Raw genomic sequence first — 115343 nt, 5'->3', positions numbered from 1 at the left:
GGCACTTGCCATGGGTTATCCGGATATAGAGGACGACCATAATCCCATCGATTTGTGGGCTAGTGAGTTGGAGTCAGGTGATCAGGGTTATGGGCATTATCTGACCGAGGTGAGCAAGCTTGCTGATGTCGCTGGCATCGGTGTGGCGAAGGTCAGCAGCGGAAGCTGGGCGGGCGCGACAATCACCGTTTTGGAAATCGCCTATGTGGGCGATAACACCGATCGCGGCACCAGCGAGTCAGTTGAGGACGCGCTGAAACGCTATAGCGCTTCTACGACGTACACTGTCAGTTTTGATTCTCGTGGTGGTTCTGCGGTTGCGGCTCAGTCGGTGAAGGAGGGTGCGAAGGCGTCCAAGCCGGCCAATCCGTCGCGTTCGGGGTATTCGTTCCGTGCGTGGACGACGGATGCGGCTGGCAAGCAGACGTATGATTTCAATAGTGCGGTGACGTCGAATGTGACGTTGTACGCGCAGTGGACCGCCAACAACGATGGTGACAACACCGATAACGCTGGTGACAACGACGGCACCACTGGCGACAACACTGACAACAATGGTGACAACGCCGATAACGCTGGTAACAGCACCGATAATGATGGCGGCAACACCGACGCCACCGGCGACAACACCGATGGCAACGGCAACACCAATAACGCTGGCGACAACACCGATAACGCTGGTAACAACACTGATAACGCTGGCGACAACGACGGCGCCACTGGCGACAACACCAATAACGCTGGCGACAACGCCGATAACGGTGGTGGCAACACCGACAACGATGTCGACGCCGATAACGCTGGCAGCAACACTGACAACGCTGGTGACAACACTGATAACGCTGGCGACAACACCGATACCACTGGTGACAGCACTGACAACGCTGGCAACAGCACCGATGCCACTGGCGGCGACACCGATGGCAATGGCAACGCCGGCAACGCTGGCAACAGCACCGGTGCCACGTTCGATTCGAATGGCGGCGCCTTGCCGGAGGGTCGGACTGGTACGGACGGCAAGGTGCCGGTGCCGACCAGGGATGGCTATAAGTTCGATGGCTGGTATGACGATGAGGGCAATCTGATCACCAACCTGAAGGATGCCGCGGGCAAGACGCTGCATGCCAGGTGGACCAAGCTGAACACTCTGGCCTCCACCGGCGCCACCGCTCTGGTCGCAGGCTTGACCGCCTTGGCTTTGGCCGCAGCCGGCGTGACGGTTGGCGTTCTGCGCCGCAGGCGTTCGCGCTGATTACGTTCCTACTGATTGAAGGAGTCGGGCGCTGATTGCCCGGCTCCTTCTCTTTGGCCCCCGTGTTTGGGTTTGCGCGCTCAAGCCGATGCTTTCGACGCTAAACCGGCCGCCGACAAACTCAACATGAAACGACCGTAGCGGTGCGGCTTGGCCGACCGAGGGGGTGTCGTCTCGTTGCCACGGGACGGCACCCCTTCGTCGTTGGTTCTCACAGGAACATCGCCATGTAGATCGGCATCACCTCCACCTTGTCGCCCGCGGTGCCGTAATTGCCGGGAGCGAGCTTGATGCCGCGCCGCACGCCGTGGTTTATGAGCCATTCGGTGGCGCGCGCGTCTGTGGGGGTATAGCATTGACCCTATATGCCCCTTTCCTTGGGAGAAGAAGAGAAATGAACAGGGTTCATAAGTTTTTGAATGTAAGTTTCGCCGCCATTGTCGCTTTGGCGATGTGTGTTGCCTTGGGGTTCGTTGCGCCCGGGGCGCATGCGGCCGCCAGTGATACCGCCAATGTCAAGCAGGCGTTGGAATACATGAAGCAGCTCAATGAGTTGCGTGCGAAGACGCGCACCGCTTTGAGTGCCAAGCAGATCGCGGACGCCAATAATGTCAGCGAATCGAAGATTGCGAGTGATACCGCCGATGGTAAACCCGTGAGTGCTCTGAATGTGAATTGGGATGTTATGGGATGGGCGCAGAAGCGGGCCGACGAGCTTGCGGCCCAAGGCAGCATCAGTCACGATGGCATGGCCAATGGCAGGCCCAGCTGGTGCGGCAAATATAATCTGACCGAGTCGTCGGACTATCAGTCCAACACACAGTCTTTCGGCCCGGAGGCGCTTGCCCTGGGTTATCCAGATCAGGAGGAAAGTCATAATCCCGTCAGTTCCTGGGCTGAGGAACTGCAGACAGGTGAGCAGGGTTATGGGCATTATCTGACCGAGGTGAGCAAGCTGGCCGATGTCGCCGGCATCGGCGTGGCGAAGGTCAGCAGCGGAAGCTGGAAAGGCGCGACAGTCACCGTTTTGGAAATCGCCTATGTAGGCAACAACACCGATCGCGGTACTAATGAATCGGTGGAGGACGCGCTGAAACGCTATAGCACCCCCGCGGAGCACACCGTAACGTTTGATTCCACCAACGGCTCCTCAGTGCCGTCGCAGACCGTCCAAGACGGTAAGTGCGCCGCCAAGCCGGACGATCCCACCCGTGACGATTACACATTCGAGGGCTGGTACACTTCCGCCACCGGCGGCACTCAATATAACTTCAGCAATCCGGTGACTTCGAATCTGACACTATATGCCCACTGGACGGCAAAACCCAGCACGTATACGGTGAAGTTCCAACCCAACGGCGGCACCGGGAACATGTCCGATCAGGTGGTCGATCGCAATACGGCGACCAAGCTGAAAGCGAATCAGTTCAGTAAAACGGGGTATCGATTCGACCGTTGGACCACTTCCGACTCCACGAAAGGTCAGTACCTTGACGGCGCGACGCTCAGCAACGAGCCGGTCTCCGGTGACGTGATGAATCTGACTGCGCAGTGGACGGCGAATACCTATAGCGTGAAATATGACACCAATGGCGGGAGCGGTTCCATCGCGAACCAGATCTTCACTTATGATAAGGCGCAAAACCTCCCCACTGGCAGCAGTTTGACATACAACGGATACAAGCTGGTCGGCTGGAACACGCGTTCGGACGGTTCCGGGACCAACTATTCGCTCGGTCAGTCCGTTTCCAATCTGACCTCGACGAACGATGAAACGGTCACGCTGTATGCGCGATGGCAGCCGAATGCCGCCGCCACATATTCCGTGTCTTTCTCCACCAACGGCGGCACGCCCACGTCCATTGATTCCCAATGGGTGCCGGAAGGGGAGAAAGCCACCCGCCCAGCCGATCCGGTTCGTGAGGGGTATGAGTTCCAAGGGTGGTTCTATTGGAAGAACAGCGAAGAGCTGAAGTTCGATTTCGACACCCCCATCACTTCGAGCCTGTCCCTTCATGCGCGTTGGAAAGGCATTTCGCATTCCATCACATACAACGCCAATGGCGGCACTGGAAAAATGGGAGTGCAGCATTTCGAGTACGGGGACAGCTTCTCTCTGAAGACAAATCAATTCACGAATAGCGGCAAAACCTTCACGGGCTGGAACACCAAAGCTAACGGCAGCGGGCAGAGCTATCTGGCCAACCAGTATCTGAACTTTTACGAGTCGAGTGATGATTCGGCACCATATCCGAGCGGTGATTTGACGCTATACGCCCAGTGGCGCAGCGCCACCCCCGTGAGCGTAGATATTGCGGACGCAGCCACTGAAAAAGGATGGTGGTTTGTGCCCCGTTACCCCGATTACGTCACCGTTAGATTTTCCGATGGCAGTACGGCACGGGCCGCGGCATCATGGACTACAGAGAACGTGAGTGCCGCAAAGCTCGATGAGCTGGATTGGGGACAAAAGGCTTTTGTCGAAAACGGCGAAGTGGACGGCTATCCCAATCTGAAAGCCAGACTGCGCGTGACAATTAGTGATCTCACACATCCCCAGGTCACCGATTATGCTCCCATCGCCGCGCATAAGGGGGACACGTCGTTCTCCCTGACGAAGGACATGAAAGCCACAGACAACAAAGACGGCGACGTAACCTCGCGCATAATCGTGACGAATGACGGCGGCTTCGATATCAATACCGTCGGGACGTATAACGTCAGTTATTCCGTGTCGGATGCCGCGGGGAACACCAACAGTTATATCAGCCGCACTGTTCGTGTCGTCGAAAGCAATGTGCCGCTGGTGACGGTGAGCTTCAATGCCAACGGCGGTTCCGGAAGCATGGGATCGCAGGTTTTCGCTTCGGGTGTCAGCCAAAGCCTCTCGTCCAACAAGTTCACGAAAGAGGAATGTACTTTTACTGGATGGAATACCAGGAAAGACGGGACAGGCACGGCCTATAACAACTATGGTTCGTACGCGTTCAGTCAGAACACAACGCTGTATGCGCAATGGAAGACGCAAACATACCGGGTTCAGTTCAGTTCGAACGGTGACACATCCTACTGGTCCGCTGCGAATTTGCCGCTTCATACCGCAGCGAAACTCGCGCCCAGCACGCCAATTACGCGCGATGGATACCATCTGGAATCTTGGAACACCCAAAAAGATGGCACCGGCACGCGCTATGAAGTGGATCAAACCGTGACGGATCTGCCCGAATCTGACAGGAATCTGTACGCGCAATGGGAGGCGAACACCTACACCGTGCAGTTCAAACCCAACGGCGGCACAGGTAGCATGAGCGACCAAACCATGACCTACGCCAAGGTGTCAGTATTGGCCGACAATACCTACACCCCTCCCGCGGGCTTGTCGTTCGTGGGGTGGAACACCGAGGCGAACGGCAGCGGCACGCAATACCAACCCCGCCAATCGGTGTTGTCCCTCGCAACCGAGGGGACCGTGACGCTGTACGCGCAATACGGCAGCGTCACCATCGAGGCCATCGTGGTCGACACACCCCCGACGACACAGAAATACAATGTCGGCGGCAAGCTCAACACGTCGGGTCTTGTGGTCAAGGCGCGGCTGTCCAACGGAAGTGTTCGCACATTGAGCTCCGGCGAATACACGGTTTCAAGCCCGAGCATGGCAACATCCGGCAAGAAGTATGCGACCGTGAAACTGAGGTCCGACCCCAGCAAGACGACGACATTCGCCGTGTATGTCGGCACGAACCAACCGTCGGTTGCGCGCGCCAGCAACGTCGGCGACGCCTATCAGGCTCCGGCCAATTATGTCATCAACCTGAAGCAAGGCGTTTCCAGTGAAGACTTCGCCCGCGCAAAGCAGGGCGCGAAGATGCTGGATTCGTATTTGCTCATGGACTATTCGCAGATCGACTCGTTCTTTGTGCAATCGAAGGACGAGACTTTCGCCACGGATTTTGCGCAATGGGCCGTCAAGAACGGCATCGCGGTGAATTCCGTTGCATTCACGAGAAGCAGCAGCTTGTATGCGGACGAGCTGCGCACTGGTGATGTCGAGCAAGGTGAAATCGCTTCGGCCGCGGCTTGGGATTCGTCTTCGATGCCGGACATCAGCGCAACGGATTCGTCCTCCGACCCGAAGTCGGATATGACCCAGGCTTGGGGCATCGGTGCGGTGCAGGCCGATAAAGCCCATGCCGTCGATGTGCCGTTGCGCCCGACGCTGGTGGGCGTTATCGATTCGGGTATCTTTGGCAGCAACTCCGATTTGACCGATCAGATTGACGAAAGCCAGTCGGTGAGTTGCGTGGTCAACGGCGTGCCGCAGCAAGGCACCAATTCTTCCACCGGCAAGCCGTTGTGGTGGGCGGACGATAGCACCCACGGCACGCATGTGGCAGGTACCATCGCGGCCGCCAACAACGGTGAAGGCGTCGATGGTGTTTCGCCGACGTCCAAGGTCGCCTCGATTAGGGTGTTGCGCAATAATCACACCGATACCGAGCAGGAAGTCTGCGGCTATATGTGGGCTGGGCAGCAGCATATGGATGTCACGAACGCGAGTCTCGGCAACTACACTCCCATGTATCCCAATACGAGTTCCTTGGATGCCGCTGCTCAAGAAGTGCTTCAACGCGCCGTGAATTACGCCACGAGCCAAGGCGTGGTGAATGTGGCGTCGGCCATGAATGAGGATCTCGATCTGGACAATCTTTATCAGGTTCAGCGCAATGGATTGTTGCAGCAGGATAATACCCCGCCTGTATTCGGCCCTGGGGAGTCGAATGCGGAGGATTCGTCGGTATTTGGGCAAGGGCAGACGGCTTCGGCCGGGGACAGCTCGCTCGCTGCCAAGATTTCCGGTGACGGCGTTGTCATTCCGGCAATGCTTGACGGGGTGATCTCGGTTTCTGCAGTGCAGAAAACCAAGCAATATTCTTATGATTCGCTGTCGCGCGCCTCGTTCTCCAATTACGGCGTGAACTCCATTGACGTGGCCGCTCCTGGTGTGAACATCACCTCCACCTGCTACGCCTCGCTGCAAGGCACATGTTCCATGAGCGGCACGTCGATGGCGGCGCCACATGCCGCAGGCGTCGCCGCTTTGCTCAAGGCGATTCATCCCGATTACACCCCCTCGCAGATTGAGGCGCTGCTGAAGAAGCATGCCAAGGAGCTGTACGCGCAACTGTCCGCGCCCACGGATGGGAAGGAATATCGTGGCGCCGGTTTGGTCAATGCCTATGCGGCCGTGACGGAAGATCAGCCCCGGGCCACGGTTAAGACGCAATATTCGACCGATGGGGGAACGACGTGGCGCGACCTTGCGAATGCGACGATCCCCGGTGCCGCGAAGATTCGCGTGGTTGCGGATGGGCCGATTACCTCAGCCCAGTATTCCAACGATGCGAACAATGAGTCCGTATCCAAATCGGGCGGTTTCAACGAACATGTCGTGTTCACGTTCGATGTCGATTATTCGAACCTGAAGCAGACGCAGACCAAGAAACTGCAAGTGAACGTGCAAGGGCGAAATAAGGACGTCAGCAACGACGATGTGATTCAAACGGTTTCCTACAGCGCGGGCGCGGTTGCGGTGAAGACTCCGACGGCCAAGTCGGGTTTGGTGTATAACGGCAAGTCGCAGACGGGTGTGAACGGCGCGACGGGTTATACGCTTAGCGGGCAGACGACGGGTACGAATGCGGGTTCGTATACGGCTACGGCGACGTTGGCTAAGGGGTATGTGTGGAGCGATGGTTCGAGCGGTGTCAAGAAGATTACTTGGTCTATTGCTAAGGCGAAGCCGTCGTATACGGTGCCCTCCAACTTGAGCGGTGTGCAGGGTGGCAAGCTTTCCAGTGTGAAGTTGCCTTCCGGCTGGGCATGGAAGAGCCCCAGCACGACGCTGTCGAAGACGGGCAAGCAGCAGTATGATGCGGTTTACACGCCCAAGGATACGGGCAATTACACGACAGTCGCGCAGAAGCTGACGGTTAACGTCACGGCCAAGCCCGCGCCCGCCCCGGTTAAGGTGAAGGCTCCGACGGCTAAGTCGGGTTTGGTGTATAACGGTAAGTCGCAGACGGGTGTGAACGGCGCGACGGGTTATACGTTGAGTGGGCAGACGACGGGTACGAATGCGGGTTCGTATACGGCTACGGCGACGTTGGCCAAGGGGTATGTGTGGAATGACGGTTCGAGCGGTGTCAAGAAGATTACTTGGTCTATTGCCAAGGCGAAGCCGTCGTACGCCACGCCGTCCAACTTGAGCGGGGTGCAGGGCAGCAAGCTCTCCAGCGTGAAGTTGCCTTCCGGCTGGGCGTGGAAGAGCCCCAGCACGACGCTGTCGAAGACGGGTAAGCAGCAGTACGATGCGGTTTATACGCCGGGGGACACGCGCAACTACACCACCGTTGCGCAGAAGCTGACGGTCAACGTCACCGCCAAGTCGTCGTCGCAACCCCAGTTGCAGCGTTTGGCCGGCTCGACCAGGTACGACACGATGAGTCGTCTGGTCGCCACGGCGTTCCCGAAAACCGCTGGCACGGTGGTTGTGGCCAACGGCGGCAACTATCCCGACGCCTTGTCCGCGTCCGGCCTGGCCGGCGTGCTGGGTGCGCCGATCGTGTTGACGGATTCGGGGTCACTGTCGGATCAGGCGGCCACGCAGCTCAAGCGGCTCAAGCCGTCGCGCATCGTGATCGCGGGCGGCACGAGCGCGGTCTCCTCGCGCGTCGAATCCCAGCTGCGTGGGTATGCGAAGAATGTGGAGCGCCAGGCCGGTTCGACGCGTTATGACACGTCGTACAAGTTGTATGCGCGTGGCGGCAAGTCGTGGGGTACGACCGCGATCGTGGCGACGGGCGCGAATTACGCGGACGCGTTGAGCATCAGCTCGTATGCGTACGCGGCGAAGGCGCCGGTGTTCCTGTGCGACCCGAACACGGGGCTGACATCCCAGCAGAAGAGCGCGTTGAAGAAGTTCAAGCGCGTCGTGGTGGTCGGCGGCGAGCAGGCGGTGCCGTCCCGTCTGGTCAAGGGCCTGCCGGGCTTGGTGCGTTTGTCGGGTAATACGCGTTATGACACGAGTGTGAGTATTGCGAAGTGGGTGCAGAACAACGGTTTGGGCATGAATGGCGTGGTGTATGCCACCGGGGAGAATTTCGCCGACGCTCTCGCGGCCGGCCCCCTGGCGGGCCGCAATAAGGCTGCCATGCTGCTGGTCGCCGACCCCAGCAGCCCGACGGTGTCGTATTCGGCCAGCTACCGTGGCAAGGTGTCCAAGGCCTATGTCGCCGGCGGCACCAGCGCCGTGAGCACGGCCACCGCCAACGCCATCGCCGACAAACTCAACATGAAACGCCCGTAACGGCGCGGCTTGGCTGACTGAGGGGGTGTCGTCTCGTTGCCACGGGACGACACCCCTTCGTCGTTGGTCCTCACAGGAACATCGCCATATAGATCGGCATCACCTCCAAGGAGTTGTTCTTTTCGTAGTAATACAGCGCTTTACCATTCTTGGCGAAGATGTCGGCGACGATTGCAGTCTTTATTCATAGGAAAAAATTGCAAGCACAGCAAAATATGGCAGATGTGGGCCTTGCCTCCTGCAAGGGCGGAAGGTCTCGAAACAGATGAAGAGCGGGGCAGCCGTTCCCCACAAGTGGAGGATGTGGGGTTATGTCCAAGGTGTTCACTTCCATTGGGGCTCACGTCGCGTTATCGATATAAGTTACTTAAATTAATGAAGAGCAAAGAGGGAATCGCAATGAATAAAACCGCCAGCAGAATCATTGCGTTTATTCTGGCGATAATGCTTTTCGGTGGGGTTGTCCCCAGCACGGCCCTGGCGAGCCCATCCGCCGATACATCTTCAGAAAACACATCTTCACAAGCGCCAAGTGCAGCGCAAAGCACTGAGGCGACAACCTTCCCCGTGCACACGATCAAGAAAAATGTGGATGACGACAACGCGTTCGTGATGCTGTTCATGGGGGACGGATACACGAAAGACGAGCAGGCGCAGTTCCTGCAGCACGTCAAGGAGAGGACGCAAGCGCTGCTCCGCCTCGAACCATACAGGCAGTATTCCAATTACATCAACGTTTACGCAATGTGCGTCGAATCAAAAGAGAGCGGAGTGAGCGTCACAGACGGGCTCGCGAAAGATACCTATCTGGGGGTCAGCCATCGGGCGAACAGCAGGGCCGCAACGATAAGGACGGACTTGGATTTTCAGCAGCGCATCTTTGACCTGCGCGACGAGGTTTCCGCCAAGGTCCTGACTTCGTCGTCGAGCTTTGTGCCAGAGGTGTCGAGCGTGCACATTATCTCGAACAGCACGCATTATCACGGCAGAGCATTTATTAATGACGGGTATTCGATCTCGTCCCTTAACGATGACGGCACAACGACAGGCGCTATGGCCGCTCACGAAATATCCCATCAAATTGGATGGATTTGGGATGAATACGATTCCAATACCGGCTACGCAAATGTGGACGCCGCCACTAACGGCACGGCCGAACTGGTGAAATGGCGCAAGATGCTCGGGTTCGGCGGCGTCGGCATTGCAAAAGGCAGTAGTGCTTCAGTGGTTATTCCCGGAAGCTATTGCTTTATGAAGGCGTTGGGTAATTATGGCTATGGAACAGAGGTTGGCGGCTGGGGTCTTTGTGAGGTTTGCAGGCTCGAGGTTGCACGGTATCTTCTCTGTGCAAACAACCTCAGCAAGACCATACCCATGCACATAGCCTATCCAGAGATAACGAAAGAGCATGACCCGGTAACAACGCAACCGTATGCGATGGGTTTGTACCGGATCAGCGACAGGTCCGGCTCGAGCAATATGCGCAACTGCAAGGATAGCGAGATCGAGTTTAGGACGGTCGTCCAGAATGTCGATAAGGAGAAGAAGCGCAATATTACGCTGCGCTTGGAGACTTCCAATGCTGATGGGAACGTGAAGCAGCGCGCGGAAGAGACATTTGCTGTTTCAAATTATGGCGATTCTGAAAAGTATCTCGGCATGGATAGCAGGCAGAGCTTGCGGTCGCTTTCCGTCAAGATGAAGTGCGATGGGAGTTATGAGGGGACCGAGACGATTCTCGGAGAGGTTATCGACGCGGATACTGGTGAAGTTCTGGCAACGGATAAGAATCTTTGGGCGTCGAACGAGCAGACGACTTTGAATATCAAGTATGTGGACAGCGACACTAAGCGCGAGCTGGAGGACGTGGGTGGAGCTGCGGTCTATTTGGGCAGCGGTGAGACGTATCAGGTTACGCATCCGAGCAGTGTTGCGGGTTATCAATATGTCGGCAATGATTCGGCAAATGACCGAATCGTCATGGATTCAACGGCAAAGACTCTGACATACTATTTCTCTGAAACTGCCAGCCCGGAGCCGGGGCCGGGGCCTGAGCCCGAGCCGGAACCTGAGCCGGAGCCTGTTGCGGTAGAGCCTCCGACGGCTAAGTCGGGTTTGGTGTATAACGGCAAGTCGCAGACGGGTGTGGATGGCGCTACGGGTTATACGTTGAGTGGGCAGTCGGCTACGAATGCCGGCTCGTATACGGCGACGGCGACACTGGCCGAGGGGTATGTGTGGAGCGACGGTTCCAGCGACGTCAAGAAGATCGCTTGGTCTATTGCCAAGGCGAAGCCGTCGTATACGGTGCCGTCCAACTTGAGCGGTGTGCAGGATAGCAAGCTTTCCGACGTGAAGCTGCCGGACGGCTGGGCATGGAAGAATCCCAGCACGGTGTTGTCGAAGACGGGCAAGCAGCAGTATGATGCGGTTTACACGCCGGGGGACACGGGCAATTACACGACCGTCGAGCAGAAGCTGACGGTCAACGTTACCGCCGCCCCTGTTAAGGTGAAGATTCCGACGGCTAAGTCTGGTTTGGTGTATAACGGCAAGTCGCAGACGGGTGTGAACGGTGCCACGGGTTATACGCTTAGCGGGCAGACGACGGCTACGAATGCTGGCTCGTATACGGCGACGGCCACGTTGGCCAAGGGGTATGTGTGGAGCGACGGTTCCAGCGCGGCCAAGAAGATCGGCTGGTCTATTGCCAAGGCGAAGCCGTCGTATACCACGCCGTCGAATTTGAGCGGGGTGCAGGGCAGCAAGCTCTCCAGCGTGAAGTTGCCTTCCGGCTGGGCGTGGAAGAACTCCAGCACGACGCTGTCGAAGACTGGCAAGCAGCAGTATGATGCGGTTTACACTCCGGGGGACACGTGCAATTACACGACGGTCGCGCAGAAGCTGACGGTCAATGTCACGGCCAAGCCCACGCCCGCCCCTGTTAAGGTGAAGTCTCCGACGGCTAAGTCTGGTTTGGTGTATAACGGCAAGTCGCAGACGGGTGTGAACGGCGCGACGGGTTATACGTTGAGTGGGCAGACTGCTACGAATGCGGGTTCGTATACGGCTACGGCGACGTTGGCCAAGGGGTATGTGTGGAGCGATGGTTCCAGCGGTGCTAAGAAGATTACTTGGTCTATCGGCAAGGCGAAGCCGTCGTATACCACGCCGTCCAACTTGAGTGGTGTGCAGGGCAGCAAGCTCTCCAGCGTGAAGTTGCCTTCCGGCTGGGCGTGGAAGAACTCCAGCACGACGCTGTCGAAGACCGGCAAGCAGCAGTATGATGCGGTCTATACGCCGGGGGATACGCGTAATTACACGACGGTTGCGCAGAAGTTGACGGTCAACGTCACCGCCAAGTCCTCGTCGTCGCGGTCTCAGTTGCAGCGTTTGGCCGGGGACACGCGTTATGACACGATGGCCCGTCTGGTCGCCACGGCGTTTCCGAAGACTTCGGGCACGGTGGTTGTGGCCAACGGCGGCAACTATCCCGACGCCTTGTCCGCGTCCGGCCTGGCCGGTGTGCTGGGTGCGCCGATCGTACTGACGGACTCAGGGGCACTGTCGAACCAGGCGGCCTCCCAGCTCAAGCGGCTCAGGCCATCGCGCATCGTGATCGCGGGCGGCACGAGCGCGGTCTCCTCGCGCGTCGAATCCCAGCTGCGTGGGTATGCGAAGAATGTGGAGCGTCAGGCGGGTTCGACGCGTTATGACACGTCGTACAAGTTGTATGCGCGTGGTGGCAAGTCGTGGGGTACGACCGCGATCGTGGCGACCGGAGCGAATTACGCGGACGCGTTGAGCATCAGCTCGTACGCGTACGCCATGAAGGCGCCGGTGTTCCTGTGCGACCCGAACGGCGGGCTGACCTCGCAGCAGAAGAGCGCGTTGAACAAGTTCAAGCGCGTCGTGGTCGTCGGCGGCGAGAACGCCGTGCCCTCGCGCCTGGTCAAGGGCCTGCCGGGCTTGACGCGTCTGTCGGGCAACACACGCTATGACACGAGCGTGGCGATTGCGAAGTGGGTGCAGAAGAACGGTTTGGGCATGAACGGCGTGGTGTATGCCACCGGCGAGCATTTCGCCGACGCCCTAGCGGCCGGCCCCCTGGCGGGACGCAATAAGTCCGCCATGCTGCTGGTCGCCGACCCCAATAGCCCGACGGTGTCGTATTCGGCCAGCTACCGCGGCAAGCTCACCAAGGCCTATGTCGCCGGCGGCACCAGCGCCGTGAGCACGGCCACCGCCAACGCCATCGCCGACAAACTCAACATGAAACAGCCGTAACGCTCATAGCAGTTTTGTTGAAAACGCAATACCCCCGTAGGCACACTTCGCCATTATTGAAAAGTGGCCAATGCGTCCCCCCGGTAAGGCAAGATGTATTGAGTTAATGAGAAATACTCAGGAGAAGTCGTCTGCCGGGCGTGACGGCAATGTAAGCAGTTGCGCCGGTGCCTTCTGAGATATCCCCGTTCAAGAGAAGATAGGCCGCGCATGATTCGTCGACCCCTTGCCACCATTCTGACCCCAATAGTACTGCTCTGCAGTGTTGGACTGACGTCCACCGCAGTGGCGGAATCCACAACCACGCAAGTTGCGATGGCCGATAGCACCACGGGGCGCACCGCCACCGTGACGAGCGGTGACCAGTTCCTTCAGGCCCTGAACGACGCTTCGGTAAGCGAGATTCTGGTTTCTGGGGATGTGACGGTGCAGCCCAACGTCCAGCAGAGCGGTGCGTCGATACCGGTCTACTTCGGTTCGTCGAAAACGATCAGTGCCGCCAGCTCCGGCGGAACGCTGTATTTCCGCGGCCCCATCGAACTCGGTGCCGATGTGACGTTCAAGGACATCGTGGTCAGGTTCATTTCGGCCGCGGGGTTGGGAGGTGTGGCGCAAAGGGAGATATTCCTCAACGGCCACAAGCTCGTGCTCAATGATGTCGATTCCTTCTACGAATGTTCCGCCGATCTGGGGGATTTCGGCTGTAATGCCGGGGATATGCTGCTTCCCACTGTGCTCGGCGGCAGTTCCGCCTATTGGCGCAATCAGGGCAAGAGCCAAGGTCCCCGGGCCGAACTGGAGATCACGAAGCCGAATTCCGATACCGCACTGCAAGCGGTGAAAATGGGGGTTGGCGAAAACTCCAACACCGCATATACCGGATCCTCCCGCGTCAGCGTCTCGCCATCCGTGCAGCTGTATGACGGCATCGACGTGAGCGGCACCGCCGCTTCCCAAGTCGTGCTGAACGCCACATCGCTGTCTTCCAGCAGCAAGTTCGGGCCGGTGCGTGGCGGCGCGAACTCGACATTAACGCTCGCCAATCCAAGCAATATCAGCAATCCGGCATTCGAGATCGCCGTCAGCGGCTTCGCCGACACGTTCGTCAGCGGTAACGTCACGTTCAAACCCAAAACGGGCAGCGAGTTGAAGAACCTGTCCCTGCCCGCGGGCAATACGCTGAACCTTGGTGCCGGTTCCGGCGACGGCATCGGCCAGCTGACCATCGACGGCGATCTCACGGGCGGCGGAACCGTGTACCTGCGCGCAGCCGACGGCAAGATGAGCATCGCCGGTTCGGTTTCCGGCAAGCCGCTGGTGAAGTCCATGTTCGGCTCGTTGAGGTCGGGGTATGCGTACATCACTGCGGCCAAGCCCTCGGCAGGCGCGTTCTCCACAGAGCTTTCCGATTTCGTCTGGTCGAAGGAAAGCGATGGAACGTGGATGCTGCGCGCCTCCAATTCCTGGACGGTCAAACCAGCTATCGCCGGCTGGGATGAAGATAAGACCCCAAGCGTGCCGCAAGGCAGCGCCCAATATGGTGACGTGACGTTCACCTATAAGCCCGCGTCGGGTGGCGCGTTCAGCTCCGACAAGCCCACCAAACCGGGTGATTACGTGATGCGTGCAGCCGTCGAGGCGGGGGAAACGGATGACGGCATTTACTACACCGCGCTGAGTGACGAGGTCTCGTTCACCATCACGGCCACCAAGCCTGAGCCTGAACCCGAGCCCGCCCCTGTTAAGGTGAAGCCTCCGGTGGCCAAGTCTGGTTTGGTGTATAACGGCAAGGCGCAGACAGGTGTGAACGGCGCCACGGGTTATACGTTGAGTGGGCAGACGACGGGTACGAATGCGGGTTCGTATACGGCTACGGCGACGCTGGCCAAGGGGTATGTGTGGAGCGACGGTTCGAGCGGTGTCAAGAAGATTACTTGGTCTATTGCCAAGGCGAAGCCGTCGTACACCACGCCGTCGAATCTGAGCGGGGTGCAGGGCAGCAAGCTTTCCAGTGTGAAGCTGCCTTCCGGCTGGGCATGGAAAGCTCCCAGCACGGTGCTGTCGAAGACCGGCAAGCAGCAGTATGATGCGGTTTACACGCCCAAGGATACGGGCAATTACACGACAGTCGCGCAGAAGCTGACGGTTAACGTCACGGCCAAGCCCACGCCCGCCCCGGTTAAGGTGAAGCCTCCGACGGCTAAGTCTGGTTTGGTGTATAACGGCAAGTCGCAGACGGGCGTGAATGGTGCCACGGGTTATACGTTGAGTGGGCAGACGGGTACGAATGCTGGTTCGTATACGGCTACGGCGACGTTGGCTAAGGGGTATGTGTGGAGTGACGGTTCCAGCGGCGTCAAGAAGATCGGCTGGTCCATCGGCAAGGCGAAGCCGTCGTACTCCACGCCGTCGAATTTGAGTGGTGTGCAGGGTGGCAAGCTTTCCGGTGTGAAGTTGCCTTCCGGCTGGGCGTGGAAGAACTCCAATACGACGTTGTCGAAGATGGGTAAGCAGCAGTATGATGCGGTTTACACGCCGGGGGATACGCGTAATTACACGACTGTCGCGCAGAAGTTGACGGTTAATGTCACCGCCAAGTCGTCGCAGTCGCAGTTGCAGCGTTTGGCCGGGGACACGCGTTACGACACGATGGCCCGCCTGGTCGCCACGGCGTTCCCGAAGACCTCCGGCACGGTGGTCGTGGCCAACGGCGGCAACTATCCCGACGCGCTGTCCGCGTCCGGCCTGGCCGGCGTGCTGGGCGCGCCGATTGTGTTGACGGATTCGGGTTCCCTGTCGGATCAGGCGGCCGCGCAGCTCAAGCGGCTCAGGCCGTCGAGGATCGTGGTCGCGGGCGGCACGAGCGCGGTCTCCTCGCGCGTCGAATCCCAATTGCGCGGATATGCGAAGAATGTGGAGCGCCAGGCGGGTTCGACCCGGTATGACACGTCGTACAAGCTGTACACGCGTGGTGGCAAGTCGTGGGGTACGACCGCGATCGTGGCGACGGGCGCGCACTATGCGGATGCGTTGAGCATCAGCTCGTACGCGTACGCCATGAAGGCGCCGGTGTTCCTGTGTGACCCCAGCAGCGGGCTGACATCCCAGCAGAAGAGCGCGCTAAAGAAGTTCAAGCGCGTGGTGGTCGTCGGCGGCGAGCAGGCGGTGCCCTCCCGCCTCGTCAAGGGCCTGCCCGGTCTGGTGCGTCTGTCGGGCAATACGCGTTATGACACGAGTGTGAGCATTGCGAAGTGGGTGCAGAAGAACGGTTTGGGCATGAACGGCGTGGTGTATGCCACCGGCGAGCATTTCGCCGACGCCCTAGCGGCCGGCCCCCTGGCGGGCCGCAATAAGGCCGCCATGCTGCTGGTCGCCGACCCCAACAGCGCGACCGTGTCGTACTCGGCCAGCTACCGCGGCAAGCTCACCAAGGCCTACGTCGCCGGCGGCCCCAACGCCGTGAGCGCGGCCACCGCCAACGCCATCGCCGACAAACTCAACATGAAACAGCCATAACCAACCAGCCAAATGGTCGAACCCTTTTCAAGGAATGCGTTTCGACTTGTTTCGGCTGCCTTGGAACAAAGAGATGCCTCTGACCGGAAAAACATCCCAGTCAGAGGCATCTCAGGCATCTATGCATATTATTCAGATGGCATGCTATTGAGAGTCTTTCTCGTAAGCATGCATATGTAAGCATGCATATGTAAGTATGAACGCCCAGGCAATCAGTCGCGCTTGAACAGGTCGCGCGTGAACACTTTGCCGGCGACGTCGGCGAGTTCGTCGTTCCAGCGGTTGGCGACGATCACGTCGGCGCGCTGCTTGAACGCGGCCAGATCGCGCGTCACCTCATTGCCGTTGAAATCGGCCGCATCGAGCGTGGGTTCGTACACCAGCAACGTGGCCCCCTCCGCAAGCAAGCGCTTCATCACATCCTGGATGGCGGACTGGCGGAAATTGTCGGAACCAGACTTCATCGTCAGCCGATAAATGCCCACCACCGGCTTCTCCGCGCCACGCACACGTTCGAGAATCTCGTCGGCGACGAAATCCTTGCGCGTGCGGTTGGCCTCCACAATCGCCTCGATGAGATTCTGGGGCACAGCCGCGTAATTGGCGAGCAGCTGCTTGGTGTCTTTGGGCAGGCAGTAGCCGCCATAGCCAAAGCTCGGATTGTTGTAGCCCGGGCCGATGCGCGGGTCGAGACACACGCCGTCGATAATCGCGCGCGTGTCGAGATTGCGCAGTTCGGCGTAGGTGTCCAGTTCGTTGAAATAGGCGACACGCAGGGCCAAATACGTATTGGAGAACAGTTTGATGGCCTCCGCTTCGGTGGTGCCGACCACCAGTTCGGGAATGCCCACGGTGCCGTCCGGATTGTGCCGCGACGCCTCGCCTTGTGCAGCTCCCTCGGCTAAAAGGCGCACGAATGCGCGCGCGGCCCCAACGGCTTCGGAATCATCCTGCGGCGCGCCCACCACAATGCGGCTCGGATGCAGGTTGTCATACAGCGCGTGTCCTTCGCGCAGAAACTCGGGCGAAAACAGAATGCGCCCATCGTGCAGCGTTTCGCGCAACTGCTTGGTATATCCCACAGGAATCGTCGATTTGATGACGATCCATGCGTTCGGGCTGTATTGCCGCACCGCCGCAATCGCGGCTTCCACACTCGAGGTGTCGAAATAGTTCCTCTGCTCGTCGTAGTTCGTCGGTGTGGCGATCACCGCGTAATCCGCGCCCGTATACGCCTGCCGCGCATCGAGCGTGGCGTGGAAGTCCAGCGGCCTTCCGCCGGGCGTGTTGGCTTCAAGGAAAGCAGTGATTTCCTTGTCCACAATCGGGCTCGTGCCGGCGTTGAGCATCTCGACCTTCTCGGGCACGATGTCCAGCGCGTGCACCTCATGGTGTTGCGCAAGCAACAGCGCAACGGACAAACCCACATAGCCAGTTCCGGCAACAGCGATCTTCATACTCCCCACCTTAGTTTATGTTGCGCCGTAATGTCGTGTGAGTGGTTTGGGTAGTGGCGATTCGGCGCCTGTGCGGCGAAACCCCCTATTCGCATGCGCTTATGGCAGCCCGTGACGCTCTATCTAGATGCTCTATCTATTCGAGAAGGTGGCGACTGTGGAGCCGTACCACAGTGCATCATAATACATACCATGATGCGCAAAAAATGTACTATGAACGTACGAAAAAGTACTATGAACATGCAAAAAAGTATCATGAACGTACGAAAAAGTACTATGAACATACGAAAAAGTACTATGACAGACTAGTGCGCTTCTGCCAGCGGGCTCGAAGCGCTCGCGAAATTGCTGACAGGTTTGGCTATAACGTGACGTATATGCGGCGTGTGTATATCCGCCCGTTGCTGGAAGAGAAACGATTGTTCCTAACCATGCCCGACAAGCCGCGCAGCAAGCAGCAACGATACGTCAGTGGTTCGCGTGTCGATTTCTGATCATGCTGTGGATTCTATGGGGGTGGATATAGTGGAAGCTATGTGCCGATTCTTTACAATCGAACGAAGTGACGATAAGTTCTTGGATTCGTTGAGCCAGCGACTGAACAAACTGGTGGTTGCCGCGGTGAACTACCATTCGCTGATTCAGCCGGGGCGCACGCTCCACTACAAAATCTATATGGGAGAGAAGTGGCAGTACCCGCGCCTGACGGACACCTCCACCATCAATGGCTCATGCACCGACACAGCCGGTCTGCAGCCGATCGGCGAATTCGACGCCACCTCCACCGTGCAAGCGAATTCCGTGTTCTCACCGCATTATTTTGCCGGCGATATGGCACTTATCGACCGTAACGTGCGCTACATCCTGCTCACGCCCGACGACGCCACCGATGACGATGTGGCGTTGCACCGTCCGATGGACAGCCGGAAAGTTCAGCTGTATAAGAAATTAGAGACCACCGCGCCAATCGCGTTCGATTATGTGCGCGAGGCGATGCGCTCCGAGCGTGAATATCATGGCACACTGCCCATCCCTCTGTATCAGCCGAATACTGTGGAACATGTCAACGCCGGCGTTTCGCACCATCCGTGGGTCGAAGTCAAACCCGGCCCGAGGGTGGCGGGCGCTCGCAAAGCCGTCATTATTGCCATGCACTGGCTGCAGGCCGGTGGTGCCGAACGCTGGGGCATGGAAACCATCGCCCTTGCCAAGCAGGCCGGCTTCCTGCCGATTGTGCTGACGGATCGCGATGGTCAGCAGCCGTGGATTACGCGCCCCGAGTGTGAAGGCGCGTTGGTGATGCCGCTGACCCAGCCGTTGCAGGATCGCGTTGGTGATGTGCCGGTTTTGCGCGCGCTGTTCGAGCAGTTTGATATTCGTGGTGTGGTGATTCATCACTGCCAGTGGATGTACGACAATGCGTGGTGGGTGAAGAAGTATTTCCCCGACGTCAAAGTTGTGGCTTCGCTGCACATTGTCGAATACGTCATGCAAGGCGGCTATCCGCGCGAGTCCGTGGCTCACGACGAGTGGGTCGATCTGCACCACGTCATTTCCCCGCAGCTGGAACGTTGGATGGTCGATACGCACAGCATCGACCCAGCGAAGGTCATTGATGCACCGCTGGTCGGTTTGACCGTCGATTCCGGTGACCTGACGTTCAAGAAACGCAACGACACCAGCCGTCTCACCGTTGCTTTCGTGGGACGTATCACCCGCCAGAAGCGCCCCGAAGCATTCATCCTCGTTGCGAAGGAACTGGAAAAGGCCCGTCCGGGTGTGTTCCGTTTCATCATGCACGGCAACGGCGATATGGATGCTTTCGTAGACAAGCTCATCACCCGACACGGGTTGGGCGACGTCATCGAACGCCGTTCCATTGATACGCCGGTTTCCTCGACCTATCAGGACGCCGATGCGTTGCTGGTCACGTCGATCAACGAGGGCATCACACTGACCACCATCGAGGCGATTTCGGCCGGCGTGCCGACGCTGTCCGCCAACGTGGGTTCCCAGCAGACGCTGATTCCACCGCAGGGGCTGTTGCGCCGCATGACCCAATCGCTCGTGCACGATGCGAAGCACTCGCTGATCCATGTGCTCGAGAACGAAGAGGATCGCCGCAAGTTGTGGGAAACGGAGCAACAGCGGCTGGAATCGTTCTCGAAGAAGCGTTCCGCTGATAGTCTGTTCCGAGACATGTTTACCGAATGGAGTAAATGACCATGGTCTTTCGCGTCGCGAAATCCAACAAACCTCAGCAAACCGTCGCCGCGGTCGTCGTCACTTTCAACCGCTTGGAAAAGCTCAAGACGGTGCTCGCCTCGCTTGAGGCGCAAACCCGCCTGCCCGAGCAGCTCATCATCGTAAATAATGCGTCCACCGACGACACCGCCGCTTACCTGGCTGATTATGAGCGTGATTTCAAGCTGAAGAATAAGGTGCAACTCACCATCGTCACCCTGCCCGAGAACGCGGGTGGCGCGGGTGGTTTCTCCACCGGCATGCGCAAGGGGTATGAGCTGGGCGCCGATTTCGTCTGGATCTTCGACGACGACGGCTATCCGCAGCCCGATGCCTTGGCCAAACTGGTCGACGGTTTCAACGCCGCGGTTCAGGAGCTCGGGCCCGACGTGCCATACGCCTGCTCGATGGTCAAATACATCGACGGCAACATTTCCGAAATGAACAACCCCATCCCCACGTGGGATTGGGGGCGCTTGCAAGCCAAAGGCCACAACAATCTGGTGCTGGTCACCTCCTGCTCGTTTGTCTCCGTGCTGATTCCCCGCTGGGTGATGGAAGCTTATGGTCTGCCATATAAGGAATATTTCATCTGGTTCGATGATGCGGAATACACGCTGCGCATCACCAGGGCGTGCCCCGGTGTCGAGGTGCTCGATTCCGTTGTGCTGCACGACATGGGCGTGAACAAGGGCGTCAACTTCTCGATGATCGACGAGAAGAACGAATGGAAGTTCGCTTACGGTGTGCGCAACCAGGCGTCGTATCGTCTGCACCATGAAGGCAAGCCGAAATACCTGATTTTCTGCGCCATGGTGATTCGCGAGATGCGTCGCGGCGGTGTCGCCAAGCCTCTGCGCCGCAAGATGATCAAGCAGATGATCGAGGCGATCCACTTCGATCCGCAGGTCGACTTCCCCCAAGTCGCCCAGCAGCAATAACGCGGCTTCACGCGAACGGGACGAACAGGCGCGGCATGGCAGCGTATATGGAGCATAAGAATCTTGCCAACGAGACCATTGCGCCTGCGCGTGCTCGCGAAATCGCTGACAATGTGCGCCGCACGCTCGACCGCATCGCGGCCGCCGAGGTTGCAGCCGGGCGCGAACCCGGTTCGGTGAGCCTGCTTGCCGCCACGAAAACGCGCGATGTGGGCGAAATCATGGCGGCTATCGACGCCGGGGTGCGCATGATTGGCGAGAACCGCCCCCAGGAAGTGCAGGTCAAAGCACCCGGGCTGGTGCGCCTTGCAGCCGCGCGTGGGTTCAGTCTTGGTGCCGTCGAATCCGAATCGGCGCAAGAATCGGCGCAGGAGTCCGCGCACATCCCCTTTCATCTCATCGGCCAGCTGCAATCCAATAAAATCGGCAAAGTGCTGCCCGCGGTGGATTGCATCGAATCGGTGGACGCCATCGCGCTGGCGGAGAAAATCGCCCGTCGCGCCGTCGCGCGCGGCACCACCGTCGGCGTGATGCTGGAGGTCAACGAGTCCGGCGAGGAGTCCAAGTCCGGCTGCCCGCCCAGCCACGCCATCGATTTCGCGCAACGCATCGGCAACATGGGCGGCTTGCGTTTGCAAGGTCTGATGACCATTGGTGCGCATGTGCAAGACGAGGCGACCATTCGCGCCGGCTTCGCCCACTTACGCAAGGTGCGCGACCAGATTCTTGCCGAGGCCTCGCCCGGCACCGAGCATTGCACCGAGCTGTCGATGGGCATGACGCAGGATATGGAACTTGCCATTCGCGAAGGTGCCACCATCGTGCGCGCAGGCACTGCCGTCTTCGGCCCGCGCGCCTTCGTGTAACAGCCAGCCATCCGGCCAATCTGCTTCCTTGCCGTCTGCGCTTGCGGCCAGAACGTGGAATATTCGCGCAATATGGCGGCAGAACAATTCTCGCGGCTAGGTCGCGCGGTAAACTGCACTCACAACACGCATAACCAAATTGAGGAGAACCGCAGATGACCGACTCAAACAGCCAGCAGCCTTATCAAGAGCCGAATCCCCAGCAGTCGGGTTATACCCAGCAAAATGATCAGCAATATGCGTCCGCATACACGCAGCAGCCGTACCAGCAGGAGACGCAGTCAGCGCAGCCGGGCGCAACCTATCCGCCGCAAGGTGTGTACCAGCCGGGTCAACAGGGTGCGTATCCATATCCCGCGCAACAGCAGCAAAACTGGAACGGCATGTGCATCGCCGGGTTCGTGTGCTCCTTCCTCATCTCCATCGTTGGCCTGATATTGAGCATCGTGGGCCTCAAACAGGCGAAGCAGTCCGGGGAAAGGGGGCAGGGCCTCGCCATCGCCGGTATCGTGATCAGCGCAGTGCGCATCGCTCTTGCCATTCTGCTTGTGATACTGATGATTCTCGGCTTCGGCGCGGCGCTGGCTCAGTACGGTCGCGATCACGGCTACAACTACAGCCAGTACGGTTATTACGGTGGCGATTACAACTATTTTGGTGCCGCCGGAACCACGTCGACAAGTGCTTCCTGCAGCCAGATGGACACGCTGATCGCCAGCACTTACGAGGCGTGTCTCGCGGCCTGAGTGTTGCCCGCCCCCGTTCCGTCCGTTCGTCAGCCTCGTTCGCAACGTAACAAGCTCGGCCCAGCTCGGCCAAGCCCATCGCTAGACTGGTACTCATGAGAATCGCACGTTTTTCCCTCAATGATTCACCGCGCTATGCTTTCGTGCAGAAAGACGAGGCTGACGGCAAGGATTATCTCGTCGAGCTCGACGGCCACCCGCTGCTGGGTGGTCAGGTTGCTCCCACCGGCCAGCGTTACGCGCTTGACGCCGATGGCATCCGCCTGCTCGCGCCCGTCCTCCCCTCGAAGGTGTTCGGCTTGGCCAAGAACTACGAGGCGCACGCCCGGCACATGTACGAAAAGGGCCAGTCCGCCGAAGAGCACGCGCCGGGGAACATGGTCATCTTCACCAAGCCGTCCACCTCGGTGATCGGCCCGGACGACCCAATCGTGCTTCCCGCCTGCTCCAACGACATGAACTTCGAGCCCGAGCTGGCCGTGGTGATGGGCCGCGTGGCGAAGAACGTCCCCGTCGATCAGGCGATGGATTACGTGCTCGGCTTCACCTGCGTCAACGACGTCACCTTGCGCGACTTGCAAGGCTCCGACCCCACGTGGACGCGCGCCAAGGGCTTCGACACCTCCTGCCCGCTCGGCCCCTGGATTGTGTCCCGCGACGACGTGAACTGGCGCGACGCGAACATTTCCTTCACGCTCAACGGCGAGAACGTCGAAATGGCTTGCGGCACCACAGCGAACCTGATTCACGGCATCCCCGAGCAGATTGCCGCGATTTCGTCCTTCTCCACGCTGCTGCCCGGTGACGTGATCATGACCGGCACGCCGAACGCCTCCGGCCATCTGGAACCGGGGGACGAAACCGTCGTGCATGTGGAGGGTATCGGTTCACTGCGCAATGTGGTGGTGCGCGGCTAACCCCATGCAATCGAACATTTTGCGTGGTACCTTCCACCCTTTTGTCAGAGTTTGTTGTACCATGAGCGACATGGGAGATAGCAGGAAGTCAGCAGTTGCGGAAAGCGGGGCAATCTTGGGTTCCGTAAGCGCACCAAGCGTCGGGGGGGGGTGTCCTTGCTTGCAAATCACAGCGACGACTCCGATCTGCTGACTGAGCAGATTTCGGCTACCCCGTCAGATCCCCACGCCCCGGATGATTACGGCGTGCCTCTGGTTCCTCCCGTTCCTCCTCGGGCCAAGCGTTCCAATCTGCCGCAGGGCGACGGTTCCGCGACGTCCGCAGAAAACGCAAGTGCGTCCCCAGCCGAGGCGGCTCCCACGTTCTTCGACGGCACCTATCGCCCGGATACGACGGTAGGCAGTCGGCGTCCCGCATTCCGATGGCCCCTCGGCCCCAGATGGCGTTACATTTACAACTTCGCGCTTGTGGCGTTGGACGTGTTGATGATGTTGTTGGCCTGTGTGCTGGAACTTCTCATACGCGCCGATGTGTTGCGCACGGTGCGGCTTAGTGTGCCCGGAGGGGTCATGCCCACTCTCGCCGTGTTCTGCCTGGTGTGGGTGTTCTGCCTGGCTTTTATGAGAAGCTATGTGCGCCATGTGATGGGCGAAGGCTATTCGCTGTATGCGAGGATACTGAGCGCCGCCGTGCTGAATTTCTTCGCGCTGTGTTCTGTGGCGTATCTGTTCGGCGTGCCGTATCCCCGCTGGTTGGTGAGTTCCGCCACGGCGATGGCCGCCGCGTTCACGTTGGTGGAACGTTGGTTGATGCGCCGTCTGCTGCATCGCAATCGTCGCATGGGTGAATACAATTACTCCACGCTGGTCATCGGCTCGCCCGAGGGCATCCGTTCCGTCATCGGCAAGCTCACTTCTCAATCGGGCTTGGCCATGGGATATGCGCCCATCGCAGTGTGCCCAGTGGAGGAGATTGGCGAGGAGAACGACCCGGATTCACCCCAGCACTTGATTTCGGTTCCATTCGAGCCGCAGAACGATTATGAGCGCGGGTTGCGCGTGCTGCCGTTGAACTCGCGTCTGCCGCAAACCGCACGCCACCTTGGCGCGCGCATCGTGCTGATTGCCGATGTGCTCACTCGCGATTCGGAGACGATGCGCACACTGGCGCTGGCGGTGGAATCGTTGAACATGGAACTGGCTGTCACCGCTTCCGTGGCAGACATCGGCGGCGGGCGCATCCATATGCGCAATAACTCCGCCATGCCGATTATGACGGCCTCCCTGCCGCAATATTCCCTGCCGATTCGCTTCATGAAGCGTGCGGTCGATATTGCCGGCTCTCTGGTCGCGCTGATTCCCGGCTCGATTATCATGGCTATCACCGCCATCTTCATCAAAGTGGAGGACGGCGGCCCGGTGTTCTACAAGCAGGAACGCATCGGGCTGTATGGCGAACCGTTCAAGGTGCTGAAGATGCGGTCCATGCGCATTGACGCCGACAAGCACGACGCCGAAGTGGCCGCCGCCGCTGGCGTGAAGCTCGCCGCCACGTTCAAGGTGAAAGACGATCCGCGCATCACCCGCGTGGGCCGATTCATTCGCAAGACCTCGATCGACGAGATCCCGCAGTTCATCAACGTGCTGAAGGGCGATATGTCGCTGGTCGGCCCGCGCCCCCAACGCCGCTACGAGGTGGATCAGTATTCCTCCCTGTATTCCGCTCGTCTGCTGGTTCGTCCCGGTATCACCGGCCCTTGGCAGATTTCCGGTCGCAACAATCTGTCTCAGGAGGATGCCGAGTTCCTCGATGTCAACTATGTGGAGAACTGGTCGTTAATGACGGATATCGCCATTCTGATCAAGACGGTTGGTGTAGTGTTGCGCGGCGATGGTGCATACTGAATAGGTGCTTTAGATACCCCCTGATACGCCATCGACAAGGAGCTGATTCGTGGCCAAGATGAATAATCACGGCGCAAACCATGCCGCAAGCGAGGTGAAGCAACGTCGCGTATGGCCGTGGGTATTGCTTGGCATATTCGCCGTGTTGCTCGCCTTGGGTGTCGCCTTGGGGATGGTCGGCTATCGGTTCTATCGTCAGGCCATGGAGGTCAAAACCCATGAAACAGCAGCCTTCGAATCGGTGAAGAAAGCCAAGGACATCACCAAAACTTTGGATTCCACTTCGTTGGACGAGGCGTTGCCTTCTATGAAGGAACACACCGCAAAGGCGCGTGAGATTACGCATGGTGACCTGTGGAATATAATGGCCAAGCTGCCGAAGTATGGCGATGACATTCGCACCGTGCAGGGCATGACGGAAGTGATGGATGATCTGGCCACCAAGACGCTGCCCAGCCTGTCCGGTTCGCTGAACACCCTGATGAGCTCGAAGCTGAGCGACGGCGAAGGTCAAGTCAACATGCAGCCGATTTACGACATCCAGAAAACATTCGACAATACGAACACTCAGATTCAGCAGGAATATGAGAAGCTCAAGGACCTGACCACCCCTCACATCAACAAAGTGAAACAAGCGTATGAGCAGGGCCTCGAGCAATTCTCCGGCCTCGCCGAGAAGCTGAACCAGAACAACAAGCTGTTGCAGATTCTGCCACAATTCATGGGCAACGACGGTCAGCGCACGTATCTGATTATGGCCAACACCACCTCCGAGACGCGCTCCATCGGCGGTTTGATCGGTTCGCTGGGCAGCATGACCACCGACAACGGCAAGGTTCAGGTCGGTGATTTCCATCCAAATACCGAGTTCTTGCCCACCACCATCGGCACGGATTCGGAGCATGCAGTATTCGACGAGCCGTTGGCTTTCTCATTCGATATCCGAGACCAGTCCGCCATCGTCGATTATGAGACGGTGGCGAAGAACCTCACCTCGTTCTGGCAGGGCTCGAAGTATTCGAGCAATGTGGACGGCGTGATGGCCATCGACCCAGTGTTCATCCAGGAGCTTGTCAAGATGACCGGCGACGTGCAGGTCCCCAACGGCCCGTTGCTCACCGGCGACAACACGGCCGAGTTCCTGCTCAACGGCATCTACAAGGATGTGTACATCGCCAATCAGGACTGGTATTTCGAATACGTCGCCTCCCATGTGATGAACGCGTTGTTCGAGAACCTCGATGTGAAAAAGCTGATGCAGCTGAGTGACATCACCACACCGATGGCCGAGGGACGGCACCTGTATTTCACGAGCTTCCACGAGGACGAGAACCAGAGCTTCAAAGACATGGGGTTGTCCAAGGGTGCCCCGTCCAGCGAGGAGAACCCCGAGGTGGGCGTGTATCTGAACCAGCAGAACGCTTCCAAGCTCGATTGGTATCTGCATCGCAACACCACCGTGACCCGTACCTCCTGCAATGAGGACGGTTCACAGACCTACCACGTGAGCTTCACCATGCAAAACGACCTGCCCGATGAGGATTACGCCAACCTGAGTTGGTATGTGGTGGGCGGCAACGGTCAAGCTGCTGCCGGCGTGCGTGGTCAGGCCACCGAGAAGATGCTGTTTTACGCGCCGGCCGGCGGCTCCATCGCAAACTTCCAAGTCTCCGGCTCGGGTAAGGGTAGTGTGCCACAAGCTACCACCATGGACGGCAGGGACATGTACAGCGCGCTCGCCTACATCGGCAAGGGTCAGAACCTCACCTACGAGTTCGACGTCACCACCTCGCCCAAGGCCACCACCGATCTCAAGTTCGACCAAACCCCCATGGGCTGGACCGACCTCGGCGTCACCTACGACACCAAGTCCTGCTCGATTGACAAGTGAGGTGATTGCTGTGAGTTCTTCAACTGCAACCCCGGCTCCCACCGTCACGGTGGGTGTCGCCACGCATAAGCCATATCGCATGCCCAGTAACCCGATGTACCTGCCATTGCACGTGGGCGCGGCCTTGCACCCCGAAGTATGCGCGGACATGACCGGTGACGACAGCGGGGACAACATCTCTGATCGCAACGGGTATTATTGCGAGCTGACCGGCCTGTATTGGCTGTGGAAGAACTGCGACACGGATTACAAGGGGTTGGTGCATTACCGCCGCCATCTCGGTTCGGCCAAGTTCGGCGCGAGGTTCAAGCGCGACCGATTCGAGCGCATCGTGGGTTCAGACGAGGTGCGTGCGTTGCTGGCTGATTGCAACATCGTCGTGGCCAAGAAGCGCAATTATTACATCGAAACCGTCTATTCGCACTACGCGCACACCTTCCACGCCGAGCAATTCGACACCTGCCGCGAGGTGCTGGCCGACTTGGCTCCCGACTATGTGCTCGCATGGGATAAGCTGATGAAATCCACCAGTGCCCACATCTTCAACATGTTCATCATGAGCCGCGAGCGCTTTGACGAGTATTGCACCTGGCTGTTCCCGATTCTCTTCGAGCTGGAACGCCGTTTGGATCCAGCCCAATACGGCGACGCTTTCCAAGCCCGTTACCTCGGCCGCGTCAGCGAACGTCTGCTTGACCCTTGGCTCGTCACCAACGACTACTCGTTCGCCGAGCTGCCCGTTGTCAGTCCCGAGCCCGTCAACTGGTGGAAAAAAGGCACCGGCTTCCTCAAAGCCAAGTTCGGAGGGAAAACCTATGACAAAAGCTTTTAGATGGTCTGTTTGTAGTGCATGTGGGAAAATGTCCATCGAATTAGCCTTATGAGAAGCTAATTAAAATCTCAGATCGTATCGGTTGTCACATGGAGTAAAAGATGAAGCCAGCTTTTTTGAAACGCATAGTGAAGACAACTAGTTTCATTGTCACAAGTCATCTGCCGTCCCATAATAGATCCAGTGACTTTCGTCATGATGAAATTACCCTGCTTGACACAGCTATGGGCAGCGAAAACGCTGGAGACCAAATCATCATGTCTTACGTCCAGAAACAGATGGGTGAGTTGTTCCCTCAACAAAGTTTCAAGCATCTTCCGACTCATACGTATTCCAGCGTTCTTGAAAGCGCAATTAAAAATGAGCGTAAGTTCGTCTGTGGTACCAATATGCTGACCATGAATTTGAAGGAAAATAATCCGCTCGCGCTTCCGCTATTGCGTTTGACCGCATATCACAATTCTGTGGTCCTACTTGCGGTGGGAATGCGAAACTTGAAGCAAATTACGGCAAAGGCGTTTACCCCGTATTCCGTGAGGGTGCTCAAATATCTATTGGATCCCACGGTGCTTCACTCCGTTCGTGACGAACAAACCAAACGTGCTCTTGAAGAAGCAGGTATCAGGAATGTCGTCAACACTGCATGCGTGACAATGTGGGATTTGACGCCAGATTTTTGCACACAGATTCCTACGTCTAAGAACGTGGATGTTTTGACCACTGTGACAGATTACGCTCGCGATCCCGAACAAGACAAGTTCATGCTGGAAACGCTGATTGAGCATTATCGTAATGTCTATTTTTGGATTCAGGCCGAGGAGGATTTGGAATACGTTTCTTCGCTTATTGATATTAATCAAATCAAAACCATTGGCCATCACATGAGTAATCTCGATGCATTTCTGTCGGAGCACAAGGAATCGATTGATTATTTCGGCACTCGTCTTCATGCCGGTGTCCACTGTTTGAATCACAAGGTTCGTTCCATGATTGTTGTCGTTGACAATCGTGCCCGTGCCATCGGCAAGGACACCAACATCCCCGTTATTGAGCGAGATGACCTTCGACAGAGGATGGAGCAGCTTATCGAAGAAGAACGTAGCACGTCGATAAGCCTTCCGTTTGGCGCCATTGAACGTTGGAAGAACCAGTTTCAGGTCACACGCGACCAGTGCTGATCATCTTCAGGGGAAGATCATGTCTCGATATTCAGCTTTATTTAAAAATATCGGTCTTTTCACCGTCAGCAACATTGCTATCAAATTAGTCACTTTCCTGCTGGTGCCGTTATATACGTACTATCTTTCAGCTAGCGAGTTCGGCATTACAGATATGCTGAACACGGTAATTTCCTTGATTACGCCACTTGCCACCGCGTCTATTTCGGATTCAGTGCTTCGTTTCTGTGTTGAGGACGGGGAGAATAGCGCAAAGTACATTTCTACGGGTTTCTATATTAACCTTGCCAGTTGTGTCCTGGTTGCCCTGATGCTTCCCTTTTTAGACTTTTCGTTCTTCGGGGGTCTTGGAGACTATAAGATCTGGTTTCTTATCGCTTTTGCGGTTATGACGTTCCAGCTGTTCTTTTCCAATATCGCTCGCGGTCTTGATCAAGTGAAAAATATGATCTGGGCTTCCGTCATTTCCTCAGTGACGAATATTGTGTTAGCGGTTGCTTTTATTGCATTCATGCGCATGGGTGTTGAGGGTTTCTTCCTATCTCTGGTCATAGGTAATTTGGCGGGTTGTTGCTGGTATCTTATCTTCGGTAAGTACTATAGATATTTCTTTTCTGCACGTGCAGATGCGCGTAGTTACGGTCATAGAATGCTGATTTATTCGCTTCCTCTGATTCCGAATTCTTTATTCTGGTGGGCCAGCCAAAGCATAAACAGATTTTTCATCACAGGAATGATTGGGATTGCTGCTAGTGGATTATTTGCATCAGCCAGTAAGTTCCCCGCGATTCTCAATATTATGTCCAACATTTTTCAGCAGGCATGGAATTTGTCCGCTTTTCAGGAATTCAAATCGGCGGGGCAGGACGTCTTTTTCTCGAAGGTCTTCAAGCTCTATAATGCGGGCATTGCCTTATGCGCAGGTTTTTTTATGTGCATCTCTTCTTGGGTTGCTCGTTTTTTCTTGCAGGGTGAGTTCTATCAAGCATGGCCGCTCATTCCGTTGCTTCTGTTGGCATTCTATTACAGTACGCTTAGCGCATATTATGGAACGGTCTACACCGCCAGCATGAAGACGCGCTATCTGTTTGTCTCTACTTTGGCTGGTGCCGGTATATGTACTGTGACTCTTTATTTTTTAATCAGATGGACAGGATTGCCCGGTGCAGGAATCGCATCTGTCCTAGGCAATGGCATTGTATGGTTGATGAGAGTACACAACTCTCGTAGCATTATTCGCATCAAGGTGAATCCATTGGCACTCGCACTAGGGAACATCTGTCTAATTGTGAGTGCCGTCGTATTAACATTTCAGATTCCGTATTCTTCGGTTCTGTCATGGGGCTGTTTTGTTGCATTACTGCTGATCATGTACTGGGATGTCAGACCTACGGTTCAAGAAGTTTTTGCATTACTAGGTAGAAGAAAGTTCTGACTGTGAGTGAGTAGGGAATAGAATAAAAGGATATGTGCAAGTGCAAGAACGATCTTGCATCTCTGTTCATGTGTGGTGTAAAGACATCCAGGATACATGGTGTTCCGTGGAACTAGCGAGAAACGAAAGAAAGGTGTTCATGCAAAAGAGGGTACTGTATTACTCCGAAGGGTGGGGTTTCGGCGGAATCGAGACTTTTGTCATGAACACTGTCAGGTGTCTCAATTCGCAAGTTTTCGGTTTTGATATCTTCTGCACGCACGATTGGAACGAAAGCCATGACACAGAGATCGCGAAACTGGGTGGGTGCCGATATGTCGTCTTTAAAGGCCATAAGCCGGGATTGCGTACACGCTTTAAAGCATCAACAAAAAAGTGGCGTAGTCTCCTAAGAGAGCATCATTATGACATCGTCCATATCAACACCATGAACGGCATGGGTTTCGCCTACGCTCATATAGCTGAACAAGAAGGCGTGCCAGTCCGTATCGTGCATTCTCACAATACCGCCTTTGGCAGTGGCCTGAAACTTGTAAAGCAGATTGCTCATACGGCTGGAAAAACTGTATGGGGCAAATCCGCTACGACATGTTTAGCTTGTTCCTCAGAAGCGGGAGAATATTTATTCGGGAAAGGTGATTTCCAGGTTGTTCGCAATGGAGTCGATATTGATATGCTGCGCTTCAATCATGAGGTGCGCGAAGCTTATCGAGCTGAGCTAGGCATTGAGAATGACACGGTGCTCTTTGGGGCTCCAGGTCGCCTTTCGGAGGCGAAGAATCCGCTGTTTCAGGTAGGTATTCTGAAGCATCTGTTGGACGGCGGAGTGAGAGCAAAACTTTTGCTGGTCGGCGAAGGGCCGCTTAAGGAACGGATTGAAGTATACGCGTCTCAGTTAGGAATAGACAATGCTTTAATTATCCGAAGTGCGACAGATAATGTCGCACCATATTATTGGGCCCTTGACGTATTTACGATGCCGAGTACGTTTGAAGGTGCTCCAACTACTCCAATCGAAGCGGCAGTTGCCGGCCTACCGTTCATATGTTCCGATAATGTGCCAAGTTTTGGCGCTCATATTTCCGGCGAATATCGTCTGGGATTAAACGACGCTAATGAATGGGCAGAGAAAGTTGTTGATATCGCTTGTCTTGACAGTGATTTTGCGAACCGTCGGCAAAGTGCAGACAAGTTCGCAAAGCTGGGTTTTTCATATAAGGCAACGGCGAAAATGGTCGAGGGAATATACAAGGATAGTTTGAGGCTATGCTGAAATAAGGCACGCTGTGCAACCGTGAAAGGGACTCTCGTGACAGAGACGAAAGATCAGCAACCGATCGCTGACGAGGATGCGGCTTTTGACGTTGCTTTTCTTCAAGAGACGGTTCTGCAACACAAACTTATCTGGATTGTTGTCCTGATTTCGATTTTTGGTGCTTTGTTTGGTTACGCCATCAATTCTCCTACCAGTTACTGCGCGAAAACGGTTTTGGACGTTGAGAACGGAAAAGCCACATGGAAGGAAACGTCTGATCAGTTACGTCACTATGCATTCAATTCAATATCAGATAACTCTCTGCAGGAGACGCGAGAAACGCTCGAAAAGACTCAGGGCATCACAATAGAGCAAGATGCTTTGCGTGAGAGTTTGTCGCTGAGAGCTCAGACTCCTACGCAGCAGCTTGAAATTAAGGCCTGTACCGTTGATAGTCATGAGTCCACGGCGATTGCAATTGCTTTTAGCAAGGTGCTTATAAAGCAGAGTGAGGCATCTGCTAATGCGGCTGAAAGTAATAAAATCATTCTGTCGGGCGGTGACTCGAGCGAGATTTCCTCTCGTTCCCCGAGCAAATGGGTTGAAGTGCTGTTGGTTGTTCCAATCGCGAGTGGCTTGTTTGTAGGAATGGTTATTTGTGTCGTTGCGTTGAAAGTACTTTCTCGTAGATGGAAAGCATGTCGAAACAGAAAGGTCGGACAATGACTAAGGCTAAAGCAGAAGGTAGCCAATTTCGGCGTTTTACTCAGCATGCCAGACTATTCGGTCTTAAATATGCATGGTTGGAGGTGATTTGCCATGTAGATTATAAAGTGGCTGAGCGCCTTAAGATTCCTGCTTTCGGCAGATTGTTCTCTAGCAAAGAACATTGGCTGACAAACTGGTGCAGAACTTACTTTCAGCAGGAAATCGACAAGTATATTGATGCTGGCTCTGCCGCTGCCCCTAACATTGCTAATGATGAAATTGTGTGGACTTGCTGGCTGCAAGGAGAAGAGAACGCGCCGGCCTTTATTAAAGCGCTTATGCGACGTGTCAAGGAGCATGGAGGGGAGCACGCGGTTGTTGTCATCACGAACGAAAACTACCAGCAATACTGTCAGCTTCCAAGCGAGATTTGTCGCAAATATGCTGATGAGATAATTTCTCCTCAGCAGATGACTGATATAATCCGGGCGGCTTTACTGGCTAAGCATGGTGGCCTGTGGCTGGATGCGACCGTTCTAGTTACAGACATTCCCGCTGGAATATTCGATTTGCCGACGTATACGGTAAAAGGAATTCGCTCGGATTTTTTCGAAAGTTTACGAATTCCCGTGCCATCGGAATGGATGTCGTATTGCATCGCATCCAAACCGAATTCGGTGACGTACCGGTTCATCTACGACTGTTTGATTCATTATTGGCTTGAATTCAATACGCTGATTGACTACTTCTTAGTTTTTTATTGCGCTCAAATTGCGAGAAACAGCATTCCCGCAGCTCGCGCCGAGTACGATGCGATTCCGGTGAACAATACTGATTGTGAGATGTTACTACCCCTATTGCGTGATTCTGTTTCCTATAATTCCTCTGAAGTGAAGACGCTGCTTAATGGCTCCACATGGGCGTTCAAGCTTTCTTGGAAAGAGAATTTGCCAAGTTTTACCGAAGAAGGCGATAAAACTTTAGTCGGCTGGATTTCGGAGAAAGGGAACGGACAATGAGCTATATCAAGCAAATTCGTATTGTTGATCTGCTCATCATCGCTTTAAGCTTGCTGGCCAAATATGCTGATCAGGTTTTTTTCTCCAACTCATTATATGTGTATCTGACCGTGCTTGTGGTGGCATTTCTATGCGCAAGTAAAGTAATGTGGCTGCTTGTTGGTGGTTACCGTTTCAGCGGAAAACAGCTGATCGCAGTTGTTGCTTTGTCTGGCTTGGCATGTGCTTATTTTCTCTGTTTGAACAAGATAGATTTGATTATGGCCTTGTTCATTGCGTTGGCATTGCTTGATTTGGGTGTCACGCGTTATGTCGGTTACTGGGGAATCGCGGCAGGCTTGTTTTTCATTGTCAATTTGATTGCCTATGTGACCGGGGCAGTTATGGATCATGTGTCTGTAGTACATGTGGAGGGTGATGGACTGGGCACTCGACTATCACTCGGTTTTGATCATCCCAATTACTCGATTTGTTTCTTGCTTCCGTTGATTTGTGCCGGTATTTATACGCGAGATCGATTAACTAAAACTGTATGTTTGCTGTCTGCGGCTGCGCTGGTGAGCATTACTTATTATTTCACCGCCTCTAGAACTGCAATTCTGTCCGCGATATTTGGCATTTTCTTGATTGTTTTGTCCTATTTCATTAGACGATGGCCTGGCGTGGCTTGCCTTACGGTTCTTGCACCTTGGGCAATGCTGTGTTTATCGGTTATTGTGGCCACTGTATTCGGGAATGATTCACGACTGAACCAGTTGCTATCTTCCCGTCCTCTATCTTGGTCGCAAGGAATACAGCATATTCAAGTGTTTGGGGCTTCCGAATACACTAAGAACTTATTCTCGACGGGCGGTTCTCTGGATAATTTTTACATTTACATGCTCTGCGGATACGGGGTGGTACTTGCTCTGATCATCTTCCTCTTATTCTCATTGTTGGCTGGAACAGTGGGAAACTTGTTCCGATTCACTCTGGTCAAAGATGTTAAAGTCGAAGAGTCGCAGAAGAACATAGAAGTATGCCTGATGATTTTAGTTTATCTGGTTATGGGATTCACAGAACGGCATGTGTTGGATTTTGGCTTCGGCATATTGGCCCCGTTGTTGCTATGGGCCGTTATTGAACCCGATGTGTTGTTCGTTCGAACCAAGCGTCACCTGCATGCCCTTGACGACGCTGTTGCTATGGGCCGTTATTGAACCCGATGTGTCGTTCAGGTAGAAAAATGAAGTCGCGTGCGTGCGCTGAGTCGTAATAGTGTGAGAGTGTGTCTTTCCATTCGTCGACGCTATTTCAGTGTCAGCGGGCAATCTGGATAGAAATGGACGAACCGGTGCCGGTTGGTCTTGGTTTTTCTATAAAGTGAGTTGGAAGATTAGAGAGAGAAAGATCCATCATGACTTGGCATAGAGCGATTGTCTCTGAACGTTGTGGAAACGTGGGGGGGGGGAGACTAAGAGCTTCCTCCATAGAGGTCTTGCGCATATTAGCCATGTTGCTTGTGCTCACTTGCCATTTCACCATCCATATGGGGTGGATGCCCAAAACGCTTGGTTGGAAACGAGCTGCCGCTTACACGCTTGTCCAGTCAGGGCAGATTGGCGTTTCGCTGTTTTTCATAATAACCGGCTGGTTCATGGCCGCTAAGACGTTCAGCCCCGTTCGGGTGTTCAAGGCTTGGAGCAAGGTGGTGATCTATTCGGTTGTTGTATTGCTGGGGACAACCGCGTTATGGCTTGTGAGCCATCCGGCTTACTTGAAAGACGTTTTCTCTCTGAGACATCTGGCATTTACGCTTCGACGGACGTTACTGCCGATATTGTTCAATGAATATTGGTTTATGACGGCATATATTGTGCTGCTGATCGTAGCTCCCCTCTTGAACATCCTGTGTAATCAGGTCAGCAGGAGAACTTTGAGTGTGCTGGCAATGAGTTTGACCGCGGTGTCCGGCTTGCCGTTGCTGGGCATTACCGCGATACCCTTTGATAATGTCGTTTACGGGATTTGCGGTTATATCGTTGGTGCTTATCTCCGTCTGTACAATGATTCATTGAAAGTGTTTACGTTTGGGCGCACAGTAGGCTTTATTTTGGGCTTTGTCGTATTTTCGACAGTTTTTAGCTACTTGGCTATGCACCAATCCTCACCGCAGCTAAGAGAGTTGCTGGGCTGGTCCGGTCAGCTGCATGCCGGTGTGCGGCCATTGCAGATTCTGGCCGCGACATCCATGTTCGCGTGTGTAGCGAATCACACCGGACGAGTTCCTTTTTCGAATCGTTGGATTAACACCATTGCTTCCGGCGCATTCGGGGTGTATTTATTGCATGAGCATTATCTCGGCTGGAGAATACTCTGGACTGCGGTTGGGAGTATCGTTCCCGAACCCGAGGGCGTTTTATTTAAGGCTCTCGCTGGAAGCGTGTTGATTGTCGCCATTTACGTGACTTTGACTTTGCTATCGCTGGTGATTGACCGTTTTCTGGTGACTCCGTTGCAGAGAGCAATCATCTCGGGAGTGCTCAGAACACGTTTGGGCAAAACGGTTAAAATGCGACCGTGAGGGCATGGTTACGCTTGAAAAGGCATGAGGAAACTGCGTTGTTCGACGAACTTGCCACCGACGAGAACCCTTATGCCGCTCTTGAGAATCCTCTGGCAAGGGCATGTCCTGCTGGGCTGAATATGACTCCAAGGGTGTAGAGTGGGGCGCATCCAGCCCCATGTTCATTGCTTTAGCTGCCACGCTCAATCAGTTCCGCTCGCCTATGCCGTATATCCCCTTTTATATACTGTCTTTTGTAGGCGTGTTCCAGTAAACGATGTATTGAAAATACGGCTTTATCATTCGCTGGCATCTAACCATATAGAGGAGATGGGAATTTGATGAGTAACGCAGGAAGTGCGGTTCGCTCGTTGTGCGCTCAAATCGGCAAGGTTCTTGCTCGTTACAGCATCTGGTTTGTAGGTCTTTGCTTTATCTACAGCCTTCTTCTCGTTATCGGCTACGCAGTTCCGCAATCCGCAGTAGAGGCTAACCGACAGCAGAGCATTCAGTTCCTCAAGACAGAAGGGACGTATTACAGCCCTCTGTATGGCAACACAAAGTTGGACAATTACTCTGATTTGGTGATGTTGCGCGGATGTGCTGAGTCGCGGGGGGGGTGATATTTCAAGCTTTTAGCTTTTATGCACGGTATTGGCATGGTTGGTTCATACTAGTCAAGCCGCTTCTCCTTGTCGGCAATATTACTGTGGTGAGAGTTATCCAGTCCGGGGTTTTCCTGTTGTTGCTGGGCACTGCTCTTATCATGCTTTCGCGTAAGTTGGGCTACGGTTTCTCGATGTTGTTCCTCTTGGCATTGTTGCCGGCGCGTTTGGATATTGTTGCGGTGAGTTTGCAGTATTCGCATGTGTTTTGGATAATGCTGGTCGCGGTCATCTGGCTGTGTCGCGGCAAGCACTCACGTGAGGCGATGCTTCTTGCGTTCTTTGTTATCGGTTCGGCGACCAACTACATTGATTTACTTTCAGCGCCGGTGCTTACTCTTGTCGTTCCGATGGCTGTGGCACTGGTTCTGAACTTCACCGCTGAAAGCGCTGATGAGATTTCTGCCTGCAGATTCTTGACATTTCCTGTTCTAGGCGCAATGAATTGGGGCTTCGGCTATGCGTTTACATGGGTTGCAAAATGGTCGCTCTCCACGCTGATCATCGGGAAAAACGTGTTTGCCGATGCGATGAAACAGGCGGCTTTCCGTTCTCACGGTGCTGCGGACGGCAACCCGAACATGCGTCCCACTTTTGGTGATGCGATGCAACGCATTTGGCAACAGTTTGTTTATCGCGGTGATGTGTTCATCTACGCGGTTTTGGCGATTTTGGTTTGCGTCGTTGTGGTATGCCTGCTCGTAAAAAGACGAACGGTTCGTGAATTGAAAGTGAGCCCTTTCCCGACATTCAAAAGCACGGGCATTGTGAGTGCGTCGCTCCTGCTGACGGCATTGATACCGATCGTGTGGGTGTTGGGTTTCACTCAGCACACCTGGAATCATGGGGGCTTCATGGCACACAGGATTCTGTGCGGCACTTTGCTTTGCGTATTCTTCATCGTCGGGTTGTGGATGAAGCGTCCGGTCAACTCCACGGCTCAAGTCACATGCGGCAACAAACTGCTGCGCAGTTGACGTTCGATCTGATCTGCTAGATCGCCTAAGCCTTCCGAGGCATTCACCGACGAACTGCTAAAATTACAGGCTTGACAAAGGTGCTGCACTTCTATTTAAAACCTGTGAAACATATGTAGCTATATTTATTCCTGTACGCTTAAAGGCCTATGATGTGCATAGAAGTTATCTGTGGGATAGGAGAATATGATGACTGCGGTGCTTCCTCTGCCCAAAGCGCATAAGATTGCTGCGCCTAAGGTTCTCAGTGCGGAAGATATCGCGGCGCGCAAACGTTCCATTATCAGCAGATATGGAAGTGCCGATGAGTTGCGTGCAAGAAGAAATCTTATTGGTTTGAGCTTGGATGAGCGTATTGCCCTTTCTGAACTGGTTGATCTTGATTACTTGTCGGGTGATTGAGGTGGCCGCCGCGATTCCATCCGCTGCTGATCAGGCAATGGATTTTGCTCAGAGGCTGGGCTTTGCCGTAATCATCGTGTGAGTGTTTGCGCGGGTTGTGCTGTGTGTCGTTGCGCAGTGGCAGTGTCCGTTGGATTGTCCCGCGCTCATTCGGTCGCGTTGAATGCCGTAAGTTTGATGCCCGTAAGCGAGCGGCTCTTCGTGCGGGTTTTGTGGTGGCGTCCTCACCTGTTTCCCTGCCTATGTCTGAAGGATCGTACGCTAAGTCGTCGTCAGTGTACGAAGTTTCCAAAGCCGGCCAATTCACCTGAAGGATCGTACGCTGGCAGCTGTTCAGTTCGAATCATGGTCGAATAAAGTGAAACGCCGATACATGCGCCCTTTTCGGCGAGAGCGTGGTAAGGGAATATCGGGTGGGACATAACGGGTCAGTCGGTAATGCGGGCCAACCCGGGTGCTGCGACGATCACTGGAGTCCGCCGTCTGGTGACGTTCGTCAGGGGAGCGAAAGCCAAAGTAGCGATCGAGAGAATCTTTAGCGGATTGTCATATTCTTCAGGGATAGCAAAGCAATGACAAATTCTTCGTCGCCCTCGCCGTTTGGGGATGGCCTTGTGCCGAACACCTCGAAGCCGGCTTCTCTATACAGACGGTCGAACAGCTTACGCCTGGTGTCGACCAATATAAGACGTCCGGCTGCGTATCGTTGCGCTTCGAGAATCTTCGCCAATGCGTGTCTGAGGATTGTTTCGCCTGGCAAGTCCTCGTTAGTATATCTGTCATCCCTCGCTATCTCACCTATGGTGAATGCGGGCATTATGCCGTTCGAAGAAAACACCCCTTTGGTGAATACGTTGCGGCGCTTCTTTGAAAGGGACTGCCACCATTCCGAGGGTTCGACCTGTTTGGGCCAGTCAATCACCGTTAGTCCCGTGGTGAAGAATCCTACAAGGTCGTCAGTGTCGTCTTCCAGAAAAAGAAAGCTTCTGGATTCCCCGTAGCTTTCCGCTGTAATCATCTGATTATGCGCGAACCGTTCGATGTGTTCCGTTCTTTTGCAAGAGAAGAGGCTGATCTTCTTCCTGATCGAATCAGCCTTTTCCTTATCGAAATCCGTTGAAAGAACGTCTCGCAGGGCGAATAGGTGCATATTCTTCACTTAGCTTGTCTATTCCTTGTGATGTTCGTCCGTATGTTTCGTCAAAGCGGAATCCGTCGAAGCGTCCATCGGCGTGAAATCCTTCATGAACGCCATGAATTTCTTTGCAGATTCCTCGAAATTGAAATTCTTGGCGGACTCCCGCGAAAGCACGTAATATCCGTTCAGGGAACGCAATGCCATATCGATTCCTCCTTTCTGCACATCACTTTCAATTGTATGCGTGCCGTTTATGCCGACACCGCAAATGTTGTGAAGATCCGCGCCAAGCCGGAGGCGGTTCCCGTTCCACTTGCTTTCTTCCGTTCGGTGCATTATTCCAGCTTTGCGTTGGCATTTTCCCGATTTCTTTTCGCGTTCCGGCCTTACGGCTACGGGTCCTACCTTAATCAGCCACGATGTTTCCCGTCATTCAACTTTCCAATGCTGAAAGCGCGGCCGGGGACTGTCTCGTTAAGTGTGTAATTGGCGGCTGCTCAGTGTACGAACTTTCCAAAGCCGGCCGATTCATACTTCAATCGTCGGTGATTTATGCGTTCTCGCGCATTCGGTGTTCCGCGGTATGAGCGGCCTTTCATGTATTGTCCTTCGCACTGTTCCGATCCAATCTCCTAGCACTGAAAGCGCCGCGTCATTCGCTGTCTGCGTAAGCGCATTCTCCTGCGGGCGAATGACCATATGTGCTTGGATTGTATCAAATAGTGTTACAATCAAAGCATGGCAGGTAAGAAGCGGCAGGAACGACTGAAGGGGCTTATGTCCTCGCAGTGGGGTCTTGTCACCGCTGCCCAGGCGGAACAACTGGGCATATCGCGTATGGATCTTTCGAGAATGGCGGGTGCCGGCCTTCTTGAGCGTCTCCTGCATGGGGTTTATCGGGATTCCTCGGTTCCGATTGACGAATATACGTCGCTTCATGCCGCATGGCTTTCGCTCTATCCCAAGAAGACGGCGGATGAGCGGCTGATGGAGTCCAGTTATGATGCCGTTGTTTGCGGGCAGACCGCCGCATGGTTGCTGGATGCGGGTGATTTCATCCCCGAGCCTTATCGGTTTGCCACGCCTGTTCGTAGGCAGACGCAGAGGTCCGACATGCGGCTGCGGACGAGAGCGTATCCTTCTGGCAGTGTCGTGCTTCGTGAGGGATTGCCTGTGACTTCGTTCCCCCAGACGGTGGCTGATCTGGTCGAGCAGGGGGCTGATCTGTCGCTGGTGTCCGACATGTTTTTGCAGACCGGCTTTAATGGCCTTACGGCGCAGAGTCGTCAGCAACTAATCGGCTTGCTGTCTCCGTTGGCCAAGGAACATGGTTTTGCCGATGGCGATGGCAGGGCTTTCCTTGACCAGCTGACAGGGCCGCTCAATAGGCTGATCGTTCAGCGGCTAAAGCCTGTATGCGAAAGTATCGGGCAGGCCGTGGATCTCACGCCGCTGTGTGCTGAAATATCCGAGGCTGTCGCGACGAGTCCCGCGTGGAGGGAAATGCTCGAACGCCGGCAGGATTCCGTCCGTCAGATAGCGCGGAAAGTGATTGACGTCTCGTATCCGAAAATCAGCCCCGATTGGGCGGAGTCGATTGCCCAATCAGTCGTGCCGTCCGTTAAGGCCGTCAGCGTCAAACCTTCCCAACGAGAGGATGGGCAGTCCAATGAAGAATGACCAGAAGCGTTACAACAGTTCAACGGCCGTCGAGTCTGCCATCAAGGCCGCGGCAAGAAATCGTCAGCGCGAAAATCCCAACTGCAACGTCGGCGACCTTATTCGCCAGACGTATATCGATCGTTTCCTAAGCCGAATTTTCAGCGAAGGAGACAGAAGCGAATGGGTGCTCAAAGGGGGAAGTGCCATGCTGGCGCGGATTCCCTCCACTCGTCGCACCTTGGACGCTGATCTCTTCAGAGAGGGCTATGGCAAGGACGAATCGCTGGAAGAACTCAAGAGACTTGCCGCCGTGGATCTTCATGATTTTTTCCGATTCGAGTTTCTTTCCGAAGAGCCCATTTTGCAGGGTGAGAATCAGCCCTATGGTGATGGCTGTCGTGTTTATTTCGGCATTTTTCTCGGCACGAAAAGTCTTGGGAAAGTGCATGTTGATTTGGCGGTTCATCAGGGGGTTCTATTGTCGGGCGATGTCATGGAACCTCGCAATAGATTGCCTCTTCCGGGGCTTGAATCGTACCCATATCGGCTCTATCCAATCCCAAATCAGTTTGCTGATAAAGCCTGTGCAACCGTTCAACTCGTCGGGGGAATGCAGTCGACAAGGGTCAAAGATCTTGTTGATCTCGTACTTATTGCGTTGACTCAGAAGATTGACGCGCGCCAACTTAGTGCGGCGTTGCAAGACGAATGCGCGAGGCGTCGCATTCCTTATCCACTTGTTTTTGCGGCGCCCTCGTTGTGGACGCAAAAGCAATTTCGTGTTGCCTCGGCAGGAACGAGTGTCTCTGATTATTCCCTTGAGGATGCGTCAAGGCTGATTTCGCGGATGCTTGATGACCTGTACTCCCTCGGCGTGAACACGAGGAATCAGTGGAATCCGCAGCAGCTCCTCTGGGAAGCGCAACAGTAGGCGCTGTGACGCCATCGGCTTTCTTAGATGGCTTTCGCATGCCCTTGAGTGGCGCGCGGCGTTGGCGTTTCGTTTCCTGCGGTGTTCTTCGATATCGACGCGCCCGGTGCTCGATGCCCGAATCTACCGGGATTTTCCCTGAAGTTGCATCGCCTTTCTGATTGCCCATCCCACCTGATTCCACGCTTCCGCCTGCAGCTCGTTCGCCTTAACAATAAAAACACCAGTTACACACTTGACGAGACAGTCCCGAAGTTTCCAAGCCGGCTGATTCGTCTGAAGGATCGTACGCTGAGTCGTCGTCAGTGTACGAAGTTTCCAGAACCGGCTGATTCGTCTGAAGGATCGTACGCTGAGTCGTCGTCAGTGTACGAAGTTTCCAGAACCGGCTGATTTATGCTTCAATCGTCGGTGATTATGCGATCTCGCGCATTCGGTGTTTCGCGGTATGAGCGGCTTTTTCATGTATTGTCCTTCGCGCTGTCTCGTCCAGCTCCAGTGCTGAAGGCGCAGCTGCGGCATTCGCTGTCTGCGCGCGTTGGAAGAGCGCCAGCCGTTTCGGCGTCTACTTTACCTTTTTGAATATTTCGTTTATTGTGATGTTATGGTTTGATGTTGCGCATCGCGTTGCGGCGGGTGCATGGATGCGAATGGGAGGTGGGCGTCATGGTGGTCAGGAGCTTGTCTAGGGATTCTTCGACGTATCTGCCGAACGTTGAGGATCGCAAGAGTCTTATTGATGTCAGCGAGGCGCTGTCGGGTTTCGCGCAGTCCTCGTTCGAGGGGGTGGACGCGCGATTTGAAGGCATGGCTTCCCAGCGGGATTTTCCCATCGCGGTGCTGAAGGTGCCGGGGCAGGAGGACAGGCCTTTGACCAGGGAGCTTGCCGAGGTGTTGCTCCAGGTGGCCGAGCAGTTGTCGAAGGGGAAGGCGGTTCTGGTTGCTCCTTGCGACACCAGGCTGACCACCCAGGATGCGGCCGATATGCTCGGGGTCTCTCGTCCCACGTTGGTGAAGCTTTTGGAAAGCGGGAAGATTCCCTTTACCAAGGTCGGGCGTCATCGCAGGATTCTTCTTTCGGATTTGCAGCAGTATGCGCGGGAGCGGCATGGGGAGAACCTGCGGCTGTTCGACGAGCTTGCCGCCGACGAGAACCCCTATGACACTCTTGAGAATCCTCTGGTCACCAAGGGCTAGGGGTCTTCCTTGAGTTTTCCCGTCTTTTTCGACACATGTGCCCTCTTCGGCGAGAACGTGAGCGATCTTGTTTTGCGTCTTGCCGAAGAGCGCCTTTTCGTTCCGTACTGGTCCACGGGAGTGGTCGATGAATTGCGCGCGAACCTTGTGCCTCTTATCGGTGAAGAACGAGCCGTTCGGCGGTTATCCGCTATGGAGACAGCCTTCCCCGATGCGCTGGTCGTGGGATATGAGAGCCTTATCGGGGACATGACATGTGACGATAAGGATCGTCACGTACTTGCCGCCGCATGCCATTCGCCGGCGCAGACGCTCGTGACTTTCAATGTCAAGGATTTTCCCGCGACGTCAATGCGCAAGGTCGGCATGGAGCTGAAGCATCCCGATGATTTCCTGCTTGATGTGCTTGATCTTGACCCCGGGCGCGTCGCTCGGGCCTGTTACGCTGCGTTGCTGAGCTATAGGAAGTATCCGCAAACGCCCGAGGACTATTGCGACTTGCTTACCCGGAGCGGTTTGAAGCAATTTGCTAATCATATCTATCAGGGATTGGATGCATTGTACGGCTGAAAAGCGCGTGCAGGAAACCGTGGTGGCACCAATGGAGACCAACGCGCCCCCGCTCGATGCCCAGCGCGACAGTCAGGCGTAATCGCCGACAATCCGCATGGAGAGAAATGCTTGCATGCCGGCGCTTGCCGCCGACGAAACCCCCTATGCCACTCGAACGATCCTCGCATACGGGGCGGCGGGCGACCATAAGGACGCCCGCCGCCGTTCGGGGAAACCATAATCCACTGCGGGACATATCCGCCAGCCGTTCAACGGTGGCGAACCGCTACCAAGGCTCTTCAGTCGGCCTTCGGACATGGACGCCCGCTCTCGCGACAGTGCGTAAAGCATTGTCAGGCATCCGCGGCAGATGTTTTCCTCTTATAAGATTCCGATCCCGTCACGCTTGACGCGGAGCGAAACAGAAACCTCGCAAAGCAGTCTATCGCACAAGCCAGTGATCCGCGTATGGGTGCCGCCGACCTCATCCGTTTTCGGTGTAAAGCGCATTTGCACTATTGTATCCTATAGGATACAATAGTGGGTGTGCAGATACTAAAGACCGACGAATAGCGACACGTGGTTCCGCCGGTTGCGCGGCTCCGACGTCAAAGCCAGAATCAACGCAAGGCTCGGGCTGTGCGAGGCCGCAGGTAAACCCATGGGCGACCTGCATCCAGTCGGCGACGGCGTAAGCGAACTTCGTTTCCACTTCGGCCCGGAATGCCGTGTCTACTTCGCCCAGAAAGGACAAGCAATGGTGAATGCCAGCCGCTGGGATGCAAGTGAATACATCGACAACGAACGGGATGCAATCGCATACCTCAACGCCGCCGCGGAACTGGATGACCCCGCCTTGCTGCAAGCGGCCATAGGAGACGTTGCCAAAGCGCGAGGCATGGGGCAGATCGCCAAAGAGGCCGGCGTCGGCCGCGAGAGTCTGTACAAGAGCCTCGATCGTTCCGGCAACCCGAGCTTCCGCACCATTTCCAAAGTCGTTGGGGCTTTGGGTGGGCGACTGGTCATCGAACCCGTCCAAGCCCGGGGCGTCCCGCCAGCCGGGGTTTCCTCTTGATGTTCCGCCTTCCATGTCCGGCACTCTGATCTGGACCACTGAAAAGTGGGTGGTTTATGCTGCCAGTTGTGCCGCGTATTGTTTGGGCAGTTGTCCCGAATGGCCTTCCCGCTTGCTTCGACCGGTCGAAAGCGGTCGAAAGCGGTCGAAAGCGGTTAAAAACGGTCGAATCGCGGTCATAAACGGTCGAAAGCGGTTAAAATGTGGTCATAAGCGGTCGAATCGTGGTCGAATAAGTGGGAATTATGCATTATCTGTTAAGTGAGGTGGCCTGATGGACATCGCGGAATTTGAAGAAACATTGCGTTCTGGCGAGAGCTCGACCGTGGAATTCAAGCGTTGCGGCGGCAATCCTGAGCCGGATACCTATGAGACCGTGTGCTCTTTTGCCAACCATGCCGGAGGGTCGATCTTCCTTGGGGTGAAGGACGATGGCACGGTGATTGGGGTGCCGGAGAAATCCGCGCTGAGCATCGAGCGCAACATCGCTAACGTCACAGGGCAGTCCCAATCGTTTTCCCCGACCCTGGTCGTGGAAACGGAGCGTTTTCAATATGATGGCAAGACGGTGATCCGCGTATGGGTGCCGCCGACCTCGTCCGTTTTTCGTTACAAGGGGCAGGTGTGGGATCGCGTCGCTGACACCGACAAGCGCATCGATGGTGAGATGCAGATTGTTCAGATGTACATCCGCAAGCAGAATATCTTCACTGAACAGCGTATCTACCCTGGTTTATCGGTCGCGGATCTTGAACCGAGACTGATAGAGCGCATTCGATCAATGGCTGGCAATAAGACTCCCGGCCATCCGTGGGTTCATATGGAAGACATGGCTTTGTTGCGCAGTGCGCGACTGTACGCGCGCGACTATAGCAGCCATACCGAAGGCATGACCCTTGCCGCGGGGCTGCTCTTGGGCAAGGACGACGTGATTGCGGATTTGTTGCCGGCTTACAAGACCGATGCCGTCGTCCGGCGTGATGATCGAGATCGTTATGATGACCGTCTTATCGTGCGCACGAATCTGATCGATTCCTATGATTTGCTTGCCGAGTTCATGCGCAAGGCGTTGCCCGATCGTTTCCATGCCGAAAGCGATATGGCGGTCAGCCCGCGCGATTGGATTGTCCGAGAGCTGGTGTCGAACATCCTTGTGCATCGTGAATATTCCAGCCCCATCCCCGCTCAGATTACCATCACGAATGATGGCATTGAGACGCGCAATGCCAGTCGGCCCGCGTTCGAGGGCGAGATTGACCTGGGCAATTTCACGCCTGTTCCCAAGAATCCGGTTATTGCTGACGTATTTGCGCAAATCGGCCTTGCCGAGGAACTCGGTAGCGGCGTGCGCAATCTTGTCAAATACACGAAGATATATTCCGGCGGTGAACCCGCATTCAAGGATGGTCTTGTTTTCACGGCGTTCGTGCCGATTGACGGGCAGGAGAATGCCGCTGCTGTTATGGATTCGGATGGCACAGGAGAAATGACCATTGACGAAGCCATCGAGTATCTGCTTACCGAACGCGACGCAATCACCATCTCGCAAATTGCGCGTCTGGCCAATGCCGATGCGCGCGCGGTGCGGCGTAAGATTGCCGGTCGGGTCAAGCAGGGGGAACTGGTCGCGTTGGGACATACTCGGAATCGTCGCTATATGCGGTCGGCGGAATCGCCTGCCTCGTGAGTTGTTCAATTTTCCAGTGTCTCCGGGCGCAGTTCACTTTGCGCACGGTTTTGTATTTGCCGGTGCAAAAGCGCGACAGTCAGGCATAATCGCCGCCAATCCACATGCGGTCGTGGGCTTGAGTATTTGAGGAAGATTTTCGCGGATGTCTTCATAAAGTATCATAGAAAATGGCATTTTATGCAAGAATTTGCAAATAATACCCATTTATATATATACTTATCGTGTCATAAGGGTAGGAAGAGGTCGCGATGCTCATTGATTTCAGTTTTGCTAATTTCAGAAGTTTTCGTGACGAGCAGTCGTTTTCCATGTCTCGTGATGCTCGTTTCAGGGGGGAGCGGGAACCCGAATATTCTTCAATCGCGGCAGTGTACGGTTCCAATGCGTCCGGCAAGTCCAATTTTCTCAAAGCGTTGCGCATTATGTGTGACATGGTGGTGAACAGCTATGGGCAAGGCGACGCTTCGAGCCTCATTCCTCGTGATCCATTCGTGCTGACGGAAAGCGCCCGGGAGAAAGACTCCATGTTTTTTGCGGAGTTCATCGCGGATGATGCCCAGAGATACCAATACTGGTTTCGCTTTGATGACAGGCGCATTCTGGAAGAGGAACTTCAGGTATACAAGAGGATCGGTGAGCGTTTCTCCACGCATTCGTCGTTGCTGTTTTCGCGTGATGGGGACGGGGTGAAATTTGGTGCCTCGTTCAAGGGGCCGAAAGCCCAGGTGTCGAAAACCCTTGAGTTGCGCCCTAATGCGTTGGCGCTTTCCGCGGCTGCGGCTGCGGGGATTGCGAGCGTTCGGCCTGCTTTTGAGTTTTTCTCGAAAGGCATCGCCTATTGTGAAGCAGATGGTTTTGCTCAGGAAGAATCGCGGATTCTTGATGAATTCAACAACAAGACGGAGTTCTCCAAGCATTTGTCGGAGCTGATTCGATATGCCGATTTCGGCATCAGTGGTGTGCGCAGCGCGCCGGTTAATGTGCCGGCGGAGATGTTGGATCAGATCAAAGCCTCAATGAAGGAGCAGTTTGGTGCCGACGACGAGCATCTTGACCAGATGTTCGGGTCGCACAGCGCCATGCAGTTGCAATTCGAACATGCCGGGGGGACGACGAAGGCGGATTTCGGTTCTGTCAATGAATCGAAAGGCACATTGGCGGCGTTGTCGTTCTTCTCGCTCGCTCTCAGGCAGTTGTCGTGTCAGTCAGTGACCTTGGTCGACGAGATCGACACGAGTCTGCACCCCACTCTGGTTGAGGAGCTGGTGGCGCTGTACGCGGATCCTGACACGAACCCGCATGGCTCGCAGCTCATTTTCACCACACACGATGTGTCGTTGATCAATCGTTCAGGCTCTGCGGCGCGGCTTATTCAGCCCGATCAGGTTTGGCTCGTGGAAAAGGACAGTGAGGGCGCTTCGGAGATTTTCCCCGCGACGGATCTGAAGGTGCGTAAAGCGGAGAATATAGGCAAGAATTATCTCAATGGCGTGTATGGCGCTGTGCCGAAGCCGAGTTTCCACAATGCGTTTGCGCGCATGGTGAATGGGGCTGATGCTTGATGTCCAAGAAGCACCGTCATATCCCGGCGCACGGCCGTAATGTTTCTCGTTCGCGCAGGACGCGGCAGAAGCGTTATCTGGTCGTGTGCGGAGGGGCCGAAACGGAGAAGCAGTATTTCAATCATCTTAAGTCGATGTACAACGTGATGATCGAATACCAGAACTGGAATAACAGCCCGGCTCAGCTGGCTAATCACGCCGTTGCGTTGAAGGATGAGGCCGAAAAGGACGATTCGGCTGATGCGTATGAGAAGATTTGGGTTGTCGTCGATGTGGACAACTACCACGATCATGCGGAGGCGCAAAAAGTCTGCAGAGGCGCGGGAATCGAGTTAATCATCTCAAACCCGTGTTTTGAAGCGTGGCTCCTGGATCACGTTCGGGAGTGCCCGGCCAGTTTTGTGACAGCGTCCGATGTCAAGGTGGCGGCCGCGAAAGCCGGGATGACTTATGGGCCGCGAAACAAGTACGTGAATTTGGAAAAGATAGACGTAGACCACACGGCACGAGCAGTGCGCAATGCCCGGCGGCACAACTCGAAAGAGCGTGGCCGTGCGCGCGCCATGCTCACTGCGTACCAAGAGCAGGCGTATGCGCCGTGGACGGATATGCCAATGGTAATAGAGCATCTCTCGTCGTCCGTACGGCCAGGGGCGTTGTGACAGTGTTGGCCATGATGGGGTCTATCGATGGCGATAGGCTTATGGCGGCTGCATGAGCCAGATGTTTGAACGCCGTGCGGCTCCTCTTTGGGATTACGCATGTTCCGCTCCTTTCTAGTAAGCCGCGTCGCAACTGGCGTGGCAACGTCATCCGACTGTTGCCGGAGGTCGGTTTTGGTCTCGCAAGAGGTCTTCGTCGTATCGGCTATGGTGGATGTTGCCGGAGTAAGGCATCGCGACTTCTCCCGTTTTAAGGCGGTGCGCAACGACTTTTCAGGGGAGATGGCCAATCCGGTGGGGTGGCTCCAATTCCGCCCCTTGAATTAAGCGTTGAGCCGGTACCTTCGGGCACCGGCTCTTCCGCATTTAGCAGCGGGAGCTTCCAACTGTTGCGGCTCTCGGGCGCGTTTTCCAAAAGATCCCAATCCGCGTCAATCTTCTTTATGCACTTAGCCCAGCCACCGCCTCGTGCGCAAGAAAACACGCGATTCGCCCCCGGTTCTGTGTACTATAAGGAGGTATGGTGTTGCGAATCGACAGGTTCGAGCTGCGTAGCAAAATCACGGAACATAAGGACGAGATAGGCAATGGGCCGATATACAATGCGATTGGCAATGTTGCGGCGGGCGTTTTCTATCTGCCGGCCGCATATGTTTCGAATTGCACATGGCTACATATGGTTTGTTCTTTCTCGCAATCCTGTTTCTCATTTTTGGCGGCTGGACGCTGTACAGGGCGATTAAGAGCCGTTACACCGCAGAGGATATGTACAAGGATATAGTGGCCATGGATAGAACCGAGCGAGAAAGTTCCATTATCGCCGTGCGCGACGCCACAGGCGATTTCAGGAACCGTTACCTCGTATTCTTTGACGAGGGTTGGCAGTGCGACTTCTTCCCATATCACAAAACCGTCGAACCCATTTCGGTTGACTTGGAGCAGGTGGCCCAGTACCTTTCCGACGCTTTTGAAATCAGCCGTTCCGACTTCACGATCCAACCGGTGGCGCAACAGGAGTCGGCCAAACCGTCCACGGAGCACGGCGGCGAGAAACGCTACTATGTCTACCATCTCTACAAGGCCGATGTGACCCACATGCCGGACGCTTGGCAGGGCGACAGTTTCATGGTCGGGTCAAAACGATGCCGGTGGATGACCACAGAGGATATGATGAAAGACCCCAGAATCAGGGAAGTCAACCGTGATGTAGTCGGCATGGTTCGGGGGAACCTCACCTGAACCTCGTGCAATCTTGGCGCTCTCTTCTTTTCACACCGGGCGTTTCGGTTGTTGGTTTTCGTCCAGCCTTATAAGCCGCCCGTCCCGTGTGCGTGCCGTGATCAGGGGCAGGAGGACAGGCCTGTGACCAGGGAGCTTGCCGAAGCGCTGCTTCAGGTGGCCGGGCAGTTATCGAAGGGGAAGGCGGTTCTGGTTGCTCCTTGCGACACTAGGCTGACCACTCAGGATGCGGCCGATATGCTCGGGGTCTCTGTTGACTGATTGGCGTCATTCTCTCGATGCATTTCCCCTTCGACCGGTCGAAAGCGGTTAAAAACGGTCGAATCGTGGTCGAATAAGTAAGGTTTCGTGCTGTGCGTTTGTCGGATAATGAGACGGCGGATGAGTGGCGCGCGGTGTTGGCGTTTCGTTTCTCGGGTTTTCCTTGAGGCTGATATTTTCCTGCTTTTATTGTCAAAGATTATGTGATTTTTGTGTGTTGATGGCATTAACTTTCTAACTTTTAACGAAAGTTAGAAAGTTAACGCGGATGTAGTGCCAATTTTTGGCTCATGTTGACATCAATATTCCACAGGAACAGGCACTCGGTTTCCTCATGCGTTTCAAAGGCTTGATAGTAACGGCAGAATAGGGCGTCTGCTCATCCTCCTGCAGCTGCTCTCAAGAGGGCTGCTGTCTGCATATTGCTGCGCTCGAATGGCTGTCCGTGCTTTGAATGTATCAATTGGCGAGACAATCAAAGCGGGAGGTAGCGGGAGGTGTCGGCGCGTGCGGCTATGCGAGTATGTCGTTGGCGGAGACGACCATCAGTTCCTTGTCGCCGCGTTGACGGCGGGCGATGGAGGCCAGCCCGTCGGTTTTGACGAACAGCGCGAAATGGTGCTTTTCATATCCGGGGATCAGGTTCGCCCGCGATCGCAGGGTCGCAATGGTTTCGGACACATTGAGGTCGTTCTTCCACTTGCATTCTGCCAGAAGGATTTCGCTTGTTTGCGAGTTGGCCGCCACGGCATCTATGTCGGCTTGTTGTTTGGCGTTCGGGTCGCTGCCCCACCACCTGCCGAATTCCAGCGCCGTGAACGGCAGCTTTCCCTCACCATTGGCGCGCAGCAGCCATTGCTGGCACACCTCCTCGAATTGCTGGCCCACATACGTGTCGAGCGTCGGGCCGAAGACCAGGGAGCGCGCGGCGAGCTCCCCGTTGCCGTTTTCCACACTGACGATATTGGGGCTGACGAATCGATACCAGAACGCAAAAAACGGATCCTTGACCTTCCATAGTCCTTTGCGCGAACGGGCCGGGTTGTCTCCCAGCGGCACCTGACGTTCAAGCAGTCCCAAATCTTCGAGCACTTTGAGGTACTTGCTGGTACTGGTGACGGGGGTGATTCCGGCTCGATCCGCGATTTTGTTCTGCTTGGTGGCGCCGCCGCCCACGGCTTCCATCACGGAACCATATACTGTGGGATCGCGCAGTTCCTGTCGCAGCAGCATCAGCGGCTCTTCATACAGCAGACCGCTGGTATTGAACAGCAGATCGGTCACGTTCCGCTCATAGCTCCTGTCCGCTTGGATTTGCTGCAAATAGTACGGGGTTCCGCCGAATGTCGCGTAATATTTGATCACATCCTGTGCGCCGGCAAAGTCAAGCATGCGCGCGGTGTCGAACACATCGAATGGTTTGAGCCTGATCTGCCCCGTGCGTCGGCCGTATAGCGGACTTTTATAGCCGAGCACTTCGCTTTCCATGAATCCCTCGTTGCTGCCGCACAGCACCAGCATGCTGTTGGTGTTTTTGAAGCCGTGGTCAATGGCGATCTGCAGCACGGAGGGCAACGAGTTGTCGCTTATTGCCGCATAGGGAAACTCGTCGAATACGAACAGGAAGCGCTCGCCTTCCCCCTGCACTTTGCTGACGATGAAGTCGAGGGCGTCTTGCCATGTGGCAAACGGCGGGGTGCTTTCCGGGAAATTGAAAAAACCATACACCGCGCGCGAAAAATCACGCAGGTTATTTGCTGGCGTTTGCTGGCGCGCAGTGAAATACAGCGTGCGCTTGTCTTTCGAGAACTCATCCAGAAGCGCCGTTTTCCCCACGCGACGCCGGCCAAGCAGCACCATCATCTGGTAACTGCTGCGTTCCCACATGTCGTTGAGGACTTGCAATTCCTTGGATCTGCCGACGAACATCCCGACTTCCTATCGCCTTAATACTCATGAGTATTATACTGACAAGTATTATATCCACGCAAGTGGCTAGTTCTATCGGGGCTTCCTAAGATTGCGTGTTTGCAATGGCGAAGGCTGCGTAGAGCGGCAGACTGTGCAGTTGCGTGCTGGTTCCGGCTATCTGGCTGGTGCCGAAGTCGCGTTCGGAGAGTCGGTATGCGATCGGGCAGCGGCTTTCTTTGGCGAATCGCGCCAGCGTCTTGGAGGTTACGTTGCGGGCGGATTTCACCTCGACCGCGATGGTTTGCGCGAGCTGATTCTGGAAGACGAAGTCCAGTTCGCCCGAACCTTGCGACGGGGTCCAATAGAAGGTGTGCAGACCGCTGGCCGTGAGCGACTGCATCATGAAATTCTCGGCGAGTGCCCCGCGGAAATCAGCGGAAAGGGCCGCGGCGACGTCCGGGTTGAGGAACACTTCGGCGGCTATGCCGAATTTGCGGAACATCAGGCCGGTGTCGGCCATGTAGATTTTGAAGAAACTGCCCTCCTCGTCGCGGTAGGGGCTCAATGGCGCGGTTGTGTCTCGGGTCATGTCGTTGCGCAGGACGAGCCCGGCTGCTTCGAGCCATTCAAGAGGTTCCATCAGCCGCTCGCGCCTTCCTCCGCGGATCACGTCGGCGTATTTGAATTTCTTGGTGGACGATCTGAGCAGCTGTTTCGGCAAGCTGTCCCATATTCTTTTGGCGGACACGCCGCTAATGCCGTTGTCGGGGTCGGTCATGTCGTTGATGTAGGTGTCGTCGATCTCGCGCAACTCTTCGGCAACGTGCGTGAATGAGTGTGTCGAGCGGTAGGCGTCGACCGCTTTCGGCATTCCCCCGATTGTCAGGAAACGGTGAAAAAGATCCAGCGCCTTGTCATGCAGGATGAACGACGAAGGTTGCGAGGCGTGTTCGCGAATCGCGTCGGCAAGAGGTTTCTCGTCCACCGCCCAAAGAAATTCCTCGAAATCAAGCGGCCGCAGATCGAGTTGCCGCACGCCCGAAGGGAAAGGGAGACTGCGGTTTTTGACGGTCACACCCAAGAGGCTGCCTGTGGCTATGATGCGCCAGTCCGTCCCGGAGAAGAAGCGCAGCGAGTTCAGGGCCTTTTCGCTCAACTGAATCTCATCGAGGAAGATAAGCGTGCGCTTGGGGGTGATGGTCGCGCCGGAATATTCGCTGATGCGCTGGATGATGGCATCGGTCTTGTTGGTGGGCACGTCGAAGATTTTCTCGATGGTGGCGAGATCGGTTTGGAAGTCCAGTTTGACCACATCGTCTCGGAACAAATTGTGCCCGAGATGCTCGATTAGGTATGTTTTCCCGGTGCGGCGGGCACCTCGGATGATCAGCGGGTGCGTGTCGTCTGATTGCGCCCATGCGACGATTTCCGCGGCCAGTTTACGCTCCATATAGCTCACTGTTGCTCCTTCGCCGGCTAGTTTCTATGCCCATCTGAGTAGTAAGTGTACACAAAAAAATATAATTTCGTGTACAGCGTGTACACAAAAAAAGAAAATTTCGTGTACAAGGATGATGGGGAGTTGGAGATTTTTCGACTCCTGTTCCGCTTCACCGGCGACTTTCCTGCATGATTCGCAGAGGAATGCCCAAAGACTCATTGGGCGCTGATGCCGGGGGCGACGTGCGGTTTTCCATTGCTCTGTTCCTTTGGAATGAGTCGAATTGAGCGTGGGTTCATTGAACCGCCTGGTATGTCTGGTTTCTGCTGGAGGGCTTGTCGGGCAAACTCAGTCGCAAAAGTCCTTCTTGCACGAGCGGCTGGACGTAGCGTGATATGGCGTATGTCGTGCTGTTGATGCCGAGATGCTCCGCGATTTGATTTCTGGTGCGCGGCGTGCTGCAAAATTCAAGCACCGCTTGACGCTTCGTTGCAGCGTCAAGCCGCGTCGTTGGGGCAGTGTCCATCTTGTCAGTGGAATCTGCGCCGTTCGGAGATTCGTGAGCGCTGCTTGCGAATAAAGTGACGCGGAACTCTCCGTGCCGATTCTCAAAAAGCGGTTCCGGAAGGCCGGCTTCGGACATGAGCCTACGGATGGTGGGGATGCCGGAATGGCGGTTCTCCGTGAGCTTGAGCACCTCCATCGTCGTCGCAATCACGGGATTGCGAGTGTCCGGTTGAACATGCCCCAGCTGGTCGAGAGTAAGCCTGCCATATAGGCCACCCGGGTTTGAGATGACCAAGCGGTCGGAGAGGAAGCGGAGCCGGATCGGCTTTCCCTGGGTGTGGATGCTGTAATCCCGATGAATCAACGCATTGAGAACGATTTCTCGAATGGCCGCAATGGGATATTCCGGAACGTCTGACCGTTCCCCCGTTTGTGGCGAAATACTCGTCTTGGTGCGCATGTTCCTGCGAATGAAATACATGGCATCGCGTAGCTGATCGGGCAAAGGTCCTTCGATGCGTTCGTTGTCTTGGAAACGTTCCCCGTCGGTGTTGGCCGGGATTTCGTCACTGAGCTGGCGCGCGGCTATGATTCCCAACTGGGGGAAGAATGCTTGGGGATATGGGCAAAACAGCATGGCTCCCGCGAGTGTGGGTTTGCCTTCCCGCACGATGCTCATCAGGTCGAGAATTCTGCTGTCGGGCATTTGGGAGAGATTGGGCTTGCCGTCCTTGAGTGTGGTGATATAGGAAGTCACACGGCTTTCATCCAGATCATTGATGTCGGCGCGTTCCACGGGGTGCGTCTCATCTTCATATTTGCGGCGAAAAGCTTCGTAACTGTATATCTCGTATTCGGTCATCGGCTCATCCGCTTCGCCCACGCGAATGTACGACCCCCTGTTGCGACCTTTGCCTTCGTAATAACACGGCCGGTCGGTGATGTCCATTGACGGTATTTCGGCGCTCACCACGTGCTTGCCTTCGATGTCGCAGATGGTGAACATCGCGCGCACTTTCGGATGCATCTGATTGCACTGTTCGGCGACGTGCTTGATGAGATCTTGAACGTCATAGACGCCGACGGCAGAGTAATCCTGTTGCTCGTCCAGCCCGAAGATGATGATCCCGCCATCGTCTTGGTTCGAGAAGCTCGAAAGCGTGTCATACAGCTTGGTGGGGCATCCCTCGTGCGCCGCCTTGAGCTCGATGGTTTGCGCTTCGGCTTTCCTATTTTGAATCTTCTCTACAAGATTTAACAAATCTAATTCAAGCATAGCTAAAATTATAGCAGATTTAACAAATCTATTTATCAAATTTGTTCTTTAGACAAAAAATGTATTGAATTTATGAAATTATTTTTTAAATTTGTGAAATCGTTTCATGAATTGATGAAATGATTTGAGAGAAATTGATCGAATGGAGCAAGCAGTTGAGGAATCAGCCGTATTACCGAGCTTTTGATTCCTCGGCACGCGCGGATAAGTGAGCGATGAACACCATGAACGAAGCTAGGGTGATGCCGTCAACGAGTTGCCCATCGGCAATCAAATGCCGCATCTGTTTAATGCCTATCCAAACGAAATTGCTAAGTTCGCCGTCGGTTTCCCCGGCTGTCTCAGTGTCGGTGGAAACGGGAAAGTAGGTGACTGCAATATTGTCCCGCAGCACGCCAGTGTCCGCATGCATGGTCTGTAGCGTGCGCACGCATGATGCATCCACGGCAATTCCGGTTTCCTCCCGAAACTCGCGTGCGGCTGTTTGCTCCGCATTCTCTCCGGGTTCTCCCATGCCGCGCGGGAACTCCCACTCCCATTTGCCAGTGGAAGCACGCCAATGCCGTGCGAGCAATATTTGACAGGAATCGATGCCTGCGAACGCGTCTACATCATTTGCGTTTCCGACGTTCGTGTTGCCGGGCGCGGCTGGGCGCACTGCGATGCACACTGCGCCAGGTTGGGCATCCTTAACCGATGCCACATGCAGCGTCAACGATTTGCCCGTTTTGCGAACCGAGGTGTCTATGGCGGTCACCGTGAAATCGGCTCCGCCATGCTCTCGAAACACCTGCCGTTCGCCGCGAATCTCCAGCGGCGCAAGCGGATCGGGCGCATATCTTTCAGGAATCTCGGCCATGCTCATCTCCATCATTATTGCAAATAGACCACCGTCTTCGACGTCGAATGTACGTCCCAAAGCCATTGGGCGACATCGATGAGGTTCGGCACAACGGCGATACTCCATGCGGCGAGCACAATCAACCATAGTGGTGCATTGCCATTCAGCCAGATGTTGTCGGTCAAAGCCGAAAGTAACGCTAATATGCCGGCTAGTAGCGTTCCCCACAACATGTTTTTTCCGTCCTCGACCAAACTTCTCTCCTCCGTCGCCTGCTGCACCGCATATGCGACGTTGCGCGTGCTGACTCGTTGCTCATGTTGCGAAGTGACAGGCGTGCATTGTTGCCAGCGCTTGATGGCGGAACGGCTTTCGTATCGGAAAGTCGAGAAACGAGTGGCTGGCATCCCGCCGAGCCTGTCAGTGATTTTCCCCGTGAGGACCAGTGAAGATCTGCGCGTGCGTTGATCCGCCGCAACCATTTGCTCAAACGAATTGGGTGGCGTGGATACAGCGATAAGATGGGCGCCCAGATGCCGCGCGAGCGAGCGCTGATATACGAACTGGTACCAGTCTCTTAGCGCACGTTGCGTGAGTTGAGGCCCGTTCATTTCTTTCTTGCTGTCTGTTCCGGATGAAGGACGATGGCTCTGATTCGTGTCGCATGGCTCGTGCGAGCCGCCGTCGGGCAGCTTAGATTGTTCGATGCGTGTGAAAGCATCGGAGCGCTTCGGCATGGCGGCAATGGCTTCTAGCGTCGTGGCGAATTTGGATATGTTATCGTTTGCATCGCTCGTCGCGTAGGCCATGTTTGTGCTTTCAGGCGAAGACAGACGATACTTTTTGCGAAGCACCGGCGCGTAGTCGCTTGCATAGTGGGCGAAATGTTTATTGAAACCTTCACTGTTCGCGCGATTCTGCGCCTGTACATCATTCTGGTTCTCATAGAGAATCAATCCCTGTTGCTCGGCGTCGAGCCATTCCTGCCAGCGTTGGGCAAGAAACCGATATTGGCTTGTGGGATTTTCTTCGGGGCATAGCGCGCAGGCATAGGCTTGCGCAATTACGGTTGTCAGCTTCTCTTCGCCACGTTGGGCCTTTGCGAGACGTTCATCCAGTGAGGCGTAAAAGCTCTCGGGTTGTCCCAGCGATTCCTCAGGCGAGACAGTATGACCATATACGCAATATTCCAACGGTCTGATTGTGTGATGATTTGTGGTTCTTTGAAGATTCGGATTCTCGGGCTGGGCACTGGGAGTTTCAGTGTTCGTCGCGCGTTGTACGTTGGCGATAGTCGAGATGGTGAATGCCTTCAGGCATTGTTTCAATGTTTTCTTTCTTCCGGAAACGATGATGGCTGGCCCATCTTTGTATGACTTGCCGAGAATGCCGTTGACTATCGTCGGTCCTAGCGCCAGAAAAAATATTCCGTCGAACAATTGAGCGTCGGTCAGCATGATTCTGTTGCAATACAGGTAAGCGGTTCGGATGACACCCGCAAAATATGTGGCCAATTCGGTGTGGCTGTTCAGTAGCCATTCGCAGGGACGTTGCGAATCGTCGCGTATCCATAAATTCCTGATTGATGGCGCGGTTTTGTCGTCTTTGAGGAACCGTTCCCACGCTGTGCGCTGTTCGGTGGAATCGAAATTGGTGACCATCGTGGCATATGGCTGCGTTCCGCTCATGCTTTCAAGTTTATGCCATTATGCGTAGCGTTATCGAGTGGTTTTGCGCATGGACGACGGTGACCTGAATACTATGGGGGATATGACAGGGAAGTATGTTCCTCGCAACATTATTGTGACCGGTGGGTGTGGCTTCATCGGGTCGAATTTCGTGCATTATGTGGTGGATAATCATCCCGAGACGCATGTGACGGTGCTGGACGCGCTGACCTATGCGGGCAATCTGGACAACATCGCGGGGCTGCCGGCCGACCGGGGCGAGTTCGTGCATGGCGACATCTGCGACGCCGAGCTGCTCGATCGGCTTGTGCCTGGCCACGACGCCATCGTGCATTACGCGGCGGAATCGCACAACGACAATTCCATCGCCAACCCGGAGCCGTTTTTGAAGACCAATGTGGAAGGCACGTTCCGTCTGCTGGAGGCGGTGCGCAAGTACGATGTGCGCTACCATCATGTGAGCACCGACGAGGTGTATGGCGACTTGGCGCTGGACGATCCGGCCAAGTTCACCGAGTCCACTCCGTATCATCCTTCGTCGCCGTATTCGTCAACCAAGGCTGCCTCGGACATGCTGGTGCGCGCATGGACGCGCACGTATGGCTTACGCACGACAATCTCGAACTGCTCGAACAATTACGGGCCCTACCAGCATGTGGAGAAGTTCATCCCGCGCCAAATCACGAACATTCTGGAAGGCATTCGCCCCAAGCTCTACGGCAAAGGCGAAAACGTGCGCGACTGGATTCACACCGAAGATCACTCCTCTGGCGTGTGGACGATTCTGACAAAGGGACGCATCGGCGAGACGTATCTCATTGGCGCGAACGGCGAGAAGAACAACATCACCGTGCTGCGCATGATTCTTGAGATGATGGGGCAGGCGCCCGATGCCTTCGACTGGGTGAAGGATCGCCCCGGCCACGACCGCCGCTACGCCATCGATTCGACCAAACTGCAAACCGAATTGGGCTGGAAGCCCACCCATACGGATTTCTGTTCCGGCCTCGAACAGACCATCCAGTGGTACACCGACAATCGCGCTTGGTGGGAGCCGGCCAAAGCCGCCACCGAAGCCAAATACAAGCAACAAGGCCAGTGGGGCGATCTCTGACATTTATCTCTAATAATTTTGACTGATAGACATACAACTGACAGAGATAAATGACAGAGCCGTATAGAGTCAATGGCAGGCGGCTGCGGGGCTGACGCTGTTGATGGTGGGGGAGTAGGGGGAAGGCCGGCAGAGCCGCCGTGGGCTACAGTCACATCAAGCGCAGTTGCGGGAAATTCCAATCGGGAAAGTTCCTAAGGAGGTGTGACATGAGGTGTAGCCAATGTGGCGACGAAATCAGCGGTGATGGCGGCCTGTGCACATATTGCGACTCGCGGCAGGCGGTGAATGCGGCGAAAGGCGGCCGAGGGCAAAGCACCAAGCGTCGAACCGGTCGAACCAATACGAAAAAGACGGATGCCAAAGAGAACGATGTCTCCAGCACTTCCAACCTGAGCAAAAACCTCAGTCGCACCCCTGTCGCCGCGGCGAATGCCCCGCCCAAGTATGCGAAATGGAGTGTCACGACACCGCTGTCTTCGATGGTTTTCGCGGTCGGATCGCTGTTCTCCGTACTTGCCAGCGTGTGCTCTTTCGTCGCCAGTGTCCTCGATTTCGCCAAGCAACTCCATGAGCCGGGCATATGGAAGATGGTGATGATGATTGCTTTTGCCGTCCTGCTCGCCATTTGCGACGAATGCTACAAGATCACCAAGCAACAGACAGTCAAATTCCCTTCCCTGGCATTTCTGCCGGTCATGACGGGATGGGGCGGCAAGCTGGGGTTCGCCACTTTTTCGGGAAAATGCAAATGCGGCGGAAGATTGCGCTTTTATGACCGGCCGAGCGGACCGATTGAAGATGATGCCGACGGGAAAGCCGTGGATCTTGCCGAGAGACACATGATGGCACAGTGCGTGCGCGAACCGAAGAAACATGTGTGGTCTCTCGGCCATGTCACACAGGTTTTGAGCGCCTGATATATGGGCGCGGTGGGGAATAATCGATAATCGCTTTTAGTGTTTTTAGTGTGCTTATTGTGTGCGGGCGTGGGCGGGCTGGCTCGTTGGGGCGCGCGGGTTCCGTAGTGTTGAGGTGACTTTCAACTCTATTAGGAACGGGGATTGCGCATGACGCAGCAAGGCGGGACTTGGCCGGACGACAGCGAAACGGTACCGCTGGATTCAGGCTCTGCGCCCGCAAGTTTCGTTCCGAAAAGCACTGCGCGACGGGCGCAATCGACCCGGCCGATGCCGCAACGTGTCGGCGCGGGCGCGCAATCGTATCCAGATACATCGCAATTTCCGGCTCAACCGGTGTCGGCTTCGGCGCAAGGCGGCGCTTATTCGAATGGCGCGCAATATCGGCAATACCAGCAGAATCGGCAATATCCGCAGTACCAGCAATATCCGCAGAATCCGCAGTACCAGCAGAATCAGCAGTATTCAAATGGCTGGCAGTACCAGCAATATCCGCAATACCAGCAAGTCCCTGCCGCAGCGCCAGCTGTTGCCGCGGCACCCAAGCGCACCCATACCCGCAAATCCCCAAAGCATGGTTTTCTCGCGTTGCTGATGTGGCTGGCGACGGCGGGCATCGTATGCATTATGGCGATTCGCGAGATTCCGTTCGGCATCGACGGCAGCCGTTGGGTTCCGCTTATCGCCGGATTTGTGCCGTGGTTGGCGATTGCTTCGGCGCTGTTTCTGCTGCTGTCGCTGCTGTGGCATCGTCGGCTTTTGGCCGTGGTGTCGCTGGTGTGTCTGATCTTCCAAGTCGTGTGGCATATCGGCTTCTTCGTGCCGACCACCAGCCTGAGCGACGAAGCCAAGCAGGCCGTCACCCAGACGGACGCGAACGGACTGCCGATCTCGACCGACAAATACGCGCGCATCATGACGTTCAACACCACAACAGGCAAAGCTGATGTGAATGCCATCATCAATGAGGTGCGCGAGCAGCATGTGGAGGTGCTGTGTCTGCAGGAGATGACCGAGGGCTTCGTCCAGCGGCTTGAGGCTGCCGGCATCGACAACGTGCTCCCCTATCACATCGTGGCCGAACTCCATCATGGCGACAACGGCGGGTGCAACGGCATTTGGAGTTTGTCGCCAATGCAGAACGTTTCCGGCGATCTGGTGGAGGTGGATGCCTCGCGCGTGGCCGCGGCCACCATCACGCTGGGCGATTCGCAAGTCCGGTTCGTGTCCGTGCACCCCAGCTCGCCTACGCGCGGCAATCAAGGCATCTGGGGTGAGGGGCTCAGCTCGCTGTCCAGCTTGAAGGAATACGACCACACCTATGTGCTGATGGGGGACTTCAACGCCACTTGGGATCACGCGAATTTCCGCAATATCCTCGGTTCGCGTTTCGTTGATTCCTCGCAACAGTCCGGCGGCGGGTTCCATATGACCTATCCGGCGAACTCGAAGATTCCGCCGCTGATTGAGATCGACCATATCGTGCATGACAAAGGTGTGGTGGTGGGCGATATGCAGACCGTCGAACTGGCTGGTAGCGACCACCGCGCGCTCCTCGCCACGCTTGAGGCGCAATAACGCCGTTCGTGGAACGATATTTCAATCACTATTCAAACTTGAGTGTATGTGGCTCAAGTTTTGGGAATAGAATGGGCTTCAGGTCGGTTGAACGTGTCAGAACATGACGCCTATGCCCAAACCGTTGGGTGGACGTGCGGCGGCAATGCCCCGCAATTCCAGCCGGCGCAGGGCGCGAGACTTGGAGGACAATATGGAACAGAAGTTCACCACAATGGCGCAGGAAGCCATAGGCGACGCGATTCAGAGCGCGTCGGCCGCCGGCAACGCGCAGGTCGAGACGCTGCATGTGCTGGACGCGCTGCTGCGTCAACAGCAGGGTGTGGTGCGTGCGCTGATCGAAGCGGCGGGCGGCGACCCGCAAGCCATCGGAGCGGCTGTGCGCAATGCGCTGGTCGGGCTGCCGAGCGCGTCGGGTTCGTCCACTTCGCAGCCACAGGCCAGTCGTCAACTCACGGCGGCGGTGGCGGCTGCCGAGAAGGAAATGCAGTCGATGGGCGACGAATACGTCTCCACCGAGCATCTGCTCATCGGCATCGCGGCGGCCACGCCCAACCAGTCGGCGGACATTCTGAAGGCCAATAACGTCACCGCAGCCGCCTTGCGCAAGGCGGTGCCCGGCGTGCGCGGCGGCGCGAAAGTGACCAGTCCCGACGCGGAAGGCAGCTACAAGGCGCTGGAGAAATACTCCACCGATCTGACGGCTCAGGCAAAGGACGGCAAACTCGACCCGGTGATCGGGCGCGACCAGGAGATTCGCCGCGTCATCCAAATTCTGTCGCGACGCACCAAGAACAACCCGGTGCTGATCGGCGAGCCGGGCGTCGGCAAAACCGCCGTGGTCGAAGGCTTGGCGCAGCGCATCGTCGCCGGTGACGTGCCCACCACCCTGCAAGGCAAGAAACTCATCAGCCTTGACCTGGGTTCGATGGTGGCCGGCTCGAAATATCGTGGCGAATTCGAGGAACGCCTGAAAGCCGTGCTTGAGGAGATCAAGAACGCGGACGGGCAGATCATCACCTTCATCGACGAGATTCACACCATCGTCGGCGCGGGCGCGGCGGAAGGCTCGATGGACGCGGGCAATATGCTCAAGCCCATGCTGGCGCGTGGCGAACTGCGCCTGATCGGCGCAACCACGCTGGACGAATACCGCGAGAACATCGAAAAAGACCCGGCGCTGGAGCGCCGTTTCCAGCAGGTGTTCGTGGGCGAGCCGTCCGTCGAGGACACCATCGCCATTCTGCGCGGCTTGAAGCAGCGTTACGAGGCGCACCACAAAGTGACCATCGGCGATGACGCGCTGGTGGCCGCCGCGACCCTGTCGAATCGCTACATTTCCGGCCGTCAGTTGCCGGACAAGGCCATCGACTTGGTGGACGAGGCCGCCGCGCACCTGCGCATGGAACTTGACTCCTCGCCGGAGGAGATCGACGAGCTGGGCCGCAGGGTCACCCGTCTTGAAATGGAGGAAATGCAGCTGAAGAAGGCCGAGGATCCGGCCTCCAAGGAACGTTTGGAGAAGCTGCAGGCCGAGCTCGCCGACACCCGCGAGAAGCTGGCCGGGCTGAAGGCGCGTTGGGATGCCGAACAAGCCGGGCACAACAAGGTCGGCGATCTGCGTGCCAAGCTGGACGATTTGCGCGTCGAGGCCGACAAGGCCACGCGCGAAGGCGACTTGGCCAAGGCATCGAAGATTCTCTATGGCGATATTCCAGCCATCGAGAAGGAACTTGTCGCCGCGGAGAACGAGGATGCAGAATCGCGAGGCAGCGAAGGCGCGAACGAAGTCGAGCCGATGGTGCCCGACCGCGTGGACGCCGACTCGGTGGCCGGAATCGTCTCCGACTGGACGGGCATTCCCGTCGGGCGCCTGATGCAGGGCGAAAACGAGAAGCTGCTGACGATGGAAGACTATCTAGGCAAGCGTGTGATCGGCCAGAAGGAAGCCATTCAGGCCGTTTCCGACGCGGTGCGCCGCTCGCGCGCCGGCATTTCCGACCCGAATCGGCCCACCGGCTCGTTCCTGTTCCTGGGGCCGACCGGCGTGGGCAAGACCGAGCTGGCGAAGGCGCTCGCCGACTTCCTGTTTGACGACGAGAAGGCCATGGTACGCATCGATATGAGCGAATACATGGAGAAGGCTTCCGTGTCGCGCCTGATCGGGGCCGCGCCGGGCTATGTCGGCTATGAGCAAGGTGGTCAGCTCACTGAGGCCGTGCGCCGCCGCCCGTATTCGGTGGTGTTGTTCGACGAGGTGGAGAAGGCCAACCCGGAAATCTTCGACGTGCTGTTGCAGGTGCTGGACGATGGTCGCCTGACCGACGGCCAGGGGCGCACGGTGGACTTCAAGAACACGATTCTGATCATGACCTCGAACTTGGGCTCGCAGTTCCTCGTCAACGAGGACATGGACGAGGACTCCAAGCGCAAGGCTGTGATGGATGCGGTGCACATGAACTTCAAGCCGGAGTTCCTCAACCGCTTGGATGACACCGTGATGTTCCACCCGCTCACGCGCGAGGAGCTCGCCGGCATCGTGGACATTCAGGTGGCAGCTGTGTCCGAGCGTCTCACCGAGCGTCGCATCACGCTCGACGTGACCGATTCGGCCCGCGAGTGGCTTGCCAACATGGGTTATGACCCGGCCTATGGCGCGCGTCCTCTGCGTCGCCTGGTGCAGACCGAGGTGGGTGACCAGCTTGCCCGCATGCTGCTCGCCGGCAAGGTGCATGATGGCGATACGGTGCTCGTCGACCAGACCGGCGGCGAACATCTGGAGCTCACCGCCTGGGCTTCCGATCAGTTGGTTGGCGACGATGATGGTGAGGCCGACGAAAGCGCAGCCAAATAACGCCAGCCGAGTAATGTCGGCTGTATGACTGGTCGGTTCGCGCCCACGCCTTCGGGGCGCATGCACATCGGCAACATGGTTGCCATGCTGGCCGCGTGGCTTGATTCCAAGTCGCGCGGCCAGCGCATGCTGTTGCGCATCGAAGACCTCGATATCCCGCGCGTCATGCCCGACGCCGACCGCTGGATTATGGACGATCTGGCTTGGCTGGGTCTTGACTGGGACGGCGAGGCCGTCTACCAATCCCGGCGCACCGACCGTTACGAAGAGGCGTTGCGGCTCATCGAACCGCGAACATACCCCTGCTTCTGCTCGCGTGCTGATATCCGCGCGGCCTCGGCTCCGCAGGAGGGGGACGGCTTCCAGATCTATCCCGGCACCTGCAAACGGCTGTCGCGCGACAATCCAAGCGAAGTCGCTGCGCGGCTGGCTCGCGGCGAACGGCATTCATGGCGCCTCGCCATGCCGGAACCCGGCTCGCCCGCCAATACCGTCACCTTCACCGACCGCGTGTTCGGCCCGCAAGCCTTCGATCTTACGCGCGAAGTCGGCGATTCGGTCATCCGTCGCTCCGATGGGCTGTTTTCCTACCAGTTCGCCGTCACCATCGACGATCTCGACATGGGGGTCGATTCCATCGCGCGCGGTCGCGACTTGCTGCGTTCCACCGCATTGCAGATATGGATACGCGAATGCCTCGTCGCAGACGGGCTGGAAGCGGCGGAATCACCCATCAACCCGCAATACGCGCACATCCCACTTGTCGACGATGCCGCAGGCCGTCGCCTCGCCAAGCGCGAACGCTCCCTCGACATGGGCGCCCTGCGCACGCGCGGTGTCACCGCCGAGCAAGTCACCGGCTGTTGCGCTTGGCTGCTGCGCCTCACCGATGCCCCCGAACCCTGCACCCCCTACGACCTGCTGCGCGATTTCTCATGGGAGCCGTTGCGCCGCAACCATACTGACCGCCGCATCTCTTCCGCCTCTTCGGGGTGCCCGAACTGGCTTGCGTAGTCGGTAGGCAAAATATGCTTCTAATGCTTGAAAAATAAGGATTTTACACATTCCTAATGTAGGATTATGGAGCTCGCTAATGTATGATTGTGGAGTTTTCTAATGTAGGATTGTGGAGCTCGCTAATGTATGATTGTGGAGTTTTCTAATGTAGGATTGTGGAGCTCGCTAATGTATGATTGTGGAGTTTTCTAATGTAGGATTGTGGAGCTCGCTAATGTAAGATTATGGAACCTCCTAATGTAGGATTATGGAACCGCCTAATGTATGATTGTGGAGCTTCCTAATGTAAGATTATGGAACTGCATAATGTGACAATATGGACATCGACGATGCCGGAAATGATGTTGGATCAAGAAAGGTGACGAGATGATTACTCGATCGCTATCGGAAGAAATCCGGCGTATGGCATCCTGGTTCCCCGTGGTGTCAGTCACCGGCCCGCGGCAAAGCGGCAAATCCACAATCGTCAAATCCGTGTTTCCCGAATACACTTACGTCAACTTGGAAGATCCCTTGCTGCGTAACGCCGCTCTGGACGACCCCGTGGGCTTTATTCGCAATCGCCCGGAGCATCTGATCGTGGATGAGGCGCAATACGTGCCCGATCTGTTTTCGATGATTCAAGTGGTGTCCGACGAAAGAGGCTCTACAGGGCAATATATTCTTTCGGGTTCGCAGAATTTCCTGCTGATGAAGCGTATCACCCAATCACTGGCCGGCAGGGTCGGCATCCTCAGGCTGTTGCCTCTGTCGTATGCGGAAGTGTTCGCACATGACGAGACAGTCAATACGGACATGTTCATGTTCCGAGGGGGTTTCCCAAGGCTGTACGCCAGCAGCATGCCGGTTGGGACATTCTTCAGCAGCTATATCAACACCTATATCAACACCTATATCGAACGTGACGTTTCTGACTATCTTGACGTGCGAAATCTCGTCAGCTTCCGCAAGTTCTTGGGGCTGTGCGCGCTGAATGCGGGCAGCCTGACGAACTATGCGAATATCGCCAGGGATGCCGACGTGGACGCGCGAACGGCCAAGGCGTGGTTGTCCATCTTGGAATCCAGCTATGTGGCGTTTGAACTCATGCCATATTTTGCGAATCAATCCAAGCGTCTGATCAAGACACCCAAGTTGTATTTTTACGACACCGGTCTGCTGTGCAATCTGCTGGGCATCACCAGTGTCGAGAAGCTTCTGCTCAGCCCTCACCTGGGTGCCGTGTTCGAGAATCTTGTGGTCGCCGAAACGCTCAAGGCTTATCTCAATAGAAACGAGGAGCCACGATTGTTCTTTTATCGGGATGAGAACAAGATCGAAGTCGATTTGATGGACTTCACGGATGCGGACAACCCGCGGCTCGTTGAGATCAAATCCGGGCAAATGTACAGAGATTCATACGCAAGGCATTTGGCCGTCGTCGGTGATGCGCTCGGCATTGAGCGTGAGCGGCGCTATGTGGTGGCGCGGGTCGAATCGAGCTATGAGGCCAAGGGGGCAAGCGTGCGTTCCGCCTCCGATTGGCTGAAATCATGGGGGACGCCGCTCCAGTCGCATTAAGTGCGGTCGCGCGAGCGGTGCGGTTGGAATGCCGTGAGGGGGGTGCCCGAACTGGCTCGCACAGTCGGTAGATTATTATGCTTCTAATGCTTGAAAAATAGGGCTTCCCCGATTCAGTCCAGTGGCAGGGTGGATTCGCGCTGGATGAGCCGGCATGGCACATAATCAACGCCATGATGCGCCTGTCCGTTGATTGCGTCCATCAGGTATCGTGCGGCGCGACGCCCGATGATTTCCGTCTCATTGTCGATGCTGGTCAGCGAGGGGCGTGAGCTGGAGGTAAGCACGTCCCAGTTGTCGTGTCCAATTACCGCCACGTCGTCCGGGATGCGAAGTCCTTGCTGCTTAAGCGCGTCGATGCAGCCACGCGCCAATTGGTCGTTCTGGCATATCACCGCGTCGAAATCAACACCTTGGTTGAGCAGCAGACGCGTGGCCGCACGTCCCCAGTTCTCGTCCCATTTGCCATATCGGATTGGCCCGGCTGGTTCCAATCCCACTTCCGCAAGCGCCTCCAGAGAACCTTTGGTGCGGTCGGTGGAAGCGGTGTATGTTTCGTCGCCGCCGATGATGGCAATATGCTTGCGTCCGCATGAAATCAGATGGTTGACGGCGATTCGGCCGGCCTCCACATTGTCGCAGGTCACCGAACAGTCGTTAGTATCCGTTGAAGGACCATAGGCGTAGACGAGAGGCACGCCCCAGTCGTCTCCGAGCGAGGGGCGCGGGTTGGTTTCTCGCTGCACGATCAGCAGTCCGTCGACTTTGAGCGATAGCAGTTTCTCGACGTGCGCGCGCTCCAACGCGGTGTCGCCTCTCGCGTTCGCCAGCAGTACGGACGTTGATTGCGCGCGCAGCTCGTTTTCTGCGCCGATCAGGATTGGCGTGGAGAAGCGTCCCTGCAAGTCCGAGGTGACCAGTCCGATGGTGCCTGAGGTGCCTGATGCCAGCGATTGGGCGAGCTTGTTGGGGGAATAGTTGAGTTGCCGAGCCGCCGTGAGCACCCGTTGTCTGGTGGTTTCGGAGACACGGGGTTTGTTGTGCAACGCTTTGGAAGCTGTGGCCAAGGAAACGTTTGCCGCTGCCGCCACGTCTTCAAGCCGTGCGGTTGAGCGGATGTTGCTCGCCATCTCTTCTCCTGATCGAATGAGTTCTGCCTGTTGTGTCCCACTATAGCTCATCTGCGAAAATTTTCGCAAATGGTGTTTTGATGAGTGGAGCGCACCTTTTACTAATCTTGCTGACACATGATGTACCGCAGTTTTCGCAGCGTATGAGAGTCGCACGAAGGCATATGAAACCATATTTTCGCGAACGATAAATTTTCTTTACTCTAAAACGGCTATATTTATAGGATTTATTAAGTCTGCAGCATGAAATGCGAAAGCGATTTTGCATTTTGACTAGGTGCGTCGTATAGTGAGAAAAAGCTTTCGCTCAATGCTGCATTCGAGGCCACGGTCTCTTGAATGCGGCGTCACCGCGAAAGAACAGGAGACGGACCATCCGTTTCGCCCCTCAAGGCTGAGGGGAACGTACAAGAGAAAGAAGCGAATATGGCTTTCAAGAATGTTGCGCGTACTCTCGCGGGCGTTGCCGCCGTGGCAATGCTCATTCCGCTGGCTGCCTGCGGCGGTAGCGGTGGAACCAGCCAAACCGCAGATATTCCCGCCAAGGGCACCGATGACGGCACCACCATCACCCTGTGGACCCGTTCACCGCTGGAGCGCCAAGCCAAGAACGCGGTCCAGGCTTATAACAAGTCCCACAAGAACCAGGTCAAGCTGGAGATTATTCCGAATGATGATATGGAAGGCAAGGTTGGCGGTGCCTCGCAAACCGACTCCCTGCCTGACATTCTCGCTGGTGATGTGGTGCGTATTCCCTACTGGGCTTCTGAAGGTATTTTCGCCGATCTGACCGAGCAGATCGATGGTCTTGACAACAAGGGCGATTTGCAGCAAGGCCACATCGATGCGGGCACCGTGGACGGCAAGAAATACACCCTGCCGTTCATCACCGACGTTTCCGTGATGGTTTGGAACAAGAACCTCTACAAGGAAGCCGGTCTTGATCCTGAGAAGGGCCCGAGCACCGTGGCTGAGTTCGTCAAGCAGGCCAAGGCCGTCGCGAATCTGAATAAGGATGGCGTGGCAGGTTCTTATCTTGCCGGCCAATCCGGTGGCGCCCTGGTGTTCGACCTGTTCCCCTCCGTGTGGGCCGACGGCGAATCCGTCATGAATGAGGACGGCACCGAAGCCACGCTGGACAACACTTCCATGAAGGCCGTGCTTGATGGCTATAAGGAGCTTGCCGATACTGCCAACGGCCTTGGTGCGGGCTCCAAGGAAGAGACCGGTGCCACATGGACCGCACCGTTCGCCAATGGCAAGATCGGCGTCATGCCCTATCCGAACACCTCCTGCACCGCGCTGTTCGAGGCGGAGAAAGATGGCGGTTTCGAGGTCGGCGTTACTCCGATTCCAGGTACCAAGGAAGGCAAGACCTCCACGTTCCTTGGCGGCGACGCGATGGGCATTTCCAAGGATTCCAAGCATGTCGCCCAAGCATGGAACTTCCTGTCGTGGCTGATGGGCGAGGACGCGCAGAAGGAAGTGTTCGCCGACAATGGCGACACTGCCTCCAATATCGCCACCCTGAAGAGCGCCTACGATGATGCCGATGCGCGTGTGAAGACCATCAACTCGGTGATTATCGACGGCAATGGCCAGACGCCGAAGGCCGTCAAGTTCAACGAAGCGTTCAACGCGGCCGGTTCCCCGTGGCAGCTGCTCATTCAGAACGCTGTGTGGGGCAACGGTGACTCTCTGAAGACCGACAACCAGGCTGTTACCGATGTGCTCAGCCAGTGAGCGTGTTGGCGTCGATCCGGTGGGTTGACGCCATAAGCGTTCATTTCGAGTGATGCACATTGTGAATGTGGTGTGTCGCTGGGGCTGCGATCTTACTCTTGAAACTTACCAGTGGTGAGGCGCAGCCCAGGCGACGGATTGCATTGATTTTTTCAGACAAGGGCAACCATTTTGACAATCCCCAATCCCGAAGGAGGGTACCCGATGCCAAGTGTTTCCAAAGGTGCTGTGCCGGAGCGTAAGTCCAAGGCAAGGGCTGCGCAAACTCGACGCGGCTTGCTGTATGCACTGCCTGACTGGGCGATGATCGTCCTATTGTTCTTCGTGCCTATCGCGCTGCTGTTCATCATGGCCTGCTCTCGTTGGAGTCTGATGGGAGGCAACCGCGGCCTGAACTTCCCCGACAATTTCATCGCGGTGTTCGAGAACAAGCTATTCGGTCAATCCATCCTGTTCACACTCGAATATACGGTGATCGTCACCATCTTCCTGTTGGTGCTGGGGTTGGGGCTTGCGCTGATTGTGCAGGAATCGAGCAAGTGGAACAACGTGTTGCGCACCTGCTTCCTGCTACCTTCGGCCACCGGCCTGGCATCGGCGTCATTGCTGTTCTATGCGTTGTATTCCCCGCAGGTCGGGCCGGTGACGAAAATCCTGAGTTTCTTCGGGCTGATGGATCAGGGCGGCTCCGTACTCGCCACCGGGCAAAGCGCCCTGTGGGCCACGATTATCGTAATCGTCTGGCGTTTCTCCGGCTATTACATGCTGTTGATGATGATTGGCCTACAAGCGATTCCCGGGGATTTGTATGAAGCGGCCCGCATGGACGGTGCCGGCACCTGGCGCATCTTCCGTTCGGTCACCTTGCCGCTGATGAAACCGACCATCGTGATGTGCTTGGTCTACTGTGTGACCGGCTCGATTCTCGCTTTCGACCAGTTCTTCATCCTGACCAAGGGAGGCCCGAATAATTCCACGATGACGGTGGTGCAGTTGATTTACAATTTCGCCTTCGACTCCAAGAAGGATCTCGGCATGGCGGCAGCGCTGTCGCTGCTCGTGCTCGTAGCCCTTGTGATTATCAATGCCATTCAGATGCGCGGCATGCGCGACAACACCAAGTAAGAGAGGAAGCTTCAAAATGACTACCCCATTGTGGAAGCGTATCGTCGCTCGCGTTCTTCAAAGTCTGCTTGCCCTGGCGTTCATCTCCCCGCTGATCTGGGTCATCGTCTGCTCGTTCAGCCCTCAGCCCGGATCCGCGCAGTCGAGTGGCTGGGGCGTGGCCAACTACCTCACCCTGTTCGGCTATCAGGAAGGACTGCCCGTATATCTGCTCAACTCGGTTATCGTGTCGGCGATTTCCGTGGTGCTGTCCGTGGTGGTGTGCACGCTGGCCGGCTACTCGTTTAGCCGTTTCGATTACCCGGGTCGCAACCTCGGATTCATGGTGACGCTTTCGATTCTGATGGTGCCCTACGCCTCGTTGCTGATTCCGCTGATGGTGTGGTACAAGAACATTGGTCTGAACGACACCTTGCTCGGCGTCGGTTTGGTCATCACGCTGTTCCAGCTGCCCATGTCCACGTTCATCATGCGCAACGCATTCGATGCCATCCCCAAAGATATGGAAGAAGCTGCCATGGTGGACGGCTGCAATTCTTTCCAAGCGTTGCTGAAGATCTTGGTGCCGGTGGTCAAGCCCTCGATGGTGACGGTCGGCCTGCTCGCTTTCCTTGAAGCATGGAACAACTTCATGATTCCGCTATATCTGTCCAGCTCGGGCAAGAGCACCCTGCCGTTGGCAATGGTGAATATGCGTCAGCAGACGATGGGCGTCATCGATTACGGTGCCACGGAAGCCGGCGTCGTGGTGCTGCTCATCCCCTGTGCGATCCTGTTCTTGGCATTGCAGAAGTATTATGTCAAGGGCTTCATGGCCGGCGCGGTGAAAGGCTAATCATGAACGTAACCATTACCTCATCATTCTGGAAGAAGCGTCGCGACCAGATTGTCGAATCCGTCATCCCCTACCAATGGGGCGTGATGAACGACGAAATCGACACTGTCGTTCCCGACGACCCAGCCGGCAACCAGCTTGCCGACAATAAAAGCCACGCACTCGAGAACTTGCGCATTGCCGCAGGGGAGGAATCCGGCGAATTTCACGGCATGGTCTTCCAAGATTCCGATATTTACAAGTGGCTGGAGGAAGCGGCGTACGCGCTCGCCTATCATCCCGACGAACAGCTGCAAGCGCTCTGCGACCGCACAGTCGACCTCATAGCCCGCGCCCAGCAGCCGGACGGCTATCTGGACACCCCATATCAGATCAAGACCGGCGAATGGGCGCATCGGGAGCGGTTCACCCTGATTCAGCAAAGCCACGAGATGTATGTGATGGGACATTACATTGAAGCGGCCGTTGCCTACCATGAGGTGACAGGCAACGAGCAAGCGCTCGATGTGGCGCGTCGCATGGCCGATTGCCTTGACGTCAATTTTGGTCCTGAAGAAGGCAAGATCCACGGTGCCGACGGACATCCGGAAATCGAGCTTGCGCTCGCCAAGCTCTATGATGCCACAGGCGAAAAGCGCTATCTTGATCTTGCGCGTTATCTCATCGATGTGCGCGGGCAGGATCCGCAATTCTATTCCAATCAGCTGGCCGCCATCGACGGTGATTACATCTTCCGCGACCTTGGTTTCTACAAGCCGACCTATTTCCAGGCCGCCGAGCCTGTGCGCGACCAGCAAACCGCTGACGGGCATGCCGTGCGCGTGGCGTATCTGTGCACCGGCATAGCCCATGTGGCTCGCTTAAGCGGGGATGAGGGGCTGGCGCAGACCGCACGACGCCTGTGGGACAACATCGTGCGCAAGCGCATGTATGTCACTGGCGCGATTGGCTCCACACATGTGGGAGAAGCCTTCACCTATGACTATGACCTGCCCAATGACACCATGTACGGTGAAACCTGCGCGTCGGTGGCAATGAGCATGCTCGCCAAGCAGATGCTGCTTACGGAGCCTCGCGGCGAATATGCCGACGTGCTGGAGCGGGAGCTGTTCAATGGTGCCATTGCCGGCATCTCGCTTGACGGCAAACAGTATTATTACGTCAATGCGCTGGAAGCCACGCCCCAAGGACTTGACAACCCCGACCGGCATCATGTGCTGTCACATCGCGTCGATTGGTTCGGCTGCGCCTGTTGCCCGGCCAATATCGCACGTCTCATCGCTTCGGTGGATCGCTATATCTACACTGAGCGTGACGGCGGGCGCACGGTATTGAGCCACCAGTTCATTGCCAATACGGCTTCGTTTGCATCAGGTCTTCAGGTCGAGCAACATTCTGATTTCCCTTGGGACGGGCATATCGAATACCTCGTGAGCTTGTGTGAGGGCGCTGAACCTGTCCGCTTTGGCGTGCGCATCCCCTCGTGGTCGACGCAATCCTATGCGCTCGCCGTGAACGGCACTCCCGCCAGCGCACATATCGAAAACGGCTTCGTCTACTTTGATGTGCCAGCGGGCTCAACATTAACGCTGACGCTTGATCTCGACATGTTGGTGCGATTGGTGCGAGCCAACTCGCGCGTGCGCGTTGACGCGGGGAAAGTGGCGGTAATGCGCGGCCCCTTGGTATATTGCGCTGAGCAAGCCGACAATGTGGGCGATTTGTGGTCGTATCGTCTCGCCGATAACACGCGCGGTTCCGACGCTCAGGTGGCGTTTGAAAACAATCTGCTTGGCGGCGTTGAAACGATTACTCTGCCGGCCGTGCGTGAGCAAGGCGATCAGGAAGATGCGCCACTGTATATGGACGCCGATGAACCCACCGCAGAAGAAACGACATCCCTCAAGCTCATTCCCTATTACGCATGGGCCAATCGCAATCTTGGCCAGATGTGCGTTTTCCTGCGGCGCTGATAATGATTAAGTGATCACCGCCGGAGGCGTCTGGCCATTGTGCCATAACCCACTGGCGGTGTGCTTGTCTCCGCCTCTTCAGGGTGCCTGAACTGGCTCGCACAGTCGGTAGGCTGGGGCGATACACAGGGAAAGGGGCATGTGATGTCAAGATCTTTCAGAAGCGCGTTGATTGGTGGCGCGGTGATTGCAGGCATGGCTCTCTGGGCCATCGCACCTCGCAGTTTCAGCGACAAACAGCACAGCTGCACGTCGTGCCTTCCTGATGTCCTGTACGCGCACCGAGGGCTGCACGATGCCGGTTCCGGGCTGACCAAAAAGTACGCACGCCACAGCGGCCCCTATGTGGAACTGGCCCGCCGCATGGCCATCAAGGCCGGCTACGGCAATGCCAGAGTCAAAGGGCCCATCGCGCCCGAGAATTCGCTGGCCGCTTTCGCCGCCGCCTGTGAGGCAGGGTATGGAATCGAGTTGGACGTGCGGCGCACCCGCGACGGGCAGATTGTCGTCGCGCACGACCGGACCCTCTTGCGCGTGGCCGGCGACCCCCGCGCCATCGAAAACCTGACCTATGACGAGCTCACCCGCATCCCGTTGTTCCCCACCGCCAAGCCGGGTGACGCGACAGCCGAGCCGTTGCCCGGCAGTCAGGAGCGCCCCGCGCGAGTCAGCACCCCTGCCGCACCTCCGAAGGGGTACCACCAGCATGTGCCGCTGCTCTCCGAGGTGCTCAAACTTGTGGACGGTCGCGTGCCGCTGATCGTGGAATATAAGTCTGTCAACGAGTTTTCATGGGATGCGCGCGATGAGGATCTTATGGAGAAGGGGCACGCTTTACTGAAGGGGTATGAGGGGCCGTATGCCGTCGAATCGTTTCATCCGACTGCTGTGAATTGGTACAAGGAGCATTGGCCCGAAGTCTATCGCGGTCAGGTGGCGCATTGGCCGTCCGCCGACAACGACAAGAGCATCGATCTTAAGCGTTATGCCGCCGGTTTGTTGGCTTTCGACTGGCGTTCAAGGCCGGATTTCATCGCTTACGATTGGCGTGGCGGTTCGATGCCGCAGGTGCGTCTTGCCCGCTTGTTGGGGGCGGTGCCGGTTTCGTGGACGGTGCGCAGTCATGAGGAATTGGCGCAGGCCGAGCGGGATTTCGACCATCACATCTTTGAGGCTTTCGTGCCTGACGGGCAATCGTGAGGTCCTGAGGTTCTCCTACTTGTGGTCTACTTGTGGTAGGGCTCGTGGGCGTTGATTTTGTAGGCGCGATAGATTTGTTCGAGCAGAATCACCCGCATGAGTTGGTGCGGGAAGGTCATGTTCGAAAAGCTCAGGCGATAATTCGCCCGCCTGAGAATGGCGTCGTCCAGCCCGATTGAGCCGCCGATAATGAACTGGAGGTGGCTGGCTCCTTGCAGACCGAGCTGGCTGATTTTGCGGGCGAACCCGACGGAGTCGAGCTGCTGGCTGTCGATGGCCAGCGCAATGACGAACGCGCCGGGCTTGATGTGCCTGGCGATGCGCTCGCCTTCTTTCGCTTTGATTTGCCGTTCCATTCCCTCGGAGGCATGGTCGGGCGTTTTCTCGTCGGCCACCTCAAGGATGTTGAGTTTGCAGTAGCGCCCAAGCCGTTTGGCATATTCCGCAATGCCGTCGCGCAGATACCGTTCTTTCACCTTACCAACGCAGATAACGTCGATATTCATCCGCACTCACTATCCTTCTAATTTTCGAGAGTGATTGGCTGACGCGTGTGGCATCAAGGCGCCCCGAGGGAAGGCGTACAAAGGTACGTCGACCGAGGATCAACGCCAATAACGCTCTGCCAATTTCCGGGAGTGATTGATTAACGTGTGCGGTATCAAGGCGCCCCGAGGGAAGGCGTACGAAGGTACGTCGACCGAGGAGCAACGCCGATGACACTCCGTCAGTCAATCACTCCGTAGAGGCGGTCGCCTGCGTCGCCAAGCCCCGGCACAATGTAGCACTTTTCATTGAGGCTTTCATCGACGGCACAGACTACGACCTTGAAGCTGATGGACGGGTCGATGTGCTCCTCGACGAACTTGATGCCTTCGGGGGCGGCGATGATGTTGATGGCGGTGACGTCCTTGGCGCCGCGCTCGGCCAGATAGTGCGTGGCGGCGACCAGCGTGCCGCCGGTGGCGAGCATCGGGTCGATGAGGAAGCATTGACGCCCGGAGAGGTCTTCGGGCAAGCGGTTGGCGTAGGTGATCTGCTGGGTGGGGTGCTCCTCGTCGCGCTTCATGCCGAGGAAGCCGACTTCGGCGGAGGAAATCATTTTGGTCATGCCGTCGAGCATGCCCAGCCCGGCGCGCAGCACGGGCACGATCAGCGGGCGCGGTTCGGCAATGTGCTTGCCGACCATTGGGGCCACGGGGGTTTCGATGGGTTTGTCGACCACTTCGAGGCCGCGGGTCGCTTCGTAGGTTTCGAGCATGACCAGCTCGCTGATGAGCTCGCGGAAGGTGTGGGACGGGGTGTTCTTGTCTCGCAGCACGGTCAGTTTGTGCGCGACGAGCGGGTGATCCAAAACATGTAATTCCATGGTCTCAACGGTAACACTCTTCCCCCTCCTGTGCGACCGGAGTTGGGTTGCACAGTGGCTTTAAGGTCATGCTTGCATGGGGATCAGCGGCTCGACCGCAGGGATCCCTGCGGATTCGGCTTTCTTCAGATCGTAGGTGTTCTGCAGATTCATCCAGAAATGGGGGCCGGTTCCCAGCGCCAGTCCAAGCAGTATCGACATGCGTGCGGTGATGGCCCGCCTTCCGTGGATGATGTCGCTGATTGCCGATTGGGGGACGCCGATGGTTTTCGCCAGCCGGTAGTGCGAGATTGACAGGGGAGCCAGAAATTCCTCTTCGAGAATCTCCCCGGGGGTGGAGAGCAAATCCGTTGAGACACCTGTGGTGTCGGCGTGTTCAGTGGTAGTCGATGCAACGCACATCGGTCGCCTCCTTATCGTCCCAGCCGAATACCAGCCGCCACTGTCAAACCTCATCTCGATACTACCGCCTTACAGAAGTATTGGCAAGTTTGTGTTGACTAATGGTTCGCACGGTAGCGATTGCGGCTCTATCTTCGCAACAAGCGGGTCGAAAAATGTGGAAATGTGGATAAGTGGGAGGGGCTCTGTCCACAATGCCCGAAATCGCGTCGCTGTCTTTCCTGATTTCGATATGCTCGGTGAACAACTCATAAAGCGTATGGAATATATATCAAAAACATATTGTTTTTATCCCATATTTCATATATATTGAAAGGAGGCAGTGGTGGAGTTCGAATATGATTCCATCCGAAGGAGGAGCGACTATATGAAAACTGCAAAAGCCGCTGATCTTGAGCGTATCTTCGATGAAGGAAAGGAAAGCATCACCGATTACGCGGATATGTCGACCGTCAGGAAGCCGAACAAGGATGAGCAGCGCGCGCTCAGCCTGCAATTGCCCGCCTGGCTTATCGAGACGCTTGACAGCGAGGCCGCCCGCATGGGCGTGAGCCGCCAGGCTGTCATCAAAGTGTGGCTCACCGAGCGTGCCGATAGCTTGGCAAACGCATAACGACTGCTTCCGGCAGACGGTGGGTTCAATGCGATGCGAGAAGCCCGCCGCGAGTGTGCGCACGGGCGCTGGTGTGCCCACCTCATCCTCATCGAGACGGGCAAATTGACAGTCTTTATGTCCCCTATACTAGCTTTTTCGAACGATTCATCCTAGGGTTTTCGAATGGTTCATCCCAGCTTTTAGATGAAGCATTTCTAGGTCTTCAACAGAAACGATCTGGGTGGCGAGGGAGATGCTTTCGGCGAAATGCCGCTATACGCCAAGAGTGTCCAAAGGTATGACCTGAACTCCGTCGTCGCGCCGATGCGCAATCGCGCCGGTGCCGACAATAACGGCCTTCACTGAGGCCGCCCGCTGCCCACGTTCGCGCATCTTCCGATCCAGGGCATTGACGTTCGCGGCGCCGTCTTCGATCTGTGCGCTACCGAGCTTGACTTCGAAGGCACCCCAACGACCGTCGCGCATCTCCACAATCAAGTCCACCTCCAGATGGGAATCATCCCGATAGTGCATAACGTGGGCATCGATGGCGCGGGCATAGACCATGAGGTCGTGCGTGGCCAGGGACTCGAACAGGAATCCCAAAGTCTTCGGATCTGTGCGCAGCGTATCGGTGGTTGCGCCTATTGCGGCTGCCGCTAGGGAAGGATCGGCTAGATGATGCTTGCGTGTTGAGCGTATGCGCACAGGGGAACGCAGCGCCGGAGCCCAAGCGGGCACATCCTCGACCACATGCATGCGCTCCAGCGCCCCCATATATTCGTTAAGTGTGGTTTCCGCCAGTTGGCTGGCCTGCGTTGTCCGCGCGTTGCGCTGGTGGCGCGCTTGGCCGGTGGTGTCTTTGAGCAGCGTTGTTTTGCTGGCGAGTGTCGCTTCATTGCGCCCGAGGGAAGCGAGCAGACGTTGCACGCGCACAGGATCGCGGTTGATGTCGTCCACCTCCGAGATGTCTTCGTGAGCGATGGCGTCCAGATATCCCTCGGCCGTTAGCGATGCCTGCTTGTCGTCGAGTTCAAGTGCCGCCGGCCATCCGCCTCGCACGATGCACTGGCTGATCTGTTCGAGGGTCAGGTGGGATTGCGCCGTATAGGCTTGTCCGTCGAACAGACCGCGTAGGGAGACTTCGGAGCTGGATTTCCCCTGTTCGGCGAGGGTCATCGAGGACATGTGCAAGCGCGCGATTCGCCCTGCGCCGCTATGCATCGGCTGTTGTGATTGTCTGGGCGTGGCGGAACCGGTTAGCAGGAAGCGCCCGTGCGTGGGGTTGGCGTCGCAAATGAACCGCACGGTGTCCCATATCGCGGGCACTTCCTGCCATTCGTCGATGAGGCGAGGTTCGGATCCTTGCATTGCCAGCGAAGGTTCCAGTTGCGCCATGGTGCGGTTGCGGAAGTTGCCTTCGGGGTCTGCCAGGCTGATGGATGAGGCTGCGTGCATGGTGGCGGTGGTGGTTTTCCCGCACCATTTCGGCCCTTCGATGCACACTGCGGGGAATGTTGCCAAATGCTCATCTAATTCTGTGTCGATAATGCGTGGGATATAGGTTGCTGTCATAAAATATCCCTCCTTGTAAAAGCTTGGAATTATTAGTATTCCGGCTTTTTCAAATCTTATATCCTAGCTTTTTCGAATAGTCTACACTAGCTTTTTCGAATGAGGCATTCCAAGGTCTTCAATTCTATTGAATTATTTTGCCGTTTGCGGCAGAATAATTCAATAGAAGCTATCTGGAAGGCGCAGGGATGCTAATACAACGAGACAAATACCTCAATGATCTGGTGTCGCGCATCGGCAACGGCATGATCAAGGTGGTCACGGGCACCAGGCGTTGCGGCAAAACCTTCCTGCTATTCGACCTGTTTGCCGACCATCTACGCTGTCAGGGCGTGGATGACGAGCACATCATCGAGTTGGCCTTGGACGACGAGCTCAACGCCCAATACCGCGACCCACTGAAGATGGCCGAATATCTGCGCTCGCGCATCACGGATGGGCGGCAATCGGACGGGCGGCAATACTATATTCTGCTGGACGAGGTGCAATACGCGATTTCGCGCGCAGAACTGAAAGGCAAAGAACCCCCGCGTCTGTATGGTGTGCTCAATGGTTTGCTGCGCATGCGCAACGTGGATGTGTACGTGACCGGAAGCAATTCGAAAATGCTCTCCACGGATGTGATGACCGAGTTTCGCGGCAGGGGTGATGAAGTGAGGGTTCGCCCGCTGTCGTTCGCGGAGTTCATGCAAGCGTATGACGGTGACGTGCAACACGGCTGGGCCGAATATGCGGTATTCGGCGGCATGCCACTGGTTTTGTCCATGCGAACAGACGAGCAGAAGACGCGATATCTTGAAAACCTGTTCGCGGAAACGTACCTGAAAGACATCGTCGCGCGCAATGGGATTCGGCGTAGCCAAGAGCTCGATGACCTCGTCGATGTGCTGGCCTCGTGTATCGGGGCACTGACCAATCCAGCGAAGATTGAGGCCACGTTCAGAAGCAAGCTGCATTCCACAATCAGCGTGAACACCATCACGTCATACATTGCCTGTCTTGAAGAGGCGTTTGTGATTGATGAGGCTAGGCGTTACGACGTCAAGGGCCGAAAATACATCGGAAGTCCGAAGAAATATTATTTCGAGGATGTCGGATTGAGAAACGCGCGTCTGGGTTTCCGGCAGGTCGAGCAGGCTCACATCATGGAGAACATCATTTACAATGAGCTGCGCATGCGTGGCTATTCCGTCGACGTGGGCGTGGTTGAACATCGTGGCAGCGAGGGTGGCAAGGATGTTCGCAACAATCTTGAAGTCGATTTCGTGGCCAATCTTGGCTCAAGTCGCTACTATATTCAGTCCGCGCTTCAGTTGTCGGATGAGCGCAAGGTTGCGCAGGAGAAAGCGTCGTTGCGCGGCATTGACGACAGCTTCGCCAAGATTGTGCTCGTGCGTGACGTGGTCAAACCCACCCGCGACGAGAAAGGGATATTGACCATGAGCGTATACGACTTCCTGCTGAACGCGAATAGCCTGAATGTCTAGAGAGGGATGGCCGGCGGCGGTATTGCTATACGCCAAGAGTGTTAGTGTGCTGGCTTTTCAAATCTTGTATCCTAGCTTTTTCGAATGGTTCATCCTAGGGTTTTCGAATGATTTATCCTAGCTTTTTCGAATGAGACGTTCCGGCGTTCTTGAATCTGTTGGGTGCGTTGCGGCGTGTCGGTTGGAAAGTGGCGGCTGGTGCATCGTTGTATTAACTGAAGTCGCGTTCGGGGGCGGCGGCTGGTGTATGTTTATAGAACATCAGTGAAGTACAAGGTTGTACTAATTGAAGTGAGAACCCTACGCCACGCGCAGCAGGCGTCGCGTTCACCGCAATCAGGACAACGTTGCACCAAGTAAAACAGACATAAAGAATCCGAGGAGGGATAGCCATGGCGCAACCCAATGGCACAAATAAGGCTTGTCTTGTCGTGGATAACGATTTTCAGGTGGCACCGGTCAGCGACAGGCTGTTCGGCTCCTTCGTGGAGCATCTTGGCCGCTGCGTTTACGGCGGCATCTACGAGCCGGGCCATCCCGAGGCCGATGAAGACGGTTTCCGCAAGGACGTCATCGCCTTGGTGCAGGAGCTGGGCACCACCACCATTCGCTATCCCGGCGGCAACTTCGTTTCCGGCTACCGCTGGGAAGATGGCATCGGCCCCAAGGAATCCCGCCCGCGCCGCCTCGACCTGGCTTGGCATTCCACCGAAACCAATCAGTTCGGCCTGCATGAGATGGCCAAATGGCTGCAGAAGGCCGGCGGCAATGAGCTGATGGAAGCAATCAACCTCGGCACGCGCGGCCTTGAAGAGGCACTCGACCTGCTCGAATACTCCAATATTCCAAGCGGCACCAAGCTGTCGGACGAGCGTCGCGCCAACGGTGCCGAGCAGCCGTTTGACATCAAGATGTGGTGCTTGGGCAACGAAATGGACGGCCCGTGGCAGACCGGCCACAAGTCGGCGGAAGACTACGGCACGCTCGCCGCTTCCGTGGCGCGCGGCATGCGCTCGCTCGACCCGAGCGTGGAACTGGTGGTGTGCGGTTCGTCCGGCCATGACATGGACACATTCGGCCACTGGGAGGAGACGGTGCTCGAGAAGACCTATGATCTGGTCGACTTCGTTTCGTGCCATGCCTACTATCACCCCGAATTGCAGAGCGACGGCAGCCGCGACATGGCGAGTTTCATGGCCTCCGGTGTCGATATGGACGGTTTCATCAAGGATGTCGCCGCCGCAATCGACGCCACCAAGGCGCGCCTCAAGTCCCAGCACGACGTGTACATCTCCTTCGACGAGTGGAATGTGTGGTATCAGGAGGAGGAACCGAGCAAGAACCCCGAAGGCATCGGCAACTGGCCGGTGGCGCCCCGTCTGCTTGAGGATGTCTATACCGCCGCGGATGCCGTGGTGTTCGGCGACCTGATGATCACACTGCTGAGGAACGCCGACCGCGTGCATGCGGCCAGCCTCGCGCAACTGGTGAATGTGATCGCCCCGATCATGACCGAGCCGGGCGGCCCGGCTTGGCGTCAGACCACGTTCTATCCGTTCGCGCTCACCGCCAAGTTGGCCAAGGGCGGCACGGTGCTCGAACCGAAGCTCTCCACCGGCACCTTCGACACTCCCCAATACGGCGAGGTTCCCGCTGTGAACTCGGTCGCCGTGCGCGGCGCCGACGGTTCGGTGACGGTGTTCGCTGCCAATCGCTCGCTTGATACGAGCAGCGATTTCGAGATCGAGCTTCCCAAAGGCTTCGCGGGGCAAACCATCGAAGCCCAGACCCTGCACGAGGACGACATCTTCGCGTGCAACACGCTCGAAGAACGCAATCGCGTGACCCTGCACCCCAATGACACCGTCGCCCTCGATGCGGCCACCGGCACCGTGCGCATGACCCTGCCTCCGGTCTCTTGGACGGCCATCAGCGTGAAGTGAGGCTCGTTTGCTGATGCTTGGCGTCTGGCGCTTGGCATTTGGTGCTTGACATTCGGCGTTTGTCGCTTGTCGCTTGGCGTCTGGCGCCAGGCATCAGCAATCTGGTGTTGAATAAGTGACTGCCAGTCCTAAGTCCATGAAGAGAGCTGGAGGGGGAGGGCGTATGAGCAACCGTGTGACCATCAAAGACGTGGCCCGCGAAGCCGAAGTCTCCATCAAGACGGTGTCCAATGTGCTCAACAACTGCGGCAGCATGCGGCCGGCGACCCGTCAGCGGGTCGAAGAGGCCATGAAGCGCTTGGGCTATACGCTCAATGTGTCGGCGCGGGCCATGAAAACCGGCGGCACGCGCCTCATCGGCTTGGGCATCTTCGATTTCTCGCAGCCGTTCGCGCCGTATCTGGCCGACATCATCATTGATTACGCCCGGCAGCGCGAATACGGCGTGATTATCAATACCTATGGTTCGGCCGGCCAGGGCATTCCCACCATTGTCAATGACACCTACCGACTGGGCGCAGACGGCTGGCTGTTCTTCACCGACCGCCCTCTGGGCAGCGAAGGCGCGGTGCTTGAACAGCCCTATCCGGTGGTGCTCGCCGGAGACTACCTGTCGTATGGCAAGTCCGATCTGGTGACCATGTCGAATGTGGCGGCCGTGAGCGACACAACCGGTCATCTGCTGGATGCTGGGTTGCGGCGAATCGCCCTGTTGGGCGCGCCTCATGATTGCGGGGAAAATCTCCCCTTATCGTTGAAGGATATGGATGAATCCACGAAAAGGGCCATTCTCACGGCCTCGGAGGGGACGCAGCACTTGCGCATGCAGGGATACGTGAAAGCATTTGAACGGCGCGGTTTGCAGGTCGATTGGAGTACAGTAATTTTCGCGCCTTTCTGGAATCAGTCAGGCGGTGTGCGCGCGGCGCGCGAACTGCTGGATTCCGGGGCCCAGCCCGAAGCGATTATCTGTCTGAACGACGCGATGGCGTTCGGCGCGATGCATGAGCTGCAGCGTCGCGGGTTGCGCGTGCCCGAGGACGTGCAGGTCGTCGGCTTCGATAACGTGCCCGAAGGCGAGTTCTCCACGCCTGCGCTGACCACCATTGACCCGCATGTGGAGGATTACGCCCGCCACGCCGTCGACATGCTCATCGAACGCATCGAAGGCTATGACGGCCCCACTCGCACCTACACCACCGATTTCGAACTCGTCGAGCGCGCCTCCACCAGCCTGTAGGTGGCTGGACTGTGGGCTCACGTGGGACTGTCTCGTTAAAAGTGTGCGTTGCTATCGTTCTCGGTTTGTCTTGAGTCGCGGTGCCTATTGCTATTGTTCTCAGTTTGTTTCAAGTTGCGGTGCTATTTGCTGTCGTTCTTGGTTTGTTTTGGGTTGCAGTGCCTGTTGTCTTTGTTTTTAGTGTTCCGTTCAGTTTTCGTGTTGTTTGGCTATTGCGGTGTCTGGCGGCGGATGTTGCCGTGTTCGACACCCCGGACGAACAGCCCAGTGGGCTGTTCGTTTCGATATCAACGGACGGCGTCATTTTGCGGTAATAGATCATTCCCGTGTCCTCTGTAGACCCGTGCCTACGCAGCGGAATCGTTCCCTGCGTGCTTGAGTCACAGTGTCCGTTGCTATATTCTCGGTCTATCTCAAGTCTCAGTGCCTGTTTTTGCTGTTCTCAGTGCGCGTTCCGCCATTTCGTTCTCAGCGTGCGTTTCGCTGTTTTGTCAGGTTTGCGTGTTGTTTGATCGATTCCGGTGTCTGCGGCGGATGTTGCCGTGTTCGACACCCTCCGGGCCGGTAGGCCAAGTCTTACGTCGAACACAGCAACATCCGCCTAGGGCATTCTGACGTAGCCGGTTCATTCCGCCTTGGGCCCCCGCTGGCGGGGGCTGGCCGAGCGTATGCGAGGTCTGGGGGTGGTCTCACTAAGCACGTGTTTGGTCCAACCACCCTCAGTCGCGCATCCGCGCGACAGCTCCCGCCAGCGGGAGCCCAGGGCTGGCTCCTTGTTATTTCGGTCGTGGTATGGTCCGTCCCGTCCTTTGTCATTTCGAGCGGAGCGGTAGCGGAGTCGAGAAATCTTGCCCGTCAGGGCGATGTGCGTGCTGACTCGGGGGAATGATTTCCCCCTTGGGTCTGTTGTGGGCGGTGTGTTTTGTGTGGCGTCTTTCTCCGTGTAATTCCGGGGTTTTCCGGAGGAATTGTGCTGGGGTTTGGCGAGCTGGCTGGGATGTAGTTCGGGGGCAGTTTTGTCCTGGGGGGGGGTAGTTTTTGGCGCTATTGGTGACCCCGTTCTTCCGGGACGGCCGCATGGTTTTCGGCCGGCCGGTGTGCGCGGGTTTCCTCCTCCCCTGATTGGGAAGGCGTTTTCGCGCGCGCGGTTCGCGCGCAAAACGCCGTCTGTTGGGGGAGGGACTGGTAAAAGAAGGAATAGGAGTTTCTTATGATGAGACATTTGTCTCAGGATGGCTTGAAACACCGTGGATGGGCTCGGCGCGTGCTGCTGATGCTGGTGGCGGTGGCCATGGTGGTGCCATTGACGCTGGTGGCCGGCCGGGCCGCGTCGGCCACGACGGTGTTGGGCGACGAGCTGATCTGCTCGTACGATGACGTCACGAATACGGCGAAGATCACGCAGTACGTCCCGTCGGATACGACGGGCAAGGACATCGAGATCCCCGCGACCATCGAGAATAACGGCAAGACGTATGCGATTACGGAGATCGGCGACAGCGTGTTCGCCGGCCGGCAGTTGACCGCGGTCTCGTTCGGTGCCGGCAGCCAGATCAAGACGATCGGCAGTAGTGCGTTCCAGGGGAATGCGTTCACGTCGATCAGCCTGCCGACCTCGCTCACGACGCTGGGCGACGGCGCGTTCAAGAATTGCGTGCAGTTGACGTCGATCAGCCTGCCGGACGGAGTTACGGCCCTGAGTAACAACGTGTTCAATGGTTGTACGCAGTTGACGTCGATCACCCTGCCGTCCACGCTCACGAGCATTGGCAGTAGCGCGTTCAGTAGTTGCGGTCGGCTCATGTCGATAAATCTGCCGACCTCGCTCACGACGCTGGGCAACAGTGCGTTCTATGGTGCGGGTTTGACGTCGGTTGATTTGTCGGGCACGGGGGTCACCGTGATCCCCGCCGACGCGTTCCATAACTGTGGTCGTTTGACGTCGGTGACGTTGAACGACCAGACGACCAGCATCGGCGACAGTGCGTTCTATAATGCTCCGGTCACCGAGTTGGATATTCCCTCGACGATCCAGAGCATCAGCGCTAACGCGTTTGATCAATACCAGGGTTCTGGTCCTAAGCGTGTGGTGATTGACCATGTGCCTGATTCGACCATCCTGAAGGGTACGTTGAGCATACCGAATGGTGTTCTGGTGTGGAAGAAGGACACGGGTGTTGCCGCGGTTGACAATTCGTGTTTCTACTTCGACCAGAACACCGGTACGATTCTCGGCCTGAAAGAGTCCGGGCATGCGAATTGCGAGCATGCGGATTATCACAGTACGGGCGCGAGTCTGGTGTTTCCCGCCCAGATCGGCGGCAAGGACGTGACGAGCATCGCTGCGGGCGCGTTCCATGATTCGCGTTGCGGCAATATTGTTTCGATATCGTTCGAGAAGGGCAGCACGATCACAGAGCTTCCCATCAACGCGTTCTATGGTTGTGGGAAACTCACGTCGGTGACGTTGCCCGACTCGCTGACCACCATCGGCAGCAGCGCGTTCAACGGCACGTCTCTTTCCGAGGTGACGATTCCCGATTCGGTCACGAGCATCGGCGGCGCCGCGTTCGGCACTGCGACGTTGAAGAAGATCAATATCCCCACCAAGAATAAGGGCGATATTTCGGGCTCTCCGTGGGGTGCTACGTATGCTTTGGTGGTGTGGAAGGACCAGACCGAGGACCCGCTGAACGTGACGGTCACTGACGAGAACGGTCTCGAGTGGATTTACAACAGTGCGAGCAAGCAACTGATCAGCTATCTGGGCGCGAAGGGCACCGGCACGGAGGACTTCACGCTTCCTTCGAGGGTGTCGTGGATGGGCGCGGACGGCTACCATACGGAATCCCCGACCAGCACCGTCAATTGGATAATGTCGTCCAAGGGTTCGTTCAATTCGGTGACGGTCCCGGACAACTACACCTCTCTCGGCGTGGGAATTTTCTCTGATACGACGATTGGGAGCCTGAACCTCTCGGAGAAGATCACGTACATCGGCAAACAAGCGTTCAGACGTTGTGGTTTGACGGCGGTCACCCTGCCGGACTCCCTGACCACTTTGGGCGTAGAAGCGTTTACAGGTAACAAGCTGACGACGCTGACGTTGCCGCAGAAGGTGAAGAGCGTGGGGGGCGGCGCGTTCTCCAATTGTGGTTTGACGGAGGTGACTCTGCCGGACTCCCTGACCAGTATAGATGGCTCTGCGTTTGCGAATAACAAGCTGGTCACGGTGACGATCCCGAAGAATATGAACAGCATGAGCAACACCGCGTTCTCGAATAATCCGGATCTGTCGACGATAACTGTTAATCAGTGTCGTTTGAATGCGACCGCTGATTATCCGAAGTCTCCGGATAATGTGAAGAATAATGAGTCGTGGGGTGCGCCGTCGACTGTTAGCGTGTTTTACAAGGATGACCCTGCGCCGGTGATTGTGCCTGACACGGAGGCGAACCGCGCCCTGTCGCAGTCGTCGGATGATATGGCCAAGTTGGATACTGATTGGTCGAAGGCCGTTGTGGTGGATCCCACGAATAATACGGTGACTGTGAAAGTGATTTCGATCATGAACACGACGGGTAAGTCGACGAAGCTCGAAAGCCTGATGGTTGACAACGAGGATGCGACGGGCGGCGAGACGCAGGCGAGTGCTCAGGAGTGGCTTGCGGGTTCGAAGACGGGTATCACTGAGAATGGCACGGTGACGTTCGTGTCGTCGTTCATGGACGCTAACGACAAGAAGCAGTCGGTCACGCAGCAGGTCAATGTGACTTCGTTCCATAATGTCACGTATAAGGCGAATGCGCCGAAGGGCCAGGAGGTCACTGGTCAGGCTCCGACGGATTCGAAGGGTTATGTCGAGGGCTACAAGTTCAAGGCGAAGGATTCGAACGGCATGAAGATCCTGTCGGCCGGTGTGGAGGCGTATGACTTCCTGGGCTGGAGCACGGATCCGAAGGCGACCACGGCGACGTATAAGGCTGGCGCGGATGTGCCTATGACCGCCGATAACATGACCCTGTACGCGGTGTGGCAGGTCAAGTCCGCCGTGAAGTTCAATTTGGACGCGAATGACGGTATGTTCGATGCGACGGCTTCCAAGACGTCGGTGGAGGCGTCGGGTACGCCCGGTTTGAGTCTGAACACGGCGACTGGTTACAAGGAGCCGACGCGTGACGGTTACAAGTTCCTGGGTTGGAGCGCGGACAAGACCGCGGAGAAGCCTTCGACGGTGTTGCCGATTGATTCGGGCAAGACGTATTACGCGGTGTGGGCGAAGGCCACGGATATCACGGTGACGTTCGACGCGAACGGCGGTACGTTGGCCGGTGGCGCGACCACTTCGAGCAGCACCGGCACGTATGACGCGGCGCTGACGGCCCCGACGGCCACGCGTACGGGTTACACGCTCACGGCGAATAACAACTGGAACACCAGTGCGGATGGCAAGGGCACCGTGTTCGCGAACAAGTATCCGGCGAAGTCGGCGACGTACCGGGCCATGTGGACCGCGAATGACAACACGGTCACGTTCAACCAGGGCGCGCAGGGCACGATCGCGAAGAACGCGTCGTACACGGTGAAGACGGATGCGCTGGTGAGCACCGGCACGTCCGGCAGCACGAAGTATTCGGCTCCTCCGGCGTTGACGGTGAACAAGGGGTACACGTTCACGGGTTGGAAGTCCAGCGAGGACGGCCTGGTGTATTCGGATGCGGCCGTGGCGACGTACAAGGTGAAGGGCACCGACGAGAAGAACAAGACCGTGACGTTCACCGCGCAGTACGAGGCGAATGACAAGTGCACGGTGGTGTTCAACGCGAACGGCGGCCAGATCGACAACAAGGCCAAGGACGCGCTCGTGAGCATGAGCGACTTGAAGGACAGGACCTACACCGTGCCGAGTGTTCTGGCGCGTACCGACGGCTACTCGTTCGGTGGCTGGTCCCTGGACGGCAAGACCGCCGTGACCCCGAGCGGCACGTACACGGATGGCGTGACGGTGTACACGGCCTTGTGGAACGCGGACCCCATTAATGTCACGTTCACCGTGAAGAACGACACCGAGGGCGAGGCCGGTGACGGCACGCTGACCGCGGGCAAGCCCACGCTGTCGGTGAAGACCGGCGATGCGTTGGGCGGCGTGACGGGTTACGCGGCCCCGGTGGTGACCGCGACGGCGGGCACCGGCAAGAAGTTCGTTTGCTGGAAGGCCGGTGACGGCACGAAGTACACGCCGGACCAGATCGCGAGCCTGAAGGCCAAGCCGGGCCTGTCGTTCACCGCGGTGTACGAGACGCTGCCGGATATGACGGTCGTGTTCGACTATAACGGCGGCACCATGGACGATAAGTCGTCCTCGTCGCTCACGGGCACGCAGGACATGGCGTATGACCAGAGCAAGGTCCCGGTCCCGACGCGCAACGGCTACGACTTCAAGGGTTGGACGAAGGACGGCAAGGACGCGACCCCGTCGTTGAAGTACGAGAACGCGACCTACACGGCCAAGTGGACCGCGACGGCCAACGACATCAAGTTCACCGTGGCTGCCGATAAGGGTACGCAGACCAAGGGTGCGGCCAGCCTGTCGGTGAATACCGACGCGAAGCTGGGCGACGTGACGGGTTATGTGGCTCCGGAGGTGAGTGCGAAGGACGGTCAGGTGTTCAAGGGCTGGCGTGCCAGCGTGAACGGCGTGAAGGGTGCGTTGTATCAGCCGGAGGATATCGCCACTGTGGTTTCCGAGCCGGGCCTGAATTTCGAGGCGGAGTTCGAGCCCACGCCGACGGTTGAGGTGAAGTTCGACTACGCCGGCGGCAAGGTCGGCGACCAGTCGTCCTCGACTGTCAAGACGAACCAGAACCTGACTGTGGACGTGCCGACCCCGGCGCGTGACGGTTACGAGTTCAACGGTTGGTCGGCGGCGCCTTCGTCCCTGGGCGACTTGGGCAAGGACGCGAAGACGGTGAAGGCGACGACGAACGCGACGTACACGGCCAAGTGGAACGCGGTCGCGACCCCGGTGACGTTCTCCGCGGGCGAGGGCGAGGACAAGCACGGCGAGTTGGCCGAGGGCACGCCGGCCTCGTTGCTGGTGGTGACCGGGCAGAAGCTGGGCACGGACAGGAACCTTCCCGATGACGGGCCGACTGTGGCGCTTGAGGCGGGTTGGAAGTTCCTGGGTTGGAAGTCCAGCGCGGACGGTTTGGTGTACCAGCCCTCGCAGATCAGGGATCTGAAGGCGCAGTACGGCCTGACGTTCACGGCGCAGTACGAGCAGTTGCCCGAGGTGGACACGGTGTACAACTTCAACGGCGGCCGGAACGCCGCGGGCGCGACGTCCGTGACGCTGACCGGCCGTGAGGGCACCGACTACTCCGAGCAGGACTTGGCGAAGGTTCCCGCGAAGGGCGAGTTGACGCGCACGGGCTACACGTTCGACGGCGAGTGGGACACGGTTCCGACGGGCAGGTACGCGGACGTGACGTACACGGCCAAGTGGACGGCGAACGAGAACACGGTGAAGTTCGTGCAGGCCGCGAAGGACGCGCACGGCACGCTGGCGGGCAACACCGAGTACACGGTGACGACCGGCAGCACGGTCGGCGGCAAGCCGACGGTGAGCGTGGCGGACGGCTACCGGTTCGTGGGCTGGGTGTCCAGCGAGAACCAGAAGGTGTACTCGCAGGACACTGTGGACGCGTACGTCGTGACGGGCGCGAACCAGGAGGTCACGTTCACGGCGAAGTATGTGCCGGAGTCGAGCGTGGAGGTGCATTACAACTACGCCGGCGGCTATAACAAGAACGGCGACTCCTCGCTGGTGCTGACCGGCCTGGAGGGCGCGGAGTACTCCGAGGCGGACAGGACGGCCGCCGCCGAGGAGCCGACGCGCACGGGCTGGACGTTCACGGGTTGGGACAAGACCCCGGCCGCGACGTACCAGTCGGTGACGTACACGGCCCAGTGGAAGGTGAACGAGAACAAGGTCACGTTCCTGGCGAACGTCAACGGCACCCTGGCCGGCGATACGACCTATACGGTGAATTCGGGCGCGAAGGTGCCCGGCGAGCCGGCGGTGAGCGCGAAGGCCGGTTGGACGTTCACGGGCTGGCTGTCCAGCGAGGACGAGCGCCTGTACGGCGCGAACGGCGTGAAGGACGGGTACGTCGTCTCGGGGGCGAACGACCCGGTGGTGTTCACCGCGCAGTACGTGCAGAACAACGGCGCGAAGACGGTGTTCAACGCGAACGGCGGCCTGATCGACCAGAAGGACGCCAGCGTGGTCCTCGAGGGCAGGCAGGGCGAGAAGTACACCACGCCGAACAATCCGACGCGTGATGGCTACCGGTTCGTCAAGTGGCTGGACGCGGACGGCAAGGAGCCGACCGGCACGTACGAGACCGAGAGCGCGACCGTGTACGTGGCCCAGTGGGCCGCGGACAGCCACGCGTTGACGTTCAAGCAGGGCGACCGCGGCGCGCTGAGTGGCACCACCGACTACCGGGTGGCCACGGACGCGACGCTGTCGGAAGCCGGCGTCACCGCCCCGAAGGTCGAGGCGGAGGCCGGCTGGTCGCTGGTGGGCTGGCAGTCCGAGGAGTTCGGCCTGGTCACCTCGGAGCAGTTGGCGAACCTGGTGATGCCCGCCAAGGACGTGGAGATGACCGCGCAGTACGCGCAGAACGCGACCGCCACGGTGGTGTTCAACGCGGACGGCGGCCAGATCGGCGGCGAGGGCGTGCTCACCCTGACCGGCCCGCTGGGCACGAAGTACGACGTGCCCGCGAACCCGACCAAGGACGGGTACACGTTCAAGGGCTGGCTCGCGGACGGCAAGAAGGCTGATCCCTCCGGCACGTTCGACGCGGCGTCGCTGGTGCTGACGGCCGACTGGACCGCGGACCCGCACAACGTCACGTTCAATAAGGGCGATCACGGTTCCCTGAAGGGCACCGCGACGTACCAGGTGGCCACGGACGCGAAGCTGAAGGACGTCAAGGCCCCGGAGGTCGCTCCCGAGGCGGGCTGGTCGTTCGTGGGCTGGCTGTCGGACGACTACGGCCTGGTGGCCTCGAACGAACTGGCCAACCTGGTGATGCCGGGCCATGACGTGACCCTGACGGCGCTGTACGCGCAGAGGGCGCACGGCGTGGTGGTGTTCGCCTACAACGGCGGCACGGACACGGACAACAACGCGTCCAAGGTCCTCACCGGACCCATGGGCACCACGTACGCCAAGCCCGCGAACCCGACCCGTACCGGCTACACCTTCACCGGCTGGGACCGCAGCGTGTCGGGCACGTTCGACCAGTCGATGCTGCAGGTCAACGCCACCTGGAAGGCCAACACCTACAAGCTGACCTACAAGCTCGACGGCGGTTCGGACCCGAAGAACCCCGCCACGTACACGTATGGCGTGGGCGCCACCTTGAAGAGCCCGACGAAGGACGGCTGCACGTTCGCGGGTTGGGTTGATCAGGACGGCAAGCAGGTTACCGCGATCGGTGCGTCCGACTTGGGCGACAAGACCCTGACCGCCAAGTGGACGAAGAACCCGAGCACGGAGGGCTTGAACCCCGACGGCGGCACGATCCCGTCGGATTGGACCGGCATGGACGGCAACCTGCCCATCCCGAGCCGCGACGGCTACAAGTTCGATGGCTGGTTTGACGAGGACGGCAACCAGGTGATCACCCTGAAGGATGCGGTGGGCAAGAACCTGACGGCCAAGTGGACGAAGATCGACGACGCGTTCGACCCCGGCGACGGCACGATCCCCGACGACTGGACCGGCGCCGACGGCGAACTGCCCACCCCGACGCTGCCTGGTTACAAGTTCGACGGCTGGTATGACGAGGACGGCAACCTGATCACCACCGTGAAGGACGCCGTGGGTAAGAAGCTGCATGCGAAGTGGACGAAGATCGACGACGCGTTCGACCCCGACGGCGGCACGTTGCCGGACGATTGGACGGGTGAGGATGGCGAGCTGCCGACCCCGACGCGTGACGGTTACCGTTTCGATGGCTGGTACGACGAGGACGGCAACCGGGTGACCACGGTCAAGGACGCGGCCGGCAAGAAGCTGACCGCCCACTGGACCAAGCTGCCCACCGAGTTCGACGTGGACGGCGACGTGACCATCCCCGACGATTGGACCGGCGAGGACGGCAAGCTGCCCGTTCCCAGCAAGCCGGGCTATAAGTTCGACGGCTGGGTGGACGAGGACGGCAACCCCGTGACCAACGTCGAGGACGCGGCCGGTAAGAAGCTGCATCCGAAGTGGACCCCGGTCGACGACGCGTTCGACACCGACGGCGGCAACCTGCCTGACGGTTGGACTGGTGAGGACGGCAAGCTGCCCCTGCCGAGCAAGCCGGGCTATAAGTTCGATGGCTGGTACGACGAGGACGGCAACCGCATCACGAACGTCGAGGACGCCGTGGGCAAGAAGCTGCACGCCAAGTGGACGAATGTGAACGACGCGTTCGACACCGACGGCGGCAACCTGCCCTCCGGCTGGACTGGTGAGGACGGCAAGCTCCCCCTGCCGTACAAGCCCGGCAGCAAGTTCGACGGCTGGTATGACGAGCAGGGCAACCTGATCACCAACCTCGAGGACGCCATCGGCAAGAAGCTGCACGTCAAGTGGACCAGCGTCGCGGACGCGTTCGACGCCAACGGCGGCAACATCCCCGCCGACTGGACCGGCGAGGACGGCAAGCTGCCCGTCCCGACGCGTGAGGGCTACACGTTCGAGGGCTGGTACGACGACGAGGGCAACCTGATCACCAACCTCGAGGATGCGATCGGCAAGAAGCTGCACGCCCGCTGGAGCAAGGTCAACGCCCTGGCCTCCACCGGCGCCACCGGCTTCGCCGCGGGCCTGACCGCCCTGGCCCTGGCCGCCACCGGCTTCGCCGCCAGCGGCGCGCGCCGTAAGCGCTCCCACTAAACCGAACAACCGGCCCGGCCGGGCTTAAACCGCCCGGCCACCGGCCGGACCGGGCTAGCGCCCGGCTGGCCGACCGGTTGACGGTTCCGAGAAAGGCGGGGGACATGGGGCTCGCGCCCCGTGGTTCCCCGCCTTTCCTCATCCCCAATCTTGGTTTTGTGTCCCTTGGCCCCCGCTGGACGAAGAGCCCTGTGGGCTCTTCGTGACAGCGAGCAGCGATAGCGTCGCGAGCGTCGCATAAGACGTCGGGGGCTGTCGGCCGCAGGGCCGACTGGGGGTGGTGCGGGCGTGGTCACGTGACTGGCGTGACCACCCCCAGTCGCGCATCCGCGCGACAGCCCCCGCCTGCGGGGGCCTCTAATTCTGAATCTGTTTGAAAGGGACGGTGCATGATGCCTGAGCCGCAAAGTTTTACGTCGGGTCAGCGGGCGTATTTGTCGTCGTTGGCTGCGGTGGACAGTATTGACGCGTCCTCGCGCATCCGCTACGCGGACTGGTTCCGCGTCGAGTGCATGCGCCGCTACCGGGAGGGCGAGAAGCCCGCGGCCCTGTTCCGCGAGGCCGGTCTGGATCCCAAGATCGTCGGCTACAAGCGCATCGAGCGCGCCTTCGCCCGATGGAAGCAGTCTCCCGATCCGCCCGTGCCGCAGCGTAAACCCGTCGACCCGCGCGACCAGCTCATCGCCGCCCAGGCCCTGCGTATCCAGCAACTAGAAGAAGAACTCCGCCTCAAACAGGAATAACCGCGCCGCCCCCAAACGGACACCGACACCCACGTTCATATCTATTCCAAGGAACCGTTGTTGCGGCGAGCCAGTGAGGTCGTTTCGGCAATTGCCCTGCTGTCTATTGCAGGTGTCGCTCTTGGGAAATACCTGACCTCAAAGAGAGGCAAAGGCAAGCGCCATTCGGCGCGGCTACCGAGTTGAGTCAAGGTACGCCTTGAAGCCGTCAACGCCCCATAGCGCGATATTGGTCACCCAGTCCTCTTGCCGGAATCTTTCCAGCGAAAACCTGATTGCCTTGCCGGTGCCGAAATGGTCATGGGCGAGCCGCAGGCTTTTCGCTTTCACATTGGTGCTGGACTTGACTTCAATCGGATAAATCAGCCCCTGGTGCTCAAGAGCAAAGTCGATTTCCGCCCTGCCGTTCGGATTGGCCCAATAGTACGGCGAATAGCCCGCGGAGACGAGCTGTTGGCACACATATTGCTCAGCCAACGAACCTTTGAATTCAACGAAGGCGTTTGTTCCTTCAAGAATGGTGCTCGCGCTGATGTCGGCCAAGGCTCCCAGCAGCCCGACATCGACGGTGAACAGCTTGAATGCGGACGCATCCGTATAGCCCGCGAGCGGGGTTTTCAACGCCGAGACGCAAGGTATGCGTGATGTGATGCCGTAGTCGCCAAGCCACATAAGGCTTTCTTCAAATTCACGAGCTCTCGCACCGGGGCGTACGACTCCATAGATAAACTTACGATGTTCCTTGGCAAGCTGGGAGGGGATTGCGCCCCAAGCCAGTCGGATTCGTTCGATGATTCTCGCCGGCGCATGTTTGGAAAAATCGAGGTCGTATGAATCCAAGATGCTCCGCTGCTCTTCGCGCACCTGCTCCCAATCGCCGCCGGCCAGGCGCGTGACCACGGCCGATGGCATGCCCCCGGTAAACATATAGGTTTTGAGCAGATCGTTGAGGCGCGGTTCGAATGCCGCGTTGATGCTGTCGAACCTGCCATCCCTGATCATGTCCGAGAGCTGTTCCTGCCCGGTGTTTTCCAGAAACTCAGTGAACGTCAGCGGGTGAAGTGTCATCATGTTCACTTTGCCCACGGGAAAAGAATCGTTGTTGTGCTTGGAAACTCCCATGTAAGAGCCTGTAGCGATAACGTGGTATTCGCGGGCTTCCTCACAGAAATACTTCAGGGCCGTCAGCGCTTTGGGGCATTCCTGAACTTCGTCGAAAAAGATAAGGGTGTCTTGCTGTGCAACATTTTGTGATGTGTATATTTTCAAATTATCTATGAGCGAGTGGGGGTTGAGCGGCCCGTCAAAAAGTGCTTTGGCTTGCGGGTCGCGCATAAAATCAATACGCAACACGTTCTCATACGAGGTGCGGCCGAACTCGGTGACGGCCCATGTCTTGCCGGTCTGCCGTGCGCCCCGAAGCAGCAGCGGCTTGCGGTCGGTGCTTTCCTTCCAGGTGCGAAGATCGTCCAGGATCCGTCTGTGAAGTTTCATGACCGTCGTTCCTTTCTCGCCCGGGGATGCCCATCTTCGGCCAAGCTGTCTGCTTTGCCGACTTTATTTGTACTATATCATCCAATAATGTGGTTGAGAATCACATTATTTCATCCAATAATGTGGTTGAGAATCACATTTATGGATGGAATTGGGTTTCTTGGGAACGACGGATCTGATTGGGCTGGCGCTGTATTCAATCACTTTGGCCGTCTATCTGGCGCGCAACAAGGCGATTTCCATCCAGTAAGAACAAATCGAGCGCTGGCAGACGGCGCGCTGACCGCGGCCATTCGATATTCCACCTGCTCTTGGACGATATATTGGTTCCAAGCGCCGACGTGGGCGCGGAACTATATGCGTGATTGTTATGGCATGGAGGTTGGTATGAAGGCTTTGAACCCGCCGATGGGTTGGAATAGCTGGGACAGTTACGGCACCACCGTCACCGAGGAGGAAGTGCTGGCGAACGCCGCGCTGATGGCCGAGCGGCTGAAGGGCGCGGGTTGGGACACCGTGGTTGTGGACATTGCATGGTACGACCCGACGGCCAAAGCGCACGGCTACAACACGGACGCGCCACTGGTGCTTGACGAATACGGACGCCAGATGCCTGATCCGGCACGTTTCCCCTCGGCGGCGGGCGGTGCGGGGTTTGCGCCGCTGGCCGAGCGCATCCACGCGATGGGTTTGAACTTCGGCATTCATGTCATGCGCGGCATTCCGCGCTTGGCCGTCGAGCGCGATCTGCCAATCAAGGGCACCTCGTGGACGGCACGGGACGTGGTGGATAAGGAACATGTGTGCGTGTGGAACCCCGACAATTATGGTCTCGACCAGTCGCATCCCGGCGCTCAGGCTTGGTATGACGCGCAAATCGACCAGTTCGCCGAGTGGGGCGTGGATTTTCTCAAAGTCGATGACATGCAAACCCCGTTCCACCGCGACGAGATTTTCGCCTATCATCGAGCCATCGAACGCGCCGAGCGGGCGCACGGCTGCGACATCACGCTGTCGCTGTCGCCTGGCGGCTGGCTGCCCACGATGCATGTCGATTTTCTGCGTCAGGTGGCTCAGATGTGGCGCATCAGCGACGACTTGTGGGATCGATGGGACGACATCAAGGCGCAATTCGCGCGCTTGGCGCGTTGGGTGCTTTTCCAACAGACCGGGCATTGGGCCGACGCTGACATGCTGCCGCTGGGGCATATCGGGCTGCGAGCCGAACGCGGGGACGACCGCCAATGCGCGCTCAGTGAAGAGGAGCAGCGCACGTTGCTGACGCTGTGGTGCATGGGGCGCTCGCCGTTGATGGTCGGCGGCGACCTGCCCACCAGCGACGAGAAAACGTTGCGATTGCTGGCCAACCCGGCTTTGCGCGAAGTGACCGCCGGGTCGGCGCGCAACGCCGAAATCATCCGCGAGCCGCTGGCCGATGTGTGGGGCGAGAGCACCGAGCATGCCGGCGAATACATCGTATGGCGCGCCGACGCAGCCGATTGGGGCGATGGCACCACCACCGCCCATCCCGGCGGGGTGTACGCCGCGCTGTTCTGGACGGGCGGCGAACCCAAGCAGGTGCGCGTGGCGCTTTCGTCGCTGGTCGGTCTTGAGCGATCCGGCAAGCAGTGGCACATGTGCGATCTGTGGAACGGCGAAGGCGAGGCGAGCGTGCATCTCGAAGGTGAGGGGGCATATCGTGAACTCGTGGCTCAACTGGCACCTCACGGGGTGGCATGGCTGGTTTTGGAGCCGGGCGAATAGGGGTGGCGACAGCGTCGACACCGCGATGATTCAGAGCTTAGCGGTGATTTTCCGTGGGTTATGAGAGCTATCTCGCTTACGTGTGGCAGCCTGGCGAGCGAACCCCGACTATGGGCGTTGGCGTTCCAAGGCCCATAGTCGGGGTTTCATCTGAAGGGCTGCCACACGTAAGCGAGATAGGCTGCCTGAACGCCGTTTTGGATGGTTATTCGGCTCAGGAGGCGAAGAGGTTGCCGGGGAAACCGGCGCTGACTTGGGCATGGCGGGTGGCGGTCAATAGGGCGCAGTCGAAGGTGAAGTGCGCTCGCAGTTGTTGCGGTTGAGTGACGAAGAGCGCGGTGGCCAGGCCGTCGGCCAGAGCCGTAGGGATGTTCCGGGGCGCGGCTTCGCCGTTGCCATTCACGTATGTCCAAGTGGCCGCGACCTGGTCTGCGGGGCGCCCATCAATGGCATTGAGCAAGTGATGCAACCGGTGGCCTGCGGCCTCGCCCCAGTGACGCCGGCTGGGGGCGCTGGCGCAGAACGCGCCCGAAGTCACGCTGGCCGTGCCCACCGCGCGGGCGGGGTCGGCTGGATCCTCAAGTGCAATGGTGATTGGAGATCCCGGGGAGTGGATAAGCAAATCCCCGCCGGCGTCGATGACGAACCGAGGCGAAACGGGGCGAATCATCGCAGCAATCAGATCAACCAGATAGCCCTTGCCACACGCGCCGAAGTCCAACGACACCGGGCGCTTGGTGACCAGTGTGGTGTCGTGACGTTCCACATCGGAGCGCCACGTGGGCCGGCCGCGCAACGCGCCCAAGCGCTCGCCGGCACCGGCTTCCACAACGAACGAATACGCGGCGTCATAGCCCAGCCGAATCAGGTCCTCGCCCACACAGGGGTCGATGGCACCTTCAGTGGCATCTCCCAGCCGGTCGTATAACTCGAACAGCCCGCGCGCCCAGTCGGGGAAATCGAACGAACCGCCGTGGCGGGCCTCGCGCATGGAGGCAACCAGCGAATCCTCGCGGAAGCGCGACAACGCGCGCTCGTAGCCATCGATACATGCCTCGATGGCCGTTCGCTCGCACGCCGCCGCCGACTGAACCAACAACCCGGTGCCCAGTGCCTCGGGGAACGCCAGCGTATATGGCATGCAGTCGGCCAGAGAACTCATGCTCCCTATCCTAAGCCGGGTTCTAAGCCGGCAACATAAGCTCTTTGTGAGCGCGGCGATTCACGCGCGCCGGCGCTGGGTGAGGGTGTAGGCGGCGAACAGCACGGCGAGCCAGATCACGCCGGCCGCCACCGCGATGCAATAGCTACTCGAGAAGCACATCAGCACCACGATAAGCGCGAGGAACGCAATCACCAGATAGGGCATGACCGTCGCGAACGGCAGCTTGAAACTGAGCCGATCCAGCGCATCCGCGCCCTTGAGCCCCTTGAGCTCGGCAGGGCCGTCGCCGGCGGCCACCACGCGCCGGAACTTCACTTCGGTGATCATGATCATCGTCCAGTTGATCACGGCGGAGATCGTCGCAATGGACATCAGATAGTTGAACGCGAAATTGGGCCATACGAACACCACCACAACCGCGATGGCAATGATGATCGCGGAAGTGACGACGCCGCCGACCGGCACGCCGCGCGAGTTGAGCTTGCCGAGGTAGGCGGGCGCGTTGCCCTGTTTGGCCAGCGAATACAGCATGCGCGAGTTGGCGTACAGGCCGGAGTTATAGACGCTCATCACGGCGGTGAGGCACACGAAATTCAGAATGCCGGCGGCGGCGTGCACGCCCACCGAATCGAAGATCTGCACGAACGGGCTGGACTCGCCGTCGATGGTGTTCCAAGGCACCACGGCCATAATCACGCCCAGCGCGCAGATGTAGAACACGAGAATGCGCCAGATGATGCTGTTCGTCGCCTTCGGGATGGTGGTGCGCGGTTCGGCGGTTTCGCCCGCGGTGATGCCGATGAGCTCGGTGCCGCCGAAACTGAACATCACCACGACCAGCGCCATCAGCAGGCCGGTCCACGTGCCGTCGGCGTTGCGCGACATCAGGCCGTTCGGCAGGAAGCCGCCGCCCACGTTGAACCAGTTGGCAATGGAGGCGCGCACGCCCGAAGCGGTGGGCACGTTGGCGATAATCACCCACAGGCCGCCGAGAATCATGGCAATGACGGCCACGATTTTGATGGCGGCGAACCAGAACTCGAACTCGCCGAACTTGCTCACACCCAGCAGGTTCAGCGCGGCGATGGCCACCAGAAACACCACGGCGGACACCCACTTGGGGATGTTCGGGAACCAGTAGTTGACGAACGAACCCACCACGGCCAGCTCCACCATGGACACCAGCACGTAGTTGAACCAATAGTTCCAGCCGGAAATGAAGCCGGCGCGCTTCGACCAGTAGCGCGTGGCGTAATAACTGAACGCACCCGCCTTCGGGTCTTCCACCGCCATTTCCGCCAGCGCGCGCACGATCATGAAAATCACCAGTCCGCCGATGAGATATGCCAGCAGAATGGACGGGCCGGCCAGCGCAATCGACTCGCTTGAACCATAGAACAGGCCGGTGCCGATTGCGCCGCCGAGGGCGATCAGCTGGATATGACGGTTTTTCAGTGATTTGCGCAACGTGGCGGGCACGGGTACATCGTCGGTTTCGCGCGGCTTCTTCTCGCTCATGTGTTCTGTTCTCTCTGCTTTTCTTTGCTTTTAGGCGATTTTGGGTGAATCCGTTGCCATTGTAAGAGCGGGGGGCTACGCGCGGTTGGCGGGGTATGGCGGCGCGTGCCATGCGCGGTGGGTTGCCTTGGCGGGTGGTGCGTGGGTGATGCTCAGATGGCGCTCGGGTGGCGCTCGGGTAGTGCGCGCGCGGCGAATGTGGAGCTTCACGACTGGCCATGTAACGGGCCGTTTTCTTGCGGCGGAGTAATGTAGCTCACATTATGCAGCCAGAAGAAGCAACACGCAGCAGCCGAACCGCGCAGACGGGCCACCAAGAGGCGAGCCAGCCTGCCGGCCAACCCAGCCTGAAATCCGTCGAAAGCCTCGATGAAGGCAACAGCATGGCGCGCGGCCTGAACAACCGGCACGTGCAGTTCATCGCCATCGGCGGCACCATCGGCACCGGCCTGTTCCTCGGCTCCGGCAAATCGATCGCGCTGACCGGCCCGTCCATCATCTTCGTGTATATCGGCGTCGGCGTGATCATGTTCCTGCTCATGCGCGCCATCGGCGAGATGATGTACCGCGACCCGAGCCAGCACACCTTCATCAACTTCATCGACCGCTACCTCGGCCACGGCTGGGGCAAGTTCGCCGGCTGGACGTATTGGATCGTGCTCATCCTGACGGGCATGACCGAAATCACGGCCGTCAGTACCTATTTCGTCACGTTCTTCGGCATGCTCGGCATCGAGCTGCAGAGCTGGAAATGGCTTATCGAACTGTGCTTCCTGGTGGTCTTAAGCGCCATCAATCTCATCGCCGTCAAGGTGTTCGGTGAGGCGGAGTTCTGGTTCTCGATGATCAAAATCACGCTGATTGTGGGGCTGATCGCCACCGCCGTGGTGATGCTGGTGATCGGGTTCCATTACCCGGCCTCCACCATCGAGGGGGTGGACGGCACGGTGCCGGGCGCCGGCGTGAGCCTTTCCAATCTCTTCAGCGACTTCGCCATCGCGCCGAACGGCTGGCTGAACTTCTTCATGAGTTTCCAGATGGTGTTTTTCGCCTATCTGCTCATCGAGTTCGTGGGCGTCACCGTCTCCGAGACGCAGAACCCGCGCAAGGTGTTGCCGAAGGCCGTCAACGAGATCATCATGCGTATTCTCATCTTCTATGTGGGCGCGCTGGTGGCCATCATGGCCATCGTGCCGTGGCGCAATTTCAAGCCGAACAAGGATGGCTCCTACCCCTCGCCGTTCATCATGGTGTTCAAATACGCCGGCCTTGACTGGGCCGCCGCGCTGGTGTTCTTCGTGGTGATCACCGCGGCCGCCTCGTCGCTGAACTCGCTGCTGTATTCCTCCGGGCGCCATTTGTATCAGTTGGCGCATGATTCCAACGTGCCGGCGCTGGGCAAGCTGGGCGTCGTTTCGTCGCGCAAGGTGCCGGCGCGGGCCATCATCGCTTCCGGCTGCATGATCGTGCTTTCGCCGATCATCAATATGCTGCCGGGCATCTCCAGCGCGTTCGTGCTGTTCTCGTCCGCCGCCAGCGCCGTGGTGATTTTCATCTATGTGCTGACCATGCTGGCGCACCGCCGCTACCGCGTTTCGGACGATTTCATCCCCGACGGTTTCCTGATGCCCGCTTGGAAAGTGACCGACTGGATTGCCGTTGCGTTCTTCGTGTTCGTCTATGGCACGCTGTTCCTCTCCACCGACACGCGCTTGCCCGCCATCGCCGGCCTGGTCTGGCTGCTGGCTTTCGGTGGCTACTGTGTGTTGCGCGAGCGCTCCAAGCGCTGAGCGGTTCCGACGGCCTTGTGGGTTCCTTGGGTTCTATGGGTTCCAAGGGTTCTATAATGTGACAAATCACCCCTGAAATAGGCTCTATAATGTTACAAATTGCCAGCAAAACTGGCTCTATAATGTTACAAAACACCTCTAAAACGGCTCTATAAAGCCATTTTCGCCAACTCACGCTCCCAAGGCTCGAATCGGTACCGCTAACACCCCATCCTCGCGCAGGTAACTGTAATCGCCGGTTCCCGTAAGTACCATCAGAAACGCCGGCTCGTGCATCTTCGTGGTATCGATTTTGGCGGCAAGGGTTTTGAGGGTGGCCGCGCCCTCTTCGATGAGACGGTCGCCCCCCAACTTGATTTCGACGAGACCATAGTCGCCGTTGCGCAGGTGAATGACCGCGTCGCTCTCCAGCCCGGATTTGTCGCGGTAATGGAACACCGAACCGTCCAATGCGTCGGCATAGACGCGCAGATCGCGGATGCACATGCTCTCAAACAGCAAGCCGAACGTCTCCAAGTCATTCAGCAGCTCCTCCGGCCCGGTCTGCAGCGCGACGGCGGCAATCGACGGGTCGCAGAAGTGCCTTGTCGCAGAAGTGCGTATGGCGGTTTTCGAGCGCAGGTTCGGGTTCCAAGCCGCAAGGTCTTCGATGACGAACAACTTGCGCAGCGCCTCGACGTATTCGAGAAATGTGGATTGCGACATGTCCACGCCCGCGGCGCGCAGGTCCTGCTGCATGCTGGCAAGCGTCCCCTGCGACGAGATCATGCGCGCGTAGGAACGCAGCAACATGCGCGTATGGGAAGGGTTTCGTTTGATGTCGTCGACCCGCGAGACGTCGATTTCCACCACGGCGTCGACGTAATCGATCGCCTGGCGCAGCGCGACTCGTTCCGTGCGGCCTATCGCCCGGGGCCAACCTCCACGGCAGGTGAGGAACGCCAGATCGCGCAGGTCGCCTTCCTGCGCCCGGGCGGCTGGTTTGTCCCCTTGAAAAAGGCTGCGAAGCGAGACGGATCCTGTCGATTCTTCGGACTCCAGCAGGGACATGGTTCGCATCTTCATTCGTGCGATGCGCCCGGTTCCCGTGTGCTTGAGCGCGTCAAGGTCGATTGGCACGCTGGAGCCGGTGAGGATGAATTGGCCAAACTCGTCCCGGTGATCGACTTCGAAGCGCACGGCATCCCAGATGCTGGGGGCGTCCTGCCATTCGTCGATGAGCCGGGGAACGCCGCCCTGTAGCAGCAGGCTGGGGTTCAGCTCGGCCAGCTGCAGATTTTGGGCTCGGGTTTTCGGGTCTTGCATGTACACGGCACTATGCGCCAGCTGCTCGGCGGTGGACGTCTTGCCGCACCACTTCGCTCCCTCGATAAGAATGGCTCCTGTTGCGTCGAGACGATCGCGCAAAACCTGATCATAAATTCTGCTCATATATCGTTTCATCTTGACGCTCCAAAATCGTTGCTATTTCAGTGTTTTTCGCACTTTCACTACAGCAGTTGGCCAGTTTTCACTACGGTAGTTGGCCAATTTTTACTATAGCAGTTGGCAACATTTTACTACAGCAGTTGGCCAATTTTCACTACGGTAGTTGGCACATGGTGACGAGGCGATGGTGACTCGCGACGAGTGATTGGTGCGAGCGCTCCAAGCGCTGAGCGGTTCCGACGGCCTTATGGGGTTCATGGGTTCCATAGGCTCCTCGGGTTCTATAATGTGACAAATCACCCCTAAAACCAGCTCTATAATGTTACAAATTGCCAGCAAAACCGGCTCTATAATGTTACAAAAGAGCCTTAAAACGGCTCTATAATGTTACAAGACAGAGAATAAACGGCTTTATTGCAACGATTTTCAGGGGGCTGTCATGCTGAAACGCAAGGCGATGCAAAAACTCGAATTCTGGAAGAGCCACAAAGGCAAGCAAGCCATGCTGGTCGACGGGGCGAGACAAGTCGGCAAGTCAACTCTGATTGGGGAGTTCGGGCGAACCCACTACCGCCACATGGCGCGGATCGACTTCATTGATTCGCCCCAGGCTCGCGCGGCCGTGGACGCAACGAATACGGCCGATGATCTGTTCCTGGCGATCTCCGCCTACTCCAACGATGAGCTGGTTCCCGGCGAGACGCTGGTGTTCCTTGATGAGATTCAAGCCTGTTCCGATGTGGTGACGAAGGTGAAATTTCTTGTTGAGCGCTATCCCGAGTACGATTTCGTGCTTTCCGGTTCGTTGCTGGGGGTTGAAATCACGTCGATTGAGTCAGTGCCGGTCGGTTATCTTGATTCATTCACGATGTATCCTCTGGATTTTGAGGAATACTGTTGGGCGGCGGGCGTGCCTTCGAATGTCATCGAAGAGGTGCGTAACGCCTACCAGGAGCGTCGCGCGGTCAACGAGGCCGTCCATCGCCGAATGACGGATCTGTTCCATGATTACCTGCTGACGGGCGGTATGCCGGATCCCGTAAATGTGTTTCTCGAACAACACAACATACAGGCGCTTCGCAATCGCCAGCGCGCCATCATCAATCGATATCGGGAAGATATCTCGAAATATGCGGATTCCGTCACCCAAGCGCGCATGATTCGGCGCATCTTCGATCTGCTGCCCAGCGAACTCAATCAGCAGAACAAGCGGTTCCGTGTCACCAGCCTGGGCAAAGGGGCGCGAATGGATCGCAGCGAAGACGGCTTTCTCTGGCTCGTCGATGCGGGCGTGGCTTTGCCGGTATATAACGTCGACGAGCCGCGTTACCCGCTGATGATGTCGATGAAATCGCGTCTGTTCAAGTTGTTCCTGAACGACGTGGGGTTGCTGACCTGCATGTGCGGCATGGATGTGGCGCGTGATTTGCTCAACGACCGCACGGACATCAACTATGGCGCGTTGTACGAGAATGTTGTTGCGCAGGAACTTGCGGCGCACGGGTTCTCGTCCTATTACTTCAAGAACAACGCCATCGGCGAGCTGGACTTCGTCGTCGAGCATCCTCGGGGGAGGGTTACCCCGATTGAGGTCAAGTCCGGCAAGTCGTATAAGCGCCACAGCGCAATGAGCAAGGCCCTGTCCATTGCGAACTATGGCATGGATCGTGGCATCGTGTTGGCGGAAACGAATGTGCAGGTGGGTGACAGCATTGATTACCTGCCCGTTTACATGATGTCGCAATTGCAATACGACGAGTAGAGAATCGGCACCAGTGCCGGTGATGGAAAAATCGTTGCAATTTCAGTGTTTTAGCACTTTTTACTACAGTAGTTGGCCAATTTTCACTACAGCAGTTGGCCAATTTTCACTACAGTAGTTGGCACATGGTGACGAGGCGATGGGGGCTCGTGGCGAGTGGCTGGTGTGGGGAATTAATTGTTTATGATATAAGATATCTTGATTGGTCGAAGGGTCTGAAAGGCGGCCGCATGGGATTTGAACGGGAAATGTTCGACGAGTTGATGAGCAACATCTGGGACAAGCGATCCCGTATGCAGCAGGAGATATCACGCGGCACGAAGGGTGAGCCGTTCGTCGTCCAGGAACTGTCGCGCAAAGGCCCGCAAACGCCTTCCCAGCTGGCGCAGGCGATGAAAGCCACCACCGGGCGCATCTCCACGCTGTTGTCCGTCTTGGAAAAGAAGGGGCAGATTGTGCGTGAGGCCGATCCTGCCGACCGGCGCATCGTGCATGTCAGCCTGACCCAAGCGGGGGAGCGTCGCGCGCGGAAGCAGCGTGACGAGATGCGTGAGGCGGTGTGCTGGATTTTTTCGCAGATGGGAGAGCGGCGCACCCGCGAATTCGTCGATCTGTCCATCGAATTCACCACATACATGAGCCTATGTATGCCCGGCAAACCGCGGCCCACCCCCGAGGAAGTCCGCGCGGCGTTCGCTCAGGATGAAGTTTAAAATAACTTACAGTATAAGTGATTTAATACTGTAAGCAATCTGTGAGCAATCTGTAGGCAACCACAGACCATACCAGCAGGAACTACAAGAACAGAAGGAAACACATGCTTCGCATTATGCGATATCTATCCAAAGCGGAGATAGGGCAAATGCTGATTGCGCTGGTCAGCATCGTCGGGCAAATCTGGCTCGACCTGACTCTGCCGGACTACATGGCCGACATCACCACGCTTGTCGAGACACCCGGCAGCGCCATGCGCGACATCTGGATCGCGGGCGGCAAGATGCTGGCCATCTCGCTCGGATCGGTCGCCTGCGCCATCATCACCGGCTATATCGCAGCGCGGGTGGGTGCCTCGTTCAGCCAGCGGCTGCGCTCACTGGAGTTTCGCAAGGTCGAAAGCTTCGGGCCGGCCGAAATGAGCCGGTTCTCCACCGCCTCGCTGATCACGCGCTCCACCAACGACATCACGCAAATCCAGATGTTCATCACGATGGGCCTGATGATGATCGTCAAATCGCCGATCATGGCGGTGTGGGCCGTGTGCAAGATCGCGGGCAAGGGTTTTGAATGGACGCTTGCCACGGGCATCGCCGTCGTCGTGCTGATGGTGGCCATCACCGTGCTGATGGCCATGGTCATGCCGAAGTTCAAGTCCATGCAGCGCCTGACCGACAACATCAACCTGGTGGCCCGCGAAAACCTCACCGGCCTGCGCGTGGTGCGCGCCTACAATGCCGAGGGCTATCAGGAAGCCAAGTTCAGCGAGGCCAACAAGGCCCTGACCGACACCCAGCTGTTCACCAACCGCGCGATGGCGTTCATGATGCCGCTGATGAACACCATCATGAATGGACTGATGCTCGCCGTCTATTGGATCGGCGCCAGCCTGATTGAGTCGGCCCAGATGACGGACAAACTCACCGTCTTCTCCGATATGGTCGTGTTTTCCAGCTATTCCGTGCAGGTGATTATGAGCTTCCTGCTGATGAGCATGGTATTTGTGCTGTGGCCGCGCGCCGACGTGTCCGCCCAGCGCGTGATGGAGGTCATCGACACCGAGCCGCTGATCAAGGACGGCAACCACGAGAAAGGGCTGCCGGGCCAGGCCGGCGAAATCGAGTTCCGCGACGTGAGTTTCACCTACCCGGACTCGCGCGAAGCCATGCTCGAAGGCATCAGCTTCACCGCCCAGCGCGGCGAAACGGTCGCGTTCATCGGTTCCACCGGCTCCGGCAAATCCTCGCTGGTCAACCTCGTGCCGCGCTTCTATGACGCCACGCAAGGTCAGGTGCTGGTGGACGGCGTGGACGTGCGCGACTATACGCTCAAAGCCTTGCGCGGCAAAATCGGCTACGTGTCCCAGCAGTCGTTCCTGTTCAAAGGCACCATCGCCTCCAACGTGAGCTATGGCTACCAGTCGGGCGGAACGGACCAGCAAGCCGGCGCGTCCGGTACTTTCGGTACATCCGATACTCTCGATAACGATGTCATCGAGATAGCCGACACCTCCACACGCGCCGGGCGCAAACGGGAAAAGGAGCTGCTGGAAGCGCAATCGAAACGCACGCTCAGTGCCGGGCAGATGGACGAGGTGCGCAAGGCCTGCGAAGTCGCGCAAGCCACCGAGTTCATCAACAGGAAAGAGCAGGGTTACGAAGCGCACATCGCGCAGGGCGGCTCGAATGTGTCCGGCGGGCAGAAGCAGCGCTTGTCCATCGCCCGCGCGGTCTATCGCCACCCCGAGATTCTGATCTTCGACGACTCCTTCTCCGCGCTCGATTTCAAAACCGACCGCGCCGTGCGCGACGCGCTCGCCAGCGAGGCCAAGGATTCGACCAAGCTCATCGTCGCGCAGCGCATCGGCACCATCATGAACGCCGATCTGATCGTCGTGCTCGACAGAGGCAAAGTGGTGGGCCAAGGCAAACACCGCCAGTTGCTCGACACCTGCGCCGTATACCGGCAGATCGCCGAATCGCAGCTAAGCGAAGACGAACTGAAAGGGTAGCTTCGGTTCGCAAATCGCCTATAAGTAAATCGCCTGTAAGCAGCCACTTATAAGCAATCGCCTATAAGCAGCCACCCTCAGCCAAGTTGCACTGACAGCTCCCGCCAGCGCACGCCGAGAAAATAATTTAAGGACTTAGAAACAATGCCAAGAGGACACATGGGGCCGGGTCGCGGGCCGGTCGAAAAGCCGAAGAACTTCGGTGCGGTGATGAAGAAACTCGTGCGTTTCTGCCGCCGCTACATTCCCGCCATCATCGTCGCGCTGGTGCTGGGCGCGGCGGGCACCGTCTGCCAGATCATCGGGCCGGACAAGCTTAAGGACATGACCAACGAGATCGCCAAGGGGCTGCCGGCCGTCGTGCAGGGCAAGCCGGTGCTGCGTTCCATCGACTTTGCCGCCGTGAACCGCATCGCTTGGCTGCTGGTGGCGCTGTATGTCGGCTATGCCGTGCTGTGTTACGTGCAAAGCTGGATGATGGCGAATGTCACCCAGCGCACCGCCCAGCAGTTGCGCGAGGCCATCAGCGTGAAGATCAACAAGTTGCCGCTCAAGTATTTCGACAAGGTCAGCTATGGCGACGTGCTGAGCCGCATCACCAACGACGTCGACGCCATCGGCCAGACGCTGGGTCAGTCGCTCGGCTCCCTGATCACCTCCGTCACGCTGTTCTTCGGCGCACTCGTCATGATGTTCTACAACAACGTCATCATGACGCTGTGTGCCATCGGCTCCAGCCTGCTCGGTCTGGTGATTATGGGCGTGATTATGAAGTTCTCGCAGAAGTACTTCTCCCGCCAGCAGATCGCCCTGGGCGACGTGAACGGCCATGTCGAGGAGATGTACACAGGTCACACGGTGGTCAAGGCATACTGTGGCGAATCTGATTCCATCGCGCGTTTCGAGCGTTACAACAACGACTTGTATGAATCCGGCTGGAAAAGCCAGTTTCTTTCCGGCCTGATGATGCCGCTGATGAACTTCATCGGCAACTTCGGCTATGTGGTGGTGTGCGTGGTGGGTGCGGTGCTCGCCATAAACGGCCAGATCGAGTTTGGCGTGATTGTGGCGTTCATGATGTATATCCGTCTGTTCACCCAGCCGCTCGCGCAGTTCGCCCAGGCGTTCCAGAATCTGCAGCGTTGCGCCGCCGCCTCCGAGCGCGTGTTCGGCTTCCTTGAGGAGCCTGAGATGGCAGATGAATCGGGCAAGCAGCCGTTGCTGGGGTGCGCCGCCGAGAACTCCGATGGTTCAGTGCGTGGCGACGTGACGTTCGATCATGTGAGCTTCGGCTACGAACCGGATAAGACTATCATCCACGATTTCTCGGCCGAGGTGAAGTCCGGCCAGAAGGTCGCCATCGTCGGGCCTACGGGCGCGGGCAAAACCACGATGGTGAACCTCTTGATGCGCTTCTATGAAATCTCCGGCGGCTCGATTTTGATTGACGGCGTGGATACCCGCTCGGTGCCGCGCTGGAATGTGCACGACCAGTTTTCCATGGTGCTGCAGGACACGTGGGTGTTCCGCGGCACAGTGCGCGAGAATGTTGCCTATTCCAAGCAAGGCGTGAGTGACGAGCAGATCGTCGCAGCGTGCGAGGCTGTGGGGCTCGACCGCTACATCAGGTCGTTGCCGGACGGTTACGACACGGTGCTCGACGAGACGTCCTCGCTCTCGCAAGGCCAGAAGCAGTTGCTCACCATCGCCCGCGCAATGGTGGAGGACGCGCCCATCCTTATTCTCGACGAGGCGACATCCTCGGTCGACACCCGCACCGAAGAGCTGATCCAGAAGGCGATGGACGCGCTGACCGTGGGGCGCACCAGCTTCGTCATTGCGCACCGTCTGTCCACCATCCGCGACGCCGACATGATTCTGGTGATGAACGGCGGCGACATCGTTGAGCGCGGCACGCACACCGAACTGCTCGCCAAGCGCGGCTTCTACGCCGACCTCTACAACTCCCAGTTCGCCCTCACCAACTGAATGAGAGAGAGCTTTAGGCATAGATGTTGCGGGGGCGCATGTCTTCGGGGAGGCCTTCTAGCAGGGTGGCGACGGAGCCTTCCTCGAAGACGGAGCGGATGCCGGCGGCCAGCAGCGGCGCCACCGAGAGCACCGTCATGTTCGGCAAACGCTTTCCGGCCGGAATCGGCACGGTGTCCATCAGCACGATTTCGCGCGCGCCGCAATCGCGCAAGCGCTCGACGGCGGGGCCGGACAGCAGTCCGTGCGTGGCCACCAATGTGACGCTTTTCGCGCCGCCCTCGCGCAACGTGCGCACGGCCTCGCAAATGGTGCCGGCGGTGTCGATCATGTCGTCCACCACCACGCAGTCGCGGCCAGCCACTTCGCCGATGATGCCATGCGCCTCGGCATGGTTCGGGCGCGTGATGTCGCGGCTCTTGTGAATGAACGCGAGCGGCAGCCCGCCGAGCTTGGCGGCCCACTGCTCGGACACTTTGATGCGCCCGGCATCGGGCGAAACGATGGTGGTGTTCTCCAGCGGCAAATGGCCGCGCACGTAATCGATGAGCACCGGCATGGCCGTCAGGTGGTCCACGGGCGCATCGAAGAAACCCTGCTCCTGGGCGGCGTGCAGATCGACCGTCATGATGCGGGTGGCCCCGGCTGTGCGGAACAGGTCATACACCAGCCGCGCGGTAATCGGCTCGCGCCCCTGATGCTTCTTGTCCTGACGCGAATAACCCATGAACGGCGCGACGACGGTGATGGTGCGTGCGGAGGCGCGCTTGAGTGCGTCCACCATGATCAGCTGTTCCATGATCCACTTGTTGATATCGCCCGAATGGCATTGCAGCACGAACATGTCCGCGCCACGCACCGGCTCCGTGTAACGCACGTACATTTCGCCGTTCGCAAAATCGTAGGCGGCGGTTTCAAGCACCTTCGTGCCAAGGCAGTCGGCGATTTCCGTGGCCAGCTCGGGGTAGGAACGGCCGGTGACCAATGCCATGCGCTTATCCGGGGTGCCCTCAAGAATCGTTGACATATCCGCCTGTGCCGTCCTTCATCGTGTGCGAGCCGAGTGAGCCTTTTTCAGTGTACCCGCAGGCGGGCACTGCGTGTCGCCCTGTCTCGCGCGGCAATCGGCGGGCATCGCTGCTCGCCGGCGGGGGAATATCGGGGTGGTATTGCCCCAGTTTTCGGGGTTTGCGGGGTGGGTTGTTTGTTCTCGATAGTGGATAGGAAAAACACTTTTTATAAGGAGTCACAATGAGACGTATGCCCACCCGGGCGTTTTTGCAGCGCCACAGAATGTTGATGAGGTCGATGGTCGTGTTGGCGGTGGTCATGGCCCTGGTGGTGCTGTGCTGTCCCGCGACCGCCGTACAGGCCCAGGCGGCTCCGGAGGGTTCCAAGGGAGTGTTGGGGAAGAGGGTTGGAACCAGTGGTACTGCTGTTGCTGCACTTGGCAGGGATGAATCTAACAACCCCGTGGATCGTAGCAAGGTCAGGAGGGTCACGTTCTCTAACGCCAAGTCCACAAGTGCCACAAATGCAAATTGTTGGGATGCATCCACGGACCACGATGGGTCGGTTACGGGTTGCGCGACAAGCAACACTAACGGCACGTGGAATGTGGAATATAGTGCCGACGGCATGTACCCGGCTTTTCCGGAAGACTCAAGTTATCTGTTTAACGGCTGGTCTTCCCTGGCTGCCATCGTTCACCTCGACCGGGTTAATACGTCGAATGTGAAGGACATGAGCTTCATGTTCGCTGGTTGTACGTCTTTAGCGTCTCTGGATCTGTGGAATTTCAATACCGTGAAGGTGACAAATCTGAGCAACATGTTTGATGGCTGTAAGTCTTTGACGTCTCTGAATCTGTCGAGTTTCAATACGTCGAAGGTAACGGATATGGAGTTCATGTTTCGGGGCTGTGAGTTGTTGATGTCTCTGAATTTGCAGAATTTCAATACATTCAGCGTGGAGAACATGAGCTATATGTTCGCCGGGTGCAAGCAGTTGTCATCTCTTGGTCTATTACGTTTTAATACGTCCAGCGTGGCAGATATGAGCGAGATGTTTTCCGATTGCCGTTCCTTGACGTCCTTGAATTTGTCGAGTTTCGATACGTCGCTGGTCGAGAAGATGGACGGCATGTTTCGAGGTTGCCATTCTCTGGTATCCCTTAATTTGTCGAATTTCAGTACGCCCAACGTGACGGACATAAGCCAGATGTTCTTTGAATGCAAACAATTGTCGTCTTTGAATCTGGCGAGTTTCAATACGGCGAGAATGACGGATTTCGAGAATGCCCTTGCCGGTCTTTCTAAGTTGGAGCGGTTGACGCTGGGAGCAGGATTCAAACTTCCTCTCGGTGGTCTTGGTCTCGGGAAGCCGCATTCACCGCATAAGCCCGGTCATCAGGCGACGCACCGGTGGCGGGATGAATCCACAGGTAAGGAATATGACCCGTTTGGGATTCCCACCTCCTATGCTGCTACGTATGTGGCTGGTTATGATGCCACGACTTACAGCTACAGGGTGAAGTTCGACAGGAACGATGGCACCGGTGTCACGACTGAACAGTTGTTCACTTCCGGCAGCACACAGGCATTGCGGACGAACAATTTCACCCGTACTGACTACAAATTCACAGGCTGGAACACTCAGTCCGATGGCCGTGGCAAATCGTACTCGGACGGACAGGACGTAAAGGACTTGGGCAAGAACGACGGCGCCGTAGTCACCTTGTACGCGCAGTGGCAGCCAATTCCAAAGAAGCCGGCAACAAAATACACGGTGCAATTCGACACGCATGGTGGCAGCACGGTACCGTCACAACAGGTGACCAGCGGCACGAAAGCATCCAGGCCAAGCGACCCACGGCGCACCGGGTATACGTTCGTCGGCTGGACAGCGGACGCGGCCGGCAGGCAGCGATACAATTTCGACAGTCTGGTGCACAGGCCAATAACCTTGCATGCGCAGTGGAAACCGATACCGCAGCTGAAGCGTTTGGGCGGTCCCGGCCGTTACGACACGATGAGCAGAATTGTAAGGGAGTCGCATCCACAAACCGTCAGCACGGTGATCGTGGCCAGCGGCGAGAACTATCCTGACGCCCTAGCGGCCTCGGGCTTGGCGGGCGCGTTGAACGCGTCGATCGTGCTAACCACGCCAAGCTCGCTGTCCCCGCAGGCGGCTGCGGAGCTGGGGCGTCTGAAGCCGAAGCGCATCATTATCGCGGGCGGCCCTCAAGCGGTCTCCAAGCATGTGCAATGGCAGCTGAGCAAGTATGCGCGCGCCGTGGAGCGTCACGGCGGTGCCGACCGTTACGAAACTGCGTATATGCTCTACCAGCGTGGCAGAGGTTTGTGGAAAGCAACGGCGATAATGGCCACGGGCGAGGATTACGCGGATGCGCTGAGCGTCAGTTCCTATGCCTATAAGTGCAAGGCACCGGTGTTCCTGTCCAACCCGCACAGCGGCTTGAGGCACCACCATCGCGCGGCGCTCACGAAATTCAGGAAAGTAGCGGTTGTCGGTGGCCACACCGCCGTGCCTCCCAAGCATACGAACGGTCTGCCGGGCTGCATACGCCTGGGCGGCCCCGACCGCTACCAGACGAGCGTGATCTTCGCTCAGTGGGCGCTGAGGAATGGCTTGGGCGCGAATGGCGCGGTGTTTGCCAAGGGAAGCGATTTCCCCGACGCCTTGGTGGCAGGTCCGCTGGCCGGTCGCAACGGGGCTCCGATTTTGCTGGTCGAGAGTCGGTACAGCGCGTCCGTCCATTTTGCGCGCTATCAGTTCGGCGGCAAGGTGTCCACAGCGTATGTGGTCGGCGGCACGCAAGCGGTAAGTTTGGATACCGCCAGCGCAATCGCCGCCGCGCTAAGAGTCCGTCAATTGTAATCGAGGATTGGGGCCCGGCCTTTGACACGGCCGGCCTCGTTCCTCATCATTTCGCGGGACGAAGAGCCCAGTGGGCTCTTCGTTTCGCCCGTAACCGACGGCGCCGTTTGACGGTAACCAGCCAATCCCGTGCCCTCCGCACCATCCCGCCAACGCAGCAAAGTCGTTCCCAGCGCGTCCCGAGTCACAGTGCTCGAACATTGCGTTCTCAGTGTGCATCCCGCCATCCCAGTCCGGTGTCTCTCGCGGAAGCCTTCGAATCGAGTTATCCTATTACGCAGAAATCAATATTTTTCATTTTTGCGTAATAGAAGTACGGAAGAGGCGATGAAACTCACAGGAAATATCTTGCGTCCGGGGACAAGTATTACCTGTGCGACCATGCGTTCCGTTACGCCAAACTGGGCACGCGCAACCTTGACTATGGGCGCGCGTATGAGAATATCGTCGCCATTGAACTGCTGCGTCGCATTGTGGTGTGTTACGCGTCGATGAAAGAGATGCGCAGTTGTTTGTGCAGCGTGTGGGCGATTTGTTCGAGCAGGCCGATGGTGGGATTCATTCGCCCTGATTCGATGCGTGCGATGGTCGACTGTGGTTTGTGCACCAGTTTGGCGAGTTCGCGCTGGGAGAGTCCTTGCCGTTCGCGCAGTTGCATGAGCGCCGCGGCCGTTTCCAGCCGGGCTTTCTCCCGTTCGTATTCCCGGGCGAACTTCGGGTCGCTGTCGCTGTAGTGCTTGATAAGCTCGTCGATGTGCGGGCGGTTCGTTTCAGCTGTCATGGTTACCTCGTTTCCATAGGTCGCGCACGGTGCGTGCATGTGTTTTCTCGCGCCGTGGTGTTTTCTGGGTCTTTTTCGCGAAGCCGTGGGTGATAACGTACAGATCGTCCTGCGCGTGGAAGTACAGCGAGCGATTCCATCCCGATGATAGCATATCCGCCCTCGCTTTCGCTGCGCTGTGCCGTGTCCTCTGTGTCATTGCGTCGGCGGTGCGGAGTCGTTCCGGGTGTGCTGTGAGTCACAGTGCGCGTTGCTATCGTTCTCAGTTTGTTTTGGGTCGCGGTGCCCGTCGTCTTCGTTCTTAGTGTGCATATCGCTATTTCGTTCTCAGTGCGTTTCGCTGTTCCGTCAGGTTTGCGTGTTGTTTGACTAGTCCGGTGTTTGGCGGCGGATGTTGCCGTGTTCGACACCCTCCGGGCCGGTAGGCCAAGTCTTACGTCTCACACGGCAACATCCGCCTAGGTCATTCTGACGTAGCCGGTTCGGCCCGTCCTAGGCTCCCGCTGGCGGGAGCTGTCGGCCGTCAGGCTGACTGAGGGTGGTTCCACCAGACACGTGCTTAGTGGGACCACCCTCAGTCTGTCTCTTATACACCTCCGACGCTGTCGTCGAACACGACTGGT

The 115343-nt window shown here is 57.3% G+C and carries 76 protein-coding genes (1 of these 76 running past the window's edge); 56 read left to right on the top strand and 20 right to left on the bottom strand.

Going from position 1 to position 115343, the window contains the following annotated elements; genetic code table 11:
* The 4 genes from G1C94_RS05795 to G1C94_RS05780 form a co-directional block, all read left to right on the top strand.
* A protein-coding gene (locus tag G1C94_RS05795; RefSeq protein ID WP_172146046.1) for an InlB B-repeat-containing protein crosses the window boundary here: on the top strand, window positions 1–1252 show its 3' portion. It extends 443 nt beyond the left edge of the window; the window shows 1252 of its 1695 coding nt (coding positions 444–1695); its start codon lies beyond the left edge, outside the window; it ends in the stop codon at window positions 1250–1252.
* A 394-nt stretch (window positions 1253–1646) separates the two neighbouring features.
* Window positions 1647–8621 carry an InlB B-repeat-containing protein gene (locus G1C94_RS05790; protein ID WP_172146043.1) on the top strand — a complete coding sequence of 2325 codons (6975 nt, stop codon included), beginning with the start codon at window positions 1647–1649 and terminating at the stop codon, window positions 8619–8621.
* Window positions 8622–9209: 588 nt separating this feature from the next.
* Entirely contained in the window at window positions 9210–12908 is a 3699-nt protein-coding gene (locus G1C94_RS05785; RefSeq protein WP_172146040.1) for a cell wall-binding repeat-containing protein, read from the top strand.
* 315 nt (window positions 12909–13223) lie between these two features.
* Entirely contained in the window at window positions 13224–16424 is a 3201-nt protein-coding gene (locus G1C94_RS05780; RefSeq protein WP_172146021.1) for a cell wall-binding repeat-containing protein, read from the top strand.
* Window positions 16425–16636: 212 nt separating this feature from the next.
* On the opposite strand, the gene G1C94_RS05775 is transcribed toward G1C94_RS05780, so the two are convergent.
* Window positions 16637–17881, bottom strand: a complete 1245-nt coding sequence (locus G1C94_RS05775) for a nucleotide sugar dehydrogenase (RefSeq protein ID WP_172145997.1) — start codon at window positions 17879–17881, stop codon at window positions 16637–16639.
* A 101-nt stretch (window positions 17882–17982) separates the two neighbouring features.
* Here G1C94_RS05775 and G1C94_RS08000 point away from each other — a divergent pair, with 101 nt between their 5' ends.
* From G1C94_RS08000 to G1C94_RS05690, 18 genes are all read left to right on the top strand, one after another.
* Window positions 17983–18375 carry a Fic family protein gene (locus G1C94_RS08000; protein ID WP_470287738.1) on the top strand — a complete coding sequence of 131 codons (393 nt, stop codon included), beginning with the start codon at window positions 17983–17985 and terminating at the stop codon, window positions 18373–18375.
* A 40-nt stretch (window positions 18376–18415) separates the two neighbouring features.
* Complete coding sequence (locus G1C94_RS05770) at window positions 18416–20104, top strand: glycosyltransferase (protein ID WP_172145995.1); 1689 nt, start codon at window positions 18416–18418, stop codon at window positions 20102–20104.
* Window positions 20101–21066 carry a glycosyltransferase family 2 protein gene (locus G1C94_RS05765; protein ID WP_253902338.1) on the top strand — a complete coding sequence of 322 codons (966 nt, stop codon included), beginning with the start codon at window positions 20101–20103 and terminating at the stop codon, window positions 21064–21066. The genes G1C94_RS05770 and G1C94_RS05765 overlap by 4 nt, the downstream gene beginning before the upstream one ends.
* A 35-nt stretch (window positions 21067–21101) precedes the next feature.
* On the top strand, window positions 21102–21932 hold the full coding sequence (locus tag G1C94_RS05760; RefSeq protein WP_253902337.1) for a YggS family pyridoxal phosphate-dependent enzyme: 831 nt from the start codon (window positions 21102–21104) through the stop codon (window positions 21930–21932).
* Window positions 21933–22087: 155 nt separating this feature from the next.
* Window positions 22088–22678, top strand: coding sequence for a DUF4190 domain-containing protein (locus G1C94_RS05755; protein ID WP_172145992.1), 591 nt, complete (start codon window positions 22088–22090; stop codon window positions 22676–22678).
* A 95-nt stretch (window positions 22679–22773) separates the two neighbouring features.
* Complete coding sequence (locus G1C94_RS05750) at window positions 22774–23595, top strand: fumarylacetoacetate hydrolase family protein (RefSeq protein ID WP_172145989.1); 822 nt, start codon at window positions 22774–22776, stop codon at window positions 23593–23595.
* A 156-nt stretch (window positions 23596–23751) separates the two neighbouring features.
* The gene (locus G1C94_RS05745) at window positions 23752–25500 is read left to right on the top strand and encodes a sugar transferase (RefSeq protein WP_253902336.1); all 1749 of its coding nucleotides are present in this window, start codon (window positions 23752–23754) and stop codon (window positions 25498–25500) included.
* A 58-nt stretch (window positions 25501–25558) separates the two neighbouring features.
* Entirely contained in the window at window positions 25559–27391 is a 1833-nt protein-coding gene (locus G1C94_RS05740; RefSeq protein ID WP_172146166.1) for a DUF4012 domain-containing protein, read from the top strand.
* 10 nt (window positions 27392–27401) lie between these two features.
* Complete coding sequence (locus tag G1C94_RS05735; protein WP_335341215.1) at window positions 27402–28223, top strand: DUF4422 domain-containing protein; 822 nt, start codon at window positions 27402–27404, stop codon at window positions 28221–28223.
* Between the two features lie 101 nt (window positions 28224–28324).
* Complete coding sequence (locus G1C94_RS05730; protein WP_172145986.1) at window positions 28325–29401, top strand: polysaccharide pyruvyl transferase family protein; 1077 nt, start codon at window positions 28325–28327, stop codon at window positions 29399–29401.
* Between the two features lie 19 nt (window positions 29402–29420).
* On the top strand, window positions 29421–30836 hold the full coding sequence (locus G1C94_RS05725; protein WP_172145984.1) for a lipopolysaccharide biosynthesis protein: 1416 nt from the start codon (window positions 29421–29423) through the stop codon (window positions 30834–30836).
* A gap of 139 nt (window positions 30837–30975) precedes the next feature.
* Window positions 30976–32109, top strand: coding sequence for a glycosyltransferase (locus tag G1C94_RS05720; protein ID WP_172145971.1), 1134 nt, complete (start codon window positions 30976–30978; stop codon window positions 32107–32109).
* 36 nt (window positions 32110–32145) lie between these two features.
* Window positions 32146–32817: a hypothetical protein gene (locus tag G1C94_RS05715; protein ID WP_172145968.1), complete on the top strand. Its 672-nt coding sequence runs from the start codon at window positions 32146–32148 to the stop codon at window positions 32815–32817.
* Window positions 32814–33818: a capsular polysaccharide synthesis protein gene (locus G1C94_RS05710; protein ID WP_172145965.1), complete on the top strand. Its 1005-nt coding sequence runs from the start codon at window positions 32814–32816 to the stop codon at window positions 33816–33818. The genes G1C94_RS05715 and G1C94_RS05710 overlap by 4 nt, the downstream gene beginning before the upstream one ends.
* Complete coding sequence (locus G1C94_RS05705) at window positions 33815–35017, top strand: hypothetical protein (RefSeq protein ID WP_172145962.1); 1203 nt, start codon at window positions 33815–33817, stop codon at window positions 35015–35017. Before G1C94_RS05710 ends, G1C94_RS05705 begins: the two co-directional genes overlap by 4 nt.
* A gap of 197 nt (window positions 35018–35214) precedes the next feature.
* Complete coding sequence (locus G1C94_RS05700) at window positions 35215–36381, top strand: acyltransferase family protein (protein ID WP_172145959.1); 1167 nt, start codon at window positions 35215–35217, stop codon at window positions 36379–36381.
* 691 nt (window positions 36382–37072) lie between these two features.
* Window positions 37073–38005 (top strand): hypothetical protein, encoded by a 933-nt coding sequence (locus tag G1C94_RS05695; protein WP_172145956.1) that lies wholly within the window; start codon window positions 37073–37075, stop codon window positions 38003–38005.
* A gap of 186 nt (window positions 38006–38191) precedes the next feature.
* On the top strand, window positions 38192–38407 hold the full coding sequence (locus G1C94_RS05690; protein ID WP_172145953.1) for a hypothetical protein: 216 nt from the start codon (window positions 38192–38194) through the stop codon (window positions 38405–38407).
* A gap of 535 nt (window positions 38408–38942) precedes the next feature.
* On the opposite strand, the gene G1C94_RS05685 is transcribed toward G1C94_RS05690, so the two are convergent.
* Window positions 38943–39566, bottom strand: a complete 624-nt coding sequence (locus G1C94_RS05685; RefSeq protein WP_172145950.1) for a hypothetical protein — start codon at window positions 39564–39566, stop codon at window positions 38943–38945.
* A gap of 9 nt (window positions 39567–39575) precedes the next feature.
* Window positions 39576–39749, bottom strand: coding sequence for a hypothetical protein (locus G1C94_RS05680; RefSeq protein ID WP_172145947.1), 174 nt, complete (start codon window positions 39747–39749; stop codon window positions 39576–39578).
* Between the two features lie 534 nt (window positions 39750–40283).
* On the opposite strand from G1C94_RS05680, the gene G1C94_RS05675 reads away from it, so the two are divergent.
* The 9 genes from G1C94_RS05675 (at window position 40284) to G1C94_RS05635 (ending at window position 50115) form a co-directional block, all read left to right on the top strand.
* Window positions 40284–41225 carry a type IV toxin-antitoxin system AbiEi family antitoxin domain-containing protein gene (locus tag G1C94_RS05675; RefSeq protein ID WP_172145945.1) on the top strand — a complete coding sequence of 314 codons (942 nt, stop codon included), beginning with the start codon at window positions 40284–40286 and terminating at the stop codon, window positions 41223–41225.
* Window positions 41215–42138 carry a nucleotidyl transferase AbiEii/AbiGii toxin family protein gene (locus G1C94_RS05670; RefSeq protein WP_172145943.1) on the top strand — a complete coding sequence of 308 codons (924 nt, stop codon included), beginning with the start codon at window positions 41215–41217 and terminating at the stop codon, window positions 42136–42138. Before G1C94_RS05675 ends, G1C94_RS05670 begins: the two co-directional genes overlap by 11 nt.
* A gap of 666 nt (window positions 42139–42804) precedes the next feature.
* Window positions 42805–43335, top strand: a complete 531-nt coding sequence (locus tag G1C94_RS05665; protein ID WP_172145941.1) for a helix-turn-helix domain-containing protein — start codon at window positions 42805–42807, stop codon at window positions 43333–43335.
* A gap of 9 nt (window positions 43336–43344) precedes the next feature.
* Window positions 43345–43905 (top strand): PIN domain-containing protein, encoded by a 561-nt coding sequence (locus G1C94_RS05660; RefSeq protein ID WP_172145939.1) that lies wholly within the window; start codon window positions 43345–43347, stop codon window positions 43903–43905.
* Window positions 43906–44644: 739 nt separating this feature from the next.
* Complete coding sequence (locus G1C94_RS05655; RefSeq protein WP_172145937.1) at window positions 44645–44962, top strand: addiction module antidote protein; 318 nt, start codon at window positions 44645–44647, stop codon at window positions 44960–44962.
* 274 nt (window positions 44963–45236) lie between these two features.
* Window positions 45237–46649, top strand: coding sequence for an RNA-binding domain-containing protein (locus tag G1C94_RS05650; RefSeq protein WP_172145935.1), 1413 nt, complete (start codon window positions 45237–45239; stop codon window positions 46647–46649).
* 251 nt (window positions 46650–46900) lie between these two features.
* Window positions 46901–48214, top strand: a complete 1314-nt coding sequence (locus G1C94_RS05645) for an AAA family ATPase (protein WP_172145933.1) — start codon at window positions 46901–46903, stop codon at window positions 48212–48214.
* The gene (locus G1C94_RS05640) at window positions 48214–48876 is read left to right on the top strand and encodes an RloB family protein (RefSeq protein ID WP_172145931.1); all 663 of its coding nucleotides are present in this window, start codon (window positions 48214–48216) and stop codon (window positions 48874–48876) included. Before G1C94_RS05645 ends, G1C94_RS05640 begins: the two co-directional genes overlap by 1 nt.
* Window positions 48877–49662: 786 nt before the next feature.
* Window positions 49663–50115 carry a hypothetical protein gene (locus G1C94_RS05635; protein ID WP_253902335.1) on the top strand — a complete coding sequence of 151 codons (453 nt, stop codon included), beginning with the start codon at window positions 49663–49665 and terminating at the stop codon, window positions 50113–50115.
* Window positions 50116–50889: 774 nt separating this feature from the next.
* On the opposite strand, the gene G1C94_RS05630 is transcribed toward G1C94_RS05635, so the two are convergent.
* The 5 genes from G1C94_RS05630 to G1C94_RS05610 form a co-directional block, all read right to left on the bottom strand.
* Window positions 50890–52305, bottom strand: coding sequence for an ATP-binding protein (locus G1C94_RS05630; protein ID WP_172145927.1), 1416 nt, complete (start codon window positions 52303–52305; stop codon window positions 50890–50892).
* 85 nt (window positions 52306–52390) lie between these two features.
* Window positions 52391–53737: an ATP-binding protein gene (locus G1C94_RS05625; RefSeq protein ID WP_172146162.1), complete on the bottom strand. Its 1347-nt coding sequence runs from the start codon at window positions 53735–53737 to the stop codon at window positions 52391–52393.
* Between the two features lie 286 nt (window positions 53738–54023).
* Window positions 54024–55550 (bottom strand): ATP-binding protein, encoded by a 1527-nt coding sequence (locus G1C94_RS05620; protein WP_216656898.1) that lies wholly within the window; start codon window positions 55548–55550, stop codon window positions 54024–54026.
* A gap of 133 nt (window positions 55551–55683) precedes the next feature.
* Window positions 55684–56370: an NUDIX hydrolase gene (locus G1C94_RS05615; protein WP_172145924.1), complete on the bottom strand. Its 687-nt coding sequence runs from the start codon at window positions 56368–56370 to the stop codon at window positions 55684–55686.
* Between the two features lie 14 nt (window positions 56371–56384).
* On the bottom strand, window positions 56385–58040 hold the full coding sequence (locus tag G1C94_RS05610; RefSeq protein ID WP_172145921.1) for a hypothetical protein: 1656 nt from the start codon (window positions 58038–58040) through the stop codon (window positions 56385–56387).
* A gap of 82 nt (window positions 58041–58122) precedes the next feature.
* On the opposite strand from G1C94_RS05610, the gene rfbB reads away from it, so the two are divergent.
* The 6 genes from rfbB to G1C94_RS05580 all read left to right on the top strand — a co-directional run bounded on the left by rfbB (window position 58123) and on the right by G1C94_RS05580 (window position 67083).
* A complete protein-coding gene (gene rfbB, locus G1C94_RS05605; RefSeq protein WP_172145919.1) occupies window positions 58123–59154 on the top strand; it encodes a dTDP-glucose 4,6-dehydratase in 1032 nt (343 codons plus the stop codon).
* A gap of 209 nt (window positions 59155–59363) precedes the next feature.
* The gene (locus G1C94_RS05600; protein WP_172145916.1) at window positions 59364–60074 is read left to right on the top strand and encodes a hypothetical protein; all 711 of its coding nucleotides are present in this window, start codon (window positions 59364–59366) and stop codon (window positions 60072–60074) included.
* A 270-nt stretch (window positions 60075–60344) separates the two neighbouring features.
* Window positions 60345–61652 carry an endonuclease/exonuclease/phosphatase family protein gene (locus G1C94_RS05595; RefSeq protein WP_172145913.1) on the top strand — a complete coding sequence of 436 codons (1308 nt, stop codon included), beginning with the start codon at window positions 60345–60347 and terminating at the stop codon, window positions 61650–61652.
* Between the two features lie 193 nt (window positions 61653–61845).
* Window positions 61846–64506 carry an ATP-dependent chaperone ClpB gene (gene clpB / locus G1C94_RS05590; RefSeq protein WP_172145910.1) on the top strand — a complete coding sequence of 887 codons (2661 nt, stop codon included), beginning with the start codon at window positions 61846–61848 and terminating at the stop codon, window positions 64504–64506.
* Between the two features lie 24 nt (window positions 64507–64530).
* Window positions 64531–65520 (top strand): tRNA glutamyl-Q(34) synthetase GluQRS, encoded by a 990-nt coding sequence (gene gluQRS, locus G1C94_RS05585; protein WP_172145907.1) that lies wholly within the window; start codon window positions 64531–64533, stop codon window positions 65518–65520.
* Window positions 65521–65925: 405 nt separating this feature from the next.
* Window positions 65926–67083 (top strand): ATP-binding protein, encoded by a 1158-nt coding sequence (locus G1C94_RS05580; protein WP_253902334.1) that lies wholly within the window; start codon window positions 65926–65928, stop codon window positions 67081–67083.
* A 113-nt stretch (window positions 67084–67196) separates the two neighbouring features.
* On the opposite strand, the gene G1C94_RS05575 is transcribed toward G1C94_RS05580, so the two are convergent.
* Window positions 67197–68213: a LacI family DNA-binding transcriptional regulator gene (locus G1C94_RS05575; RefSeq protein ID WP_172145901.1), complete on the bottom strand. Its 1017-nt coding sequence runs from the start codon at window positions 68211–68213 to the stop codon at window positions 67197–67199.
* Between the two features lie 426 nt (window positions 68214–68639).
* Here G1C94_RS05575 and G1C94_RS05570 point away from each other — a divergent pair, with 426 nt between their 5' ends.
* The 5 genes from G1C94_RS05570 (at window position 68640) to G1C94_RS05550 (ending at window position 75089) form a co-directional block, all read left to right on the top strand.
* Entirely contained in the window at window positions 68640–69956 is a 1317-nt protein-coding gene (locus tag G1C94_RS05570) for an ABC transporter substrate-binding protein (RefSeq protein ID WP_172145898.1), read from the top strand.
* A 204-nt stretch (window positions 69957–70160) separates the two neighbouring features.
* Window positions 70161–71081: a carbohydrate ABC transporter permease gene (locus tag G1C94_RS05565; RefSeq protein ID WP_172145895.1), complete on the top strand. Its 921-nt coding sequence runs from the start codon at window positions 70161–70163 to the stop codon at window positions 71079–71081.
* 16 nt (window positions 71082–71097) lie between these two features.
* Window positions 71098–71916: a carbohydrate ABC transporter permease gene (locus G1C94_RS05560; RefSeq protein WP_172145892.1), complete on the top strand. Its 819-nt coding sequence runs from the start codon at window positions 71098–71100 to the stop codon at window positions 71914–71916.
* Between the two features lie 2 nt (window positions 71917–71918).
* A complete protein-coding gene (locus G1C94_RS05555; RefSeq protein ID WP_172145889.1) occupies window positions 71919–73889 on the top strand; it encodes a glycoside hydrolase family 127 protein in 1971 nt (656 codons plus the stop codon).
* Between the two features lie 144 nt (window positions 73890–74033).
* Complete coding sequence (locus G1C94_RS05550) at window positions 74034–75089, top strand: glycerophosphodiester phosphodiesterase family protein (RefSeq protein ID WP_216656896.1); 1056 nt, start codon at window positions 74034–74036, stop codon at window positions 75087–75089.
* A 26-nt stretch (window positions 75090–75115) separates the two neighbouring features.
* Here the strand turns inward: G1C94_RS05550 and rlmH are convergent, their stop codons facing one another.
* From rlmH to G1C94_RS05535, 3 genes are all read right to left on the bottom strand, one after another.
* Window positions 75116–75595 carry a 23S rRNA (pseudouridine(1915)-N(3))-methyltransferase RlmH gene (gene rlmH, locus G1C94_RS05545; RefSeq protein WP_172145884.1) on the bottom strand — a complete coding sequence of 160 codons (480 nt, stop codon included), beginning with the start codon at window positions 75593–75595 and terminating at the stop codon, window positions 75116–75118.
* Between the two features lie 221 nt (window positions 75596–75816).
* Window positions 75817–76458 (bottom strand): uracil phosphoribosyltransferase, encoded by a 642-nt coding sequence (gene upp, locus G1C94_RS05540; RefSeq protein WP_172145881.1) that lies wholly within the window; start codon window positions 76456–76458, stop codon window positions 75817–75819.
* A gap of 66 nt (window positions 76459–76524) precedes the next feature.
* Window positions 76525–76860 (bottom strand): HigA family addiction module antitoxin, encoded by a 336-nt coding sequence (locus tag G1C94_RS05535; RefSeq protein ID WP_172145878.1) that lies wholly within the window; start codon window positions 76858–76860, stop codon window positions 76525–76527.
* Between the two features lie 367 nt (window positions 76861–77227).
* Between G1C94_RS05535 and brnA the strand changes: the two genes are divergently transcribed.
* Window positions 77228–77473, top strand: coding sequence for a type II toxin-antitoxin system BrnA family antitoxin (gene brnA / locus G1C94_RS05530; RefSeq protein WP_172145876.1), 246 nt, complete (start codon window positions 77228–77230; stop codon window positions 77471–77473).
* Window positions 77474–77728: 255 nt separating this feature from the next.
* Here the strand turns inward: brnA and G1C94_RS05525 are convergent, their stop codons facing one another.
* Complete coding sequence (locus G1C94_RS05525) at window positions 77729–79030, bottom strand: ATP-binding protein (RefSeq protein ID WP_172145874.1); 1302 nt, start codon at window positions 79028–79030, stop codon at window positions 77729–77731.
* 188 nt (window positions 79031–79218) lie between these two features.
* On the opposite strand from G1C94_RS05525, the gene G1C94_RS05520 reads away from it, so the two are divergent.
* The 6 genes from G1C94_RS05520 (at window position 79219) to G1C94_RS05495 (ending at window position 94404) form a co-directional block, all read left to right on the top strand.
* Window positions 79219–80517 carry an ATP-binding protein gene (locus tag G1C94_RS05520; RefSeq protein ID WP_172145872.1) on the top strand — a complete coding sequence of 433 codons (1299 nt, stop codon included), beginning with the start codon at window positions 79219–79221 and terminating at the stop codon, window positions 80515–80517.
* A 392-nt stretch (window positions 80518–80909) separates the two neighbouring features.
* Window positions 80910–82460, top strand: coding sequence for an arabinosylfuranosidase ArfA (arfA, locus tag G1C94_RS05515; RefSeq protein ID WP_172145870.1), 1551 nt, complete (start codon window positions 80910–80912; stop codon window positions 82458–82460).
* Window positions 82461–82623: 163 nt separating this feature from the next.
* Complete coding sequence (locus G1C94_RS05510) at window positions 82624–83700, top strand: LacI family DNA-binding transcriptional regulator (RefSeq protein WP_172145868.1); 1077 nt, start codon at window positions 82624–82626, stop codon at window positions 83698–83700.
* 80 nt (window positions 83701–83780) lie between these two features.
* Window positions 83781–84014, top strand: a complete 234-nt coding sequence (locus G1C94_RS05505) for a hypothetical protein (protein ID WP_172145866.1) — start codon at window positions 83781–83783, stop codon at window positions 84012–84014.
* 896 nt (window positions 84015–84910) lie between these two features.
* Entirely contained in the window at window positions 84911–93661 is an 8751-nt protein-coding gene (locus G1C94_RS05500; RefSeq protein WP_172145864.1) for a leucine-rich repeat protein, read from the top strand.
* 389 nt (window positions 93662–94050) lie between these two features.
* Window positions 94051–94404: a hypothetical protein gene (locus tag G1C94_RS05495; RefSeq protein WP_253902333.1), complete on the top strand. Its 354-nt coding sequence runs from the start codon at window positions 94051–94053 to the stop codon at window positions 94402–94404.
* Window positions 94405–94578: 174 nt separating this feature from the next.
* Here the strand turns inward: G1C94_RS05495 and G1C94_RS05490 are convergent, their stop codons facing one another.
* Window positions 94579–95898, bottom strand: coding sequence for an ATP-binding protein (locus G1C94_RS05490; protein WP_172145846.1), 1320 nt, complete (start codon window positions 95896–95898; stop codon window positions 94579–94581).
* A 408-nt stretch (window positions 95899–96306) separates the two neighbouring features.
* Here G1C94_RS05490 and G1C94_RS05485 point away from each other — a divergent pair, with 408 nt between their 5' ends.
* Complete coding sequence (locus G1C94_RS05485; RefSeq protein WP_172146153.1) at window positions 96307–97662, top strand: glycoside hydrolase family 27 protein; 1356 nt, start codon at window positions 96307–96309, stop codon at window positions 97660–97662.
* A 214-nt stretch (window positions 97663–97876) separates the two neighbouring features.
* Here G1C94_RS05485 and G1C94_RS05480 read toward each other — a convergent pair whose 3' ends face one another.
* Complete coding sequence (locus tag G1C94_RS05480; RefSeq protein WP_172145843.1) at window positions 97877–98824, bottom strand: FAD:protein FMN transferase; 948 nt, start codon at window positions 98822–98824, stop codon at window positions 97877–97879.
* Window positions 98825–98884: 60 nt separating this feature from the next.
* Entirely contained in the window at window positions 98885–100345 is a 1461-nt protein-coding gene (locus G1C94_RS05475) for an amino acid permease (RefSeq protein ID WP_172145840.1), read from the bottom strand.
* A 263-nt stretch (window positions 100346–100608) separates the two neighbouring features.
* Between G1C94_RS05475 and G1C94_RS05470 the strand changes: the two genes are divergently transcribed.
* Entirely contained in the window at window positions 100609–102135 is a 1527-nt protein-coding gene (locus tag G1C94_RS05470) for an amino acid permease (RefSeq protein WP_172145837.1), read from the top strand.
* A gap of 171 nt (window positions 102136–102306) precedes the next feature.
* Here G1C94_RS05470 and G1C94_RS05465 read toward each other — a convergent pair whose 3' ends face one another.
* The gene (locus G1C94_RS05465) at window positions 102307–103578 is read right to left on the bottom strand and encodes an ATP-binding protein (protein WP_172145834.1); all 1272 of its coding nucleotides are present in this window, start codon (window positions 103576–103578) and stop codon (window positions 102307–102309) included.
* Between the two features lie 424 nt (window positions 103579–104002).
* Between G1C94_RS05465 and G1C94_RS05460 the strand changes: the two genes are divergently transcribed.
* From G1C94_RS05460 to G1C94_RS05445, 4 genes are all read left to right on the top strand, one after another.
* The gene (locus tag G1C94_RS05460; RefSeq protein ID WP_172145831.1) at window positions 104003–105325 is read left to right on the top strand and encodes an ATP-binding protein; all 1323 of its coding nucleotides are present in this window, start codon (window positions 104003–104005) and stop codon (window positions 105323–105325) included.
* A gap of 230 nt (window positions 105326–105555) precedes the next feature.
* Window positions 105556–106038, top strand: coding sequence for a MarR family winged helix-turn-helix transcriptional regulator (locus tag G1C94_RS05455; protein ID WP_172145828.1), 483 nt, complete (start codon window positions 105556–105558; stop codon window positions 106036–106038).
* A 104-nt stretch (window positions 106039–106142) separates the two neighbouring features.
* Window positions 106143–108050 (top strand): ABC transporter ATP-binding protein, encoded by a 1908-nt coding sequence (locus tag G1C94_RS05450; RefSeq protein WP_172145825.1) that lies wholly within the window; start codon window positions 106143–106145, stop codon window positions 108048–108050.
* A gap of 144 nt (window positions 108051–108194) precedes the next feature.
* Window positions 108195–110039 (top strand): ABC transporter ATP-binding protein, encoded by a 1845-nt coding sequence (locus G1C94_RS05445; protein WP_172145822.1) that lies wholly within the window; start codon window positions 108195–108197, stop codon window positions 110037–110039.
* 13 nt (window positions 110040–110052) lie between these two features.
* Here G1C94_RS05445 and G1C94_RS05440 read toward each other — a convergent pair whose 3' ends face one another.
* The gene (locus tag G1C94_RS05440) at window positions 110053–111066 is read right to left on the bottom strand and encodes a ribose-phosphate diphosphokinase (protein ID WP_172145819.1); all 1014 of its coding nucleotides are present in this window, start codon (window positions 111064–111066) and stop codon (window positions 110053–110055) included.
* A 590-nt stretch (window positions 111067–111656) separates the two neighbouring features.
* Here G1C94_RS05440 and G1C94_RS05435 point away from each other — a divergent pair.
* Window positions 111657–113939 carry a cell wall-binding repeat-containing protein gene (locus tag G1C94_RS05435; RefSeq protein WP_172145816.1) on the top strand — a complete coding sequence of 761 codons (2283 nt, stop codon included), beginning with the start codon at window positions 111657–111659 and terminating at the stop codon, window positions 113937–113939.
* A 481-nt stretch (window positions 113940–114420) separates the two neighbouring features.
* On the opposite strand, the gene G1C94_RS05430 is transcribed toward G1C94_RS05435, so the two are convergent.
* Both G1C94_RS05430 and G1C94_RS07965 read right to left on the bottom strand, forming a co-directional pair.
* Window positions 114421–114720, bottom strand: coding sequence for a helix-turn-helix domain-containing protein (locus tag G1C94_RS05430; protein WP_172145810.1), 300 nt, complete (start codon window positions 114718–114720; stop codon window positions 114421–114423).
* The gene (locus tag G1C94_RS07965) at window positions 114710–114874 is read right to left on the bottom strand and encodes a type II toxin-antitoxin system RelE/ParE family toxin (protein WP_216656894.1); all 165 of its coding nucleotides are present in this window, start codon (window positions 114872–114874) and stop codon (window positions 114710–114712) included. The genes G1C94_RS05430 and G1C94_RS07965 overlap by 11 nt, the downstream gene beginning before the upstream one ends.
* Window positions 114875–115343 lie beyond the last annotated feature (469 nt).

This window comes from Bifidobacterium panos (assembly GCF_012932445.1).
GTDB lineage: Bacteria > Actinomycetota > Actinomycetes > Actinomycetales > Bifidobacteriaceae > Bifidobacterium > Bifidobacterium panos.
Note: the sequence above shows the minus strand (reverse complement) of the source record. Positions and strands in the feature narration are given on the sequence as shown.

Excerpts from the sequence above, each read along its gene's own strand:
- G1C94_RS05495 (WP_253902333.1), top strand. The coding sequence starts at position 94,051 with ATGATGCCTGAGCCGCAAAGTTTTACGTCGGGTCAGCGGGCGTATTTG.
- G1C94_RS05445 (WP_172145822.1), top strand. The coding sequence starts at position 108,195 with ATGCCAAGAGGACACATGGGGCCGGGTCGCGGGCCGGTCGAAAAGCCG.
- G1C94_RS05710 (WP_172145965.1), top strand. The coding sequence starts at position 32,814 with ATGACTAAGGCTAAAGCAGAAGGTAGCCAATTTCGGCGTTTTACTCAG.
- G1C94_RS05625 (WP_172146162.1), bottom strand. The coding sequence starts at position 53,737 with ATGGAGCGTAAACTGGCCGCGGAAATCGTCGCATGGGCGCAATCAGAC.
- G1C94_RS05600 (WP_172145916.1), top strand. The coding sequence starts at position 59,364 with ATGAGGTGTAGCCAATGTGGCGACGAAATCAGCGGTGATGGCGGCCTG.
- G1C94_RS05470 (WP_172145837.1), top strand. The coding sequence starts at position 100,609 with ATGCAGCCAGAAGAAGCAACACGCAGCAGCCGAACCGCGCAGACGGGC.
- G1C94_RS05475 (WP_172145840.1), bottom strand. The coding sequence starts at position 100,345 with ATGAGCGAGAAGAAGCCGCGCGAAACCGACGATGTACCCGTGCCCGCC.
- G1C94_RS05640 (WP_172145931.1), top strand. The coding sequence starts at position 48,214 with ATGTCCAAGAAGCACCGTCATATCCCGGCGCACGGCCGTAATGTTTCT.
- G1C94_RS05535 (WP_172145878.1), bottom strand. The coding sequence starts at position 76,860 with ATGTGCGTTGCATCGACTACCACTGAACACGCCGACACCACAGGTGTC.
- G1C94_RS05460 (WP_172145831.1), top strand. The coding sequence starts at position 104,003 with ATGCTGAAACGCAAGGCGATGCAAAAACTCGAATTCTGGAAGAGCCAC.
- G1C94_RS05635 (WP_253902335.1), top strand. The coding sequence starts at position 49,663 with ATGGATAGAACCGAGCGAGAAAGTTCCATTATCGCCGTGCGCGACGCC.
- G1C94_RS05760 (WP_253902337.1), top strand. The coding sequence starts at position 21,102 with ATGGCAGCGTATATGGAGCATAAGAATCTTGCCAACGAGACCATTGCG.
- G1C94_RS05670 (WP_172145943.1), top strand. The coding sequence starts at position 41,215 with ATGAAGAATGACCAGAAGCGTTACAACAGTTCAACGGCCGTCGAGTCT.
- G1C94_RS05750 (WP_172145989.1), top strand. The coding sequence starts at position 22,774 with ATGAGAATCGCACGTTTTTCCCTCAATGATTCACCGCGCTATGCTTTC.
- G1C94_RS05645 (WP_172145933.1), top strand. The coding sequence starts at position 46,901 with ATGCTCATTGATTTCAGTTTTGCTAATTTCAGAAGTTTTCGTGACGAG.
- G1C94_RS05705 (WP_172145962.1), top strand. The coding sequence starts at position 33,815 with ATGAGCTATATCAAGCAAATTCGTATTGTTGATCTGCTCATCATCGCT.
- G1C94_RS05775 (WP_172145997.1), bottom strand. The coding sequence starts at position 17,881 with ATGAAGATCGCTGTTGCCGGAACTGGCTATGTGGGTTTGTCCGTTGCG.
- G1C94_RS05525 (WP_172145874.1), bottom strand. The coding sequence starts at position 79,030 with ATGACAGCAACCTATATCCCACGCATTATCGACACAGAATTAGATGAG.
- G1C94_RS05455 (WP_172145828.1), top strand. The coding sequence starts at position 105,556 with ATGGGATTTGAACGGGAAATGTTCGACGAGTTGATGAGCAACATCTGG.
- G1C94_RS05780 (WP_172146021.1), top strand. The coding sequence starts at position 13,224 with ATGGCCGATAGCACCACGGGGCGCACCGCCACCGTGACGAGCGGTGAC.
- G1C94_RS05595 (WP_172145913.1), top strand. The coding sequence starts at position 60,345 with ATGCCGCAACGTGTCGGCGCGGGCGCGCAATCGTATCCAGATACATCG.
- G1C94_RS05650 (WP_172145935.1), top strand. The coding sequence starts at position 45,237 with ATGGACATCGCGGAATTTGAAGAAACATTGCGTTCTGGCGAGAGCTCG.
- G1C94_RS05615 (WP_172145924.1), bottom strand. The coding sequence starts at position 56,370 with ATGGCCGAGATTCCTGAAAGATATGCGCCCGATCCGCTTGCGCCGCTG.
- G1C94_RS05485 (WP_172146153.1), top strand. The coding sequence starts at position 96,307 with ATGGGTTGGAATAGCTGGGACAGTTACGGCACCACCGTCACCGAGGAG.
- G1C94_RS05510 (WP_172145868.1), top strand. The coding sequence starts at position 82,624 with ATGAGCAACCGTGTGACCATCAAAGACGTGGCCCGCGAAGCCGAAGTC.
- G1C94_RS05440 (WP_172145819.1), bottom strand. The coding sequence starts at position 111,066 with ATGTCAACGATTCTTGAGGGCACCCCGGATAAGCGCATGGCATTGGTC.
- rlmH (WP_172145884.1), bottom strand. The coding sequence starts at position 75,595 with ATGAATATCGACGTTATCTGCGTTGGTAAGGTGAAAGAACGGTATCTG.
- G1C94_RS05665 (WP_172145941.1), top strand. The coding sequence starts at position 42,805 with ATGGTGGTCAGGAGCTTGTCTAGGGATTCTTCGACGTATCTGCCGAAC.
- G1C94_RS05730 (WP_172145986.1), top strand. The coding sequence starts at position 28,325 with ATGAAGCCAGCTTTTTTGAAACGCATAGTGAAGACAACTAGTTTCATT.
- G1C94_RS05765 (WP_253902338.1), top strand. The coding sequence starts at position 20,101 with ATGACCATGGTCTTTCGCGTCGCGAAATCCAACAAACCTCAGCAAACC.
- G1C94_RS05580 (WP_253902334.1), top strand. The coding sequence starts at position 65,926 with ATGGCATCCTGGTTCCCCGTGGTGTCAGTCACCGGCCCGCGGCAAAGC.
- G1C94_RS05500 (WP_172145864.1), top strand. The coding sequence starts at position 84,911 with ATGATGAGACATTTGTCTCAGGATGGCTTGAAACACCGTGGATGGGCT.
- clpB (WP_172145910.1), top strand. The coding sequence starts at position 61,846 with ATGGAACAGAAGTTCACCACAATGGCGCAGGAAGCCATAGGCGACGCG.
- G1C94_RS05790 (WP_172146043.1), top strand. The coding sequence starts at position 1,647 with ATGAACAGGGTTCATAAGTTTTTGAATGTAAGTTTCGCCGCCATTGTC.
- G1C94_RS05610 (WP_172145921.1), bottom strand. The coding sequence starts at position 58,040 with ATGAGCGGAACGCAGCCATATGCCACGATGGTCACCAATTTCGATTCC.
- G1C94_RS05655 (WP_172145937.1), top strand. The coding sequence starts at position 44,645 with ATGGTGAATGCCAGCCGCTGGGATGCAAGTGAATACATCGACAACGAA.
- brnA (WP_172145876.1), top strand. The coding sequence starts at position 77,228 with ATGAAAACTGCAAAAGCCGCTGATCTTGAGCGTATCTTCGATGAAGGA.
- G1C94_RS05465 (WP_172145834.1), bottom strand. The coding sequence starts at position 103,578 with ATGAAACGATATATGAGCAGAATTTATGATCAGGTTTTGCGCGATCGT.
- G1C94_RS05565 (WP_172145895.1), top strand. The coding sequence starts at position 70,161 with ATGCCAAGTGTTTCCAAAGGTGCTGTGCCGGAGCGTAAGTCCAAGGCA.
- G1C94_RS05560 (WP_172145892.1), top strand. The coding sequence starts at position 71,098 with ATGACTACCCCATTGTGGAAGCGTATCGTCGCTCGCGTTCTTCAAAGT.
- G1C94_RS07965 (WP_216656894.1), bottom strand. The coding sequence starts at position 114,874 with ATGCTATCATCGGGATGGAATCGCTCGCTGTACTTCCACGCGCAGGAC.
- G1C94_RS05680 (WP_172145947.1), bottom strand. The coding sequence starts at position 39,749 with ATGGCATTGCGTTCCCTGAACGGATATTACGTGCTTTCGCGGGAGTCC.
- G1C94_RS05520 (WP_172145872.1), top strand. The coding sequence starts at position 79,219 with ATGCTAATACAACGAGACAAATACCTCAATGATCTGGTGTCGCGCATC.
- G1C94_RS05450 (WP_172145825.1), top strand. The coding sequence starts at position 106,143 with ATGCTTCGCATTATGCGATATCTATCCAAAGCGGAGATAGGGCAAATG.
- G1C94_RS05555 (WP_172145889.1), top strand. The coding sequence starts at position 71,919 with ATGAACGTAACCATTACCTCATCATTCTGGAAGAAGCGTCGCGACCAG.
- G1C94_RS05690 (WP_172145953.1), top strand. The coding sequence starts at position 38,192 with ATGATGACTGCGGTGCTTCCTCTGCCCAAAGCGCATAAGATTGCTGCG.
- G1C94_RS05770 (WP_172145995.1), top strand. The coding sequence starts at position 18,416 with ATGTGCCGATTCTTTACAATCGAACGAAGTGACGATAAGTTCTTGGAT.
- G1C94_RS05570 (WP_172145898.1), top strand. The coding sequence starts at position 68,640 with ATGGCTTTCAAGAATGTTGCGCGTACTCTCGCGGGCGTTGCCGCCGTG.
- G1C94_RS05550 (WP_216656896.1), top strand. The coding sequence starts at position 74,034 with ATGTCAAGATCTTTCAGAAGCGCGTTGATTGGTGGCGCGGTGATTGCA.
- G1C94_RS05630 (WP_172145927.1), bottom strand. The coding sequence starts at position 52,305 with ATGTTCGTCGGCAGATCCAAGGAATTGCAAGTCCTCAACGACATGTGG.
- rfbB (WP_172145919.1), top strand. The coding sequence starts at position 58,123 with ATGACAGGGAAGTATGTTCCTCGCAACATTATTGTGACCGGTGGGTGT.
- upp (WP_172145881.1), bottom strand. The coding sequence starts at position 76,458 with ATGGAATTACATGTTTTGGATCACCCGCTCGTCGCGCACAAACTGACC.
- G1C94_RS05575 (WP_172145901.1), bottom strand. The coding sequence starts at position 68,213 with ATGGCGAGCAACATCCGCTCAACCGCACGGCTTGAAGACGTGGCGGCA.
- G1C94_RS05740 (WP_172146166.1), top strand. The coding sequence starts at position 25,559 with ATGAATAATCACGGCGCAAACCATGCCGCAAGCGAGGTGAAGCAACGT.
- G1C94_RS05675 (WP_172145945.1), top strand. The coding sequence starts at position 40,284 with ATGGCAGGTAAGAAGCGGCAGGAACGACTGAAGGGGCTTATGTCCTCG.
- G1C94_RS05720 (WP_172145971.1), top strand. The coding sequence starts at position 30,976 with ATGCAAAAGAGGGTACTGTATTACTCCGAAGGGTGGGGTTTCGGCGGA.
- G1C94_RS08000 (WP_470287738.1), top strand. The coding sequence starts at position 17,983 with ATGGCAGCCCGTGACGCTCTATCTAGATGCTCTATCTATTCGAGAAGG.
- G1C94_RS05755 (WP_172145992.1), top strand. The coding sequence starts at position 22,088 with ATGACCGACTCAAACAGCCAGCAGCCTTATCAAGAGCCGAATCCCCAG.
- arfA (WP_172145870.1), top strand. The coding sequence starts at position 80,910 with ATGGCGCAACCCAATGGCACAAATAAGGCTTGTCTTGTCGTGGATAAC.
- G1C94_RS05430 (WP_172145810.1), bottom strand. The coding sequence starts at position 114,720 with ATGACAGCTGAAACGAACCGCCCGCACATCGACGAGCTTATCAAGCAC.
- G1C94_RS05725 (WP_172145984.1), top strand. The coding sequence starts at position 29,421 with ATGTCTCGATATTCAGCTTTATTTAAAAATATCGGTCTTTTCACCGTC.
- gluQRS (WP_172145907.1), top strand. The coding sequence starts at position 64,531 with ATGACTGGTCGGTTCGCGCCCACGCCTTCGGGGCGCATGCACATCGGC.
- G1C94_RS05480 (WP_172145843.1), bottom strand. The coding sequence starts at position 98,824 with ATGAGTTCTCTGGCCGACTGCATGCCATATACGCTGGCGTTCCCCGAG.
- G1C94_RS05700 (WP_172145959.1), top strand. The coding sequence starts at position 35,215 with ATGACTTGGCATAGAGCGATTGTCTCTGAACGTTGTGGAAACGTGGGG.
- G1C94_RS05490 (WP_172145846.1), bottom strand. The coding sequence starts at position 95,898 with ATGAAACTTCACAGACGGATCCTGGACGATCTTCGCACCTGGAAGGAA.